This is a genomic window from Streptomyces sp. NPDC002754, from assembly GCF_053592315.1.
Map to the genome: position 1 here is coordinate 1 of NZ_JBSFVM010000018.1, position 113,450 is coordinate 113,450.

At 70.6% G+C, this 113,450-nt stretch carries 104 protein-coding genes, 1 tRNA gene and 2 pseudogenes (1 of these 107 running past the window's edge); 42 read left to right on the forward strand and 65 right to left on the reverse strand.

Translation table 11 applies throughout. The features are described from left to right. Positions 1-275: zinc ribbon domain-containing protein (locus ACWD2L_RS28040; RefSeq protein ID WP_351343036.1), on the forward strand; the 275-nt coding region annotated here is incomplete at its 5' end. A 564-nt stretch (positions 276-839) separates the two neighbouring features. On the opposite strand, the gene ACWD2L_RS28045 is transcribed toward ACWD2L_RS28040, so the two are convergent. After that, positions 840-3,374 carry an ATP-dependent Clp protease ATP-binding subunit gene (locus ACWD2L_RS28045; protein ID WP_351343038.1) on the reverse strand — a complete coding sequence of 845 codons (2,535 nt, stop codon included), beginning with the start codon at positions 3,372-3,374 and terminating at the stop codon, positions 840-842. A gap of 430 nt (positions 3,375-3,804) precedes the next feature. Here ACWD2L_RS28045 and ACWD2L_RS28050 point away from each other — a divergent pair, with 430 nt between their 5' ends. Next, on the forward strand, positions 3,805-4,452 hold the full coding sequence (locus tag ACWD2L_RS28050; protein ID WP_351343072.1) for an SCO3374 family protein: 648 nt from the start codon (positions 3,805-3,807) through the stop codon (positions 4,450-4,452). On the opposite strand, the gene ACWD2L_RS28055 is transcribed toward ACWD2L_RS28050, so the two are convergent. The 10 genes from ACWD2L_RS28055 to ACWD2L_RS28100 all read right to left on the reverse strand — a co-directional run bounded on the left by ACWD2L_RS28055 (position 4,431) and on the right by ACWD2L_RS28100 (position 12,563). Next, complete coding sequence (locus tag ACWD2L_RS28055) at positions 4,431-4,766, reverse strand: histone-like nucleoid-structuring protein Lsr2 (RefSeq protein WP_266711306.1); 336 nt, start codon at positions 4,764-4,766, stop codon at positions 4,431-4,433. The genes ACWD2L_RS28050 and ACWD2L_RS28055 overlap by 22 nt on opposite strands. A 249-nt stretch (positions 4,767-5,015) precedes the next feature. Further along, positions 5,016-5,576: an amino-acid N-acetyltransferase gene (locus ACWD2L_RS28060; protein ID WP_351343040.1), complete on the reverse strand. Its 561-nt coding sequence runs from the start codon at positions 5,574-5,576 to the stop codon at positions 5,016-5,018. Between the two features lie 9 nt (positions 5,577-5,585). Then, positions 5,586-6,002, reverse strand: coding sequence for a BlaI/MecI/CopY family transcriptional regulator (locus ACWD2L_RS28065; protein WP_351343042.1), 417 nt, complete (start codon positions 6,000-6,002; stop codon positions 5,586-5,588). Between the two features lie 126 nt (positions 6,003-6,128). Further along, positions 6,129-6,317 carry a hypothetical protein gene (locus ACWD2L_RS28070; protein WP_351343044.1) on the reverse strand — a complete coding sequence of 63 codons (189 nt, stop codon included), beginning with the start codon at positions 6,315-6,317 and terminating at the stop codon, positions 6,129-6,131. A gap of 13 nt (positions 6,318-6,330) precedes the next feature. After that, complete coding sequence (locus ACWD2L_RS28075) at positions 6,331-6,930, reverse strand: hypothetical protein (protein ID WP_351343046.1); 600 nt, start codon at positions 6,928-6,930, stop codon at positions 6,331-6,333. 78 nt (positions 6,931-7,008) lie between these two features. After that, on the reverse strand, positions 7,009-7,806 hold the full coding sequence (locus ACWD2L_RS28080; protein WP_351343048.1) for a type III pantothenate kinase: 798 nt from the start codon (positions 7,804-7,806) through the stop codon (positions 7,009-7,011). After that, positions 7,806-8,861 carry a carboxylating nicotinate-nucleotide diphosphorylase gene (nadC, locus tag ACWD2L_RS28085; protein WP_351343049.1) on the reverse strand — a complete coding sequence of 352 codons (1,056 nt, stop codon included), beginning with the start codon at positions 8,859-8,861 and terminating at the stop codon, positions 7,806-7,808. The genes ACWD2L_RS28080 and nadC overlap by 1 nt, the downstream gene beginning before the upstream one ends. Further along, on the reverse strand, positions 8,858-10,573 hold the full coding sequence (locus ACWD2L_RS28090) for an L-aspartate oxidase (protein ID WP_351343051.1): 1,716 nt from the start codon (positions 10,571-10,573) through the stop codon (positions 8,858-8,860). The genes nadC and ACWD2L_RS28090 overlap by 4 nt, the downstream gene beginning before the upstream one ends. Beyond that, the gene (gene panC / locus ACWD2L_RS28095) at positions 10,570-11,529 is read right to left on the reverse strand and encodes a pantoate--beta-alanine ligase (protein WP_351343074.1); all 960 of its coding nucleotides are present in this window, start codon (positions 11,527-11,529) and stop codon (positions 10,570-10,572) included. The genes ACWD2L_RS28090 and panC overlap by 4 nt, the downstream gene beginning before the upstream one ends. Positions 11,530-11,663: 134 nt before the next feature. Next, a complete protein-coding gene (locus tag ACWD2L_RS28100; RefSeq protein ID WP_351343053.1) occupies positions 11,664-12,563 on the reverse strand; it encodes a Rossmann-like and DUF2520 domain-containing protein in 900 nt (299 codons plus the stop codon). A 170-nt stretch (positions 12,564-12,733) separates the two neighbouring features. Here ACWD2L_RS28100 and ACWD2L_RS28105 point away from each other — a divergent pair, with 170 nt between their 5' ends. Next, the gene (locus ACWD2L_RS28105) at positions 12,734-13,897 is read left to right on the forward strand and encodes a threonine aldolase family protein (protein WP_351343055.1); all 1,164 of its coding nucleotides are present in this window, start codon (positions 12,734-12,736) and stop codon (positions 13,895-13,897) included. Between the two features lie 31 nt (positions 13,898-13,928). Here ACWD2L_RS28105 and ACWD2L_RS28110 read toward each other — a convergent pair whose 3' ends face one another. Next, positions 13,929-14,150 carry a hypothetical protein gene (locus ACWD2L_RS28110; protein ID WP_351343057.1) on the reverse strand — a complete coding sequence of 74 codons (222 nt, stop codon included), beginning with the start codon at positions 14,148-14,150 and terminating at the stop codon, positions 13,929-13,931. Positions 14,151-14,327: 177 nt separating this feature from the next. Between ACWD2L_RS28110 and ACWD2L_RS28115 the strand changes: the two genes are divergently transcribed. Further along, the gene (locus ACWD2L_RS28115) at positions 14,328-15,434 is read left to right on the forward strand and encodes a DUF5937 family protein (RefSeq protein ID WP_351343059.1); all 1,107 of its coding nucleotides are present in this window, start codon (positions 14,328-14,330) and stop codon (positions 15,432-15,434) included. Between the two features lie 13 nt (positions 15,435-15,447). On the opposite strand, the gene ACWD2L_RS28120 is transcribed toward ACWD2L_RS28115, so the two are convergent. Both ACWD2L_RS28120 and ACWD2L_RS28125 read right to left on the reverse strand, forming a co-directional pair. Beyond that, entirely contained in the window at positions 15,448-16,122 is a 675-nt protein-coding gene (locus ACWD2L_RS28120; protein WP_351343060.1) for a response regulator transcription factor, read from the reverse strand. A 73-nt stretch (positions 16,123-16,195) separates the two neighbouring features. Continuing rightward, positions 16,196-17,398 (reverse strand): sensor histidine kinase, encoded by a 1,203-nt coding sequence (locus tag ACWD2L_RS28125; protein WP_351343062.1) that lies wholly within the window; start codon positions 17,396-17,398, stop codon positions 16,196-16,198. Positions 17,399-17,526: 128 nt separating this feature from the next. Here ACWD2L_RS28125 and ACWD2L_RS28130 point away from each other — a divergent pair, with 128 nt between their 5' ends. Then, complete coding sequence (locus ACWD2L_RS28130) at positions 17,527-18,570, forward strand: SAM-dependent methyltransferase (RefSeq protein ID WP_351343064.1); 1,044 nt, start codon at positions 17,527-17,529, stop codon at positions 18,568-18,570. Here the strand turns inward: ACWD2L_RS28130 and ACWD2L_RS28135 are convergent. Next, a complete protein-coding gene (locus ACWD2L_RS28135) occupies positions 18,535-19,686 on the reverse strand; it encodes an NADH-quinone oxidoreductase subunit D (RefSeq protein ID WP_351343066.1) in 1,152 nt (383 codons plus the stop codon). The genes ACWD2L_RS28130 and ACWD2L_RS28135 overlap by 36 nt on opposite strands. A 31-nt stretch (positions 19,687-19,717) precedes the next feature. On the opposite strand from ACWD2L_RS28135, the gene ACWD2L_RS28140 reads away from it, so the two are divergent. Both ACWD2L_RS28140 and ACWD2L_RS28145 read left to right on the forward strand, forming a co-directional pair. Further along, entirely contained in the window at positions 19,718-20,233 is a 516-nt protein-coding gene (locus tag ACWD2L_RS28140; RefSeq protein WP_351343068.1) for a PH domain-containing protein, read from the forward strand. Beyond that, positions 20,230-21,579, forward strand: coding sequence for a PH domain-containing protein (locus ACWD2L_RS28145; protein ID WP_351343070.1), 1,350 nt, complete (start codon positions 20,230-20,232; stop codon positions 21,577-21,579). Before ACWD2L_RS28140 ends, ACWD2L_RS28145 begins: the two co-directional genes overlap by 4 nt. Before the next feature lie 103 nt (positions 21,580-21,682). On the opposite strand, the gene ACWD2L_RS28150 is transcribed toward ACWD2L_RS28145, so the two are convergent. From ACWD2L_RS28150 to ACWD2L_RS28165, 4 genes are all read right to left on the reverse strand, one after another. After that, positions 21,683-22,663, reverse strand: coding sequence for a hypothetical protein (locus ACWD2L_RS28150; RefSeq protein WP_451192120.1), 981 nt, complete (start codon positions 22,661-22,663; stop codon positions 21,683-21,685). Between the two features lie 159 nt (positions 22,664-22,822). Further along, positions 22,823-23,788 (reverse strand): ABC transporter substrate-binding protein, encoded by a 966-nt coding sequence (locus ACWD2L_RS28155; RefSeq protein WP_351334295.1) that lies wholly within the window; start codon positions 23,786-23,788, stop codon positions 22,823-22,825. Positions 23,789-23,877: 89 nt separating this feature from the next. Further along, complete coding sequence (locus tag ACWD2L_RS28160) at positions 23,878-24,546, reverse strand: ABC transporter permease (RefSeq protein ID WP_351334298.1); 669 nt, start codon at positions 24,544-24,546, stop codon at positions 23,878-23,880. After that, positions 24,543-25,292: an ABC transporter permease gene (locus tag ACWD2L_RS28165; protein ID WP_351334301.1), complete on the reverse strand. Its 750-nt coding sequence runs from the start codon at positions 25,290-25,292 to the stop codon at positions 24,543-24,545. The genes ACWD2L_RS28160 and ACWD2L_RS28165 overlap by 4 nt, the downstream gene beginning before the upstream one ends. A gap of 196 nt (positions 25,293-25,488) precedes the next feature. On the opposite strand from ACWD2L_RS28165, the gene ACWD2L_RS28170 reads away from it, so the two are divergent. From ACWD2L_RS28170 to ACWD2L_RS28200, 7 genes and pseudogenes are all read left to right on the forward strand, one after another. Beyond that, positions 25,489-26,643 carry an ABC transporter ATP-binding protein gene (locus tag ACWD2L_RS28170; protein WP_351334303.1) on the forward strand — a complete coding sequence of 385 codons (1,155 nt, stop codon included), beginning with the start codon at positions 25,489-25,491 and terminating at the stop codon, positions 26,641-26,643. Positions 26,644-26,793: 150 nt separating this feature from the next. Continuing rightward, positions 26,794-27,660: pseudogene (locus ACWD2L_RS28175) on the forward strand (phosphatidylglycerol lysyltransferase domain-containing protein); the annotation flags it as partial. An 86-nt stretch (positions 27,661-27,746) separates the two neighbouring features. Then, complete coding sequence (gene folP, locus ACWD2L_RS28180) at positions 27,747-28,610, forward strand: dihydropteroate synthase (RefSeq protein ID WP_351334306.1); 864 nt, start codon at positions 27,747-27,749, stop codon at positions 28,608-28,610. Continuing rightward, positions 28,607-29,128 carry a nuclear transport factor 2 family protein gene (locus ACWD2L_RS28185; RefSeq protein WP_351334309.1) on the forward strand — a complete coding sequence of 174 codons (522 nt, stop codon included), beginning with the start codon at positions 28,607-28,609 and terminating at the stop codon, positions 29,126-29,128. Before folP ends, ACWD2L_RS28185 begins: the two co-directional genes overlap by 4 nt. Before the next feature lie 236 nt (positions 29,129-29,364). Next, a complete protein-coding gene (folB, locus tag ACWD2L_RS28190) occupies positions 29,365-29,724 on the forward strand; it encodes a dihydroneopterin aldolase (protein WP_267070060.1) in 360 nt (119 codons plus the stop codon). Then, positions 29,721-30,320, forward strand: coding sequence for a 2-amino-4-hydroxy-6-hydroxymethyldihydropteridine diphosphokinase (folK, locus tag ACWD2L_RS28195; RefSeq protein ID WP_351334313.1), 600 nt, complete (start codon positions 29,721-29,723; stop codon positions 30,318-30,320). Before folB ends, folK begins: the two co-directional genes overlap by 4 nt. Before the next feature lie 74 nt (positions 30,321-30,394). After that, positions 30,395-30,877, forward strand: a complete 483-nt coding sequence (locus tag ACWD2L_RS28200; protein WP_351334316.1) for a DUF3180 domain-containing protein — start codon at positions 30,395-30,397, stop codon at positions 30,875-30,877. A 43-nt stretch (positions 30,878-30,920) separates the two neighbouring features. Here the strand turns inward: ACWD2L_RS28200 and folE are convergent, their stop codons facing one another. The 6 genes from folE to dacB all read right to left on the reverse strand — a co-directional run bounded on the left by folE (position 30,921) and on the right by dacB (position 38,447). Beyond that, positions 30,921-31,526 carry a GTP cyclohydrolase I FolE gene (folE, locus tag ACWD2L_RS28205; protein ID WP_351334317.1) on the reverse strand — a complete coding sequence of 202 codons (606 nt, stop codon included), beginning with the start codon at positions 31,524-31,526 and terminating at the stop codon, positions 30,921-30,923. 120 nt (positions 31,527-31,646) lie between these two features. Next, positions 31,647-33,662, reverse strand: a complete 2,016-nt coding sequence (gene ftsH, locus ACWD2L_RS28210; RefSeq protein WP_351334474.1) for an ATP-dependent zinc metalloprotease FtsH — start codon at positions 33,660-33,662, stop codon at positions 31,647-31,649. A 223-nt stretch (positions 33,663-33,885) separates the two neighbouring features. Continuing rightward, positions 33,886-34,446: a hypoxanthine phosphoribosyltransferase gene (gene hpt / locus ACWD2L_RS28215; protein ID WP_351334320.1), complete on the reverse strand. Its 561-nt coding sequence runs from the start codon at positions 34,444-34,446 to the stop codon at positions 33,886-33,888. Positions 34,447-34,489: 43 nt separating this feature from the next. Next, positions 34,490-35,488, reverse strand: coding sequence for a tRNA lysidine(34) synthetase TilS (gene tilS / locus ACWD2L_RS28220; protein ID WP_351334322.1), 999 nt, complete (start codon positions 35,486-35,488; stop codon positions 34,490-34,492). Between the two features lie 224 nt (positions 35,489-35,712). Then, the gene (locus ACWD2L_RS28225) at positions 35,713-36,861 is read right to left on the reverse strand and encodes a zinc-dependent metalloprotease (protein ID WP_351334325.1); all 1,149 of its coding nucleotides are present in this window, start codon (positions 36,859-36,861) and stop codon (positions 35,713-35,715) included. Positions 36,862-36,950: 89 nt separating this feature from the next. Further along, positions 36,951-38,447 (reverse strand): D-alanyl-D-alanine carboxypeptidase/D-alanyl-D-alanine endopeptidase, encoded by a 1,497-nt coding sequence (gene dacB, locus ACWD2L_RS28230; RefSeq protein WP_451192128.1) that lies wholly within the window; start codon positions 38,445-38,447, stop codon positions 36,951-36,953. Positions 38,448-38,503: 56 nt separating this feature from the next. Between dacB and ACWD2L_RS28235 the strand changes: the two genes are divergently transcribed. Continuing rightward, positions 38,504-38,995 carry an inorganic diphosphatase gene (locus ACWD2L_RS28235; protein WP_351334330.1) on the forward strand — a complete coding sequence of 164 codons (492 nt, stop codon included), beginning with the start codon at positions 38,504-38,506 and terminating at the stop codon, positions 38,993-38,995. 122 nt (positions 38,996-39,117) lie between these two features. After that, positions 39,118-40,785 (forward strand): threonine/serine exporter family protein, encoded by a 1,668-nt coding sequence (locus ACWD2L_RS28240; protein WP_351334332.1) that lies wholly within the window; start codon positions 39,118-39,120, stop codon positions 40,783-40,785. Between the two features lie 18 nt (positions 40,786-40,803). Here ACWD2L_RS28240 and ACWD2L_RS28245 read toward each other — a convergent pair whose 3' ends face one another. Further along, a complete protein-coding gene (locus tag ACWD2L_RS28245; protein WP_351334334.1) occupies positions 40,804-41,517 on the reverse strand; it encodes a DedA family protein in 714 nt (237 codons plus the stop codon). A gap of 141 nt (positions 41,518-41,658) precedes the next feature. Next, entirely contained in the window at positions 41,659-42,417 is a 759-nt protein-coding gene (locus tag ACWD2L_RS28250; protein ID WP_351334336.1) for a MerR family transcriptional regulator, read from the reverse strand. Between the two features lie 223 nt (positions 42,418-42,640). On the opposite strand from ACWD2L_RS28250, the gene ACWD2L_RS28255 reads away from it, so the two are divergent. Continuing rightward, positions 42,641-44,068 (forward strand): glutamate decarboxylase, encoded by a 1,428-nt coding sequence (locus ACWD2L_RS28255; RefSeq protein ID WP_351334338.1) that lies wholly within the window; start codon positions 42,641-42,643, stop codon positions 44,066-44,068. 52 nt (positions 44,069-44,120) lie between these two features. Here ACWD2L_RS28255 and ACWD2L_RS28260 read toward each other — a convergent pair whose 3' ends face one another. Then, positions 44,121-44,711: a PadR family transcriptional regulator gene (locus ACWD2L_RS28260; protein WP_351334341.1), complete on the reverse strand. Its 591-nt coding sequence runs from the start codon at positions 44,709-44,711 to the stop codon at positions 44,121-44,123. A 365-nt stretch (positions 44,712-45,076) separates the two neighbouring features. Here ACWD2L_RS28260 and ACWD2L_RS28265 point away from each other — a divergent pair, with 365 nt between their 5' ends. After that, positions 45,077-45,319 (forward strand): DUF397 domain-containing protein, encoded by a 243-nt coding sequence (locus tag ACWD2L_RS28265; protein WP_351334344.1) that lies wholly within the window; start codon positions 45,077-45,079, stop codon positions 45,317-45,319. A 59-nt stretch (positions 45,320-45,378) separates the two neighbouring features. On the opposite strand, the gene ACWD2L_RS28270 is transcribed toward ACWD2L_RS28265, so the two are convergent. Beyond that, positions 45,379-45,888: an ATP-binding protein gene (locus tag ACWD2L_RS28270; protein ID WP_351334346.1), complete on the reverse strand. Its 510-nt coding sequence runs from the start codon at positions 45,886-45,888 to the stop codon at positions 45,379-45,381. A gap of 256 nt (positions 45,889-46,144) precedes the next feature. Here ACWD2L_RS28270 and ACWD2L_RS28275 point away from each other — a divergent pair, with 256 nt between their 5' ends. From ACWD2L_RS28275 to ACWD2L_RS28285, 3 genes are all read left to right on the forward strand, one after another. Beyond that, the gene (locus ACWD2L_RS28275) at positions 46,145-47,041 is read left to right on the forward strand and encodes a helix-turn-helix domain-containing protein (RefSeq protein ID WP_451192135.1); all 897 of its coding nucleotides are present in this window, start codon (positions 46,145-46,147) and stop codon (positions 47,039-47,041) included. A gap of 96 nt (positions 47,042-47,137) precedes the next feature. Beyond that, the gene (locus tag ACWD2L_RS28280) at positions 47,138-48,595 is read left to right on the forward strand and encodes an aldehyde dehydrogenase family protein (protein WP_351334349.1); all 1,458 of its coding nucleotides are present in this window, start codon (positions 47,138-47,140) and stop codon (positions 48,593-48,595) included. 12 nt (positions 48,596-48,607) lie between these two features. Further along, positions 48,608-49,135, forward strand: a complete 528-nt coding sequence (locus tag ACWD2L_RS28285) for a hypothetical protein (RefSeq protein WP_351334352.1) — start codon at positions 48,608-48,610, stop codon at positions 49,133-49,135. 11 nt (positions 49,136-49,146) lie between these two features. Here ACWD2L_RS28285 and ACWD2L_RS28290 read toward each other — a convergent pair whose 3' ends face one another. After that, positions 49,147-51,525 carry an FUSC family protein gene (locus ACWD2L_RS28290; protein WP_351334354.1) on the reverse strand — a complete coding sequence of 793 codons (2,379 nt, stop codon included), beginning with the start codon at positions 51,523-51,525 and terminating at the stop codon, positions 49,147-49,149. A 42-nt stretch (positions 51,526-51,567) separates the two neighbouring features. Next, entirely contained in the window at positions 51,568-51,909 is a 342-nt protein-coding gene (locus tag ACWD2L_RS28295; RefSeq protein ID WP_351334357.1) for an ArsR/SmtB family transcription factor, read from the reverse strand. A 143-nt stretch (positions 51,910-52,052) separates the two neighbouring features. Between ACWD2L_RS28295 and ACWD2L_RS28300 the strand changes: the two genes are divergently transcribed. Then, positions 52,053-53,165 (forward strand): Gfo/Idh/MocA family protein, encoded by a 1,113-nt coding sequence (locus tag ACWD2L_RS28300; RefSeq protein WP_351334360.1) that lies wholly within the window; start codon positions 52,053-52,055, stop codon positions 53,163-53,165. A 22-nt stretch (positions 53,166-53,187) separates the two neighbouring features. Here the strand turns inward: ACWD2L_RS28300 and ACWD2L_RS28305 are convergent, their stop codons facing one another. Beyond that, positions 53,188-54,336 carry a DUF2786 domain-containing protein gene (locus ACWD2L_RS28305; protein ID WP_351334362.1) on the reverse strand — a complete coding sequence of 383 codons (1,149 nt, stop codon included), beginning with the start codon at positions 54,334-54,336 and terminating at the stop codon, positions 53,188-53,190. Between the two features lie 39 nt (positions 54,337-54,375). After that, on the reverse strand, positions 54,376-55,284 hold the full coding sequence (bla, locus tag ACWD2L_RS28310; RefSeq protein ID WP_351334365.1) for a class A beta-lactamase: 909 nt from the start codon (positions 55,282-55,284) through the stop codon (positions 54,376-54,378). Positions 55,285-55,493: 209 nt separating this feature from the next. Here bla and ACWD2L_RS28315 point away from each other — a divergent pair, with 209 nt between their 5' ends. Together ACWD2L_RS28315 and ACWD2L_RS28320 are read left to right on the forward strand one after the other, a co-directional pair. Continuing rightward, positions 55,494-56,336: a nitrilase-related carbon-nitrogen hydrolase gene (locus ACWD2L_RS28315; RefSeq protein ID WP_351334368.1), complete on the forward strand. Its 843-nt coding sequence runs from the start codon at positions 55,494-55,496 to the stop codon at positions 56,334-56,336. A gap of 274 nt (positions 56,337-56,610) precedes the next feature. Continuing rightward, the gene (locus tag ACWD2L_RS28320) at positions 56,611-58,305 is read left to right on the forward strand and encodes a bifunctional 3'-5' exonuclease/DNA polymerase (protein WP_351334370.1); all 1,695 of its coding nucleotides are present in this window, start codon (positions 56,611-56,613) and stop codon (positions 58,303-58,305) included. A gap of 34 nt (positions 58,306-58,339) precedes the next feature. On the opposite strand, the pseudogene ACWD2L_RS28325 reads toward ACWD2L_RS28320, so the two are convergent. Beyond that, positions 58,340-58,408 (reverse strand): annotated as a pseudogene (locus tag ACWD2L_RS28325) (Uma2 family endonuclease); the annotation flags it as partial. A 137-nt stretch (positions 58,409-58,545) separates the two neighbouring features. Continuing rightward, the gene (locus tag ACWD2L_RS28330) at positions 58,546-58,968 is read right to left on the reverse strand and encodes an ATP-binding protein (protein ID WP_451192142.1); all 423 of its coding nucleotides are present in this window, start codon (positions 58,966-58,968) and stop codon (positions 58,546-58,548) included. A 127-nt stretch (positions 58,969-59,095) separates the two neighbouring features. On the opposite strand from ACWD2L_RS28330, the gene ACWD2L_RS28335 reads away from it, so the two are divergent. After that, a complete protein-coding gene (locus ACWD2L_RS28335; RefSeq protein WP_451192180.1) occupies positions 59,096-60,208 on the forward strand; it encodes a PP2C family protein-serine/threonine phosphatase in 1,113 nt (370 codons plus the stop codon). 88 nt (positions 60,209-60,296) lie between these two features. On the opposite strand, the gene ACWD2L_RS28340 is transcribed toward ACWD2L_RS28335, so the two are convergent. From ACWD2L_RS28340 to topA, 6 genes are all read right to left on the reverse strand, one after another. Further along, entirely contained in the window at positions 60,297-60,965 is a 669-nt protein-coding gene (locus ACWD2L_RS28340) for a VanZ family protein (RefSeq protein WP_351334376.1), read from the reverse strand. 330 nt (positions 60,966-61,295) lie between these two features. Beyond that, a tRNA-Thr gene (locus tag ACWD2L_RS28345) sits at positions 61,296-61,369 on the reverse strand. Between the two features lie 94 nt (positions 61,370-61,463). Beyond that, a complete protein-coding gene (locus tag ACWD2L_RS28350) occupies positions 61,464-63,041 on the reverse strand; it encodes an alpha/beta hydrolase (RefSeq protein ID WP_351334378.1) in 1,578 nt (525 codons plus the stop codon). A gap of 142 nt (positions 63,042-63,183) precedes the next feature. Next, a complete protein-coding gene (locus ACWD2L_RS28355; protein WP_351334380.1) occupies positions 63,184-64,389 on the reverse strand; it encodes a DNA polymerase III subunit delta' in 1,206 nt (401 codons plus the stop codon). Between the two features lie 152 nt (positions 64,390-64,541). Then, complete coding sequence (gene tmk, locus ACWD2L_RS28360; protein WP_351334382.1) at positions 64,542-67,730, reverse strand: dTMP kinase; 3,189 nt, start codon at positions 67,728-67,730, stop codon at positions 64,542-64,544. A 104-nt stretch (positions 67,731-67,834) separates the two neighbouring features. After that, complete coding sequence (gene topA, locus ACWD2L_RS28365; RefSeq protein ID WP_351334385.1) at positions 67,835-70,675, reverse strand: type I DNA topoisomerase; 2,841 nt, start codon at positions 70,673-70,675, stop codon at positions 67,835-67,837. A gap of 387 nt (positions 70,676-71,062) precedes the next feature. On the opposite strand from topA, the gene ACWD2L_RS28370 reads away from it, so the two are divergent. Continuing rightward, positions 71,063-71,671, forward strand: a complete 609-nt coding sequence (locus tag ACWD2L_RS28370; protein ID WP_351334387.1) for a TM2 domain-containing protein — start codon at positions 71,063-71,065, stop codon at positions 71,669-71,671. A gap of 4 nt (positions 71,672-71,675) precedes the next feature. Further along, positions 71,676-72,092: a DUF2752 domain-containing protein gene (locus ACWD2L_RS28375; protein WP_351334389.1), complete on the forward strand. Its 417-nt coding sequence runs from the start codon at positions 71,676-71,678 to the stop codon at positions 72,090-72,092. A 22-nt stretch (positions 72,093-72,114) separates the two neighbouring features. Here ACWD2L_RS28375 and ACWD2L_RS28380 read toward each other — a convergent pair whose 3' ends face one another. From ACWD2L_RS28380 to bldG, 6 genes are all read right to left on the reverse strand, one after another. After that, positions 72,115-72,312 carry a hypothetical protein gene (locus tag ACWD2L_RS28380; protein ID WP_351334392.1) on the reverse strand — a complete coding sequence of 66 codons (198 nt, stop codon included), beginning with the start codon at positions 72,310-72,312 and terminating at the stop codon, positions 72,115-72,117. Between the two features lie 118 nt (positions 72,313-72,430). Next, entirely contained in the window at positions 72,431-73,957 is a 1,527-nt protein-coding gene (locus ACWD2L_RS28385) for a DUF7059 domain-containing protein (RefSeq protein ID WP_351334395.1), read from the reverse strand. Between the two features lie 194 nt (positions 73,958-74,151). After that, positions 74,152-74,733, reverse strand: coding sequence for a small secreted protein (locus tag ACWD2L_RS28390; protein ID WP_351334398.1), 582 nt, complete (start codon positions 74,731-74,733; stop codon positions 74,152-74,154). Positions 74,734-75,003: 270 nt separating this feature from the next. Continuing rightward, positions 75,004-77,415, reverse strand: coding sequence for a sodium-translocating pyrophosphatase (locus tag ACWD2L_RS28395; protein ID WP_351334400.1), 2,412 nt, complete (start codon positions 77,413-77,415; stop codon positions 75,004-75,006). 280 nt (positions 77,416-77,695) lie between these two features. Next, positions 77,696-78,127: an ATP-binding protein gene (locus ACWD2L_RS28400; RefSeq protein ID WP_351334402.1), complete on the reverse strand. Its 432-nt coding sequence runs from the start codon at positions 78,125-78,127 to the stop codon at positions 77,696-77,698. 115 nt (positions 78,128-78,242) lie between these two features. Further along, positions 78,243-78,584 carry an anti-sigma factor antagonist BldG gene (gene bldG / locus ACWD2L_RS28405; RefSeq protein WP_125514212.1) on the reverse strand — a complete coding sequence of 114 codons (342 nt, stop codon included), beginning with the start codon at positions 78,582-78,584 and terminating at the stop codon, positions 78,243-78,245. Positions 78,585-78,668: 84 nt separating this feature from the next. On the opposite strand from bldG, the gene ACWD2L_RS28410 reads away from it, so the two are divergent. Beyond that, positions 78,669-81,125 (forward strand): DEAD/DEAH box helicase, encoded by a 2,457-nt coding sequence (locus tag ACWD2L_RS28410; RefSeq protein WP_351334405.1) that lies wholly within the window; start codon positions 78,669-78,671, stop codon positions 81,123-81,125. A 189-nt stretch (positions 81,126-81,314) separates the two neighbouring features. Here the strand turns inward: ACWD2L_RS28410 and ACWD2L_RS28415 are convergent, their stop codons facing one another. From ACWD2L_RS28415 to ssd, 7 genes are all read right to left on the reverse strand, one after another. Next, a complete protein-coding gene (locus ACWD2L_RS28415) occupies positions 81,315-81,659 on the reverse strand; it encodes an Rv3654c family TadE-like protein (RefSeq protein WP_351334407.1) in 345 nt (114 codons plus the stop codon). Continuing rightward, positions 81,656-82,009, reverse strand: a complete 354-nt coding sequence (locus tag ACWD2L_RS28420; RefSeq protein WP_351334409.1) for a TadE family type IV pilus minor pilin — start codon at positions 82,007-82,009, stop codon at positions 81,656-81,658. The genes ACWD2L_RS28415 and ACWD2L_RS28420 overlap by 4 nt, the downstream gene beginning before the upstream one ends. Next, positions 81,996-82,133, reverse strand: coding sequence for a DUF4244 domain-containing protein (locus ACWD2L_RS28425; RefSeq protein ID WP_372350022.1), 138 nt, complete (start codon positions 82,131-82,133; stop codon positions 81,996-81,998). Before ACWD2L_RS28425 ends, ACWD2L_RS28420 begins: the two co-directional genes overlap by 14 nt. A gap of 148 nt (positions 82,134-82,281) precedes the next feature. Further along, positions 82,282-83,064, reverse strand: coding sequence for a type II secretion system F family protein (locus tag ACWD2L_RS28430; RefSeq protein WP_351334413.1), 783 nt, complete (start codon positions 83,062-83,064; stop codon positions 82,282-82,284). Between the two features lie 6 nt (positions 83,065-83,070). Continuing rightward, positions 83,071-83,877, reverse strand: a complete 807-nt coding sequence (locus ACWD2L_RS28435) for a type II secretion system F family protein (RefSeq protein ID WP_451192183.1) — start codon at positions 83,875-83,877, stop codon at positions 83,071-83,073. Between the two features lie 150 nt (positions 83,878-84,027). Next, positions 84,028-85,191 carry a TadA family conjugal transfer-associated ATPase gene (locus ACWD2L_RS28440; protein ID WP_351334418.1) on the reverse strand — a complete coding sequence of 388 codons (1,164 nt, stop codon included), beginning with the start codon at positions 85,189-85,191 and terminating at the stop codon, positions 84,028-84,030. Positions 85,192-85,264: 73 nt separating this feature from the next. Next, positions 85,265-86,344 carry a septum site-determining protein Ssd gene (gene ssd, locus ACWD2L_RS28445; protein WP_351334421.1) on the reverse strand — a complete coding sequence of 360 codons (1,080 nt, stop codon included), beginning with the start codon at positions 86,342-86,344 and terminating at the stop codon, positions 85,265-85,267. A 569-nt stretch (positions 86,345-86,913) separates the two neighbouring features. Between ssd and ACWD2L_RS28450 the strand changes: the two genes are divergently transcribed. Next, positions 86,914-87,765 (forward strand): HAD family hydrolase, encoded by an 852-nt coding sequence (locus ACWD2L_RS28450; protein ID WP_351334424.1) that lies wholly within the window; start codon positions 86,914-86,916, stop codon positions 87,763-87,765. Positions 87,766-88,157: 392 nt separating this feature from the next. Here the strand turns inward: ACWD2L_RS28450 and ACWD2L_RS28455 are convergent, their stop codons facing one another. After that, the gene (locus ACWD2L_RS28455) at positions 88,158-88,982 is read right to left on the reverse strand and encodes a Fic family protein (RefSeq protein WP_351334426.1); all 825 of its coding nucleotides are present in this window, start codon (positions 88,980-88,982) and stop codon (positions 88,158-88,160) included. A gap of 101 nt (positions 88,983-89,083) precedes the next feature. Between ACWD2L_RS28455 and ACWD2L_RS28460 the strand changes: the two genes are divergently transcribed. Continuing rightward, positions 89,084-90,064, forward strand: coding sequence for an ATP-binding protein (locus ACWD2L_RS28460; protein WP_351334429.1), 981 nt, complete (start codon positions 89,084-89,086; stop codon positions 90,062-90,064). 18 nt (positions 90,065-90,082) lie between these two features. Here the strand turns inward: ACWD2L_RS28460 and ACWD2L_RS28465 are convergent, their stop codons facing one another. Beyond that, entirely contained in the window at positions 90,083-91,390 is a 1,308-nt protein-coding gene (locus ACWD2L_RS28465; protein WP_351334431.1) for a polysaccharide deacetylase family protein, read from the reverse strand. Positions 91,391-91,728: 338 nt separating this feature from the next. Here ACWD2L_RS28465 and ACWD2L_RS28470 point away from each other — a divergent pair, with 338 nt between their 5' ends. The 6 genes from ACWD2L_RS28470 (at position 91,729) to ACWD2L_RS28495 (ending at position 99,722) form a co-directional block, all read left to right on the forward strand. Beyond that, positions 91,729-94,122: a bifunctional SulP family inorganic anion transporter/carbonic anhydrase gene (locus ACWD2L_RS28470; RefSeq protein WP_351334434.1), complete on the forward strand. Its 2,394-nt coding sequence runs from the start codon at positions 91,729-91,731 to the stop codon at positions 94,120-94,122. A gap of 172 nt (positions 94,123-94,294) precedes the next feature. Then, positions 94,295-96,265 (forward strand): acetate--CoA ligase, encoded by a 1,971-nt coding sequence (gene acs, locus ACWD2L_RS28475; protein WP_351334436.1) that lies wholly within the window; start codon positions 94,295-94,297, stop codon positions 96,263-96,265. Positions 96,266-96,480: 215 nt separating this feature from the next. Next, positions 96,481-97,884: a Na+/H+ antiporter NhaA gene (gene nhaA / locus ACWD2L_RS28480; protein WP_351334438.1), complete on the forward strand. Its 1,404-nt coding sequence runs from the start codon at positions 96,481-96,483 to the stop codon at positions 97,882-97,884. 88 nt (positions 97,885-97,972) lie between these two features. Further along, entirely contained in the window at positions 97,973-98,482 is a 510-nt protein-coding gene (locus ACWD2L_RS28485; protein ID WP_351334441.1) for a phage holin family protein, read from the forward strand. After that, positions 98,479-99,432, forward strand: a complete 954-nt coding sequence (locus tag ACWD2L_RS28490; protein WP_351334443.1) for an alpha/beta fold hydrolase — start codon at positions 98,479-98,481, stop codon at positions 99,430-99,432. Before ACWD2L_RS28485 ends, ACWD2L_RS28490 begins: the two co-directional genes overlap by 4 nt. A gap of 104 nt (positions 99,433-99,536) precedes the next feature. Next, a complete protein-coding gene (locus tag ACWD2L_RS28495; protein WP_351334445.1) occupies positions 99,537-99,722 on the forward strand; it encodes a hypothetical protein in 186 nt (61 codons plus the stop codon). 21 nt (positions 99,723-99,743) lie between these two features. On the opposite strand, the gene ACWD2L_RS28500 is transcribed toward ACWD2L_RS28495, so the two are convergent. From ACWD2L_RS28500 to nth, 3 genes are all read right to left on the reverse strand, one after another. Then, positions 99,744-100,943, reverse strand: a complete 1,200-nt coding sequence (locus ACWD2L_RS28500; protein WP_351334448.1) for a MarP family serine protease — start codon at positions 100,941-100,943, stop codon at positions 99,744-99,746. Positions 100,944-101,015: 72 nt separating this feature from the next. Beyond that, a complete protein-coding gene (locus ACWD2L_RS28505) occupies positions 101,016-101,723 on the reverse strand; it encodes an NUDIX hydrolase (RefSeq protein ID WP_351334480.1) in 708 nt (235 codons plus the stop codon). Positions 101,724-101,809: 86 nt separating this feature from the next. Continuing rightward, complete coding sequence (gene nth / locus ACWD2L_RS28510; protein ID WP_351334450.1) at positions 101,810-102,670, reverse strand: endonuclease III; 861 nt, start codon at positions 102,668-102,670, stop codon at positions 101,810-101,812. 431 nt (positions 102,671-103,101) lie between these two features. On the opposite strand from nth, the gene ACWD2L_RS28515 reads away from it, so the two are divergent. Then, entirely contained in the window at positions 103,102-103,776 is a 675-nt protein-coding gene (locus tag ACWD2L_RS28515) for a Crp/Fnr family transcriptional regulator (RefSeq protein ID WP_164258843.1), read from the forward strand. A gap of 126 nt (positions 103,777-103,902) precedes the next feature. Beyond that, on the forward strand, positions 103,903-104,796 hold the full coding sequence (locus ACWD2L_RS28520; RefSeq protein ID WP_351334452.1) for a sigma-70 family RNA polymerase sigma factor: 894 nt from the start codon (positions 103,903-103,905) through the stop codon (positions 104,794-104,796). Between the two features lie 89 nt (positions 104,797-104,885). On the opposite strand, the gene ACWD2L_RS28525 is transcribed toward ACWD2L_RS28520, so the two are convergent. From ACWD2L_RS28525 to ACWD2L_RS28540, 4 genes are all read right to left on the reverse strand, one after another. Then, complete coding sequence (locus ACWD2L_RS28525; protein ID WP_351334454.1) at positions 104,886-105,716, reverse strand: MBL fold metallo-hydrolase; 831 nt, start codon at positions 105,714-105,716, stop codon at positions 104,886-104,888. Further along, complete coding sequence (locus tag ACWD2L_RS28530; RefSeq protein WP_351334457.1) at positions 105,713-106,615, reverse strand: NUDIX hydrolase; 903 nt, start codon at positions 106,613-106,615, stop codon at positions 105,713-105,715. The genes ACWD2L_RS28525 and ACWD2L_RS28530 overlap by 4 nt, the downstream gene beginning before the upstream one ends. A 132-nt stretch (positions 106,616-106,747) precedes the next feature. Next, a complete protein-coding gene (locus ACWD2L_RS28535) occupies positions 106,748-107,218 on the reverse strand; it encodes a RidA family protein (protein WP_351334459.1) in 471 nt (156 codons plus the stop codon). After that, positions 107,215-107,379, reverse strand: a complete 165-nt coding sequence (locus tag ACWD2L_RS28540) for a DUF4177 domain-containing protein (RefSeq protein ID WP_073494871.1) — start codon at positions 107,377-107,379, stop codon at positions 107,215-107,217. The genes ACWD2L_RS28535 and ACWD2L_RS28540 overlap by 4 nt, the downstream gene beginning before the upstream one ends. Before the next feature lie 86 nt (positions 107,380-107,465). Between ACWD2L_RS28540 and ACWD2L_RS28545 the strand changes: the two genes are divergently transcribed. Continuing rightward, positions 107,466-108,479: an ArsA-related P-loop ATPase gene (locus ACWD2L_RS28545; RefSeq protein ID WP_351334463.1), complete on the forward strand. Its 1,014-nt coding sequence runs from the start codon at positions 107,466-107,468 to the stop codon at positions 108,477-108,479. Continuing rightward, positions 108,476-109,768: an ArsA family ATPase gene (locus ACWD2L_RS28550; RefSeq protein WP_351334466.1), complete on the forward strand. Its 1,293-nt coding sequence runs from the start codon at positions 108,476-108,478 to the stop codon at positions 109,766-109,768. The genes ACWD2L_RS28545 and ACWD2L_RS28550 overlap by 4 nt, the downstream gene beginning before the upstream one ends. A 27-nt stretch (positions 109,769-109,795) precedes the next feature. Here the strand turns inward: ACWD2L_RS28550 and ACWD2L_RS28555 are convergent, their stop codons facing one another. Beyond that, a complete protein-coding gene (locus tag ACWD2L_RS28555; RefSeq protein WP_351334469.1) occupies positions 109,796-110,140 on the reverse strand; it encodes a WhiB family transcriptional regulator in 345 nt (114 codons plus the stop codon). Between the two features lie 450 nt (positions 110,141-110,590). Here ACWD2L_RS28555 and ACWD2L_RS28560 point away from each other — a divergent pair, with 450 nt between their 5' ends. Together ACWD2L_RS28560 and ACWD2L_RS28565 are read left to right on the forward strand one after the other, a co-directional pair. Beyond that, positions 110,591-112,831: a transglycosylase domain-containing protein gene (locus ACWD2L_RS28560; protein WP_351334471.1), complete on the forward strand. Its 2,241-nt coding sequence runs from the start codon at positions 110,591-110,593 to the stop codon at positions 112,829-112,831. Between the two features lie 154 nt (positions 112,832-112,985). Then, a complete protein-coding gene (locus tag ACWD2L_RS28565; RefSeq protein WP_351344311.1) occupies positions 112,986-113,216 on the forward strand; it encodes a hypothetical protein in 231 nt (76 codons plus the stop codon). A gap of 5 nt (positions 113,217-113,221) precedes the next feature. Here the strand turns inward: ACWD2L_RS28565 and ACWD2L_RS28570 are convergent, their stop codons facing one another. Then, on the reverse strand, positions 113,222-113,450 hold the end of the coding sequence (locus tag ACWD2L_RS28570; RefSeq protein ID WP_351344314.1) for a GatB/YqeY domain-containing protein. Its footprint extends 236 nt past the window's final position; only the last 229 of its 465 coding nucleotides appear in the window; its start codon lies off the right edge, out of view; it ends in the stop codon at positions 113,222-113,224.

Here is a 113,450-nt window from a genome sequence, read left to right on the forward strand (position 1 = left end):
CCCTGATCAGGATCGGCCGGTACGAGCCGACCAGCCAGGCCTGCTCGACCTGCGGCACCAAGGACGGGCCCAAGCCCCTCGACGTGCGGGAATGGGCCTGCCCTGCCTGCGGCGCGGTCCACGACCGGGGCGTCAACGCCGCGATCAACGTGAAGAAGACCGCCGGACTCGGCGGTGACAGCCTGCGGAGCGTAGGTAAGACCGGGACACCACGTCCGGCACCACGTGCAGAAACAGGAAGCCAAGGATTCCCGACCGAACCCTGTGCCGCGTAGCTGCACAGCAACGGAAGCGGAAGCCAGAATCCCCGCCCTTCAGGGCGGGGTTGCAGGTCAAGCTCCCGAACCATGGATTCCGCCGCCCTCTGCGGAGCTTCGCACCCCTCATATTCATCGAGCGTGATCGTCCCGGCGCTCAAGAAACTCCCCGTCCAGGAGGGCCCTGGTGCAGGCCTGACAGACAAACCGGTACGCCTCTCCGAGCCCGTCTCCTTCCGGGGCGAGAAGCGCAACCTGGACGCCGCCGACGGCCGAGCGGATCGCCCGCGCCCTCGCCACCGCCGCCGCACGCACCCCTGGCGAGGCGCCGCTCCCGGCCGCCGAGGCCGAATCGCTCGCTCTCGCCCTGGCCGCCACGCTGTTCGCCCTCGGCGGCCTCACCATGAACGACGTACAGGCAGCCCGTCTCGCCCAGCACACGCCCGCCTCTTCCCGCACGCCCGGATCACCGTCGACCAGCGCTGACCCGCGTACCAACCCCGGACACGAGAAACGGGTGGGCCCGAACCGTTCCGTCAGGAACAGTTCGGGCCCACCCGTATCAGGCTCGCCCCGGAGGGGTTACGCCTCCTTGCTCAGGTTCGGCCCGGCGGAGCCGCCCGCGGCCGCGTCCTCGATCGGCGGGGCGTCGGGCAGTGCCGCCTTCTCCTCGCCGCGGAAGGTGAAGGTCTTGTTCTCGCCCTCGCCCTCCGTGTCCACGACCACGATGTGGCCCGGGCGCAGCTCGCCGAAGAGGATCTTCTCCGACAGGCTGTCCTCGACCTCACGCTGGATCGTGCGACGCAGCGGACGCGCGCCGAGCACGGGGTCGTAGCCCTTCTTGGAGAGCAGTTCCTTGGCGGACTGCGAGAGCTCGATGCCCATGTCGCGGTCCTTGAGGCGCTCGTCCACCTTCGTGATCATCAGGTCGACGATCGTGAGGATGTCGTCCTGGCTGAGCTGCGGGAAGACGACGACGTCGTCGACACGGTTGAGGAACTCGGGGCGGAAGTGCTGCTTGAGCTCGTCCGACACCTTGTTCTTCATGCGCTCGTAGTTGGACTTCGAGTCACCCATGGCCGCGAAGCCGAGGTTGAAGCCCTTCGAGATGTCACGGGTTCCAAGGTTGGTCGTCATGATGATGACCGTGTTCTTGAAGTCCACGACGCGGCCCTGGGAGTCGGTCAGTCGACCGTCTTCCAGGATCTGCAGAAGGCTGTTGAAGATGTCCGGGTGGGCCTTCTCGACCTCGTCGAAAAGAACCACCGAGAACGGCTTGCGCCGCACCTTCTCGGTCAGCTGACCGCCCTCTTCGTAACCCACGTATCCGGGCGGGGAACCGAAGAGACGCGACACCGTGTGCTTCTCGCTGAACTCCGACATGTCGAGGGAGATCAGCGCCTCCTCGTCACCGAAGAGGAACTCGGCGAGCGCCTTGGAGAGCTCGGTCTTACCGACACCGGACGGGCCCGCGAAGATGAACGAACCACCGGGACGCTTCGGGTCCTTCAGACCGGCCCGCGTACGACGGATCGCCCGCGAGAGCGCCTTGACGGCGTCCTTCTGGCCGACCACCCGCTTGTGGAGCTCGTCCTCCATGCGCAGCAGACGCGAGGACTCCTCCTCGGTCAGCTTGAAGACCGGAATGCCGGTGGCGGTCGCGAGGACCTCGGCGATCAGATCGCCGTCGACCTCCGCGACGACATCCATGTCGCCGGCCTTCCATTCCTTCTCGCGCTTGGCCTTCGCGGCGAGCAGCTGCTTCTCCTTGTCGCGGAGAGAGGCCGCCTTCTCGAAGTCCTGGGAGTCGATGGCCGACTCCTTGTCGCGACGCACGCCCGCGATCTTCTCGTCGAACTCGCGGAGGTCCGGCGGCGCGGTCATCCGGCGGATGCGCATCCGGGAACCGGCCTCGTCGATCAGGTCGATCGCCTTGTCCGGCAGGAAGCGGTCCGAGATGTACCGGTCGGCCAGGGTCGCGGCCTGGACGAGGGCCTCGTCCGTGATGGAGACCCGGTGGTGGGCCTCGTAACGGTCACGCAGGCCCTTGAGGATCTCGATCGTGTGCGGCAGCGACGGCTCCGCGACCTGGATCGGCTGGAAGCGGCGCTCGAGGGCCGCGTCCTTCTCCAGGTGCTTGCGGTACTCGTCGAGCGTCGTCGCACCGATGGTCTGCAGCTCACCGCGGGCCAGCATGGGCTTCAGGATGGAAGCCGCGTCGATGGCGCCCTCGGCGGCACCCGCACCGACCAGCGTGTGCAGCTCGTCGATGAACAGGATGATGTCGCCGCGCGTGCGGATCTCCTTGAGCACCTTCTTGAGGCGCTCCTCGAAGTCACCGCGGTAGCGGGAGCCGGCGACCAGCGCGCCGAGGTCAAGCGTGTAGAGGTGCTTGTCCTTCAGCGTCTCGGGCACCTCGCCCTTGACGATCGCCTGGGCCAGGCCCTCGACGACCGCCGTCTTGCCGACGCCGGGCTCACCGATCAGGACCGGGTTGTTCTTGGTGCGGCGCGACAGAACCTGCATGACGCGCTCGATTTCCTTCTCGCGCCCGATGACCGGGTCGAGCTTGGTCTCGCGAGCGGCCTGCGTGAGGTTGCGGCCGAACTGGTCGAGCACCAGGGACGTCGAGGGCGTGCCCTCGGCAGGGCCGCCGCTTGCGCCGGCGGTCTCCTTGCCCTGGTAACCGGAGAGCAGCTGGATGACCTGCTGCCGCACCCGGTTGAGGTCTGCGCCCAGCTTGACCAGGACCTGGGCGGCGACGCCCTCGCCCTCACGGATCAGGCCGAGCAGGATGTGCTCCGTGCCGATGTAGTTGTGGCCCAGCTGAAGGGCCTCGCGGAGCGACAGCTCCAGGACCTTCTTGGCACGGGGAGTGAAGGGGATGTGGCCGGACGGAGCCTGCTGGCCCTGCCCGATGATCTCCTCCACCTGCTGGCGGACCGCCTCGAGCGAAATCCCGAGGCTCTCCAGGGCCTTAGCGGCGACACCCTCGCCCTCGTGGATCAAGCCCAGGAGGATGTGCTCGGTGCCGATGTAATTGTGGTTGAGCATCCGGGCTTCTTCCTGAGCCAGGACGACAACCCGCCGCGCGCGGTCGGTGAACCTCTCGAACATCGTTAATCGCTCCTCAGAGCGGTCAGGCAGTTAGGGGTCGGTCCCCTCCCTGTCCTTCCGCAGCTTAGTCCCGCAAGCGGGGACCGCTCATTCCATCTGCCGACACCCGTTCATGGTCTCCTGCCCCGAACGCCGACAACTGCTCCAACCCGATGGTGCGAGACGATGTTCCCGCAGGCCAGGCAGATACCCCCACCATCACTACGCCGATGGCGAACGCAGACTGCCCGTCCCGCACGTGTCGCCCCTCCCACTAGGGATGTCTTACCCGTAAGGACTGACACTCCATGCGGCGCGCCCCGGTTCCCTCCGCTACGGGCGAACACCTTTGCGCCGCCCAACGCTCTCGTGCGCCCCTTTTCCGAACACAGTAAGTATGCGCGCGACGACGATGCGTAACCCTGGAGCGTCGGTGGCTGTTGCTCCTGGCATGGTCACCACCACCGGCACGACCGTTCCCGCTCCCCGACTCCCGCTGACCGACACCGGACGCGATCCGGTCCGGCGCTGGTACGAGGACGAACTCGGCTGGGCGACTGCGGCAGGGCCCGACGGCGCACTGCTGCACACCGGGCTGCGCTTCGACGTCCTGGAGGTGCCGGCCGACGCCGGCTTCGCGATGCTGCGCAGACTCGATCCCCGGTCACCGGTGGCCGTGTGCGGGGAAACGATGCGGCTGCTGGTCGCCCCGGGCAGCGCGGACGAGCTGCCGGGGCTGCTCGACTGGCTGGAGTGGGGGGCGCTGCCCCTGGACCTCGTCGCGGTCGGGACGGGCGGTCTCATGGACGCGCCGACGCCTCCGGGGTGGCACGGCTCGCAGGAGGCCGCTGTGTGGGTGCGGCCCCCCGAGCCCGGCTGCGAGGTGGAACCGGTGCTACCGGCCCTGACGAGCCTGTCGGCCGTCTCGACCTGGTCGGTCGTGGGGGGCGGTGGGGGCGCCCCCGATCTCGTACGCCTCGTGGACACGGCGGCGACGCACTGCCACCGGGCCCGCCTGCGTCGCGGCGCGGCTGCGCCGGCGACCACGTCAACAAAGCGACCAAAGCGGCCGTCCCGTCAGCCGTTGGCCTTCTCGTAGGCCTCACGGATCGACTGGGGAACGCGGCCGCGGTCGTTGACCTCGTACCCGTTCTCCTTCGCCCACGCGCGGATCTGCGCGGTGTCCTGGTTGCCACCGCCGGACGTGGCGCGCGCCTTGCCCCGGCCGCTCGAACGGCCACCGGTGCGACGACCACCCTTGAGGTACGGCTCAAGGAGGCCACGGAGCTTGTCCGCATTGGCGGTGGTGAGGTCGATCTCGTACGACTTACCGTCGAGCGCGAACGTCACCGTCTCGTCCGCCTCGCCACCGTCGAGGTCATCGACAAGAAGGACCTGAACCTTCTGTGCCACCGGATTTCCTTTCATCGAAATCTGAAGGGCGGCCCCGCGACCATGGCCGCCGATTCGCCGTCCCCTTGTTATATGCAGTACTGCAGTACGTCGGAAAGCAAACCGCTTTTGCCCGAAAAACACAAACCCCTGGCTGAGATCCGGGAGAGATCTCGGAGTTGAACACTGCCCGCGCGGCCCAAAAACATGCGCGATTCGGACATAGGGAACCGTTGCAAGCACGCATGCCGGAATAGCACCCGGCGGCGATCACAGATGCAGAAGCATCCGGCTGTTGCCCAAGGTGTTCGGTTTCACTCGTTCGAGACCCAGGAACTCTGCTACGCCCTCGTCATAGGAACGCAGCAGCTCACTGTAGACATCGGTGTCGACCGTATCGACGGGTGTCTCGCCGATCTCCACGAACGCGTGCTTGGCGAAGAACTCGACTTCGAAGGTGAGGCAGAAAACCCGCCGAACACCGATCCAGCGCGCGGTCTGAAGAAGCTTCTCGAGCAGCAGATGCCCCACGCCGGACCCCTTGACCTGCGGATCCACCGCGAGCGTGCGGACTTCCGCGAGGTCTTCCCACATGATGTGCAGCGCGCCGCAGCCGACGACCGCTGCGTTGTCGTCGCGTTCCGCGACCCAGAACTCCTGGATGTCCTCGTAAAGCGTCACGGTGGCTTTGTCGAGCAGGATCCCCTGTCGGCTGTACGCGTCGAGCAGGCGGCGCACCTCCGGCACATCGGCCGTCCTCGCCCTGCGTACGGTGACTGCTTTACGGGTCGATTCGACGGTTGACCCGACTTCGGGGAGCTCTGCTGGCATGTCCGGACGCTATCGCCCGGCTCCGTCGTCCGCTTCCTCGGGGGCCGAGGGGACTTCGGCCGGCAGTTCGGGCGACACGATCCGCATGGCATCCCTGAGTGCCTCGCGCTGCCCCGCCGACATCATCCCGAAGAACGCGACGAGGGCGGCGGCCGGGTTGTCACTCTGCGCCCAGGCCTCGTTCATCAGCGCCGCCGAGTACGCGGCCCGGGTGGAGACCGCCTCATATCGATAGGCCCGGCCTTCCGCTTCGCGGCGTACCCAGCCCTTCTGATGGAGATTGTCCAATACGGTCATGACGGTCGTGTAGGCGATGGACCGTTCCTGTTGGAGGTCCTCCAGGACTTCCCTCACGGTGACCGGGCGGTTCCACTTCCACACCCGCGTCATCACTGCGTCTTCGAGTTCTCCCAAGGGGCGCGGCACGAGAAGCACAATAGTGGGAGAAGTCGGTAATTCAACGTGGGACGTGGCGATGATCGCCGAGCAATGACAAAAGGGGCGCCCGGCGGGCGCCCCTCACTGCGGTTTCCGTACCGGTCGCGTCCGCGCTCAGGCGGTCGCGTCCCGCTGCGCGCCGCCGCCCTGCCGGGCGGACTCGGCGCGCGCGATGGCGGCGTCGACGGCCGCGTCCTCCTTGGCCTTCTTGTCGCCGCCCTGCGACTTCACGATGGTCACGATCAGACCGACGAAGAACGCGGCCATCACGACCGGGGGCACGAGCGCGGAGACGTAGTCCATGCCCCCAGAGTAGCTACCCGACGGCCAGTCGTTGCGACGGGGCCGGGGGTTGGGCGGGGCGGCGCTTCGGTGGGAAGACCTCGGCCGGGGTGGGGACCGGGCGCGGCGGGGCCTCGGGGGCCGGCCTCGCGGGCTTGCCGCCGTCCGCCTCCGAGAGGCCGCCGGGCAGGGCGAGCAGGTGGGTGCGAGAGGCCGGGACGCGGGGGCGGTACAGCGCGTCGAACTTGTCGCGTACGCCCTGTTCCGCCAGGTCGCGGCAGCGGGCGAGGAGGGCCACCGCGCCGGGGTTCGCGGGCAGCGCGCGCAGCGCCGTGAGGTCGTCGGCGCCGGGCCTGTGGCCCGCCGCCAGGGCCTCCTTGAGGAGGCTCAGATAGCCGGGGGCGGAGCCGGGCAGGGCGGCCCGGTAGCGGTCGAGGTCGGAGCGGAGGAAGGACCGCATGCGGATGCCTTCCTTGGCCGCTTCGTCGACCGACTCCGCGAGTCGCAGACAGGACCGGACGTCCTCGTCCGAGACGGGGCTGGGGTGGAGGGCGAGGGCGAGGGCGCGTCGGAGCACACGCAGCTCTTCTGCACCGAACGCCATGCCGCCGCGGTTTCCGTAGGGCGTGGGCATGAAATGACGATACGTCCCATTACGGACAAATCGGGTTAATCGGCAATTCCCGGGCGCGCCCTGACCTTCGTAACCGATTCAGAGCCGAGAAACGTTCCGCTCGTACACGAGCCGCAGCCCGATCAGCGTCAGCCACGGCTCGTGCTCGTCGATCACGGTGGCCTCGCCGAGGACCATCGGCGCGAGCCCGCCCGTCGCGATGACGGTCACGTCGTCCGGGTCGTCCGCGAGCTCCTTCGCCATCCGGTTCACGACCCCGTCGACCTGGCCCGCGAAGCCGTACACGATGCCCGCCTGCATGGCCTCGACCGTGTTCTTGCCGATGACGCTGCGCGGCCTGGCCAGCTCGATCTTGCGCAGCTGGGCGCCGCGCATGCCGAGCGCCTCGACGGAGATCTCGATGCCGGGCGCGATCACGCCGCCCGCGTACTCGCCACGCGCGGACACCGCGTCGAAGGTCGTGGCCGTGCCGAAGTCCACGACGATCGCCGGGCCGCCGTACATCTCGACGGCCGCGACCGCGTTGATGATCCGGTCGGCGCCGACCTCCTTGGGGTTGTCCATGAGGATCGGCACGCCGGTCTTGATGCCGGGTTCGACCAGGACGGCGGGTACGTCGCCGTAGTAGCGGCGGGTGACCTCGCGCAGCTCGTGCAGGACCGAGGGGACGGTCGAGCAGATGGCGATGCCGTCGATGCCGTCGCCCAGTTGGTCGCCGAGCAGCGGGTGCATGCCCATCAGGCCCTTGAGCAGGACGGCGAGTTCGTCGGCCGTCCTGCGCGCGTCCGTGGAGATGCGCCAGTGCTCGATGATCTCCTCGCCGTCGAAGAGCCCGAGGACGGTGTGGGTGTTGCCGACGTCGATGGTGAGCAGCATCAGGCGTCCGCTCCAGAAGACAAGGCGCGAAGCGCTTCCTCAGAAGGGTGGTGGCGGGAGACGGGCGGGCACAGGTCGAGGCCGATGTCGAGGATCGGTGAGGAGTGGGTGAGCGCACCCACGGCGAGGTAGTCGACGCCCGTCTTCGCGTACGTAGCGGCGTTTTCCAGGGTGAGGCGGCCGGAGGACTCCAGGAGCGCGCGGCCGTCGGTGATCGCCACCGCCTCCTCCGTCTCACCCGGCGTGAAGTTGTCCAGGAGGATCAGGTCGGCGCCCGCGTCGAGCACCTCGCGCAGCTGGTGCAGGGTGTCGACCTCGACCTCGATCGGCAGGCCGGGGAAGCGCTCGCGCACGGCCTGGAAGGCCTGCGCCACACCACCGGCAGCGACCACGTGGTTGTCCTTGACCAGGGCCGCGTCCGACAGGGACATGCGGTGGTTGACGCCGCCGCCCATGCGGACCGCGTACTTCTCCAGGGAGCGCAGGCCGGGCGTCGTCTTGCGGGTGTCGCGGACCTTCGCCTTCGTGCCGTCCAGCACGTCCGCCCACGCGCGCGTGGCGGTCGCGATGCCGGAGAGGCGGCACATGATGTTGAGCGCGGTGCGCTCGGCGGTGAGCAGGTCGCGGGTGCGGGTGGTGACCGACAGGAGCTTCTGGCCCGCCTCGATCCGGTCGCCGTCCTCCGCGTGCCGCTCGACCTCGAACTCGTCGGCGGCCACTACGGAGATGACCGCTTCGGCGACGCGCAGGCCCGCCACGACGCCCGCCTCGCGGGCCGTGAAGTCGGCAGTGGCGACGGCCTCTTCGGGGATCGTGGCGACGGTCGTGACGTCCACGCCGCCGTCCAGGTCCTCGGTGATCGCCATGTGGGCGATGTCCTCGATCTCGACCGGGTGCAGGCCCGCGTCGAGCAGCAGCTGGGCGAGCGACGGGTCGAGGCCGCACTCCATGACGTCGGAGGCGTTCTCGTCGCTGCCCTGCGCACAGCCGCAGCTGTCGCCGCAGCCGCCGCTGTCGGCGAGGGGGAGGTCGGGGGTGGCGCTCACGTCGGTCACTGCTCCTGAGGGTTCTTGGCCGTTGCCGGGAAGTCTGCTGTGGGTGTGGTGTACGTGGCCAGAGTCCGGTCCGGATTCAGGCGTACGACGATGTGGCTGCGCCACGAGGCATCGTCGCGGTCCGGGTGGTCCTCGCGCCAGTGGCAACCGCGGGTCTCCTCGCGGCGGCGGGCGGCGGCGACCAGGACGCGGGCCACGCACAGGAGGTTGGTGGCCTCCCAGGTGTCGACGCCGGGCTCGGCCGTCTTGCCGTTCTCCGTAAGGGAGTTGACCGCTTCGGCGTGGATGCGGCCGAGCCGGGCGGCGGCCTCCGCGAGTGAGTCACCGGAGCGCAGGACGCCCGCGCCCGCCGTCATCACGCGCTGGATGGCGAAGCGGGCCTCCGGGGGCAGCAGCGGGTGCGTCGGGGTCGGCGGGTGCTCCACGGGGGCGGGCACGCGCGCGTGGAGGCCGCTTCCCGCGTGCTGCCGCTCGATGTCGTCCGCGATGCGCTCCGCGTAGACGAGGCCTTCCAGAAGGGAGTTGGAGGCCAGCCGGTTCGCCCCGTGGACGCCCGTGCAGGCCGCCTCCCCGCACGCGTACAGGCCCGGCACGGTGGTGCGGCCGTACAGGTCGGTGCGGACGCCTCCGGAGGCGTAGTGCGCGGCGGGGGCGATCGGGATCGGCTCGGTCACCGGGTCGATGCCGTGGGCGCGGCAGGCCGCGAGGATCGTGGGGAACCGGTGCTCCCACATGTCGGCACCGAAGTGCCGCCCGTCGAGGTACATGTGCTCGACGCCCTGCTCCAGCATGCGGCGCGTGATGCCCTTGGCGACGATGTCGCGGGGCGCCAGTTCGGCGAGTTCGTGCTGCCCCACCATGAAGCGCACGCCGTCCGCGTCCACGAGGTGGGCGCCTTCGCCGCGTACGGCTTCGGAGACGAGCGGCTGCTGGCCCTCGGCGTCCGCGCCCAGGAACAGCACGGTCGGGTGGAACTGGACGAATTCCAGGTCGCTGACCTCGGCGCCCGCGCGCAGGGCGAGGGCCACGCCGTCACCCGTGGACACGTGCGGGTTCGTGGTCGCCGAGAAGACCTGGCCCATGCCGCCGGTCGCGAGGACGACGGCGGGGGCCAGGACCGCGCCGACGCCATCGTGCTGGCCCTCTCCCATGACGTGCAGGGAGACGCCGGCCGTGCGGCCCTCGGTGTCCGTCAACAGGTCCAGTACCAGGGCGTTCTCGACGGTTTCCACGCCACGCGCGCGTACGGCTTCCACCAGTGCGCGGGAGATCTCCGCTCCGGTCGCGTCGCCGCCCGCGTGCGCGATGCGGCGCCGGTGGTGGCCGCCCTCGCGGGTCAGTTCCAGGTCGCCCTCCGCGGACTCGTCGAAGTGCGCGCCGGTCTCGATCAGCCGGCGGACGGCGTCGGGTCCCTCGGTGACGAGGGTGCGCACGGCCGCCTCGTCGCACAGCCCGACACCGGCGACCAGGGTGTCGTCCAGGTGCTGCTCGGGGGTGTCGCCCTCACCGAGCGCCGCGGCCACGCCGCCCTGCGCCCAGCGCGTGGAGCCTTCGTCGAGGCTGGCCTTGGTGACGACGACGGTGCGCAGGCCCGCGGCCTGGCAGCGCAGCGCCGCGGTCAGGCCCGCGACTCCGGAGCCGACGACCACGACGTCCGCTGCGACGTTCCAGCCGGGGGTGGGGGCGTGGAGCCTTATACCGGTGCTGCTCACTGGTGTCCTCCAAAGGTCAGCGGCAGGTTGTCGATGAGGCGGGTGGCGCCCACGCGCGCGGCGACCGCGAGCACGGCCTCGCCCTCGAAGCCGTCGGTCACGTCGGTGAAGTCGCGCGGGTCGACAAGAGCCACGTAGTCGAGCTCGATCGGCGGCTGGAGGCGCTTGGCCTCGTCGAGGATCAGGCGGGCCGCCGCGAGCACGGCCGAGGGGGAGCCCGGGAACGCCGTGGCGACGGCGTGCGAGTCGGCGGCGGCGCGGGCCTCGCCAATCCTTCCGAGCGCCTTGGCCCGCGCGCGCGGGGTCGGGCTCTCGGCGGCACGCGCGCGCAGGGCCTCCTGCGCCGCATGCCGGTCGCGGCCGGTGAACAGGGCGTCGGAGAGGGCAAGCGCGGTGCGGCGCTCGGCCGGGGACAGGTAGCGGTTGCGGGAGGAGAGCGCGAGCCCGTCGTCCTCGCGGACCGTGGGTACGGCGACGATCTCCACGTCGAAGTTCAGATCGCGCGCCATGCGGCGCACCAGGGCGAGCTGCTGCGCGTCCTTCTGGCCGAAGAGGGTCACGTCCGCGCGCGTGAGGTGCAGCAGCTTGGCGACCACGGTGAGCATGCCGTCGAAGTGGCCGGGGCGTGAGGCGCCTTCGAGGCGCTCTCCCATGGGGCCCGCCGTGATGCGGACCTCGGGCTGCCCGCCGGGGTAGACCTCGTCGACGGACGGCGCGAACACGGCGTCCGCGCCCGCCTGTTCGGCGATCTTCACGTCCGCTTCCAGGGTGCGCGGATAGCGGTCGAGGTCCTCGCCCGCGCCGAACTGCAGCGGGTTCACGAAGACGGTGACGACCACTTCGCCGTCCGTACCCGCGCGGGCCCTGGCCGCGCGGATCAAGGTCGCGTGGCCCTCGTGCAGGGCGCCCATCGTCATGACCACGACGCGGCGGCCGGTACGCGTGCGTGCCCGCATGTCGGCGCCCTTGTGGACAAGCCGCGTGTGCGACGTCTGCGCAGGGCTCGTCTCCGTAGAGCTCGTCGGCGTCTCACTCATCTTCGTAGGGCTCGTCTTCGTAGGGCTCGCTTTTACGGAGTCCGTGGGGCTGCTCATCGGGTCTCCTCCGCACCGGTCGCGAGGACGCCCAGCAGGTCCTCCGCGAGCTCCGGCTTCAACAGGCCGTGCGCGAGCGCGCGGTCGGCGGTCGCACGGGCCATCGCGAGATAGCCGGCGACGGTCTGCGGCGCGTGCTTGCGCAGCTCCGCGATGTGGGCGGCGACGGTGCCCGCGTCGCCGCGCGCCACCGGGCCCGTGAGGGCCGCGTCGCCCGACCTGAGCGCGTTGTCGAGCGCCGCGCCGAGCAGCGGGCCCAGCATCCGGTCGGGGGCGCCCACGCCCGCCTCACGGAGCAGTTCCATGGACTCCGCGATCAGGGTGACCAGGTGGTTTGCGCCGAGCGCGAGGGCCGCGTGGTAGAGCGCGCGGTTCTCCTCGGCGATCCACTCGGGTTCGCCGCCCATCTCGATGACCAGGGCCTCCGCGGCGAGCCGCAGCTCCTCGGGCGCGGTGACACCGAACGAGCAGCCCGCCAGGCGCTGGACGTCGACGGCGGTGCCGGTGAACGTCATCGCGGGGTGCAGCGCGAGCGGCAGTCCACCCGCGCGCAGCGCCGGTTCGAGGACCTTCGCGCCGTACCGTCCCGACGTGTGCACGAGCAGCTGGCCAGGCCGTACGGCGCCGGTTTCGGCGAACCCCTCGACCAGGCCCGGCAGGACGTCGTCGGGGACGGTGAGGAGCACCAGGTCGGCCTTGGCGAGGACCTCGGCGGGCGGCACCAGGGGCACGTCGGGCAGCAGCGCGGCCGCCCGCCGCACGGAGGCGTCGGAGACTCCGGAGACGGCGACGGGTCGGTGCCCGGCCAGTTGCAGGGACGCGGCGAGCGCGGGACCGACACGGCCCGCGCCGACGACGCCTACGGTGAGGCGGGCGGGGCGGTCCCTGGGGTCCATGGGTTCGGATCGTGGGTTCGGAGGGGGTGTTGTCACGAGGCGATGGCCTTCCGTTCCAGTCCGCTCGGGGTACCGGACGATTTCTCGTCATGTTAACGCTATCTGTCCGCGTGGGTCCCGGTCGTCCACAGGCTGTGGGCAAGCGCACGCGGGTGCGCCATGATCGACAGATGAACGGAACCGCCGAGAACACTGCCACCCCCGAGAAGACGCAGGCCGAACGGCTGCTCGCGGCCCTGCGGGGAGCGCGACGCACACTGGCCCATGGCCCGACCTGGGCCACGCTCGGCGAGCGGTGGGAGAGCCTGTCCGGCGCCGCGGCGGCGGTGGCCGACCTGTCCGTGGACGTCGACATCTACGGGGACGGCATCGTGGCCGACCTGGAGACGAAGGTCGCCGCGCTGCTCGGCAAGGAGGCGGCCGCGTTCTTCCCCACCGGCACGATGGCCCAGCAGGTCGCGCTGCGCTGCTGGGCGGGCCGCACCGGCAACTCCACGGTGGCCCTGCACCCGCTGGCGCACCCGGAGGTCCACGAGCGGGAGGCGCTGACCACGGTGGCAGGGCTGCGCACCGTGCACCCCACGAAGGCGGCGCGGCAGATCGGCGCCGATGACGTGCACGACCTGGCCGAGCCGTTCGGGACGCTGATGCTCGAACTGCCGCTCAGGGACGCGGGATTCGTGCTGCCCACGTGGGAGGAGCTGGCAGAGGTCTGCGAGGCGGCACGCGCGCGTGACGCCGTGATCCACTTCGACGGGGCCCGCCTGTGGGAGACCACGGCGCACTTCGGGCGCCCGCTGGACGAGATCGCGGAGCTCGCGGACAGCGTCTACGTGTCGTTCTACAAGTCGCTCGGCGGCCTCAGTGGCGCGGTGCTCGCGGGCCCGGAGTCGTTCATCGGCGAGGCGAGGGCCTGGCGGCACCGCTACGGCGGCCTGGTCTTCCAGCAGTTCCCGCAGGCGATCTCGGCGCTGGCGGGTCTTGAGCGGGAGTTGCCGCGGCTCCCCGAATACGTGGCGCACGCGCGCATGGTCGCGCAGGCACTGCGGGAGGGTTTCGCCAAGGCCGGTGTCACCGGGGCGCGGGTGTCCCCCGAGGTGCCGCACACGCACCAGTTCAAGGTCTGGCTGCCCTACGACGCCGAGGCACTCACGGAGGCCGGGATCGCGCAGGTGGAGGAGACCCGGACGGCGCTGTTCGCGCGCTGGTCGGACGAGGGCGCGGTGCCGGGGCTCGCGGCCACGGAGGTCACGGTCGCCGCGGCGGGCCTGGAGTGGAGCCGGGACGACGTCCACGCGGCCGTCGCGGACTTCGTGGGGCGGCTCTCTTCGTAGCGGCGCGGATCCCCCCGCAGGGGCGACCGGCTCAGCAACCGGCCGGGTGGCCGCGGCGACCGGAGAGCCGTCGGGCCAGCGCCGCCCGGATCCGGCCGCGGGCCGGGCGGCCTGCCACGACCGCGTTGAACCGGCGGTAGTCGCGCAGCTCCCGGAAGGCGGCCACGTCGTGCCGGCCGGGCGCCGGTGGGGCCGCGTCGCCGCGCTGGGCGGCGCGGTAGAGGTCGATGGCGTACTGCTGGGTGATGCTCACGTCAAACACCTCGCCCTTCATCTCAATTGTCGCGCCGTGACCGGAAATCAGCCTGTTTGCTGCCGTTCGGGGCCGATGAGTACGAGATTGCGCCCGGCGCCGCCGCGCGGTCACGTCGATTGACGGGAGCCGTCAATCGAGGGACCGACTGTCAGTGGCGGCGTGCACCATGGGGTCATGAGCGTGCGCATCGACATCACGGGCTTGACACCTGAGCGGATCAGCGTGGTGCCCTCGCCCCTGGCCGAGCTCGGCGAGGCGCTGCACGCGCTGGCGGAGCCCGCGCACCATCCGGGGCTGCAGGGGTGGGTGACGAGTGTGTCCGCGCGCCTGGACGCATGCCTCGCGGATCGGCTCTGCGAGGCGGACTTCCTGTGGCGGACGACGTTCTCGGACGTCTTCATGCCGTTCGCCGGGATACCGGGGCGGCGCACGCTGCCGGGGGCCACGCTCGCCGAGGACCTCGACCTGCTGGACAAGCTGTCCGACGAGCAATTCGTCGAAGCCGCCCTGGAGTTCACCTGCCAGCAGTCCTACGGCGCCCCGGACTACGGCCGCCTGGCGGACCCGCGCACCCGTGAGCGCGCCCTCGACCTCGCGGCCGCACGCGGGACGCACCAAGTGCGGTTCACCCAGCGCCTCCTGGACGACCCGCCGGCCATGCGCGCCTGGTTCCGCGAGCTGATGGAGGACTGCGACGAGGCGTTCTTCGCGGACGCGTGGCCGCGCCTTCAGCACCAACTGGCGGCGGACGCCCGTCACAAGAAGGAGCTGTTGCGCCGCAAGGGGATGCGGGCAGGACTCACGTCCGTGTCCGCCGCCGTCTCGATGGACGAGGAGGGGCGCACCGTCTCCGTCGACAAGGTCGTGGAGGGCCGTACGGTGACGGCCCAGGGTGGCCTCGTCCTGGTGCCGACGAGCCTCGGCTGGCCGCACCTGCTGGTGCTGCACCGGCACGACTGGCAGCCGGTGATCCACTACCCCGTGGCCTCGCCCGGTCTCGCCTCACCGCCCTCCGTGGAACTGCTGACGCGACGCATGGCGGCCCTCGCCCACCCGGTCCGTATCCGCCTGTGCCGGCACCTGGCCCGCGGTTCGTACACGACGAGCGAGCTGGTCGACGCGCACGGGATGACGGCGCCGGAGATATCCCGGCACCTGTCGGTCCTGAAGAAGGCCGGCCTGATCACCACGCGGCGGCAAGGCCGCTACGTACAGCACCAGTTGGACCTGAGCGTCGTCTCGCGCCTCGGTGGGGACTTCATCGAGGGAGTCCTCCGCTGACCGCCCCCGGGCCTCAGGCCCCCGCGCCGCCCGCCCGGACGAGCCCCGTCTCGTAGGCGAGGACGACGACCTGGACCCGGTCGCGCAGGTCGAGCTTCGTAAGGATGCGGCCCACATGGGTCTTCACCGTGGCCTCGGACAGCACCAGGCGCGCGGCGATCTCGCCGTTCGAGTGCCCCTGGGCGACCAGGATCATGACCTCGCGCTCGCGCTCGGTGAGCCGCTCCAGCCGCTTGTGCTGCGGCTGGTCGGGGCTGCTCGGCAGCATCGGGGCGAACCGGTCGAGCAGCCGCCGGGTCGTGGACGGGGCGACCACCGCGTCGCCGCTGTGCACGGAGCGGATCGCGGTGAGCAGCTCGCCCGGCGGCACGTCCTTGAGCATGAAGCCGGAGGCCCCCGCCCTGAGCCCCGAGAACGCGTACTCGTCGAGGTCGAAGGTGGTCAGGATGAGGACCTTGGGCGGGTCGTCCTCGGCGCAGATCCGCCGCGTCGTCTCGACCCCGTCGAGCTTCGGCATGCGGACGTCCATGAGGACCACGTCCACCGAGGCCGAGCGCAGCACCTCCAGCGCCTCGACGCCGTCGCCCGCCTCGGCGACGACCTCCATGTCCGGCTGTGCGGCAAGCACCATCCGGAAGCCGGTGCGCAGCAGCACCTGGTCGTCGACGAGCATGACCTTGATCGACATCGGGCGGTCCTCACTTGTACCTACGGACTTGTACCAGTCAGTGGACCAGTACGTGTCGGTGGACTTGTACGTGTCAATGGGCGGGCTTGAGAGGCAGCAGCACGCTGATACGGAAGCCACCGCCGGGCCGCGGTCCCGCGTCCAGCGTGCCGCCGACCATACCGACGCGCTCACGCATACCGATAAGGCCGTGGCCGCGGCCGTCCGCGCCCCCGTCCTCGTACAGCTCGTGCGGGGCGCCCTTGCCGTCGTCCTCGACGAGCAGGCCGAGGCCGTCGTCGAAGTAGACCAGGCGGACACTCGCGCCCGCGTTCGGACCGGCGTGCTTACGGGTGTTGGTGAGCGCTTCCTGGACGATGCGGTACGCGGTCAGCTCGACGCCGCTGGGCAGCGGGCGCGGGGTGCCCTCCACCCTGAAGTCGACCGGGAGGCCCGCCGTGCGCACCTCGTCGACGAGCTCCTCTATCTGCTCGACGTCGGGCTGCGGAACGTACTCGCCGGCCTCCTCGTGCTCGCCGGTGCGCAGTACGCCGAGCAGCCTGCGCATCTCCGCGAGGGCCTGCCTGCCGGTGCCCGAGATGGTCTCCAGGGCCTTCTTGGCCTGGTCGGGCGCCTGGTCGAGGACGTACGCGGCGCCGTCGGCCTGCACCACCATCACCGACACGTTGTGCGCGACGACGTCGTGCAACTCGCGGGCGATACGCGCCCGTTCGGCCGCCACCGCGACCTTCGACTGCGCCTCGCGCTCCTTCTCCAGGCGGTTGGCGCGCTCCTCCAGCTGTGCCAGATACGCGCGCCTGGTGCGCAGCGAGTCGCCGAGCACCCAGGCGAGGGCGAACGGCACCATCTGGAAGACCGTGACGAGGATCTGGCCCGTGGTGCCTATCTCGCCGCCGGTGGGCCAGCGGAGCAGGGAGAGCGGCGCCGCGAGCAGTCCGCCGATCAGACCGGAGCGGGACGCCCAGCGCGGGCCGCTCACCGCGCAGGTGTAGATGACGACCAGCATCGCGAAGTCCGAGGGATTGACCCTGACGTCGAACACCAGCTGGCCGAGGCCCGTGGCCACCGCGAGCAGCAGCATCTTCTCCGGCATCCGACGGCGCAGCGCGACCACCAGGCACATCAGGACGGCGCAGACGATCAGCGCCACCTCGTTCCCGTGGCCGTCACCGCCCGCTCCGTTCGCCCCGACCACGGACATGCCGAAAAGAATCACGGCCCAGAAGCCGTCGACCCAGGTCGGGTGTCCGCGGATGAAGTCGTAGACGCGCTGCACGTAACCCAGCGTAGGGAAGCGTGCAGCGTGCAGGGGTCAACCGGAGGGTCGATCCGGACCCGGCGCGTGTACTCCTGAAGGTGGAGGGACCCCTCGGCGCGTGCGCCCGGCGCACATAGCCTTCAGGTGTGGAGAACGGACAACAGGAGGCACCGCGCGGATGGCGCGCGGCCACCGAAGAGGCGCTGTACGGACCGGCCGGCTTCTACCGGAAACCCGAGGGTCCAGCCGGGCATTTCCGCACGTCAGTGCATGCGTCGCCGCTGTTCGCCGAAGCCGTCGCCGAGCTGTTGTGCCGGGTGGACGCGGCCCTCGGCGAGCCCGCCGAATTGGCGTTCGTCGACATGGCGGCGGGTCGCGGCGAGCTGGTTTCGCGCGTCCTCCAGGTGCTGCCGGGAAAAGTGGCGCCACGCGTGCGTGCCTACGCGGCGGAGAAGGCGGAACCTCCCGCCGGACTCGACCACCGGATCGAGTGGCGGTCGGTGCCGCCCACCGGTGTCACCGGGCTCCTCTTCGCGAACGAGTGGCTCGACAACGTGCCCCTGGAGGTCGTCGAGGCGGACACGGACGGCACGGCCCGGCTGGTCCTCGTACGCGAGGACGGCACGGAGACGCTCGACAGCGGGCCCCTCGACGAGACCTCCGCGGACTGGCTGCGCCACTGGTGGCCGCTGCCGCCCGAGCCGGGCCTGCGCGCCGAGGTGGGGCGGCCCCGCGACGAGGCCTGGGCGGCCGCTGTACGCACTCTGGAGCGCGGCCTGGCGGTGGCGGTGGACTACGCGCACACGCGGGCCTCCCGGCCGCCCTTCGGCACGCTCACCGGCTTCCGCGAGGGCCGGGAGACCAGGCCCGTGCCCGACGGCTCCTGCGACATCACGGCGCACGTGGCACTGGACGCGTGCGCGACCGCGCCGGGCGCCCGTCTCCGCACGCAGCGCGCCGCCCTGGAGGCCCTCGGCGTCAGCGCGGGCCGCCCGCCGCTGGCCCTCGCCTCCCAGGACCCGGCGGCGTACGTCCGGGCGCTCGCGGGCGCCGGAGAGGCCGCGGAGCTGACCGCGCGGGGCGGGCTCGGCGACTTCGGCTGGCTGGTCGAACCGGTGGGCCTGCCGGTGGACGGCCTAGTTGTCGATACCGGCCTACTTGTCGATGTCCCCGACCACGAAGAACAGTGACCCGAGGATCGCCACCATGTCGGCGACAAGCGTCCCCGGAAGCAGCTCGGTCAGCGCCTGGATGTTGTTGTACGAGGCGGAGCGCAGCTTGAGCCGGTACGGCGTCTTCTCGCCCTTGGAGACGAGGTAGTAGCCGTTGATGCCGAGCGGGTTCTCCGTCCACGCGTACGTGTGGCCCTCGGGCGCCTTGAGGACCTTCGGGAGGCGCTGGTTGACCGGGCCCTGCGGGAGTTCCGCGATCCGGTCGAGGCAGGCGTCGGCGAGGTCGAGCGCGTTGTGCGCCTGCTCCAGGAGGCACTCGAACCGGGCCAGGCAGTCGCCTTCTTGTCGCGTGACGACCTTCAGGGTGTCCTGCAGCTCTCCGTAGGCGAGGTACGGCTCGTCCCGCCTGAGGTCGAAGTCGACGCCGGAGCCGCGGGCGATCGGGCCGCTGACTCCGTAGGCGTGCGCGGCCTCGGCGGAGAGCACGCCCACCCCGCGCGTGCGGCCCCGGAAGATCTCGTTGCCGAGGACGAGGTTGTCGTAGACGTCCATGCGGGAGCGCACGCTCGCGACGGCCGCCCGCGCGCGGGTGGTCCAGCCGAGCGGCAGGTCCTCCTTGAGGCCGCCGACGCGGTTGAACATGTAGTGCATGCGCCCGCCGGAGACCTCCTCCATGACGTTCTGGAGTTCCTCGCGCTCACGGAAGGCGTGGAAGACGGGTGTGATTCCGCCCAGTTCGAGCGGGTACGAACCCAGGAACATCAGATGGTTGAGCACCCGGTTCAGCTCGGCGAGCAACGTCCGCAGCCACACGGCGCGCTCCGGTACCTCCATGCCGAGCATCCGCTCGACGGCGAGCACGACACCCAGCTCGTTCGAGAACGCGGACAGCCAGTCGTGGCGGTTGGCGAGCATCACGATCTGCCGGTAGTCGCGCGCTTCGAAGAGCTTCTCCGCACCGCGGTGCATGTAGCCGATGACCGGCTCCGCCTGCTGGATCCGCTCGCCGTCGAGCACGAGACGCAGGCGCAGCACACCATGGGTGGAAGGGTGCTGCGGACCGATGTTGAGCACCATGTCGGTGCTCTCCGCGGCACCACCGATGCCGACCGTGGCCTGAGTCGTGGGCGTCATGGACACAGTCTCTCGTACGTAGGGTGGCCGCATGAAGACAGGGCCGACAGGGGCGGCGGGCTCGACAGGGCCGACGAGCACCACAGGGCCGGAGTGGACCGGGCTGCCCGCCGGGCTGCTGAAACTGCGCCGCCTGCTGTTGCTCATGTGGCTGGTGCCGCTGGCGGTGGCACTCGTGGTGCTGCTCGCCATGTTCGTGGGCCCCGGATGGGCGGCGTTCGGCGTGCTCCCCCTCGTGGTCCTGGTGTGGGGCTGGGTGATGCTCGGCCGCAACTGGCGCTCGTGGCGGTACGCGGAGCGGGCCGACGACCTGCTGATCACCCGCGGCGTCCTGTGGCACGAGGAGACGATCGTGCCGTACGGGCGGATGCAGCTCGTCGAGGTGACATCCGGCCCGCTGGAGCGGAAGTTCGGCCTGGCCAGCCTGCAACTGCACACCGCCGCCGCGGCCACCGACGCGACGATCCCCGGTCTCGCGCCCGCTGAGGCCGAACGCCTTCGCGACCGCCTCACCGAACTCGGCGAGGCCCGATCGGCGGGCCTGTGACGCCCTCCCGCGTCCCCGACGGCGCCCCGGCCCAGGAGCCCGCTCAGGGCGTGCGAGAGCGGCGCCTGCACCCCGTCACGCCGCTGCGCCGCGCGTGGGCGCCCATCGCGATCCTGCTCGGCTGGGCCGTCCACGACATGGACCAGGCGCAGCGCCAGCTGGCCCACCTCTCCACCGTCGTGCTGCTGATCGGCATCGGAGTACTGATTCCTGCGGCCGCCCTGTACGGATTCCTCACCTGGTGGTTCACGCACTTCGCGGTGACCGACACCGAACTGCGCATCCGTACGGGCCTGTTGTTCCGCCGCACCGCCCACATCCGGCTCGACCGCCTCCAGGCGGTGGATGTCACGCAGCCGCTTCTCGCCCGCTTCGTGGGCGTGGCCAAGCTGAAACTCGACGTAGTAGGGGCCGACAAGAAGGACGAGCTCGCCTTCTTGGGAGAGCGCGAGGCCGGAAACCTGCGTGCCGAACTCCTCGCCCGGGCCGCCGGATTCGCGCCCGACTCGGCGCAGGACGTGGGCGAGGCGCCGGCGCGGCCGATCCTGCACACGCCCCCGCGGATGCTCGCGGTGGCGCTGCTCCTGACGGGCACTCCCTGGGCGATGCTGCTCGCCGCGGTCGCTGTCCCGACGCTCCTGTGGTTCGCCACCCACAACCTGTGGACAGTGATCGCGGTCGCGGTGCCGCTGGTCGGCGGGGCCTTCACCAACAGCGCGGGCCGGTTCATCAAGGAGTACGACTGGACGGTCAGCGAGTCACAGGACGGGCTGCGCATCGACCACGGGCTGCTCGACCGTGTGCACGAGACGGTGCCGCCGGGGCGGGTGCAGACCGTACGGATCGTCGAGCCGCTGCTGTGGCGACGCCGCGGCTGGGTCCGCGTCGAGCTGCACGTCGCCGGGTCGTCGAACACCGCGCTCGTCCCCGTGGCACCGCGCGAGGATGCCGAGGACGTCGTCGCGCGGATCCTGCCGGGGGTCTCGGTGCCGAAGCCGGACGACTTCGCGGGGGCGCCGCGGCGCGGCCGCTGGTGCGTGCCCGTGTGGTGGCGGAGCTACGGAGTGACGGTCACCGAAACGGTGTTCGCCGCGCGCCACGGACTGCTGCAGCGCTGCCTCTCGCTCGTCCCGCACGCCAAGGTGCAGAGCGTGCGCCTCACTCAGGGGCCCTGGGAGCGGTACTGGCGCGTCGCCGACCTGCACCTCGACACCGGCGCCAACAAGACGGTGACAGCCCGCCTGAGGGACGTGGACGAGGCGTCCGAGCTCCTGCGGGCCCAGGCGGACCGCTCCCGCACGGGGCGCCGCGACGCGCGTCCTGACCGGTGGATGGCGGGGGCGTGATCCCGGGAATGGCTGAGGGGCGAGGCGGCCGCACGCCGCCTCGCCCCTCACCCATTCGCCTTCACGCCTGAAACGTCATGCCTGAAACGTCACACCCTGGACGTCACGCCTGAAGCGCCGACCTCAGCTCGCCCATGTCGATCTGCTCCGTCTCGTCATGCGCGGTCAGGTCGATGACCTGCTGCTCGCGCTCGGCGTCTTCGGGAGCCTCGGAGGCCTCGGTGTCGTCGGCGCTGCCACTGTCCTCGGCCTCGACCCGGGGCTGCGACCCGGCCTCCGGTTCGTCCGCCTGGTCGACCTCGGCCGCGACCTCCGCCGCCAGCTCCTCCCCCACGACATCCGCCAGGTCTTCCTGGCCGTGCACGGAGCGCCCCGCGCCGAAGAAGTCGAAACCGCCCTGGGGGACCTTTCGCACGGGTGCCGCGGGTACGACCATCGCGGCGGCAGGCACGGTGTAGTGGCCGGCCGCCGCCTCGGACTTCCCCCGCGAATCGGCCTCCTCCGTGGTGGGCGCCGCCGGTTCGGGCCGCGCGAGATGCTTGAGCGCGGCATTGGCCCGCCGGTACATCTCCGGGGTCGGCGGGCCCGGCACGGCCGGGGACACGGGCGGCAGCGCCTTCGCCGGGGCGGCGGCCTCTATCGCGAGCCGGCGCCGTCCCTCGAGCGCGCTGGCCCGCTCCGTCTCCGCGTTCGCATACCGCCGCAGCAGCGCCGCGTGCTCGCCCCGCAGCGCGGCGAGTTCGGCCCGCTTGGCCCGCAGCTTGCCCTCCAGGCGGGTGCGCAGCTCACGCGACTCGTCGAGATCGCCCTCCAGCTCCGCCACGGCCTCCTCGTGCCGCCACCGCTCGCTCGCGGCACCGCGCGTCAGCTCGGCGACCCGCTTGCCGGCGAGCCGGTCCCAGCGGCGCATCACCACGGCACCGACCACCGCCGCCGCGGCGGCCGCCGCGGCGACGCCCCTCAGGACGAGCGGATCCTCGGACAGCCAGGCGGCCCCCGCACAGACGAGAGGCACACCGGCGATCACCGTCGGAGGCAGAAGGCGGTGCAGGGGCGGAGAATGGCGGTGGCGTCCACGTGGCATGGCCAGAAACTTACCGCGCGTAGGCAAATCGCGAAGCCCCGCCCGGCAAAATTCGGACACACCTGTCACAGAAACCACCTAACTCTCGTGCCCACAAGGTCACTTAGCGCCCTGAGGCCCTCTCGGCAGGAGCCAATCGGCGGAGCCCAAGTTTCAAGATCATTTCGCGACGAGACCCTTGGCTTCCAGATACTCCTTCGCGACATCGCCTTCCTTCTGCCGCTCGGCGTCGACCTTCCGGTTCAGCTCGACGAGATCATCGGTCGTGAGCGTCTTCGTCAACTTCCCGAGGGCATCGGCAATCTTCTTGTCGCCCGCATCCTTGGTGTTCACGACCGGAACGATGTTGTCCGCGTTCTGCAGCTTCTTGTCGTCCTTCAGAAGAACGAGCCCGAAGTTCTCCAGCGTCGCGTCCGTCGTGGTCGTCAGGACCAGCTGGTCCGTGCCGTTCTTCACCGCCTGCTTCGACTGCGTGGTACCGACGCCCTTGGGGTCGATTCCCGTGACATCGATCCCGTACGACTTCTTGAGTCCCGGCGCGCAGAACGGCCGGGTCTCGCATTCGTCACCGGCCGCGATCTTCACCTTCTGGCCCGACTTGCCAAGATCCGAAAGAGTCTTCAACTTGTGCTTCTGGGCGAAATCCTTGCTCACCGCGAACGCGTTCTGATCAACGGCCTCTCCCGCGTCCAGAACCTTCAGCCCCTGCGGCTCGGCCAGCTTGCGCAGCGCGGTCACCGTGGCGTCGACATCGCTCGACGCGACCGGCTTCGCCTTCGGCCCGTTCTCCTTCAGGTTGAGGAATTCGGCGAGCGTCGCCGCGTATTCGGGCACCACGTCGATGGCGCCCTTGGCGAGCTGCGGTTCGTAGATCTCGCGGTTCTCCACCGTCTTGACCGACGCGTCGTACCCGGCGTCGGCCAATATCTGCCGGTACAGCTCACCGAGCACCTTGGCCTCGGTGAAACGGGCGGCGCCAATGACGACCTTGCCCTTCCCGCCACCACCCGACGCGCCCGCATCGTCCTTGCCCTCGAGGCTGTCGCCACCGCACGCGGTGAGCCCCGCGGTCAGCGCACCCACGGTCACGGCCGCCAGGGCCACTCGACGCGTTCTGCTGTTCATCGCTCTCCTCGTCGCACTGCCGGAACTGACAACAAACACAAGTCCTCGGGCCCATGGCCCAGTCCCGCGGCCCGGTCCCGGACCATGGGTCACGCCCGCCTCCGCATGGGGTCGAAGGCCCACCCCACCGCGACGAACAGGCCCTCCGCGGCCAGCGCGAGCGCGGCCACGAGCACCGCCCCGGCGACCACCTGCGGCGTGTCCTGAAGGTTGAACCCCGCCGTGATGATCCGGCCGAGCCCGCCCTCACCGGCCATCGCCGCCAGCGTCGCCGTCGCGATCACCTGCACCCCCGCGGACCGCAGCCCGGTCATCACCAGCGGGTACGCCAGCGGAAGTTCGACGCGGGCGAAGACCTGGCGGCCGCTCATGCCCATACCGCGCGCGGCCTCCACCACCGACCGGTCGACCTCGCGCATCCCCACGTACGCGTTGGTGAGCAGCGGCGGCACCGCGAACAGCACCAGCGCGATCAGCGTCGGCACATCGCCGTGCCGGCCGAGCGGGGTGAGCGTGAGCAGTACGAGGACGGCCAGCGTCGGAACCGCCCGCCCCACGTTCGAGATGTTGATGGCGAGCGCGCCGCCCCTGCCCTTGTGTCCGAGCCACAGGGCCAGCGGCAGGGCGATCAGGCAGGAGACGGCGAGCGCGACACCGCAGAAGTACAGGTGCTCGGCGAGGCGGTGCCACACCCCCTTCTCCCCTTGCCAGTTGGCGCTCGTGGCCAGCCAGTCCCAGGCCCCCGATATCGCGTTCATGCCACCTTCTCCGGCTCGGCGCGCGCCACGTCGTCGCGGCCGCGGAGCCCCCGTATTCGGAACCCGCCCCGCACCGGCGCCCCCACCCTCGTCCACGGCGTCAGCCACCGCTGCACGCCGAGCAGCAGCAGGTCCGCCAGGACCGCGAGCAGCACGCACAGCACGGACGCGGTGAGCACCTGCGCCTTGAAGTCGCTCTGCAGGCCACCCACGATCAGCGTGCCGAGCCCGCCGTAGTCCACGATCGAGCCGACCGTCGTCATCGCCACCGTGGAGACCGTCGCGATCCGCACTCCGGCGAGCATCGCCGGGAGCGCCAGCGGAAGTTCGACCTCCCACAGCAGCCGCAGCGGGCCGTACCCCATCCCGCGCGCGGCCTCTCTCGCCTCCTGCGGGACCGCCTGCAGGCCCGCCAGCATGTTCCGCACGAGGATCGTCAGGGAGTAGAGCACGAGCCCCGTGATCACCAGCGCGACCGAGAGCCCGAACAGGGGCAGCAGCAGCGAGAACATCGCGAGCGAGGGGACCGAGTAGAGCACCGTAGTCACGCCGAGCACCGGCCCCGCGAAGGCGCGTGCGCGCCGGGCGAGCAGCGCGAGCGGGAAGGAGATAAGGACGCCGATGACCACCGACGCCGCCGTGATGCCCAGATGCTGGACGGTCGCGTCGACCAACTCCTGACCGCGGGTGCGCACATACTCCCCGCACACCCAGTCATTGGCCACGAGACAGCTCTGCTCGCTCACGCCGGCCACCTCCCCCGATTCCCCGAACGTATGTCAGCCGGCCGCACAGCCGCACGCACGTTTTCCAACTGCCGACGACCCTAGCCCGGCCCACTGACAATGGCCGAGGCCCGGGGGAGGGACGCAACACGGCCTTCACATGACTGCCTCACCGGGGCATCCACAACCGGGCCGTGTCCCGGCAGAATGGGGTCCCATGATCCGGTTCGAGCACGTCAGCAAGCGGTACGCGGACGGCACCACCGCCGTCGACGATCTGTCCTTCGAGGTGAACGAGGGCGAACTGGTCACGCTCGTCGGCCCGTCGGGCTGCGGCAAGACCACGACGATGAAGATGGTGAACCGGCTCATCGAACCCACCGCGGGCCGGATACTCCTCGACGGCGACGACATATCCGGGGTCGACCCGGTCCAACTGCGCCGCCGCATCGGCTACGTGATCCAGCAGGTCGGCCTGTTCCCGCACAAGTCGGTCCTCGACAACACCGCGACCGTGCCGCACCTGCTGGGCGTGAAGCGCGCCAAGGCCAGGGAACGGGCGGCGGAGTTGCTCGACCTGGTGGGCCTGGACCCGAAGGTGTTCGGCGAGCGCTACCCCGAGCAGCTCTCCGGCGGGCAGCGCCAGCGGGTGGGCGTGGCACGGGCCCTGGCGGCCGACCCGCCCGTCCTGCTGATGGACGAGCCGTTCGGCGCGGTCGACCCCGTGGTGCGCGAGCACCTGCAGACCGAGTTCCTGCGCCTGCAGCAGACGCTCGGCAAGACCGTCCTGTTCGTCACGCACGACATGGAGGAGGCCGTCCGCCTCGGCGACCGTATCGCCGTCTACGGAGATGGCCGTATCGAGCAGTACGACACCCCGTCGGCGGTCCTGGGCACACCCGCCACCGACTACGTGGCCGACTTCGTGGGCGCCGACCGCGGCCTCAAGCGCCTCTCCGTGACGCCCATCGAGGAGGGCGACCTGGAGCAGCCGCCCGTCGTGCACCTCGACGACCCGCTGCCCAAGGAGCTCGACGCCCGCTGGGCCGTCGTCCTGGACCACGACAACAACCTGCACGGCTGGATCTCCGCCGAGCACGCACGCGTGGGCACCGGCTCCGTGCGGGAGCACGCGCGCCGCATGGAGGCCTGGCTGCCCGTGGGCGCCCCGCTCAAGCAGGCGTTCGCGACGATGCTCCAGCACGACGCGGGCTGGATCGCGGTCATCGACGAACAGAGCCAGGGCCGCTTCCTCGGCGTACTCACCCCGGCCCGCCTACACGAGGCCCTGCGCCGCTCCACGGCCGCGGACTCCCGCGACATCACGCGCGCGGAGGTCGACCTGGAGACGGTGGAGCAACTCCTCCCCTGAGTCCGCTGAATCCTATGAGTCCGCCATGTCCGCCGTTCACGAGTGAACCCGGGTCGCTCCGCTTCCGTCCTACAGGTCGTACGTCACGGATGCGGCATTCGCACCGTGTTCACATGCCTCGCGGAGCGAGCGGCAGGAGGAGACGTGGGGATGCGTCGGATCGCGGACGCCTGTCTCCTGGCCGGTGGCGCGGACATCGCGGCCGGTGTCCTGCCACGGCTCACGCGCAGCCGCACGGGCGCCGTCACGGAGGCGCTGCCGGGTCCGCTCGGCCCGTACGCCGCCGCCCTCACGCTCGGCAGCGGCGTTCTGCTCGTCCTGCTCGCGCGCATGCTGCGGCGGCGCGAGCGGCGGGCCTGGTGGGCGGTGACGGCACTGCTGCCGCTCGGCGCTGCCGGGCAACTCGCGTACCGGGACTCGCTCGTGGGGGCCGTCGGCGTCGCCCTGTCCCTGGTTCCGCTGTGGCTCCTGATACGCGACCGGAAGCGGTTCGACGCGCCGCCCGACCCCCGCGGCCGATGGCGCGCCCTGGCCAACTTCGTGCTCCTGGGCGCCGGTTCACTGCTGATCGGCCTCGCCGTGGTCAGCGCGCACCCGGAGCGGCTCGTCGGCGGCCCGAGCATCGTGGACCGCCTGGAGCACGTCCTGTGCGGTCTGCTCGGCATGGAGGGGCCGCTCGTCTACGTAGGCGGCGCGGCGCACACGGTCGCCCTCTCGCTCGGCGCCCTCGGCCTGATCACCGCACTGACCACGCTCTACCTCGCGTTCCGCCCCGAGGACCCGGCCGCCCGAGGCAAGGGGATCGTGTTCTCGCCCAGCGGCAAGGCGGCGGTCCACTACCGGGTCGTCTCGGGCGTGATGCTGGCCAAGGGCGACCCCCTGGGTGACGTAGAGGCCTGGCCGGGAGCCATGGAGCGCTTCATGGACGAGGCGCGGACCCGCTCCTGGACGCCGGCCGTCACGGACTGCTCCGAGACGGGGTGCGCGGTCTGGACCCGCGAGACCGGACTCACCGCGCGGCCCCGCCACGAAAGCGGCGGCACCTTCCAGGGCCGCCGAAGCCGCGAGATCCGGCCCGCCGCGAAGGGCCTAGGCTTGAGGCCATGAGCACGTCGCAGGTCCGCCGTGGCCACGTAGCCAACCTCCCCGTTTGGGACCGCTGCGCGGTCATGGGCGTCGTCAATGTGACGCCGGACTCGTTCTCGGACGGCGGCCGCTGGTTCGACACGACCGCCGCGATCAAGCACGGCCTCGACCTGGTCGCCGAGGGCGCCGACCTCGTGGACGTCGGCGGCGAGTCCACCCGCCCGGGCGCCAGCCGTGTCGACGAGGACGAGGAGCTCAGGCGCGTCATCCCCGTCGTACGAGGACTGGCCTCCGAAGGCGTGACGATCTCGGTCGACACCATGCGGGCCTCCGTCGCCGAGCAGTCCCTCGCCGCGGGCGCCTCCCTGGTCAACGATGTGAGCGGCGGCCTCTCCGACCCGGAGATGGTCCCGGTCGTCGCCGCCACGGGTGCGCCCTTCGTGGTGATGCACTGGCGCGGCCTCCTGGCGGGCACCAATGTGCCCGGTACGTACGAGGACGTCGTCTCCGAAGTCGTGAACGAGCTCCACGCGCGCGTGCGGGCCGCCATCGAGGGCGGCATCGCCCCCGACCGCATCGTCGTCGACCCGGGCCTCGGCTTCTCCAAGAACGCCGAGCACGACCTCTCCCTGCTCGCCCACCTCGACCGGCTGCACGCGCTCGGCCACCCGGTCCTCGTCGCGGCCTCCCGCAAGCGGTTCCTCGGCCATGTACTGGCCGGCGAGCAGGGCGCGCCGCCGCCCGCCCGCGAGCGCGACGCCGCCACCGCCGCCGTCTCCGCGCTCGCCGCGCAGGCGGGCGCCTGGGCCGTGCGCGTCCACGAAGTGCGGGCCACCGCCGACGCCGTCCGCGTGGCACGCGCGGTCGAAGGAGCCCAGTGACCGAGGCCGACGTCCTAGCCGTCGACACCGCCAACCGCACCTACTACGAAGCCGTCGAACGCGGCGCCTTCGAGGAACTCACCGCCCTGTGGCTCGCCCCCGAGGACGTCGACTACGACGAGGACGCCGACCCGGACGAGGCCGAGGACACCTCCGTCAGCTGCGTGCACCCCGGCTGGCCGGTGCTCACGGGCCGGGGCGAGGTGCTGCGCTCGTACGCGCTGATCATGGCGAACACCGAGTACATCCAGTTCTTCCTGACCGACGTGCACATCAGCGTCGTCGCCGACACCGCCCTGGTGACCTGCACGGAGAACATCCTCAGCGGCGGCCCCGCCCCCAAGGAGGGCGACGAACTCGGCCCGCTCGTCGGCCAGCGCGTCGTCGCCACCAATGTGTTCCGGCGCACCCGCGACGGCTGGAAGATCTGGTCGCACCACGCCTCCCCCGTGCTCGCCGAATCGGATGCCGAATCCGACGAGATGGGCGACGCGGAGGACGGCGACTCACCCGCCTGAGCGGGTAGGCGTCCCCACGGAGCCCGTGATCCTCATGTGGGGTTGGGCTCTCGACCGCCTGGGTATGGGCGGCTACCAGCCGAGAGCGCAGGCTGCGGCGGGTGTGCCGGGTGGGATCAGTCATAGCCCCCGCGGACCGGTGCTGTCAGTGCTCGCGGGTAGATTCGATCGAGGCCGGGACATCGACCGCACATCGATGTGACCGGCCTTCAACGACGACAGCAGGAGTGATTCGCGTGGATCGTGTCGCGCTGCGCGGCCTCAAGGCCCGTGGGCACCATGGCGTTTTCCCCAAGGAACGCGAGGAAGGCCAGACCTTCATCGTGGACCTGGTGCTCGGCCTGGACACACGAGCGGCCGCGGCCGACGACGACCTGGCGAAGACCGTGCACTACGGCATCGTGGCGGAGGAGGTCGTGGCCGTCGTCGCGGGCGACCCGGTGGATCTCATCGAGACCCTCGCCGAGCGCATCGCCCAGACATGCCTGAAACACGAAGGCGTCCAGGAGGTCGAGGTCTGCGTCCACAAGCCGGACGCGCCGATCACCGTGCCCTTCGACGACGTGACCGTCACCATCACCCGGAGCCGAGTATGAACAAAACTCCGTTCGACCCGACCGTCCAGCCGGTCCCGACCGCCGTGGTGGAGCAGGTCGACGCAGCCGACACCACGCTCTCCAACCCCAAGCGCGCCGTGATCTCCCTCGGCGCGAACCTGGGCAACCGCCTGGAGACCCTCCAGGGCGCCGTCGACGCCCTGGAGGACACCCCCGGAGTCCGCGTCAAGGCCGTCTCGCCCGTGTACGAGACGGATCCCTGGGGCGTCGCCCCGGACAGCCAGCCCTCGTACTTCAACGCCGTCGTCGTCCTGAAGACGACGCTGCCGCCCGCCTCGCTCCTGGAGCGCGCGCACGCCGTCGAGGAAGCCTTCCACCGGGTGCGGGACGAGCGCTGGGGCGCCCGCACCATCGACGTGGACATCGTCGCGTACGCCGATGTGGTCTCGGACGATCCTTACCTCACGCTCCCCCACCCGCGCGCCCACGAGCGGGCCTTCGTGCTCGTCCCCTGGCACGACGTGGAGCCGGAGGCCCAGCTTCCGGGGCACGGCGCGGTCACCGAACTGCTCGACTCCGTGACCCGCGCGGGCGTCGCGCCGCGCGTCGACCTGGAACTCCGCCTGCCCGAGTAATCGTTAGGGTCTACCGGACACGATTAACGGCCACGGGCAGCTGGGCCAAGACGGACGAGGGGCGACCAACCGGGATGAAGCAACTGCGCATCAGGACACTGGTCGGCCTCTTCGCCGTCGCCGGAGTGCTGTCCTGGGCGGGCGCCCGCCTGTGGGACTCGCTGGGCACACTGCCGAAGGTCCCGCTGGCCGCGCCCATCGTGCTCGCCGTGATCGCCGTCGTGCTGCTCGCGACGGCCCTGTCCCTGCGCTCCCGGCTGCGCGCGCAGCGGGAGCGCCGCCCCGAGGCCAAGGGCGTCGACCCCATGATGGCGGCGCGCGCCCTGGTCTTCGGTCAGGCCAGCGCCCTCGTCGCGGCCCTCGTGACCGGCATGTACGGCGGCACCGGCGTCTTCCTCCTGGAGTCCCTGGACGTCCCGGCCCACCGCGACCAGGCGATCTACGCCGGACTCTCGGTACTGACCGGGGTCGCCGTCGTCGCGGCGGCCATCTTCCTGGAGCGCGTCTGCAAACTCCCGGAGGACGAGGACCCCGAGCAGGCGGCACCGGCCGCCTAGGCGCTGCCGCTCGCCCCGAACCGCGCATCAGCGCATCAGCGCATCAGCGCCCGATGATCAGGCTCATCGCCTCGCTGCGGGTCGCGGGGTCGCGCAGCTGGCCACGCACCGCGGACGTGATCGTCTTCGCGCCGGGCTTGCGCACCCCGCGCATCGACATGCACATGTGCTCGCACTCCACGACGACGATGACGCCGCGCGGCTCGAGGATCTCCATCAGGGAGTCCGCGATCTGCGTCGTCAGCCGCTCCTGCACCTGCGGGCGGCGGGCGTACACGTCGACCAGCCGGGCCAGCTTCGACAGGCCCGTGATCTTGCCGTCGGCGGACGGAATATAGCCGACGTGCGCGACGCCCACGAATGGGACCAGATGGTGCTCACAGCTCGACTGCACCTCGATGTCCTTCACCAGGACCATCTCGTCGTGCCCCAGGTCGAACGTCGTCGTCAGGACGTCCTCGGGCTGCTGCCACAGGCCCGCGAATATCTCCTTGTACGCGCGGGCGACCCGCCCCGGAGTCTCCCGGAGGCCCTCGCGGTCCGGGTCCTCGCCGACCGCGATGAGCAGTTCACGCACGGCGTTCTCGGCCCGCTTCTCGTCGAACTCGCCGATCGAGCCCTCACCGTCCAGCGTCACCGGGTCGGTCATCTGGTGCCTCTTTCTCTACTCACATCGCCGCGCGGCAGCGCAAAGGCCGCGTCCCCCACACCGTAAAGCGTGGGGGACGCGGCCTGCATTCCGGGTCTGGCCTGCCCAATGAGGGCCGGTTCAGCTCTCGGGGCGCTCTTCCTTCACCGTGTCCACCGGGGTGGTGGTCTCGATGGCGGGCGCCGTTCCGTTCGCACCGTTCGTCAGTGAGAGCTCCTTGGGGGAGAGCACCGGCGGGCGGGTCGAGGGGGTACGGCGGTTGGAGCCGGTCCACGCGGGGCGGGCCGGGCGCTTCACGATCGGAGTGAAGATCTCGGCGATCTGCTCCTTGTTCAGCGTCTCCTTCTCGAGCAGCGCGAGGACCAGGTTGTCGAGAACGTCGCGGTTCTCGACGAGGATCTCCCAGGCCTCGTTGTGCGCGGTCTCGATGAGCTTCTTGACCTCTTCGTCGACGAGCGCGGCGACCTCTTCCGAGTAGTCGCGCTGGTGACCCATCTCGCGGCCCACGAAGGGCTCGGAGTTGTCACCGCCGAACTTGATCGCGCCGAGCCGCTCGGTCATGCCGTACTGCGTGACCATCGCGCGGGCCGTGCTGGTGGCCTTCTCGATGTCGTTCGCAGCGCCCGTGGTCGGGTCGTGGAAGACGAGCTCCTCGGCCGCGCGCCCGCCCAGCATGTACGCGAGCTGGTCGAGCATCTCGTTGCGCGTGGTCGAGTACTTGTCCTCTTCCGGAAGCACCATCGTGTACCCGAGCGCGCGGCCACGGGACAGGATCGTGATCTTGTGGACCGGGTCGGAGTTCGGCGAGGCCGCCGCGACCAGGGCGTGACCGCCCTCGTGGTACGCGGTGATCTTCTTTTCCTTGTCCGACATGATCCGGGTCCGCTTCTGCGGGCCCGCGACCACACGGTCGATCGCCTCGTCGAGCATCTGGTTGTCGACCAGCTTCCGGTCCGAGCGGGCCGTGAGCAGCGCGGCCTCGTTCAGCACGTTGGAGAGATCGGCACCGGTGAAGCCCGGCGTACGGCGGGCGACGGCCGACAGGTCGACGTCCGGAGCGACCGGCTTGCCCTTCTGGTGAACCTTGAGGATCTCCAGACGGCCCTGCATGTCCGGACGGTCGACCGCGATCTGGCGGTCGAAACGGCCGGGACGCAGCAGCGCCGGGTCGAGGATGTCGGGCCGGTTCGTGGCGGCGATCAGGATGACGCCGCCCTTCACGTCGAAGCCGTCCATCTCGACGAGCAGCTGGTTGAGCGTCTGCTCGCGCTCGTCGTGCCCACCGCCGAGTCCGGCACCACGGTGCCGGCCGACCGCGTCGATCTCGTCGACGAAGACGATCGCCGGAGCGTTCGCCTTGGCCTGCTCGAAGAGGTCGCGGACACGGGAGGCACCGACACCGACGAACATCTCGACGAAGTCGGAACCGGAGATCGAGTAGAACGGGACGCCGGCCTCACCCGCGACAGCACGCGCGAGCAGCGTCTTGCCCGTTCCGGGCGGGCCGTACAGGAGTACGCCCTTGGGGATCTTGGCGCCGACCGCCTGGAACTTGGCCGGCTCCTGGAGGAACTCCTTGATCTCGTAGAGCTCCTCGACGGCCTCGTCGCTGCCGGCGACGTCGGAGAACGTCGTCTTGGGGGTGTCCTTGGTGATGAGCTTGGCCTTGGACTTGCCAAACTGCATGACCTTGGAGCCGCCGCCCTGCATCTGGTTCATCAGAAACAGGAACACGACGACGATGAGCACGAAGGGCAGCAGCGAGAGCAGGATGCCCACGAAGGGGTTCTGCTTCGACGGGGAGACGGTGTACCCGTCAGGGATCTGCTTGTCCTCGAACTTGGCCTGGAGACTCTTGGCCACGTCGACGCCCTGGTCGCCGATGTAGCTGGCCTGGATCTTGTTCGAGCCGTCGACCTTCTGGTCGCCCTTCAGCTCGACCTTGATGGTGTCTTCATCGCCGGTGGTCAGCTTGGCCGATTCCACCTTGTTGTCGTTGATGGCCTGAATTACCTGGCCGGTGTCCACTGTCTTGTAGCCGCCGGACGAACCGACGACCTGCATCAACACGACCACGGCAAGGACGGCCAGCACGATCCACATGACCGGCCCACGGAAGTATCGCTTCACGTCCATCCATACGGAGCGGAGCCGCCCCGTCCCTCCTGCCATAGTGAGTTTGATAAGGCTGTTTGCAGCTGTTGGTGCTGTTGTAGCTATTTGAAGAACTGTTCTTCGGACGGTACCCCAGCATTGTCACCCGAAGCCGCAGGGGATGACCGGGAATCTGCCCTTCGCATGCTCCAACGGCGGGGACCCCGTGAGGGTTCCCGTCCCCGCGATCAGGACTGACGACTCCTCAGCCGCCATAGACGTGCGGCGCGAGGGTGCCGACGAACGGCAGGTTCCGGTACTTCTCCGCGTAGTCCAGGCCGTAACCGACCACGAACTCGTTCGGGATGTCGAAGCCGACCCACTTCACGTCGATGTCGACCTTGGCCGCCTCCGGCTTGCGCAGCAGCGTGCACACCTCGAGGGAGGCGGGCTCGCGCGAGCCGAGGTTGGTGAGCAGCCAGGACAGCGTCAGACCGGAGTCGATGATGTCCTCGACGATCAGGACGTGCTTGTCCTTGATGTCGGTGTCGAGGTCCTTGAGGATCCGCACCACGCCGGAGGACTGGGTGCCCGAGCCGTACGAGGACACCGCCATCCAGTCCATGGTGAGCGGGGTGGACAGGGCACGAGCCAGATCGGCCATGACCATGACGGCGCCCTTGAGGACCCCGACGATCAGCAGGTCCTTGCCCGCGTACTCCGCGTCGACCTTCGCGGCCAGCTCCGCCAGCTTCGCGTCGATCTCTTCCTTGGTGATGAGCACCGACTCTAGGTCGGTGCCCATGTCTTTCGCGTCCACCCGCATCACTTTCGGTCGTCCCACCGGCCGCCGCGACGTGACCGTCGAGTCAGCCTTGCCGGATGACCAGTCTGCCACCCTGCCGCTGAGCGAGAACTTTGCCCGGCAGATTGATCTCTCCCTGGCCCCGCCACCCCGTGATCAGGCGGTCGACCTCCTCGATGTGCCGGGCGAACAGCGCACCGGCCGGGGCGCCGGCCTCGATGGCCGTCCTGCGCAGGATTCTGCGACGTACGGCGGGCGGCAGCGCGTACAACTTGGCGCATTCGAGGAGCCCCGCCGCGTCCCGTACGGACTCGGCGGCGTCCCTGGCCCAGGTGTCGAGCGCGTCGGCGTCGTCACGCGACAGCTGGGCCGTACGGGCGAGAGCCTCGACGACGCCCTTGCCGAGCGCCTTCTCCAGGGCGGGCAGCCCCTCGTGCCGGAGTCTGGACCTGGTGTAGGCCGGATCAACGTTGTGCGGGTCGTCCCAGACAGGCAGGTGCTGGACGAGGCAGGCCTTGCGGGCGGTCTGCCGGTCGAGCGTGAGGAAGGGCCGTCGGTAGCGGCCGCCGGTGCCCGACATCGCGGCCATCCCGGACAGGGAGCGGATGCCGGAGCCGCGGGCGAGGCCGAGCAGGACCGTCTCGGCCTGGTCGTCGCGGGTGTGGCCGAGCAGGACGGCGGCGGCGCCGTGGCTGTCGGCGGCGGCGTCGAGGGCGGCGTAGCGGGCGTCGCGGGCGGCGGCTTCGGGGCCACCGCCGCGGCCCACGTCGACGGCGACGGACTCGACGGGCTTCAGGCCGAGGGCACCCAGGCGCAGGACGACGTCCTCGGCCCGGGCGTCGGAGCCGGGCTGCAGGCCGTGGTCGACGGTGATGCCACCGGCGCGGATGCCGAGTTTGGGGGCCTCGAAGGCGAGGGCGGAGGCGAGGGCCATGGAGTCGGCTCCGCCGGAGCAGGCGACGAGCACCACGGGCTCGGCGTCCGGCTTGGAGTCGTTCAGGATGTCGTGGAGGACGCGGCGGACCGCCAGGCGTATCGCCGCGACCGCAGGATGGGGACCCATGTCCGGTTCCCTTCATTCCGTTGTCTGGGGGGTGGGCGCTGCTGGACAACTCGAACCGGACCAGCGCCGGCTGACCCGGCTCAATCGCTCAACGGTGACCGGGTGAGATCGGTCACGCAGAGTGTGTCGATGGTGACAGAGCCGAGCGGTTCCCCGAGCATTGCACGCCAGCCCACGGCCTACGGTCCCTCGGATGGGTGATCCTGGGCAATTATGGGCGTGCCTTACGGGGCTTCGTGAGCGCCGTCCGACTTGTTGTGCACCCGCGCGACCCAGTCCGCCGGTTTGGCGATCTCCGCCTTCGTCGGCAGCGTGTTGGGAGATGTCCACACGCGGTTGAAGCCGTCCATGCCGACCTCGTCGACGACGGCCCGTACGAACTTCTCGCCGTCGCGGTACTGACGCAGCTTGGCGTCGAGACCGAGCAGCTTGCGCAGGGCCAGGTCGAGCCGTGAGGCGCCCTTCTGCCTGCGCTGTTGGAACTTCTCGCGGATCTCCTCGACGGACGGCACGACGGCCGGGCCCACGCCGTCCATCACGTAGTCCGCGTGCCCTTCGAGCAGCGACATCACGGCGGTGAGGCGGGCCAGGATGTCGCGCTGCGCCGGGGTCTGCACGAGCTCGACGAGTGAGCGCCCACCGTCGTCCTCCTCGCCCTCGGGGCGCCCTCCCGCGAGGGATTGAGCCGCTTCCCGTACGCGCTCCAGGAACGTCGTCGGGTCGACCTCGGTCTCCTCGAGGAATGACTGGATCTCGCCCTCCAGGTGGTCGCGCAGCCAGGGCACGGCCGTGAACTGGGTGCGGTGCGTCTCCTCGTGGAGGCAGACCCAGAGCCTGAAGTCGTGTGGTTCCACGTCGAGTTCGCGCTCCACGTGCACGATGTTCGGCGCTACGAGCAGGAGCCTGCCGCCGCCGTTCGGCGCGGCGGGCAGCTCGCGCGTGGCGGGGGCGAAGGTCTCGTACTGGCCGAGGACGCGGGAGGACAGGAACGAGAGCAGCATGCCGAGTTCGACGCCCGTGACCTTGCCGCCGACCGCGCCGAGCACCGCGGGCCCGGGACCGGAACCGCGCCGCTCGTTCATCTTGTCGAGCAGGGGCCGCAGGACCTCGCGGAAGCCCGCGACGTTGGCCCTCACCCAGCCGGGCCGGTCGACCACGAGCACCGGGGTGTCGTGGTCGGGGTCGGTCGCCATGCGCGTGTACGCGCGTACGTGCTCCTCAGAGGCCTTGGCGTGCCGCCGCAGTTCCGCGACCACCGCCCGGGCCTCGTCCCGACTGACCTCGGGGCCTGGTCGCACAAGTCGCGTCGCCGTCGCGACCGCCAGGTTCCAGTCGACCATTCCCGAAGATGCAGCACCGCCGAGGCTCGTCATGCGTCAACGGTACGTGACCCCTCGCGTACCGGTAGAGGGGTTGAGCCCGGAGTGGCGCCCCACTTCGGCCCCTCGGAACCCTTAAGGGTTCATCTGCAGCCGCAGTTGGCGACCGATGAGGCCAGGCGGTCGAGGCCGCCCTGGGCGGCCTTGGGGTCCGTGGCGCCCTCCGTCATGAAGGCGAAGACGAGGAGGCGGCCGTCGGCGTCGACGACCGTGCCCGCGAGCGTGTTCACGCCGGTGAGGGTGCCGGTCTTGGCGCGGACCAGGCCCGTTCCCGAGGCGTCGGCCGCGTCCTCGTAGCGGCTCGCGAGGGTTCCGGTGAAGCCGGCGACCGGCAGGCCCGTGAGGACGGAGCGCAGCTCGGGGCGGGACGGGTCGGCGGCCTTGGCGAGCAGGCCGGTGAGCAGGTCGGCGGAGACCTTGTCGGCGCGGTCGAGGCCGCTGCCGTCGGCGAAGTGGGTGTCATCGAGCGGCAGCCGGAGCTTTCCGAGCTGCTTCTTGACGGCCTTGCCCGCGCCGTCGAAGTCGTGGCTCGTGCCCACGGCGATCGCGGTCTGCCGGGCGAGCGCCTCGGCGATGTCGTTGTCGCTGTGCGTCAGCATCCGCTCGACGAGCGCGGAGAGCGGCGGCGAGGACACCTTCGCGAGCTTCTTCGCCGTGCCGGACGCCTTGCCGGAGGCCGGGTCGCCCTTGATCTTGATGCCGCGGTCGCCGAGCAGGTCCGCGAACTTCTTCGCCGCGGCCGCCGCCGGATCGCCCTCGCGCGTGGCCGGTCCGCTGTCGGAGTCGTCGGTGCGGGCCTCGTCGGCCATCAGCGAGGTGACCCGGGCGAGGTTCTCGTTGGGGCCGATGGGGTGGATGTCGGGGCCCGCGTACAGCGAGGTGTCGTACGTGAGGGTCACCTCGGTGGTGTCCCGCTTCTTCAACGACTTGGCGGTCTCGTCGGCGAGCGTGCCCAGGTCGGCGGCGCCGTAAGGGTTCTTCGCGCGGGCGGTCAGGGTCGGATCGCCGCCGCCCACCAGGATCAGCTTCTTGGAGTCCTTCTCCAGGGCCGTACGGGTGGCGATGCGGTGGTCGGGGCCCGCGGCCGAGAGGGCGGCCACCGCCGTGGCCAGCTTCGTCGTGGACGCCGGGGTGAGGGTGTCGCCCGATGCCCTCCCGTAGAGCCGCTTTCCGGTGACGGCGTCGACGACCGCGGCCGTGCGCCGGCCGCCGAGCGCGGGGCCCTTCAGGAGTGGGTCGAGCACGTCGGCCAGGGCACTCTTCGTGGGGCCCGGCACGGCCGCGCCGGGGGCCGCGAGCACCACGGGCGCGCTCGGCGCCGCCTCGGCCGCACCTCCGTGATCTGCGCCACCTCCGGCCTCCGAGGAGGCGGCCCGGTCGGCCTCGGCCTTACGCTGACCCGAAGCGTCCCAGGGACCGGCCGCGACCGCCACGACGGCCGCGAGGGCAAGCCCCACCGCCGTCGCGCCCACCGTGACGTGCTTGGTCTTGGATCCGGCAACAGTCTTCGCCGCACTCTTCACGAGCTGCGAAGCCTTCGGCTCCGGCACCGCGGACCAGCCCCTTTCGCGATCACACATCTGCGTAGGGGACACTTAACCACCAGACGTTTGTGTTGATCATTGAGGAGCCACCGGTGGAGTTCGACGTCCTGATCGAGATCCCGAAGGGATCGCGGAACAAGTACGAGGTCGACCACGAGTCCGGTCGTATCCGCCTCGACCGTCGTCTGTTCACGTCGACCGCCTACCCCGCGGACTACGGCTACGTCGAGGACACCCTCGGTGAGGACGGCGACCCGCTGGACGCCCTGGTCATCCTGGACGAGCCGACGTTCCCCGGCTGCCTCATCAAGTGCCGCGTGATCGGCATGTTCCGGATGACGGACGAGGCCGGCGGCGACGACAAGCTGCTGTGCGTCCCGGCGACGGACCCGCGGATGGAGCACCTGCGCGACATCCAGCACGTCTCGGAGTTCGACCGCCTGGAGATCCAGCACTTCTTCGAGGTCTACAAGGACCTGGAGCCCGGCAAGTCCGTCGAGGGCGCCGACTGGGTCGGCCGCACCGAGGCCGAGGCCGAGATCGAGCGTTCCTACAAGCGCGCGCAGGACAACGGCGGCCACTGAGCCCCCAGCGTTCACATCCGGGCCGCCCCCCTGGGGCGGCCCGTTCGCGTATCTGTGCGCATACTGAAGCGTACGTACGGTGCAGGGATACGCAGCGATGTGAAGGGCGAGGAACGACAGAGGTGACGGAGCGGGAGTCCGAGGCCCCCGAGGACCGCAAGCCGCAGTCCGACGAGGCGCGCAGCGCGTTCACGCAGCCGATCGGGATCATCACGCCGCCCCCGGTGGTCGACGAGGAGTCGTCGACCACTTCGGAGTTCGCGGTGCCCAATGGGCTGAACGTGCAGGCGCCGGAGCCGGTGGACACGGAGAGCTCGGCGTTCACGCGGCCGCGGACGTACAGCGTCCGTGAGTCGTCCCCCGCGTTCACCCCGCCGCACGGCATCCCCGTGGTCAGACTGACCAAGGAGGCGCCCTGGCAGGACCGGATGCGCACCATGCTGCGGATGCCGGTCGCCGAGCGGCCCGCCCCCGAGCTGGTCCAGAAGCACGACGAGGAGTCGGGGCCCGCCGTTCCGCGCGTGCTCGACCTGACCCTGCGTATCGGGGAGCTGCTGCTCGCGGGTGGTGAGGGCGCCGAGGACGTGGAGGCGGCGATGTTCGCCGTGTGCCGGTCCTACGGGCTCGACCGCTGCGAGCCGACAGTAACGTTCACTCTGCTGTCGATCAGCTTCCAGCCGTCCCTGGTGGACGACCCGGTGACGGCCTCGCGCACCGTGCGGCGCCGCGGCAGCGACTACACACGCCTCGCGGCCGTGTACCGGCTCGTCGACGACATGAGCGACGAGGAGACCGACGTCTCCCTGGAGGAGGCCTACCGGCGCCTCGCCGAGATCCGCAGGAACCGGCACCCCTACCCGGGCTGGGCGCTCACCGTGGCGAGCGGCCTGCTCGCCGGGTCCGCGTCGATCCTGGTCGGCGGTGACGTGCTGGTGTTCGTCGTGGCCGCGATCGGCGCGATGCTCGGCGACCGGCTCGCGTGGCTCTGCGCGGGGCGCGGGTTCCCGGAGTTCTACCAGTTCACGGTGGCCGCGATGCCGCCCGCCGCGATCGGCATCGCGCTGACGCTCGCGCACGACTACGTAGACGTGCGGGCGTCCGCGGTGATCACCGGTGGGCTCTTCGCGCTGCTCCCCGGGCGGGCGCTCGTCGCCGGTGTGCAGGACGGCCTGACCGGCTTCTACATCACGGCCGCCGCACGCCTCCTGGAAGTCATGTACTTCTTCGTGGGCATCGTCATCGGCGTCCTGATCATGCTCTACGTAGGCGTGCAGCTGAACGCGCAGCTCGACCCGGAGGAGGCGTTGCAGAGCCCCGACCGGCCGGTCTGGCAGATCCTCGCGTCGATGTCGCTGTCGCTCGCGTTCGCCGTGCTGTTGCAGCAGGAGCGGGCGACGGTGATCGCCGTGACGCTCAACGGCGGGGTCGCGGGCGCGATCTTCGGGGCGCTGCACTACCAGGGCGGGATCTCGCCGGTGGCCGCCACGGCCGCGGCGGCGGGGCTCGTGGGCCTGTTCGGGCAGCTCTTCTCGCGGTACCAGTTCGCTTCGGCGCTGCCGTACGTCACGGCCGCGATCGGCCCGCTGCTGCCCGGTTCGGCGACGTACTTCGGGCTGCTGGCGATCGCGCACAGCGATGTGAACTCCGGGCTCACGTTCCTGTCCAAGGCGGCCGCGCTCGCCCTCGCCATCGCGATCGGCGTGAACCTCGGTGGCGAGATCTCCCGCCTGTTCCTGCAGGGGCCGGGCGCCGCGGGACGGCGCGCGGCCAAGCGCACGAGGGGCTTCTAGCGTTTCCCGGGTGTGGTTCTAGCGCTTCGCGTGCCGGCGGCGCGGCGGGGCGGGCGGGGCCTCGCCGGGTCCGCCGCCTACCCCGGTCTCGTCGGCCTGCGCGGCCGTCTTCTTCGACTTGCCGCGGGCCCGCAGGAACTCGATCGCGATCGGCACCACCGAGAGCAGGACGATCAGGATCAGGATCGCCTCGATGTTCTTGTGCACGAACTCGATGTTGCCGAGCCACGAGCCGAGCAGCGTCACACCCGCGCCCCACAGCACGCCGCCGATCACGTTGAACGTGAGGAACGAGCGGTACTTCATGCCCGAGACGCCCGCGATGATCGGCGTGAACGTACGGACGACGGGCACGAAGCGGGCCAGGACCAGGGACTTCGGGCCGTACTTCTCGAAGAACTCGTGCGCCTTGGTGACGTTCTCCTGCTTGAAGATCCGGGAGTCCGGGCGCCTGAAGAGGGACGGGCCGACCTTCCTGCCGAACATGTAGCCCGCCTGGTCGCCCAGGATCGCGGCGAGACAGATCAGCCCGACCGCCCCCCACAGCGGAAAGTCCAGCTGCTTCGACGTGATCAGCAGGCCCGTGGTGAAGAGCAGCGAGTCGCCCGGCAGGAAGAAGCCGATCAGCAGACCCGACTCGGCGAACACGATCAGCAGCAGACCCCAGATGCCGAACGTGTTCAGCAGATAGTCCGGGTCCAGCCAGCTTGGTCCTAGAGCAAGCGTCATCACGGGTCCGGACTCCTGAGGGGCTTCGGTGGCAAAGGCAGGGCAAGGCAATGGCGGTGCAAAGTTATCAACGCCGGTTGACCCTGCCAGGTTCCAGTGGCCCCCTCAGGATGCACTGTGCGGAAACTGTGGCAAACCTGTGGTTCAGCCGTTCCGTACGGAGTTGGCCTGGATCGCGGTGCTCAGGTGGTCGGCGACGCCCTCGCCCAGGGCGTCGTAGTACGCCTTGAAGCGCTCGTCGGCCACGTACATGGCGCCGAGGCAGGCGTGCATCTCGTGCGGGCAGTCGTAGAACCAGCGCGAGATCTGGTCGCGGTGCTCCTCGGCCAGATCCATGGCGCGCTCGCCGTCCGCCGGCTCGCCGGCCGTGACGAGGGCCACGTAGCGCGCGAGCCAGTCGTCGTTCTCGGCCTTCATGCGCAGCCAGTCCTCCTTGGAGTACGTCGCGGCCCGCCGCTGCGACTCGGCGTACGCCGCCGTGTTGCCCCAGCGCTGCTCGGTCTCCTCGTCGTACTCCACGGGGTCCTTGTCCCCGAAGACCTCGAAGCGCTCTTCCGGTGTGAGCTGGATGCCCATCTGCTGTGCCTCCATGGCGTGTTCGACGGCCTCTGCCATCTTCTGCAGCTTCTCGATGCGGACGGTCAGCAGTTCGTGCTGGCGCCGCAGGTGTTCGCGCGGGTCGGTCTCCGGGTCGTCCAGCAGGGCCTGGATCTCGTCGAGCGGGAAGCCGAGCTCCCGGTAGAAGAGGACCTGCTGGAGCCGGTCGAGGTCGGCCTCGCCGTACCGGCGGTGTCCGGCCGCGCTGCGCTCACTCGGGGCGAGCAGGCCGATCTCGTCGTAGTGGTGCAGGGTGCGCACCGTGGTCCCGGCGAAGCGGGCGACCTGACCCACGGAGTAGCTCATCCGCGGAACCTCCCTTCTCGTACGTGATTCGGCTACGTGATTCAGCTTGGGGCCTCACGTGACGTGAGGTGCAAGTCGATTCCTTCGGCCGATTCTCGGGGTGTTATGCCTTTTATGTCCCTCTAGAGTGGTTCCGTGGCTGGCCGTGACGCCTGATGCGCCTCGCGTCATGGCTCGGGTCACCGATCGCGTCAACTGCCCTTTTGCGTAAAGGAGTTGCCCCATGTCACCGCTGCACCAGAGCCCCGCCGACCGGTACGGCAAGCCCGACGAGCGTCCGCTCTCCGTCAACCCCTTCTACGGGGAGGCGAATCCGACGGCCGTCATGACGGACGCCCCTCCCAAGCACCGGCTGCCGCAGGGGCCGCTCGCGCCCATGACCGCGTATCAGTTGGTCCGTGACGAGTTGATGCTGGACGGGAACGCGCGGCTCAACCTCGCCACCTTCGTCACCACGTGGATGGAGCCGCAGGCAGGCGTCCTCATGGGCGAGTGCCGGGACAAGAACATGATCGACAAGGACGAGTACCCGCGGACGGCGGAGCTGGAGCGACGCTGCGTCGCCATGCTCGCCGATCTGTGGAACGCGCCCGATCCGTCCACCGCCGTGGGGTGCTCGACCACCGGGTCGAGCGAGGCGTGCATGCTCGCCGGGATGGCGCTCAAGCGGCGCTGGGCACTGCGGAACGCGGACCGCTACCCGTCGCGCGAGGCCCGCCCCAACCTCGTCATGGGCGTGAACGTGCAGGTCTGCTGGGAGAAGTTCTGCAATTTCTGGGAGGTGGAGGCGCGCCAGGTGCCGATGGAGGGCGAGCGGTTCCACCTCGACCCGGCCGCGGCCGCCGAGCTGTGCGACGAGAACACGATCGGTGTCGTCGGGATTCTGGGGTCCACCTTCGACGGTTCGTACGAGCCGATCGCCGACCTGTGCGCGGCCCTCGACGAGCTGCAGGCGCATACGGGTCTCGACATCCCCGTGCATGTGGACGGGGCGTCGGGAGCGATGGTGGCGCCGTTCCTCGACCCGGATCTGGCCTGGGACTTCCGGCTGCCGCGGGTGGCGTCGATCAACACGTCCGGGCACAAGTACGGGCTCGTCTACCCGGGCGTCGGGTGGGCACTGTGGCGCGACGCGGAGGCCCTGCCGGAGGAACTCGTCTTCCGGGTCAACTACTTGGGCGGGGACATGCCGACGTTCGCGCTGAACTTCTCGCGTCCCGGGGCGCAGGTGGTCGCCCAGTACTACACGTTCCTACGTCTCGGGCGGGAGGGCTACCGGGCCGTTCAGCAGGCGACACGGGAGGTGGCGCGCGGGCTCGCGGAGCGGATCGAGGCGCTCGGCGACTTCCAGCTCCTCACGCGGGGCGACGAGTTGCCGGTCTTCGCGTTCACCACAGCGCCCGACGTGAAGGCGTACGACGTGTTCGACGTGTCGCGGCGGCTGCGGGAGCGGGGGTGGCTGGTGCCGGCGTACACGTTCCCCGCGCACCGGGAGGATCTGGCGGTGCTGCGGGTGGTGTGCCGCAACGGGTTCTCGTCCGACCTGGCGGAGTTGCTGGTGGAGGACCTGGGCCGGCTCCTGCCGGAGCTGCGGCAACAGGCGCATCCGGTGACGCGGGACCGGGGGGCGGCCACGGGGTTCCATCACTGAACGTCGCGGGGCGCTGCCCCGGACCCCGCGGGCTCTCGTCCAAGAGCGGGGCTTATTTGGCGAGCACCCCCACGAACGGTTCGCCCTCGCCTGCGAAGGTGTAGGCGCCGGCCTCGATGCGGGCGATCAGGCCCCTGGTCCACTGCGCGCCGGTTTCGGCCGAGAAGACCCAGTGGTTCATGATCTCGCCGATGTGGCCGAGCTGTTCGGGGCCGTCCTCGGGTGTGTAGTACTCCGTGACGGACCGGCGCCACTCCTCCATGCTCCGCACCCGCTCCTCGAGCAGGCCCACCACCTCGCCGCGCGGCAGGTCGACCATGCAGCCGAGCGCCGCCGTGAGGATGTCGGGCCGCTGGTCGTACGAGGTGAGCGAGGAGCGGACCAGGGCGAGGTACTCCTGGCGCCCCTGATCCGTGAGCTCGTACTCGGTGCGCGGCGGGCCGCCTGCCGTGGAGGGCGCGATCTCGTGGGCGCGCAGCAGTCCCTGCTTCGCCATCTGCTTGAGCGCGTGGTAGATCGAGCCGGGCTTGGCGTTCGACCACTCGTGGGCGCCCCAGTACTCCAGGTCGTTGCGGACTTGGTAGCCGTGCGCGCGGCCGTGCTGCCGTACGGCCCCGAGAACCAGCAGGCGGATCGCTGACATGCGGTCCAGCCTAGACGTCGGGGCACATGCAGCCGTCGCCGGTCAAGTTTCCCCGCGTGCGGCGCGGGTGCGGTGAGCGGATCGAATTCCGGCCAATTTCCGGCGCCCGGGGCGCGCGGGCGATGGCTCGAAAGATCGGTGCCGGTGGATGGCGCTCGCATGCAATGCGGGTACTGGGGCAGGCGCTTTCCGAACTGTAACTGCGAGAACACCCCGCGTGCACGTGCATCTGCCCATGCAACGGCATATGAACGCAGCTATGATCCTGGACAGTTGGGGCAGTTGATCACTGCTGTTCCGGCTATCACTTCGGCCACAGAATCATTCACTGTTACAGCACTGACAGCACCACCGGGGAGCGAACCGTGCACCACGTGTACAACGGCATGGCGGCCACGGAGTTGCACGGAGTGGTCTGGCAGAAGAGCAGGCACAGCAACTCGCAGGGCTCCTGCGTGGAGTTCGCGAAGTTGCCCGGCGGAAGGGTCGCTGTACGCAACTCGAACTTTCCAGAGGGACCCGCGCTCGTCTATACGCCCGCGGAGATAGAGGCGATGCTCCTCGGCGTGAAGGACGGTGAATTCGACCACTTGACGGCCGATGCCTGACGCAGCGTCAAGAGCCTTTTCCATAGCGTGACTTCACTGCACGACTTCACTGCACGACTTCACAACCTGAAGAGCGCCCAGACGACCTTTCCGCTCAGCGCTCCGGCCAAGGGGTGCCAACCCCAGCTGTCGGCGAAGGAGTCGACGAGGAACAGGCCGCGCCCGGACTCCGCCGAGAAGTCGGCGTCGATGTCGATGTCGATGTCCACTTCCTGGGCCACCGGACTCTCGTGGCTGGGATCGCGGACCGCGCACACTACGCGCGAAGACCAATGCATCAAGTGGAGCCGCACGGGCGGGTCCTGGCCGTGCGGGGTGTCCGCCGGGAGGCCGTGTCGCAGGGCATTGGTGACAAGTTCGGAGACGACGAGACAGATGTCGTCGAAACGCTCCAGCGCTCCCCAGTCGGCCAGCGTCCTGCGGCTGAACTCCCTTGCGCTGCGCACCGCTTCGTAGCGTGCGGGAAGAGCGCAGGACGCGGTACTGGAGACGGCCGAGGGGTCGACCGGCGGCAAGCCCTGCCGTAACGACTCCAACGGCCCGAGCATGGTCGATCCATTCGTCCCCATGCGAGGTACTCCCCATTTTCGCAGTACGCAGCGAGCGGTGGTGGCGCCATCGTTCCGAATGCGTACAGCGGATGCAAGGGCAGATGCACGTGCACGCGCCCGACTTGAGCGAGCCCGTACCAGTTCTCGCGTATTTCTTCCTACGACTTCTTGCGCATGTAGTTCGCGATCTTTCCATTTCTGTAACCGAACGAGTACAGGCTGGAGCGTTTTGATGGCAGACTTCGGCCGTGGACCAAGGGGAGGATGAAGAGACGTGACCGCTGGGGAGGCATGGGGGTCGCCCCAGGCGCTGAACTCTGGTGGGGGCTCGGTGGTGCGACGCATCCTGCTGGGCTCACAGCTGAGGCGCCTGCGGGAATCGCACGGGATCACCCGCGAGGCCGCCGGCTACTCGATTCGCGCCTCCGAATCGAAGATCAGCCGCATGGAGTTGGGACGGGTGAGCTTCAAGCCGCGCGATGTCGCCGACCTGCTGACGCTGTACGGAGTGGATGACGAGACGGAGCGCTCCGCGCTGCTCTCGCTCGCCAAGGAGGCCAACGTCGCGGGCTGGTGGCACAGTTACAGCGACGTGCTGCCCGGCTGGTTCCCGACGTACCTCGGGCTCGAGGGCGCGGCGACCCAGATCCGTGGCTACGAGGCCCAGTTCGTGCACGGCCTGCTCCAGACCGAGGACTACGCGCACGCGGTCGTCGAGCAGGGCATGCGGGGGGCCGCGCGCGAGGACATCGAGCGGCGGGTCGCGCTGCGCATCGAGCGGCAGAAGCTGCTGGTCGACGAGCGGTCGCCCCAGGTGCACATCGTGCTCGACGAGGCCGCGGTGCGGCGCGTGCAGGGCGGACGCAAGGTGATGCGCGGGCAGCTGGAACACCTCATCGAACTGGCCTCGCTCCCCCAACTGACGTTGCAGATCATGCCGTTCGGCCATGGCTGGCACCCCGGCGAGTCCGGCACGTTCACCATTCTCACGTTCCCCGAATCCGACCTTTCGGATGTCGTCTTCCTCGAACAGCTCACCAGCGCCCTGTATTTGGACAAGCGCGAGGACGTGACGCAGTACGAGAAGGCGATGACGGAACTCTCGGCCCAGTGCCCCTCTCCCGAGAACAGTGTGCAACTGCTCCGTGACGCGTTGTCCGAATTGACTTGAGTCTGCTGTGAGTTGACGGATCTTCTGCTGTAACTGCCGTTACCCGCCCGTACGATGGCGTGCATCAGAGTGCCCGGCGCTGCAGCAAGGGATTACATGTCCTACTTCACGGAACTGGACCGGCAATACATCGACGGCTCGTGGCGTCCCGGACACGGGGCGTGGGACATTATCGACTTCAATCCCTATGACGGGGACAAGCTCGCCTCGATCACCGTCGCCTCCGTGGAAGAGGTCGACGAGGCGTATCGCGCGGCCGAGCGGGCTCAGAAGGACTGGGCGAGGACCAACGCGTATGCGCGCCGCGCCGTCTTCGAGCGCGCCCTGCGCCTCCTGGAGGAGCGCGAGGAGGAGATCACCGAGGCGATCATCGACGAGCTCGGTGGCACGCGGGTCAAGGCCGGCTTCGAGCTGCACCTCGCCAAGGAGTTCCTGCGCGAGTCGGCCCAGCTGGCGCTGCGCCCGCAGTGCAGCGTGATCCCCTCCCCCGTGGACGGCAAGGAGAACCGGCTCTACCGGGTGCCGGTCGGGGTGGTGGGCGTGATCTCGCCGTTCAACTTCCCGTTCCTGCTGTCCCTGAAGTCCGTCGCGCCCGCGCTCGCGCTCGGCAACGGCGTGGTCCTCAAGCCGCATCAGAACACCCCGGTCACCGGCGGTTCGCTGATCGCGAAGCTCTTCGAGGACGCGGGACTGCCGGCCGGTCTGCTCAACGTCGTGATCACCGACATCGCCGAGATCGGCGACGCGTTCCTGACCCACCCCGTGCCCAAGGTCATCTCCTTCACCGGCTCCGACCAGGTCGGCCGGCACGTCGGGACGGTCTGCGCCGCGCACTTCAAGCAGGTGATCCTCGAACTCGGCGGCAACAGCGCGCTGACCGTGCTCGACGACGCGGACATCGACTACGCGGTGGATGCCGCGGTCTTCAGCCGGTACGTCCATCAGGGCCAGGTCTGCATGGCGGCGAACCGGATCCTCGTGGACCGCAAGGTGGAGAAGGAGTTCACGGAGAAGTTCGTGGCGAAGGTCTCCACCCTCAAGTCGGGCGACCCGCGCGACCCGAAGACCGTCATCGGCCCTGTCATCAACTCCACGCAGGCGGAGGCGATTTCGAGCGTCGTCGCCACCGCGGTCGCGGAGGGCGCCACGGCGCTCGTACGCGGAGGTGTGGACGGGAACGTGGTCGAGCCGGTCGTCCTCACCGGGCTGCCCGCCGACTCCCCCGTCCTGCGGCAGGAGATCTTCGGCCCGGTCGCCCTGCTCATCCCGTTCGACGGGGACGAGGAGGCGGTGCGGATCGCGAACGACACCCCGTACGGGCTGAGCGGCGCCGTGCACACGGGCGACGTGGAGCGCGGGGTGGACTTCGCGCAGCGGATCGACACCGGCATGTTCCATGTGAACGACGGAACCGTGCACGACGAGCCGCTCGTCGCCTTCGGCGGGCAGAAGCAGTCCGGGATCGGGCGGCTCAACGGCGAGGCGACACTGGAGGCGTTCACCACGCAGAAGTGGATATCCGTGCAGCGGGGGCGCTCTCAGTTCCCGTTCTAGTTGGGGGAAGTTGTGCACATCAGGAACGTACGGGTCGCCGCGGGCGCTCTGGCCGTCGTGGCGGTGCTCGCCGTGGGCGGGTGCAGTGGCGGCGGGGACGACGACAGCGGCGGCAGCAGCGACGCGGCCAAGGATCAGAGCAAGGGCTCGGGCTCGGGCGAGAGCGATGGGGCGGGCAAGAGCACGCCTTCCAGCGGGAGTTCGTCCGCCGGCCCCGGTTCTTTGAAGGACACCGAGGGCGTCTGGAAGGCGTCCGCCGGTGGAAAGCCCGTCGTCCTGGTCGTCGGCGAGAACCAGGCCGCGCTGACCACCGCCGACGGGCATCTGTGCACCGGGACCCTGGCGGGCGCCGACAAGCCGACGCTCGCGCTCAGGTGCGCGGACGGGAACACCGACCGCACGAAGGGCGCGGTCGAGTCCAACGACGGCAGCACGATGCGGATCTCGTGGGACGCGGGTCAGAAGGACACGTTCAAGAAGTCCACGTCCAAGGGCGGCGAGCTGCCGACCTCCCTGCCCAGCGGCCTCCCGACGAACTGAGTCGCCGCCCGTCACCTCTGGTCGGTCGACTCCCGGGTCATCGGCGGTGCGTCGGTGTCGAGGGCGTAGGAGAGTTCCTCCAGCGTTTCGAGGAACAGCGCCGCCCCGCGACGCACCACCCGGTCCGGGACGCCCTCGCCGTCCCACGCGTCGAGGGCCTCGCGGACCGGCTTCCAGCGCGGGATCCGGCGCTCGCGGATGGCCTGCGCGCCGTCGCGGGTCGCGGCGCGCAGCGCGTCGGCGAGCGCGTCGGCGGCGGGCACCGGGGTCGCGCCGCGCTCCGGCAGGTGCGCCTCCATCAGCATCACGACGCGGCCGATGTGGTGCAGGGCGTGCGCGGCCTCGTCGGCGGCGGCGTTGGAGAGGCCGCGGTGGCGTACGGGTTCCGTCTTGGCGCGGGCCGCGGCCTGCTCCCAGGCGATGTGCGCGTCACGGGCCTTCAGCAGGGCCTCGCGCACGTCCGGGCAGCTCTTGCCCGCGGGGCTCGCGTAGTGGGCGACGACCGCGGCGGCGTACTCGCCGAGCGCGGCCAGCCAGTCGGCGAGCCGGGTGCGCAGGCGCGGGGTCTCCCAGGCCGGGTACAGGGCGTACGACAGCATCGCGAGTACGCCGCCGACGAGTGTCAGCACGACGCGTTCGGGGACCGTCTGGCTCCACTCCTCGCCGCCCATGCCGAGCAGGAACACCACGTACATGGCGATGCAGCACTGGGAGGCGAGCTGTCCCGTGCGCATCAGCAGGTACATCAGCCCCGCGAACACCACGGCGAGTGCGGCGGAGAGATATGTGCCGGGGTGCGCGGCCTGGAGGATCCCGGTCGCCAGGGTGACGCCGACGAGCGTGCCGCAGAAGCGGGCCACCGCCCGTGAGTACGTCTGCGAGAAGTCGGGGCGCATGACCATCACGGCCGACATCGGCGCCCAGTAGCCGTGTCCGAACGGGAGTACGTCGCCGATGAGATACCCGGCGACGGCGACCGCGGCCACGCGATTCGCATGCCGCAGCACCGGGGACCCTGGCCGGGCCTCGCGGCGGATGGCGCGGACGGCGACGGGCAGCAACTGAAAGATACTGGGCCGCCGCAAGGGCTGAGCGGGTACCGGGGCGGGGGCCGGGGCGGGTACCGGGGCGGGTACCGGGGCGGGCGGCACCGGTACCGGCGGCTCCGGGGCGGGGGCCACATCATCGGCGCGCGGCACCGGGGGCCGCCTTGCCCACCCTGCCGCCCCAGGCGGCAGATTGCCCAAGGCGGGGGCGGCGGCATCGCCCCCTTCGACGTCGGCGGGGTCGGGCAAATCAAGCCCCTGCGGCGATTGAGCAGCGGGACCCGGGGCGGAGCCCCGGCTTTCCAGCCCCGCCGGCGATTGAGGCGCGGGGCCCGGGGCGGAGCCCCGTGGCGTGGGGGCGGCGCCGCCTGCCGTTTCCACCACGTCGCGGAGGAGAGAGCCCAGACGGGTGGCCGCCCGTTGCGGAGGCCCGGACAGAATCACCCCGGTATCCGGGGACCGGAACGCTGCCACCGCCCCCGGCGGAATCCTCACCGGCGCCCCCCGCCGAATCGCCCTCGCCGCAGCATCAAGAATCTCCCCCGCCGCGGCCAGCAACTCCCGCACACGATCCCGCTCCACCCCCTCCTCCGGCACCCCCACCGCCGGATCCGCGAGCGACGCCAGCACCGGCCGGATGCGCTCCGCGAGCCCCCGCGTACCGTGCAATTGCGCGGGCCGCGTCCGCGCCTGCCTCGGCGTGAGCGCCGCCGCGTTCCGCGCCAGCATCAGCGGCTCCGGATCGAACGCGGCGACCGGATCGTGCCGCAGCCGCCGCGCGTAATCCGCCTCCGCCGCGAGCGCGTCCGCGAGGGCGTCGCGGTGCGCTCCCCATCTGCGTACGGGGAAGAGGATCACCAGCGAGGCCTGAACCAGGCCGCCGAAGGCCATCATCGCCGCGTGCCCCGCGGCCTCCGCGAGCGTCGTCGGCAGGGTGATGGTCACGAGCATCATCGCGACGTTCGACGAGGCCATGATGCCGATGGTCGGCCCCGCCGCCCAGGCGAGTCCGGCGAGATACGTCCACAGCGCGAGCAGCGGCAGGAAGAAGACGAGGTGGGAGCCGGTGAGGTAGCCGACGAACGTCGAGATGCCGAGGCTCGCGCCGGAGGCGAGCGCGAGTTCGGGACGTGGCCGCCAGCTGCGCTGGAACGTGGCGATCGCCGCCTGGAACGCGCCGAAGGCGGAACCCGCCGCCACCGCGGGACCGAACAGCGACAGGCTCACCGCGAGCACGATCGCGAGCCCCACGGCGCCGCGCAGGGCGATCAGCGGTTCGAGGCGCTTGCGCTCCACGGTCAGGCCCGAGCGCGTGGTCACCTGCAACGCCCGGAACCAGCTCATTCCGCCAGAATACGGGCATCAGCCACTTCGGACGCCAGGGCCCTACTTCCCTTCGCGGAGCACCAGATCCAGGAGCCCGGGAAACCGGGCGTCGAACTCGGCGCGGCGCAACCGGTTGAGGCGCCTGGGCCCGGCGTCCCGCTGCTCCAGCAGGCCCGCCTCGCGGAGTACGGAGAAGTGCCGGCTCAGCGTCGCCTTGGTGACCGGCACGTCGAAGGTGCCGCAGGTGCGCTCCCAGTCGACGGCCCCGGCCAGCTCGCGGACGAGCGTGCGGCGCACCGGGTCGGCGAGCGCGACGAGCGCCGCCTCCAGGGAGACATCCGCCGGTGCGACATGCACCGGCGCCGCCCGGTGCCCACTCGCCGTACCTTCCGCCGCGGCCATGCCGTCCTCCCTGAAGACTCTTCCAAGACTCTTTGAACACCCTTGCCGAGTGTTCGATGCCGTACGTACACTCCGAATGTTCGTAGATCATCAAACACTCTAGTGCCCCGTCAATGCCCCGCCGCCCAGTGGAGGAGCCCGTCATGCCCCTGCCCCCGCCCGCGTCCCAGCAGTCTCCCGTCCGTGTGGGCATCGTCGGCCTCTCCGCCAAGCGCGGCTGGGCCGCCAGGGCCCATCTGCCCGCGCTGCGCCGGCTGAACGGCTTCGAGGTGCGCGCGCTCTCCGCGAGCAGCGCCGACTCCGCGCGGGCCGCCGCCGAGAAGTACGGCATCGCCCACTCCTTCGGTACGGCCGCGGAGCTCGCCGCGTCCGACGAGGTCGACCTCGTCGTGGTCACCGTCAAGGTTCCCGACCACCGGGAGATCATCGAGTCCGCCCTCGCCGCGGGGAAGGCGGTGTTCTCCGAGTGGCCGCTGGGCGTCGGAGTCGCGGAGGCCGAGAAGCTGGCCGCACTCGCCGCCGAGCGCGACCTTCGCACCTTCACCGGGCTCCAGGCACGGTCCGCCCCGCTCGTGCGGCACCTGCGCGACCTGATCGCGGACGGCTACGTAGGCGAGGTGCTGTCCACCAGCATGGTGGCGTCCGCGCGCGGCTGGGGAGCGGAGGTGCCGGAGGGCTCCGCGTATCTCCTGGACCGGTCCACCGGGGCGAACATGCTGACCATCCCGTTCGGCCACACGCTGGACGGGCTGACCTCGGTACTCGGCGACTTCGACAGCGCGACTCAGGTCAGCGCCGTCACCGCCATCCGGCGCAGCGAACTCACGGACTCCCACGGCACCGTCCACCGGCCCGACGTCCCCGACCAGGTGGTGCTCGGCGGGGTGCTCGCCTCCGGCGCGGTGGCGTCCGTGCACTTCCGGGGCGGCACGTCGCGGGGCACGAACTTCCACTGGGAGATCAACGGAACCGAGGGCGACCTGGTCGTGACCGGCGACACCGGGCATCTGCAAATGGGCGAGTACACGATCGCGGGAGCGCGCGGTTCGGACGCCGAGCTCGCTCAACTCGCCGTCCCCGAACGCTACTTCGATCCCGAGCTCGCGGAGCTGCGCGGCACCGACGCGTACAACGTCGGCGCCGCCTACACCCAGCTCCGCCGCGACCTGGCCGACGGCACGTCCGTCGTCCCCGACTTCGCGCACGCCGTCCGCCACCACCGGCTGCTCGACCGCATCGAACGCGCGGCACGCTGAGGCTGCCGCCTGGAGTCCGGCCCTAGGGAAGGCGCGGCTGCCCGTCCAGGCGGGCCCGCTGCGCCGCCTCGGTGCCCTCGGCCCAGCCCGCCCCGTCGGTGACGCCCCTCACCCGCGTCGTCACGGTCTCGGGGAACATCTCCTCGGCCCGCCCCGCGACCGCAACGTCCCGCGCGGCGAGCACCGGCAGGACCTCGTCCGCCTCATCCACCTCACCCGTCACCCGCTCGGCGACGGCGGCGAGCCGGTCCCCGATCCGGTGCGCGTACGCGGCGAGGAACGACTGCCGGAAGGTCTTCGTACGCTTCCTGCCGCCCGCCCGCTGCTCGGCCTCGGCGCGCGTCATCGCGGCGGTGGCCTGCACGAGCAGCGACGTATGAAGCACCTCCACAGCCTCCAGATCCGCCTCGAATCCGACCACCGTCGAGAACCCGAACGCCGAGTTCCACACCGCGCGACAGCGATTGGCGCCCGCCACCGCGTCGAGGAGAACCGCCTTCGCCGTCTCGTAGGGGGCGTCGACGCCGATCCGGCAGGCGGCGGGCGCGTCCTTCGTGTGCGTACGGGAGGCGAGCAGCGCCTCGTCGACCGAGTGCCGGGCCATCAGCTCCTGCGCCTTCGCCGACAGCGCCTCCGCCTCCGGCGGGTACCCGGTCCGCTCCGCCTTGGCGAGCAGCGCGCGGATCCTCGCCAGGGCGCGCGGCTCACCCGCCACCGGCACGGTGATCGACTCACCGGGTACCGGGCCGACCGGCTCGATCGCGGGCAGTCGCGCCAGCAGCCGGTACAGCTCCAGGGCGGTGGTGGCGCCCGAGAACCGGTCCACGCGCGCGTACTCCTCCACCGACAGCTCGGCAAGGTCGGCGAGCTGGGCGGCCCAGCGCGGCGGCAGGTTCTCGTACCGCTCGGTCTCGGTGCGGATCAGACGGGCCGCGAGCCGTTCGTGGGCGGCATCAAGGCCCTCCTCCCGTACGACCATCCGCAGCACGTCGGCCGGCTGCCAGCCGCGCTCCCAGGCCCGCCGCATGAACTCCCGCCCCCGCAGGGCGAGTTCGGTGTCCGCGGACGGGTCGGCGGCGAGCAGCGAAGCACCGGTGTCGAGGTCGCCGCCGTCGTGGAGGGCGGCGGCGAAGGCCCGCTCGACCGTGCTGTCACTGCTCGTACCACTCATACGGCCATGATCTCAGCCGTGGCGGGAGGCGGGAGAGAGCTAACGGCTCAGCGACTCGACGATCAGCTCGGCGGCCCGCTTCACCAGCGGGCTGTCGCCCTCGGCGTCCTCGTCCGGCTTGGTCGACAGGACCGAGAGGATCACCGGCGCCCCGTCCGGCGTCCAGGCGATGCCGACGTCGTTGGCGGTGCCGTACGAGCCCGTGCCGGTCTTGTCGCCGAGCACCCAGTCGGCGGGCAGGGCCGCGCGGAACCGTTCACCACTGGTGGTGTTGGCGAGCAGCCAGCGGGTCAGCCGGTCGCGGTCGGCGGGGGCGAGGGCGTCGCCGAGGACCAGCCGCGCGTACGTCGTGCCGATCGCGCGGGGCGTGCTGGTGTCGGTGACGCGGCCCGGTTCGGCCGAGTTCAGCTCGGGCTCCCAGCGGTCGAGGCGGGTCGTGCGGTCACCGGTCGAGCGGGCGAAGCGGGTGACGGCGGTTGGGCCACCGAGGTACTTCATAAGGAGGTTGGCCGCCGTGTTGTCGCTGTACGAGATCGCGGCGCCGCACAGCTCCGAGACGGTCATGCCGTGCGCGAGGTTCTCCGGCTTCCCGGTGACGGGGGCGCCGCCCGCGCGGTCGATGTCTGCCTGCGTGTAGTGGACGCGACGAGCCAGGAACTCGCCGTCCTTGTCGAGGTCGCGCAGCACGGCGGCGACGGCGAGCGTCTTGAACGTGGAGCACATCGGGAAGCGTTGGTCGGCGCGGTGCCGGATGGTGCGCCCGGTACCGATGTCGTGCGCGAACACGCCGAGTCGGGCGCCGTGCCGGCGCTCAAGTGCGGTGAAGCGGCCATCGGCCGACTCGGCGTGCGCACCACCGGTCGCCGCTCGGGCGGTGGCGGTACCGGCGAACGCGGTGGCGCCGATGGCGGTCGCTGTGGTGAGGATGGCGCGGCGGGTGGTGGACACGGTGTGGGGTGGCCCTTTCTTCGCGACGACGATCTTTCGACCGGTACGAGCACGGATACGCGTACGAGTCCGAATACGAGGACAGTCCTGCCCACCCGATCGGTTGCGACCCACCGGGACAGCAGGGGCCACCGGGATACCAGGGGCCACCGACATCCCAGAGGTCACCGAGGTGCCAGAGGCCTCCGCGACATGCGAGGCTCGGGGGCATGAGAGTGGCACTGGCGCAGACCGACTGCGAACTCGGCGAAGTGGACGCCAACCTGGAGACGGCCCGCGAACAGATCGCGCAGGCCGGCGACCAAGGCGCGGACCTGGTCGTCTTCCCCGAACTGAGCCTGCACGGCTACCACCTGGGCGGCCTGAAGTCGGACACGTCGATCGCCACGAACGATCCGCGACTGCTCGGCCTCACGTCCCCGGACGGCCCGGACGTCATGGTGGGCCTGCACGAACACACCAGCCTGCGCGCGTACAACACCTCCGCCTACTACGCGGGCGGCGCCCTGCTGCACGCCCACCGCAAGCTGTACCTCCCGAACTACCTGGCCTGGGAGGAGCGCAAGCACGTCAGCCCCGGCCAGCACTCCCGCGCGTACGACCTGCCCGGCGACCACGGCAGAGCGGCGACGCTGGTCTGCAACGACGCGTGGCAGCCGGTGCTTCCGTGGCTGGCGGTGCAGGACGGCGCGGAGATCCTGTTCGTCCCCGCGAACAGCGCGGCGACGCTCGACCCGGAGGCCATGGACACCACCCTCTACTGGGACACCCTCCTCTCCTACACGGCCAAGATGCTCCAGTGCTGGGTCGTCTTCGTGAACCGCGTCGGCAACGAGAACGGGGCGTCCTTCTGGGGCGGCTCCCGCGTCGTCGACCCGCGCGGCACGGTGGTGGCGCAGGCGCCACAGTGGGAACCGGGCCTCGTAACGGTCGACATCGACGTCCACGAGGCCCGCCGCCAACGCAGAGCGGTCCCTCTGGTGGCGGAAGCCCGCCTGGGCTTGATCGACCGCGAGGTCCGCCGCCTGATCGACGAGGGCGGCGACAGCTAGTCAACGACCGGGCCAATCAAGCCCTGCGGGGGTTGAGCAGCATCTTTCAATCCCCCGCGACGATCGAGCAGCCCTTTTTTCCCGCAGGGGCTTGAGCCAACCAAGCAGGCCTTTCAAGCCCCCGCGGGGGTCGAGCCAATCAAGCCCCTGCGGCGTTTGAGCAGGCTTTTCAAGCCCTTGCGGCGATTGAGCAGCGGGGTCCGGGGCAGAGCCCCGAGGCCGCAACGCCGTCGCAGCACACACGTTGTCAGTGCCTGATGTGACACTCGGCTACGTGACCGAACGATGGGCCCTCGCCCCCACCGAGCACGGCGGAACGCACCTCGTTCCGCTACGCCCGGACGGCCTCCCCGCCGGACCGATCACCCACGAACCGAACCTCGCGGCAGCACTCCGCTCCCACCCGGAGGTCACCCGCTGGGTCTGGCGCGACACCCACGCCGTATACCCCCACCTGCTCGCCGCCGGCATCCGTATCGACCGCTGCTACGACATCGAGGCCGCCGAAAACCTCCTCCTCGCCCACGAGGGCCGGCACGGCGACCCCCACTCCGCCGCGGCGGCCCTCGCCAGACTCAAGGGCGCCCCGGTCCCACCCGACCCGCCACCCCGCGTCGCCGCCCCCGGCTCCCAGTCGTCCCTCTTCGAACCCCGCCCACCCGTGGACGTACCGCTCACGGACCTCATCGACGTGTACGCGGATCAGCAGCGCCGCCACGAGGCCACCGGGCAGCCCGGTCGCATGCGCCTGCTCACCGCCTCCGAGTCGGCAGGCATGCTGGTGGCCGCCGAAATGCACGCGGCGGGCCTGCCGTGGCGGGCGGACGTGCACCGCGCGGTCCTCGCCGAACTCCTCGGCGAGCGCTACGGAGGCGGCGGCGAGCCGCGCCGCCTGGCCGAGCTGGCGGACGAGGTGTCGGAGGCGTTCGGCAGACCGGTGCGCCCCGACCTCCCCGCCGACGTCATCAAGGCCTTCGCCCACGCCGGCATCAAGCTCACCTCCACGCGCCGCTGGGAGATCGAGACCATCGACCACCCCGCCGTAGCACCGCTCATCGAGTACAAGAAGCTCTACCGGATTTACACGGCGCACGGCTGGTCCTGGCTGCAGGACTGGGTCAGGGACGGCCGTTTCAGACCCGAGTACCTGCCGGGCGGCACGGTCTCGGGCCGGTGGACGACGAACGGCGGCGGCGCCCTGCAGATCCCCAAGGTCATCCGCCGCGCGGTGGTCGCCGACCCGGGCTGGCGACTCGTCGTGGCGGACGCCGACCAAATGGAGCCCAGGGTCCTCGCCGCGATCTCCCGCGACCCCGCGTTCATGGACGTCTCGGGCCAGGCCGCCGACCTCTACCAGGCGGTCTCCGACCGGGCGTTCGCCGGTGACCGCACCCAGGCCAAGCTCGCGGTCCTCGGCGCCATATACGGCCAGACCTCGGGCGACGGCCTGAAGAACCTGGCCCTGCTGCGACGCCGCTTCCCGAAGGCGGTCGCGTACGTCGACGAGGCGGCACGCGCGGGCGAAGAGGGCCGCCTCGTCCGCACCTGGCTCGGCCGCACCTGCCCACCCGCCGCCGGCTCCGCCGAGCCCGACGAAGCCGGCATCCCCCAGGACGATCCCGGCCAGCCCACGGACACCACCGGCCCGACGCCCGGATACGGGTACTCCTCATCGAACTCCCGCGCCCGCGGCCGCTTCACCCGCAACTTCGTCGTACAGGGCAGCGCCGCCGACTGGACCCTCCTCGTCCTCGCCGCACTGCGCCGCGAACTCACGTACATGGCAGCCGAGTTGGTCTTCTTCCAACACGACGAGGTGATCGTGCACTGCCCGGCCGAGGAGACAGACCGCGTGACCGAGGCGATCCACGAAGCAGCCGACCTGGCAGCCCGCCTCACCTTCGGCGAAACCCCGGTCCGCTTCCCGTTCACGGTGGCGGTGGTGGAGTGCTACGCGGACGCCAAGTGACGCACACCGGCATGAGTTCGCCGACACCTTGCCGCGCGGCCTGCTCGACCCGCCAGTAGAAGGCGATACCGGCCTTGGCGTACTGGTCCGTCTTCACGATCCGTCCGCGCGGCCCTTCCGTGGCAAGGGGAGTTCCTGCCACTTCGATCACCGGCCGGGCGCCATGACGGTTGGTGGAGCGTCGGGCCGGCACGTGGCATCCACGGAGCCGGAAGCCCGAAGCCGGGCCGATCCCGGAGGCTAGCGGGTGAGGACGGCGCGTACGTCTTTTCCCCCCTGGCGGGAGGGATTGACGGTGACGGTGCGGGCGAGAAATCGCACCAGGGGCCACCCCAACCCGCCCCCGGCCCCGTTCAGATCCGCCGGGCGCTCCCGCGGTGTTGCGTGGCTGGGGTCCCGGACGGTGATCTCCAGGGTGGTGCGGTCCGCGGCCAGGCGCAGGGCGGTGAGACCTCCTGCGTGCCGCAGTGCGTTGCTGACCAGTTCGGAGACCACGAGTACCGCATTGTCGATGGACTCGGGGGTCGGGGCGGGCGAGAGTTCCGCGGAGAATCTGCGCATGTCGTGGCGCGCCTGAGTCGCCGTGGCCGGGCACGTCGTGTGCTGAACACGCTCGGTTCGCCGGCCCATGATCTGTGACTGGCCCATGTGCTGAACCTCCATAGCGGGGAAGCCTGGTCTCGTGAACCATCCTTCTGCCCCGATCGGCCGGTCCAACTCCGTTCCCGGGCGCCCGTGTGAGGCGAACGTTGCGGGTGGTGCGGCGCCGACCGTGTACTGACACGGCCGCCTGGAAAGTGGCAGAGTGGGTGAATGCGCCCACGCTCTATTACGGACCCCCAGGAGCTGGCGGACATCGCCACCGAGGTCACAGGGCTGCTCGGCGCACTTCGGGGCAGGGCGCCTGTCCCTTCACGACAGTGCTGAGGGGCGGGCCTTCGGCAGCCAGGAACCGTACGGGCAGTACGCGGCGTTGGACGGTGCGGTGCACCTCCACCTGCCCGTGACCGTACGCGGCGACAGACTGGGCATCCTCACCGTTCGACTCCCCAAGCACAGATGCACGCCCCAGGCCGTCGACGAGCTAACGGACCTCGCCGCGTTCCTGGGGCACGAAATCGTCGTGGCCGAACGCGACACCGACCTCTACCTCCAGGCCCGCCGCGTCAACCGGCTCACCCTCGCCGCCGAGATGCAGTGGCAGCTTCTCCCCGGACGCTCCTGCTCCCGCGAGGAGTACGCCATCGGCGCCCAGTGGGAGCCGGCCTATGCCATCTACGGTGACAACTTCGACTGGGCCACGACCGAGGACACCCTCACCCTGTCCATCACCAACGGCATGGGCGAGGGCATCCAGGCCTCCCTCCTGACCAACCTCGCGGTCAACGCCCCGCGCAACGCACGCCGCGCGGGCATCGACATCGCCGACCAGGCAGCCCTCGCCGACCAGGCCCTCTACGCCCAGCACCAAGGCCGACAGCACGTCTCGACCCTGCTGCTCTCCTTCGACCTCGCGACCGGCAGAGCCCAGGTGGTCGACGCGGGCTCTCCGCAACTGTGGCGTCAGCGCGGCAAGGTCATAGAACGGGTCCCCTTCGACGCGCAGCTCCCGCTCGGCATGTTCGAGGACACTCCCTATGTGCCCCAGGACTTCGAGGCGCGCCCCGGCGACCGGCTGATCATCGTGAGCGACGGTGTGTACGCCACCGCCGGTCGGGACGCCGAGGCGTACGGCGAACGTGCACTCGCGCGCGCCATCCAGGCCGCCGGCCTGCTGCCGGCCGCAGCCGTTCCCCGCGCTGTCCTGCGCGAACCGGCCGAACACCGGGGCGACACCGCGACCGACGACGAACTGGCCGTCTGCCTCGACTGGTTGGGCCGCAGCAGCCCCACCGCACATTGAGGACCGGCGGCATACGGCTCCGTGTACGCGCTGAGCCGACTCCGGCCTGACGACAAGGTCCCTCCCGGGCAAGGGACTCCCCGCACTGCTACGGGCCAAGCGCCCCTGATCCGCGGTCTCCGGCCGGCCCGCCCGCAGGAGGAGCAGTCTTCGTGACCTTGGCACCGGAGCGAACGCCGCCCGTGAACCGGGCCCAACTCCAGCCCTCTCGGCCCTTGTTGTGGGTGCCGGCCGGAGCCCGCTTCTCCGTCCCCTCGGCGCGTGGGCGCCACCAGTGGGCGCGGCGCGGATGCAGGGCCCGGCCGAGCCCGCGGCCGAGAACGAGATATCCGAGGAAGGCGCCGGCCGCGTTGAGGATCACGTCATCGATGTCGAACGCCCGGCCGGTGACCATCAGGCCCTGGGCGATCTCGACGGTGAGCATCAAGAACGCCGTCATGAGCACCACCCGGACGAAGCCCCGGGTACGAGGGAAGAGCACCGGCAGCAGCAAACCGAACGGCACCCCGAGGAGAACGTTCCCGCCGACCTGCTTGATCGTGTCCCGCCAGTCGGGCTGCTCGAAGTACAGACGAATCGAACTACCGGGATGCAGGTTGGTGTGTGTCAACGTCACTGACGAGGCTGACGGGACGAGAGTGACCTTCGCCAGCGCGACGGCAAACGCCACCATGCAGACGAAGCCGATCGCCATGACGAGACCACGGATCAGCCGCCAACCCCAAGTGCGCTGCCGCAGGCGCGGTTCAGTGTCCATGCGGAGCCGGATACCCCGGAGTTGATCCCACACACGCCGAGGGACCGAACACCGACTCCCGGTGCCGACGCCCAACATGCCGAAAATATCGGCGAGTTACCGCCGAGGGCGTCCCCGGGTCGGCTGCTGCGAGCGCCGCAGCTTTGCGCCGAAAGACCGACTCAAGAGAGTCCGGTTGACACATCGGGCGACCTGGCCGTCACCCAGCGCCGCGCAGAAGTGTCAGTGCCTCGCGGCCGGCGAACGTCGCCGCCTCCGGCCTCCCGCACAAGAAGCCCCGGGCATGAAAAAACCCCAGGTCACGGCGAGTGAGTCCTGGGGCTTCTCCGGAGCCGCCTTCGGGATTCGAACCCGAGACCTACGCATTACGAGTGCGTTGCTCTGGCCATCTGAGCTAAGGCGGCGCCGCCGCGCGCACCGGAGTGCGTCAGCAACGGGGTCAATCCTACACGCTCCAAAGGCGTGCTCCGCACAGCCTTTATGGCCGGGGCACATGCACTACGAGCAGCGCTTTCCGTCGGCCGGAGGGGTGCCGGTCAGGAGGTAGTCGTCGATCGCTCCGTCCACGCAGTCGCTGCCGCGGCCGTACGCGGTGTGGCCGTCGCCGTCGTACGTGAGGAGGTGGCCGGAGGAGAGCTGGGCGGCTAGGGACTTCGCCCAGCGGTAGGGGGTCGCCGGGTCGCGGGTGGTGCCGGCCACGACGATGGGGGCGGCGCCGTCGGCAGTGATGCGGTGGGCTTCGCCGGTCGCCTTCACCGGCCAGTAGCCGCAGTTCAAGGAGGACCAGGCTAGGCCCTTGCCGAAGACCGGGGAGGCCTTCTCGAAGTCGGGGAGCGCCTTCTCGACCTCCGCGGGCGAGGCGAAGGACGGCGGCTGGTCCAGACAGTTCACCGCGGCGTTGGCGAACATCATGTTCGAGTACGTGCCGTCCGGCTCGCGCTCGTAGTAGCTGTCGGAGAGCGCGAGCAGGCCCGCGCCGTCCTTGTGCTTCATGGCCGCGGTGAGGGCCTCGCGCAGCTGCGGCCAGGCCCCCTCGTCGTACATCGCCGCGATCACGCCGGTCGTGGCGAGGGCCTCGCCGAGTTTGCGGCCCTTCTCGTCGCCGGTGCCGATCGGTGCGCGGTCGAGGGTCGTGAAGAACTTCTTGAGGCGCTTGCCCGACTGGTCGGGGGTGCCGGTGCCGAGGGGGCAGCCGGAGCGCTTCGCACAGTCCTTCGCGAAGGACTTGAACGCCGTCTCGAAGCCCGCGGTCTGCTGCTCGTTCATGTCGCGCGCGGACAGGGACGGGTCCATCGCGCCGTCGAGCACGAACCGGCCGACCCGCTCCGGGTACAGGCCCGCGTACGTCGCCCCCAGGAACGTCCCGTACGACGCGCCTACGTAGTTCAGCTTCTTGTCGTCGAGCGCCTCACGTACGAGGTCCATGTCGCGGGCCGCCTCGACCGTGGAGACGTGCGGCAGAACCCGCCCCGACGTGCGGTTCGACGTCTCGCAGCCGGCGCCGAACCCCTTGTAGGCGGCGCTCAGGCGGGCCCGCTCGGCCTTGTCGTCCGGGGTGACGTCGGTCTGTGTGTACGTGTCCATCCGCTTGCCGTCGAGGCAGGTGACCGGCTCGCTGCGGGCGACGCCGCGCGGGTCGACGGCGACCATGTCGTAGCGGGCGCGGACCTTCTCCGGGTAGCCGATGCCCGCGTACGACTGGAGGTAGCCGATCGCCGAGCCGCCGGGGCCGCCCGGGTTGACCAGGAGCGAGCCGAGGCGCTTGCCGGGGCCCGTGGCCTTCTTCCGGGAGACGGCGAGGTCGATGTCGCCGGCGGACGGCTTGTCGTAGTCGAGCGGCGCCTTGAAGGTGGCGCATTCGAACCCGGGCACGCCGCACTCGTGCCACTTCGGGGCCTGGTCGTAATACGGGGCCAGATCGGCCGGCGTGGCGCGGGGCAGCGCGGCGAGCGAGGAATCCGGGGCACCCGAACTGCCCGAAGCGCAGGCGGAGATGGCAGCGAGCAGCAGCCCACCGGCGACGGCGAACACCGCGGGTCGGCGGCGTGGGGCGAGGGGGTGACGCCTGAAGTCCATCGGCCGAGCGTAACGCTCCGCGTCGAACTGGTCACCTTGCGTGCCTTCTTTAAGCCCCTGCGGCGATTGAACAGGCATTTCGCGCCCCGCCGGCGTTTGAGGCGCGGGGTCCGGGGCGGAGCCCCGTGGCGTAGGAGGACGCCTAGCCCGCGCGCAGCGCCACCGTCATCGCCTCCACCGCCAGGAGCGGCGCCACATTCCCGTCCAGCGCGACCCGGCACGCCCCGATCGCCTCGATCCGCCGCAGCGTCGACTCCGGCGACGTACTACGGGCGACCCGCTCCAACGTGTCCTGGATCTCCACGTTGGCGAGGTCCACGCGCGAGCCGAGCTGCATCGCGAGCACATCCCGGTAGACGACCGTCAACTCGGTGAGCGCCAGGTCGAGGCTGTCGCGCTGCGAGCGCGTGCGGCGCCGCTTCTGCATGTCCTCGAGGTCCTTCATCGCTCCGGCGGTGCCGCGCGGCATCCGCCCGCCGCTCTGCGCGCCGAGCGCCGCCTTCAGCTCGTCCGTCTCCTTGGTGTCGACCTCTTCCGCGAGCTGCTTGGAGTCCTCGGCGGCCGCGTCCACCAGCTCCTGTGCCGACTTGAGGCAGCCGCCGATCTCCTCGACGCGCAGCGGCACCTTCAGGACGGCGGCCCGGCGCTCCCGCGCGCGCGGGTCCGTGGCCAGGCGGCGGGCCCGCTCAATGTGGCCCTGCGTGGCGCGGGAGACGGCAGCCGCGACGTCCGGCTCGATACCGTCACGCCGCACGAGCATGTCGGCGACCGCGGAGACGGCGGGCGTACTCAGGGTGAGCAGGCGGCAGCGGGAGCGGATCGTCGGCAGTACGTCCTCCACCGAAGGTGCGCACAGCAGCCACACGGTGCGCGGGGCCGGCTCCTCCACCGCCTTCAGGACCGCGTTCGCCGACTTCTCGTTGAGCCGCTCGGCGTCCTCCACGAGGATCACCTGCCAGCGGCCGACCGCCGGTGACGTGTACGACTTGCGGACCGTGTCACGCATGTCGTCGACGCGGATCTGGGTGCCGACCGCCGCCACCGTCGACACGTCCGCGTGCGTGCCGAGGAGTGCGGTGTGGCAGCCGTCGCAGAACCCGCAGCCGGGGGCTCCGCCGAGGGCGCGGTCCGGGCTGACGCACTGGAGGGCCGCCGCGAACGCGCGGGCCGCGGTCTCCCGCCCGGCGCCCGGAGGGCCGGTGAACAGCCAGGCGTGGGTCATCTTCGACGCGGTCGGTGGCGGGGTCTTGGCCGTTGTCGCCGTCACCAGGGCGTCCGCGTCCCGCGCGGCCGCGGCCAGCTCCGCGATCACGCGGTCCTGACCGACCAGGTCGTCCCATACGGCCATGCGGTCACCGTCCCTTTCGCCACCCGAACCCGACTCCAGCCATTGTGCCGGGCTCCACTGACATCCCGTTACGGCCGACCGCCCCACACCACGGGGCTCCGCCCCGGACCCCGCGGGCTCACGTCCGAAAGGCGGGCTTGATTGGCCCACCTTTACCGGCGTCGACGACCCCGGCTGTCGTCCTCGTCCTGCCCGCCGAGAAGCTCGTCCGCCAGCGACGGCAGGTCGTCCAGCGGCGTCTCCTCCGCCCAGTCGGGCCGGGGCCGCCGCGGCTTGCCGTTCTCGTCGACCTGGGGCAGCTCCGCCGTGCGCTCGTTGGGGCTGTCCGGGCCGGGAGCGGTGGGCCGCTCGTCGCGGAAGTAGCCGCTCGGCACCCGGTCCGCCGGCTCGGACACCTGCGGAAGGACCGCCGTCTCGTCCGCCGGGCCGGGCGCGGGCGGCTGCGGCAGCTGCGTCGTCTCCTCGGCGTCCTCCGCGTCCTCCGCGTCCCGCACCTTCGGCAGCACGGTGGTCTCGTCGGTGTCCTGCACCTTCGGCAACACCGTGGTCTCGTCGGCGTCGGGCCGCACGATCGGCGTCGGCACGGTCGTCTCGCTGTCCACCACCCCGGCGCCCGACACCCTGTCATCCGACGCCCTGCCGCCCGACGCCCCGGCACCGCGCGCCCCGCCGCCCGGCTCCCCGTCGCCCGGCGCCTCGCTCGGCAGCTCGACCTTGCGGAGGTTCGCGGTCGGCGCGCCCGCGCTGCGCTGCGCCTGCTCCGCGGCCTGGGCCGCGAGCCGCCGCGCCTCTTCAGCACGCAGCAGCGCCTCTTCGGCCTTGCGCTGCTTCTCCAGGCGCCGCTCCTCGGCCTCGGCCCGCAGCCGCGCCTCGTCCTCCGCCTGCTTACGAAGTCGCTCCTGCTCGGCGGCGCGGACCTCTTCCTCGGCCTTGCGGCGGGCCCGCTCCTCCTCGGCCTTGCGGCGCTCCTCCTCGGCGCGCTGCCGCGCCTCCTCGGCCTTCCGTTCGGCCTCCAGGCGCTGCGCCTCCTCCAGCTCGCGGCGCTTGCGCTCCTCCTCCTCGGCGCGCAGCTTGGCGAGCTGTTCCTGGCGCTCGCGCTCCAGGCGCTCCTCCTCCGCCTTGCGGGCGGCCTCCTCCTCGGCCTTGCGGCGCGCCTCTTCCTCGGCGGCCTTGCGGGCCTCCTCCTGCGCCTTGACCTCGGCCTCGGAGAGCGGGAGAAGTACGTCGAGCCGGTGCCGGATGACGGTCGTGACGGACTCCGGCTCCTGCCCGGCGTCGACCACCAGGTAGCGACCGGGGTCGCTCGCCGCCAGCGTCAGGAAACCGGATCGCACGCGCGTGTGGAACTCCATCGGCTCCGACTCGAGCCGGTCGGGCGCCTCGGTGAACCGCTCGCGCGCGGCCTCCGGGTCGACGTCGAGCAGCACGGTCAGGTTCGGTACGAGACCGCTCGTGGCCCACCGGTTGATGCGGGCGACCTCGGTCGGCGACAGGTCGCGGCCGGCGCCCTGGTAGGCGACGGACGAGTCGATGTACCGGTCGGAGACGACGACGGCGCCGCGCTCCAGGGCGGGCCGGACGACCGTGTCGACGTGCTCCGCGCGGTCGGCGGCGTAGAGCAGCGCCTCCGCGCGGTGCGAGAGACCGGCGGACGACACGTCCAGCAGGATCGACCGGAGCCGCTTGCCGACCGGCGTCGCACCCGGCTCGCGCGTGACGACGACCTCGTGGCCCTTGCCGCGGATCCACTCCGCGAGCGCCTCGGCCTGCGTCGACTTGCCGGCGCCGTCCCCGCCCTCCAGGGCGATGAAGAAGCCCGTCGCGGCCGGGGCCTGCACCGGGTCATTCCCGCCGCGCAGCGCGTCCCGCAGGTCGTGCCGCAGCGGCACCCCGCTGCGGTCGTCGGCCTTGGCGAGCACGAGCGCGGCGACGGGCAGCAGCAGCGCGCCCACGAGCATCAGCGTGAACGCGGCGCCCCCGTGCGCGAAGACGAACTTTCCGCTCTCCAGGTGGTGCGGCCCGATCAGCGCGGCAAGGACCGGCGCGAGCAGCGCGCCGAGCGCGACGGACACGCGTACGACGGCCTGCAGGTGCTCGGTCGTGCGCGCCCGCCGGCCGTCCTCGCTCTCCTGGTCGAGCAACGCGTGCCCGGTGTTCGCCGCGATGCCCGCGGTGACCCCGGAGAGCGTCACGAGGAGGATCACGCTCGTCACGTCGGGCACCAGGCCCGCCGCGAGAAGTCCGATGCCCGTGAGCGCGATGGCGAGGGCGAAGAGGCGGCGCCGCGAAAGCGCCTGCAGCACCTTGGGCGCCGTGCGGATGCCGACGACGGTGCCGCCGGTCAGGCCGAGCACGAACAGGCCGAACGTGACCGGGCCACCGCCCAGGTCCTTGGCATGCAGCACGGACACGGCGACGGCCGCCGAGATCGCCCCGGCGACGCAGGAGCAGGCGAGCACGAGCAGCCGGATCGCGCCCGTGCGGCCCTTGTCCACGCCTGTGCCGGTGCTGGGCCTGCGCAGCCCCTCCAGCGGCGACCGCGCGCGCGGGGTCTGCGTGGCGGGCAGCTCCAGGAAGAACACGACCGACAGTGAAGCGGCGAAAAGACCCGCTCCCACGTAGGACGACAGCGCCACCTGGTGCGAGGCGAACCAGTCCAAGCCCGCGCCGAGCAGGTTCTGTACGAGGGTCACGACGACGAGGCCGGCCGCGCCCAGCGGCACGGCGACGAAACCGGTGCGCAGCGAGAGCCGCCGCAGCGCGTCCGTGTGGTCGGGCAACGGCCGGACGGCCGCGCCCTCCAGCGGCGGCGGGGGCAGCAGCGCGGGCGCCGCGCTCGCCTTGGCGACGGTCCAGAAACGCTCGGCGACCCCGCCGACGAACGCCGTCACAAGGAGCATCGCCAGCGCGTTGTCCGGCACCCAGTCGATCCACAGGGGGGCGACGATGAGCAGCGCGGCCCGCACTCCGTCGGCGCCGACCATGGTCCAGCGCCGGTCGAGCGGCCCGCCGGGCGTCGTCAGCGAGGTCAGCGGCCCGAGCAGGACGGCGCCGAACAGCAGCGTCGACAGGATCCGCGCCCCGAACACGGCGGCGACGGCGAAGGCCACGCCCCGGTATCCGCCGCCGAACGACTCCTCGGGGATGGCTGTCTGGACGGCCAGCACCACGAGTACGAGCAGCCCGATCACGTCGCCGACTCCGCCGACGAGCTGCGCCGACCACAGTCGCTTCAACTGCGGTACGCGCAGCAATGCGCGCACCGCACGCTCTCGCGAGTCCGCTACCAGGGCGTCGTCGGGGGCCGTGTTGTGGTCCGTTGGCTGCTCGGCACTGGTCATTCGTCCAGCCTATAGGGCCCCGCTGACACACCGAAGGTGTGTTCCCCACGCGAACGCCTCCCCGCATGCATCACGGGGAGGCGTTGGTTCCGCTGAGCCGCCGACTACTCCGCCGGAGCCGTCTTCTTGGCGGCCGTCTTCGCGGTCGTCGTCTTCTTGGCCGCGGTCTTCTTCGCCGTGGTCGTCTTCTTGGCGGCCGTCTTCTTTGCCGCTGTCTTCTTCGCGGCGGTCTTCTTGGCGGGCGCCTTCTTGGCCGCAGTCTTCTTCTTGGCCGGCCCCTTCGCCCGCTTCTCCGCGAGCAGTTCGAACCCGCGCTCCGCCGTGATCTCCTCCACGGAGTCCTCCGAGCGCAGCGTCGCGTTGGTCTCGCCATCGGTGACGTACGCGCCGAAGCGGCCGTCCTTCACCACGACGGGCTTCTCGCTGACCGGGTCGGTGCCGAGCTCCTTCAGCGGCGGCTTGGCGGCCGCGCGACCGCGCTGCTTCGGCTTGGAGTAGATCTCCAGCGCCTCTTCCAGCGTGATGTTGAAGAGCTGCTCCTCGGTCTCCAGGGAGCGCGAGTCCGTGCCCTTCTTCAGGTACGGGCCGTACCGGCCGTTCTGCGCGGTGATGTCGACGCCCTCGGCGTCCTGGCCGACGACGCGCGGCAGCGACATCAGCTTCAGGGCGTCGGCCAGGGTCACCGTGTCGAGCGCCATGGACTTGAAGAGCGAGGCGGTCCGCGGCTTCACCGCGTTCTTGCCCGTCTTCGGGGTGCCCTCGGGGAGCACCTCGGTGACGTACGGGCCGTAGCGTCCGTCCTTGGCGATGATCTGGCGGCCGGTCTGCGGGTCGGCGCCCAGCTCGAAGTCGCCGCTCGGCTTGGCGAGCAGCTCCTCGGCGTACTCCACCGACAGCTCGTCGGGCGCGAGGTCCTCGGGGACGTCGGCGCGCTGGTGGTTCTCGGAGTCGCGCTCGCCGCGCTCGATGTACGGGCCGTAGCGGCCGACGCGCAGCACGATGTCGTTGCCCACGGGGAAGGACGAGACCTCGCGGGCGTCGATCGCGCCCAGGTCGGTCACGAGCTCCTTGAGGCCGCCGAGGTGGTCCCCGTCACCGTTCCCGGCGTCCGCCGCGCCGCCCTGGCCGGCCCCGCTCCCGTCGACCGCACCGAAGTAGAAGCGCCGCAGCCACGGCACGGCCTGCGCCTCGCCACGCGCGATGCGGTCGAGGTCGTCCTCCATGGAGGCGGTGAAGCTGTAGTCGACCAGTCGGCCGAAGTGCTTCTCCAGCAGGTTGACGACAGCGAACGACAAGAAGGAGGGCACAAGCGCCGTCCCCTTCTTGAAGACGTAACCGCGATCCAGGATGGTCCCGATGATGGACGCATACGTAGACGGGCGTCCGATCTCGCGCTCTTCGAGCTCCTTGACGAGCGAGGCCTCGGTGTAGCGCGCGGGCGGCTTGGTGGCGTGCCCGTCGACCGAGATCTCCTCGGCGGACAGGCCGTCGCCCTCGGCGACCTGCGGCAGCCGGCGCTCGCGGTCGTCCAGCTCCGCGTTCGGGTCGTCGGCGCCCTCCACGTAGGCCTTCAGGAAGCCGTGGAAGGTGATCGTCTTGCCGGACGCGCTGAACTCGGCGTCGCGGCCGTCGGCGGACGCGCCACCGATCTTGACCGTGACGCTGTTCCCGACCGCGTCCTTCATCTGGGAGGCGACGGTGCGCTTCCAGATCAGCTCGTACAGCTTGAACTGGTCGCCGGTCAGGCCGGTCTCGGCGGGCGTGCGGAAGCGGTCGCCGGAGGGGCGGATCGCCTCGTGCGCCTCCTGCGCGTTCTTGACCTTGCCGGCGTACGTACGCGGCTTGTCCGGCAGGTAGTCGCTGCCGTACAGCTGCGTGACCTGCGCACGGGCGGCCGCGACGGCCGTGTCCGACAGGGTCGTGGAGTCCGTACGCATGTAGGTGATGAAGCCGTTCTCGTACAGCTTCTGGGCGACCTGCATGGTCGCCTTCGCGCCGAAGCCCAGCTTGCGCGAGGCCTCCTGCTGGAGCGTCGTCGTACGGAACGGGGCGTACGGCGAGCGGCGGTAGGGCTTGGACTCGACGGAGCGCACGGAGAACCGCGTCTGCTCCAGAGCGGCGGCGAGCGCACGGGCGTTCGCCTCGTCCAGTTGCAGCGTGTTCGCCGAACCGGCCTTCAGCTGACCCAGCGAGTCGAAGTCACGGCCCTGCGCGATGCGCTTGCCGTCGACCGCGCTGAGGCGGGCGACCAGCTGCGACGGGTCGGAGGAATCTCCCGCGCGGCCCGTCGCGAACGTGCCCGTCAGGTCCCAGTACTCGGCCGAGCGGAAGGCGATGCGGTCGCGCTCGCGCTCGACGACGAGGCGGGTGGCGACGGACTGCACGCGGCCCGCCGACAGGCGCGGCATGACCTTCTTCCACAGGACCGGCGAGACCTCGTAGCCGTAGAGGCGGTCGAGGATGCGGCGGGTCTCCTGGGCGTCGACCAGCTTCTTGTTCAGCTCGCGGGGGTTCGCGACGGCGGCCCGGATCGCGTCCTTGGTGATCTCGTGGAAGACCATCCGGTGGACCGGGATCTTCGGCTTGAGGACTTCCTGGAGGTGCCACGCGATGGCCTCGCCCTCGCGGTCCTCATCTGTGGCGAGGAAGAGCTCGTCGGAGTCCTTCATGAGGTCCTTGAGCTTCTTGACCTGCGCCTTCTTGTCGCTGTTCACGACATAGATGGGCTGGAAGTCGTGCTCGACGTCCACACCGAGGCGGCGCACCTCGCCGGTGTACTTGTCCGGCACTTCGGCCGCGCCGTTCGGGAGGTCGCGGATGTGCCCGACGCTCGCTTCGACGACGTATCCGGGGCCGAGATAGCCCTTGATCGTCTTCGCCTTGGCGGGCGACTCGACGATGACGAGTCGGCGGCCGCCCTGTGCGGTCTCGCTGGTCGGGGACAACTTCGCTCTTCTCTCCGGTCGGCGGTTCGGGGCCGTATCGATGGCTCTCTCCCGCGGGATCGTGCCGTTTCCACGGCACTGCTGCGGAGTGTGACGGTACCTCCCGCCGGTGTGTCAAACGGGAAAAGCACGCAGCAGCCACTCGGAACGGTAACCCGACTCCTCGTGATCCTGCCCCCGGACCGGTGAGAGGACGCCTGGGCTCCGGGTCCCGGTGTCGGCGTCGCGGGTGTCGGGTTCCTGTGGCAAACGTCCCCATTGCGTAGCGGTCCCGTGCCCTCCGGGTCCCTTGTTTATCCCTCCCTGACAAGATGGCGGACGGCTGGGGGAGCCCGCGGGGAGCCTCCGGCTCGTCCCCAAGGCATCACTATCCAGGAGCTTCCCGACATGTCCGACAGCAATCCGTACGGCCAGCCCCCCAAGGACCAGTCGGGCGGGAACCCGTACAACCAGCCCCCGGCGGACCAGCCGGGCCAGCAGTACGGATACCCGCAGCAGGGCTCGCAGCCCGGCTACGGCACGCCGCCTCCCGGCCAGCCCGGCCAGCCCCAGGGCCAGCCCGGCTACGGCACGCCGCCGCCCCCTCCCGGCCAGCCCGGTCAGCCCGGTCAGCCCAGCTACGGCTACCCCTACCCCGGCTCCGCCCCGGCCGGCGGCGGCGCGTACCCGCCCCCGCCGGGACCCGGCATGGGCGCCCCGAACATGGGCCCCGGCATGGGCATGCCCTACGACCCGGCCGCGCCCTACGGCTACGACCCGTACGGCCGTCCGTACTCGGACAAGACGAAGCTCGCCGCGGGTCTCCTCGGCATCTTCCTCGGCTCGTTCGGCGCGGGCCGCTTCTACACCGGGCACACCGGGATGGCCGTCACGATGCTCATCGTGTCCATCGTGACCTGCGGACTCGGCGGCATCTGGGGCCTGATCGACGGCATCATGATGCTCGCCGGCGGCAACGCCACCGACTCCCAGGGCCGCCTGCTGCGGGACAACTGACCCCGTGCCCCGCGCCGCGTCCCCCACGGTTCGCCTCAGGAGCGCGCTGAGCGCCCCTGCGGCGGCCCCGCTCGGGGTGCTCGCGGTGGGGTCCTTCGCCGCGCTGTATCTGTACGGCACGGACCCGCACGAGCCGGGCCACTTCCTGCCCGGCTGCCCCTTCCGGTTCGCCACGGGGCTGCTCTGCCCGGCGTGCGGCGGGACGCGGATGGTCTACGACCTGATGCACGGTCAGTACGCCATGGCCTGGCACGACAACGGCGCGCTGCTGCTCGCCGCCCCCTTCGCCCTTGCCCTGCTGGGGCGTTGGGCGTACGAGGGGCTGCGCGGCCGCCGCTGGTCGCCACCGATCGGGGGTCGCGGCGGGGCCGTGATCCTGGTCGGGGCGGCGGCCTGGGCGGTACTGCGCAACGCGCTCTGAGCGGCGCCCGGTTGGACGCGCCCTAGACCTGAGCGAAACACCACACGGCGAGCGCCAGGGCCACAGCGCCGGCCGCCCCCGCGAGCACCACCGACGTCACAGGGCGCACCCCGTACGCCACCGGCTCACGGTGCGCCGCGCGCGCCCCGGTCCACGCCAACAGGCCCGCCCCGAACAATCCGAACACCGCGCCTGCGAACACCGCGGGAACACTCTCCATCGCCCTGCCTCCCCCACCTACGGACCGATTCCGGTACCCAGGCGGGCGACGCTGGCACGGGCAGCGGAACCCGGGGTGAACTCCCGGGCGCCATAAGGGAAAGCGCGGCCGACGGGTTTCAGTCGACCGGCGTGAACGGCTCCAGGAACCCCTGCTCGACCAGCGTGCGGATCTGCGCGGGCGTGCGGTCACGCAGCGACACCGGGTCCTCGCCCATGAGTTGGGCGATGGCGTCCAGGATCGTCCCGGCGCTCAGCGACCCGTCGCACACACCCGCGAACCCGGCGCCGACCGTGTCCACCTTCGTCGCGCGGCGCATCCCTCGCCCCTGCCGCAGCACGACGTGCTCCGGGTCCTCGGCGCCCGGCAGCCCGACCTGCTCCTGCACGACCTCCCCGGCCAGCTTGAAGTGCGCGCCGAGCAGCGCCGCGTCGTCGTGCGCCCGCAGCCAGTCGACCCGCTCGAAGTGCGCGCGCACGGTGTCGCCGAGCGGCTGCTCGACGGGGTGCGGCCACTCCTCGATGAGGATCGAGGGCTCGTCCGCACCGCTCTTCCTCAGCGTGATCCAACCGAAGCCGACGGCCCGCACCTTTCGCGCCTCGAACTCGTCGAGCCAGGCGTCGTACCGCGCCGCGTACTCGGCCGGGTCGCCGCGGTGGTCACCGGCGTCCCGCAGCCACAACTCGGCGTACTGCGCTACGTCCTGCACCTCGCGCTGCACGATCCAGGCGTCACAGCCGCGCGGCACCCAGGAGCGCAACCGCTCGGTCCACTCCTCCCCCTCCACGTGCTGCCAGTTGGCCAGGAACTGCGCGTATCCCCCGTCGTTCAGGTGCTCCCCTGCCCCCTGAACGACGGAGCGGCACAGATCGTCCCCGCTCATGCCGCCGTCGCGGTACGTGAGGCGGGCACCGGGCGAGATCACGAAGGGCGGATTGGACACGACCAGGTCGTACCCCGCATCGCCCACAGGCTCGTACAACGAGCCCTCGCACAGCTCGGCGTCCTGCGCGCCCGACAGCGCGAGGGTCAGCGCGGTCATGTGCAGCGCGCGCGGGTTGAGGTCGGTCGCGGTGACCCGCGTGGCGTGCCGCGCCGCGTGCAGCGCCTGGATCCCGGATCCGGTGCCGAGGTCGAGGGCCGATCCGACGGGCGTACGCACGGTGACCCCGGCGAGCGTGGTGGACGCCCCGCCGACCCCGAGCACGACGCCTTCCTCGCTGCTTCCGATGCCTCCGGCGCCACCGACCGCGCACCCGAGGTCGGACACGATGAACCAGTCCTCGCCCTCGGGGCCGCCATACGGGCGTACGTCGACGCCCGCCGCGACCTCGTCGCCCCCGACGGCCCGAAGCCAGCCGCTCTCCAGGCACGCGTCGAGCGGCAGCACCTCGGCCACGCGCTCGCGCGGCGCGGGCTGCTGCAACAGGAAGAGCCGAACGAGCGTCTCCAGGGGCCGCTCGCCCCGGGTGGCCCGCAGAGCGGGCACGGTCTCACTGCGCGCGAGCGCCGCGTAGGCGGACGCCCCGAGCAGCTCAAGCAGCCCGTCGGCAGTGAACTCGGCGGAAACCAACGCGTCCCGCAGGGACTGAGCGACATCGGAACGGTCGACGGAGGGCAGCGATACAAAAACGGAAGAACTCACCCCACCATTGTGACGGTCCGCACCACTGTGGGCAGGCGTTCCGCACGGCGAATGGGGCCTCCCCTGCTCGAGCGCAGCCGAGAGCTTGGGGAAGGGTGGGCACGGCCCCCGGTGCGGCGGCCACGCAAACACGACAACGCCCCCGGTGCCGCGCAAAGAGCGCAACCCCGAGGGCGCAGAAGAAAACGCGGGACCTAGGACCCGGAGGGCGTAGCGGAAGCGCTCTTGCAGCTCTCCTGCTTCGCCATCGCCTTGCCCACGTCCCCCTCCTCAAGGTTCTTGAGCGCATCGCTGCCGTCCTGGCTCAGCGTGTCCAGCTGGCCGGCGATGTCCTTGAGCCCGTCGGCGAACTTCGCCTGGTCGCCGGTGTCGAGCTTGTCGACCTTCTTCCTCAGGTCGGCGTACGACGTCGAGATCTTGTCCAGTTCCTTGACGGCGTTCTGCTGCTTCTTGTCACCGCCGTCGACCGGCGGAGACCCGGCCTTGTCGACCGCGTCACCGATCGCCTTGTACGCGTCGGACATGTCCTGGAACGCCTTCGAGTCGGTCTTCTGGACCTGCTCGGGTTCGCTGTTGTCCGAGGTCTCCTTCTGGATCGCGGTGTTCGCGGCCTCGATCTTCTTGGCCTGCGGCTGGACCTTGTCGCAGACCTGCTTGGCCCAGGAGTCCAGCTTTTCGTTGCTGTCGTCGCTGCAGCCCGACAACGCCAGTACCAGTACCGCACCGCCGGACAGTGCGGCAGCAAGCTTCTTGTTCACCGGATTGGTCCCTTCCATGGCTCTCGGCCCCGGAACTTACACGCCACGCACACGACAATCGCACGCCGGGTGTCCTATACGACCACTTTATTGACCTTTAGCAGCCATTTGCACCAAGAGAGATAAGGCTCACTGAAACCGGAAGGGCCCGCCCCGCAGACGTAAGGAAACTACGCCAGAACAGACCGATGGGCGGACAGCCCGTCAAAAGACGCTGTCCGCCCACCTGTTGTCACCCTGACGTGTACTCAGGTCACGTACGCATGTTCGTCACGTTCCCTACGTACCTCACGTACGTGTCGTGGAGACCACGGCAGGATCCGACTGTTCCGGCACCCGTCCGGCCCCCTCGCCGTCCCCGTCCTCGTCCCCGCCGACCGCGATGCCACGCCGCTTGGACATGTACACGGCGCCGATGATCACGGCGAACGAGACGACAGCGGCCGCGACCCGCACACCCACACTCGCGTCGTCCCCATAACTGAACTTGACGACCGCGGGCGCGATGAGCAGCGCCACCAGGTTCATCACCTTCAGCAACGGGTTGATGGCGGGGCCCGCGGTGTCCTTGAAGGGGTCGCCGACCGTGTCGCCGATGATCGTCGCCTCGTGTGCCTCGCTGCCCTTGCCGCCGTGGTGCCCGTCCTCGACGAGCTTCTTGGCGTTGTCCCACGCACCGCCGGAGTTGGCGAGGAAGACGGCCATCAGCGTGCCCGTCCCGATCGCCCCCGCGAGGTACGCCCCGAGCGCGCCGACGCCGAGCGTGAAGCCGACCGCGATCGGCGCCATGACGGCGAGCAGCCCGGGCGTGGCGAGCTCCCGCAGCGCGTCCTTCGTACAGATGTCGACGACGCGCCCGTACTCCGGCTTCTCCGTGTAGTCCATGATCCCGGGGTGCTCGCGGAACTGCCTGCGCACCTCGTAGACCACCGAACCCGCCGACCGCGAGACGGCGTTGATGGCGAGCCCGGAGAAGAGGAACACGACCGCGGCGCCCGCGATCAGCCCGACCAGGTTGTTGGGCTGCGAGATGTCCATGACCAGGTTCATGGGCCCGCCGTCGCCGACCTTCTCCCCGACGTCTCTGGCCGCCGTGAGGATCGCGTCCCGGTACGAGCCGAACAGCGCGGCGGCCGCGAGCACGGCGGTCGCGATGGCGATGCCCTTCGTGATCGCCTTCGTCGTGTTGCCGACGGCGTCCAGGTCGGTGAGGACCTGCGCGCCCGCGCCCTCGACGTCACCGGACATCTCGGCGATGCCCTGCGCGTTGTCGGAGACCGGACCGAAGGTGTCCATGGCGACGATGACGCCGACCGTGGTCAGCAGCCCCGTACCGGCCAGGGCGACCGCGAACAGAGCGAGCATGATCGACGTACCGCCGAGCAGGAATGCCCCGTACACGCCGAGCCCGATCAGCATCGCCGTGTAGACGGCCGACTCGAGGCCGATAGAGATGCCGGCGAGCACGACGGTCGCGGCCCCGGTCAGCGACGACTTGCCGATGTCCTTGACCGGTCGCCTGCTCGTCTCGGTGAAGTACCCGGTGAGCTGCTGGATGAGGGCCGCGAGCACGATGCCGATCGCGACGGCGACGACCGCGAGGATCCGCGGGTCGCCCGCCTTGCCGCTGATCGCCGTGTCCGTCACACCGTCCAGGTCGGCGTACGACCCCGGCAGATAGACGAAGACGGCGACGGCCACGAGCACGACCGAGATCACCGCGGAGATGAAGAACCCGCGGGTGATGGCGCTCATTCCGGAGCGGTCGGTGCGGCGCGGCGCGACGGCGAAGATGCCGATCATCGCCGTGAGGACCCCGATCGCGGGCACGATCAGCGGGAACGCCAGGCCCGCGTCGCCGAAGGCGGCCTTGCCGAGGATCAGCGCGGCGACCAGCGTGACGGCGTACGACTCGAACAGGTCGGCGGCCATTCCCGCGCAGTCTCCGACGTTGTCGCCCACGTTGTCGGCGATGGTCGCGGCATTGCGCGGATCGTCCTCCGGAATGCCCTGCTCGACCTTGCCGACCAGGTCGGCGCCGACGTCGGCGGCCTTGGTGAAGATGCCGCCTCCGACACGCATGAACATCGCGATCAGCGCGGCGCCGAGCCCGAAGCCCTCCAGGACCTTGGGCGCGTCGGCCGCGTAGACCAGCACGACGCAGGAAGCGCCGAGCAGTCCGAGTCCCACCGTGAACATGCCGACGACGCCGCCCGTACGGAAAGCGATCTTCATAGCTTTGTGCGCGACGGCAGTGAGATCTTTTTCCGGCTCGCCTTCCGCCGGGGTCGCTTCTCTCGCGGCTGCGGCGACGCGCACATTCGTGCGCACCGCGAGCCACATTCCGATATAGCCGGTGACGGCCGAGAACACCGCGCCGACCAAGAAGAAGATCGACCGGCCCGCGCGCTGATTCCAGTCGTCCGCCGGAAGCAGCATGAGCAGGAAGAACACCACGACGGCGAATACGGCGAGGGTTCGCAGCTGCCGGCCCAGATAGGCTTTCGCGCCTTCCTGGACCGCGCCCGCGATCTCCTTCATCGAGTCCGTGCCCTCGCCGGCCGCGAGTACCTGGCGCACCAGGACTCCGGCGACGGCGAGCGCCGCGAGCGCGACGACGGCGATGACGACGACGATCAATCTGTTGTCGTCGGTCAGAACTGCGGCTGCGAACGTAGCAGGGGTAGAGGGCTCCGCCATTCGTCCTCCTTGACGCTTGGACTGAGCTCAAGATGTGGACGGATTGTAGGGAGCGGGCCCTGATCAAAACAGGGCGCGGCAAACGGAATTGTTTCCTACCCAGCAAATGTTCGGTGAACCTCGACCGGCGGACCGAGGCGGAATTACTAACCCCCTCAAGGCATTAGCGAAGATCCTTTATTGGCCGATTGACTGATCGACCTCAGGAAACACCGAAGAGGCCCGGTTCACCGTCAGGTGAACCGGGCCTCTTCGAAAGATCTCCGGGTACCGCGCGGAGCTAGGGAAGCGTCGCCGGCAGGGTCGGCCAACTCATCCGAATGAGTCCGCCGTCCGCCTCCGCCGTGACCTCCACGTCGTCCACGAGGCCGCTGATGACGGCGAGACCCATCTCGTCCTCACCCTCCGCCTCCAGATCGTCCGCGGAGCCCGCACCGGCCGCGGCCGACGGGATCACCGTGCGCGGCGCCTCGTCCCCGACCTCGATGGAGAACTGCTTCTCCTCCTCGATCAGGGCCACCAGCACCGGCGCCGAAATGCCGCTGCTCTGGTGCAGTCCGACAGCGCGGCTGCAGGCCTCACCGACGGCGAGCCTGACCTCGTCGAGCACGGCCTCGTCCACGCCCGCCCTGCGCGCCACGGCGGCCGCCACCAGGCGGGCCGTCCTGACGTGCTCGGGCAGAGGACTGAAGCGGAGTTCGACAGTGGCCATGCATCCCCCTCGGACAGACGGGCCCACAGTTGTACGAGTGTGCTCCCGGGGATCGGCCGGCCTCGGCCGCCCGATCCCCTTGTCTCCACCGGTGTCGCCACCGGCATCGACCGGATCAGTCGGTCGCCGAGACGGCTTCCTCGACGGAGGTGTGGATCGGGAACACCTTGGTCAGTCCGGTGATACGGAAAATCTTGAGAATGCGCTCCTGGTTGCACACCAGGCGCAGCGAGCCCTCGTGGGCACGCACGCGCTTCAGGCCGCCGACCAGCACGCCGAGCCCGGTGGAGTCGAGGAAGTCCACGCCCTCCATGTCGACGACAAGGTGGAAACTGCCGTCGTTCACCAGCTCGACCAGCTGCTCGCGCAGCTTGGGCGCGGTATATACATCAATTTCGCCACCGACCTCGACGACCGTACGATCGCCGACGGTACGGGTCGACAGGGACAGGTCCACGGATCCTCCAGCACCTTGCTAAATCGAGCGGTCGCCCCTCGGGGACACCTCGGCTTGATCCCCCGGGACGGTTCGCCAGCCGCGATGGCATTCAATCACTTACCGGCAGGCGTGCACGACGCCTTGGAAGCATTGTCCGTCACGCCAGTGACACACTCGGTGCCGATGGCCAAGAATCTCCGATCCGAACGACCCTCGGCATCCGCCCCAGACCGCCCCTCTCCCGGTGCGGTCCTGGACCGGCTCGCCTCGGGTCCGAGCAGGGCTGCGCGCGTCACCCATACGGAGCACTTGCCCCCTCGTCCCGGTCGTCATGCCGTCTGGCCCGATCGGATCCGGGCCGAGGTCATCGCGGCCGTGCAGACCGCCGGAATCGCGCACCCCTGGGCCCACCAGGCCCTCGCGGCAGAGCACGCCCTCGACGGCGATTCGGTGGTCGTCGCCACCGGCACGGCCTCCGGAAAATCGCTCGCCTATCTGGTTCCGGTCCTGTCGGCCCTGCTCGACGGATCCGAGGCACCGAACGGGCGCGGCGCGACCACGCTCTACCTCTCCCCGACGAAGGCGCTCGCGGCGGACCAGTGCCGATCGGTGAAGGAACTTTCACAACCGCTGGGTACGGCGATTCGTCCCGCGGTCTACGACGGCGACACCCCCTTCGAGGAACGCGAGTGGGTACGCCAGTACGGAAACTACGTCCTCACCAACCCGGACATGCTGCACCGGGGCATCCTTCCCTCGCACCCGCGCTGGTCCTCCTTTTTCAAAGCGCTCAAGTACGTCGTGATCGACGAGTGCCACACGTATCGCGGTGTCTTCGGCTCGCACGTGGCGCAGGTGCTGCGAAGACTGCGCCGCATATGTGCCCGTTACGGGTCCGAGCCCGTCTTCCTGCTGGCTTCGGCCACCTCCGCCGAACCGGCCGTCTCCGCCCAGCGGTTGACGGGTCTGCCGGTCGTCGAGGTCGCGGACGACGCCTCGCCGCGCGGCGAACTGGTCTTCGCGCTCTGGGAGCCCCCGCTGACGGAGATGCAGGGCGAGAAGGGCGCGCCGGTGCGGCGCACGGCGACCGCCGAGACGGCGGACCTCCTGACCGACCTCGCGGTCCAGGGCGTGCGCTCGGTCGCCTTCGTACGCTCCCGACGCGGCGCCGAGCTGATCTCGGTGATCGCGCAGGAGCGGCTCGCCGAGGTCGACCGCTCGCTCGCCCGGCGGGTCGCGGCCTATCGCGGCGGCTATCTCTCCGAGGAACGCCGCGCCCTCGAAGCGGCCCTGCACTCCGGCGAACTCCTCGGCCTCGCCGCCACCACCGCCCTCGAACTCGGCATCGACGTCTCGGGGTTGGACGCGGTACTGATCTCCGGCTATCCCGGTACGCGGGCGTCGCTGTGGCAGCAGGCGGGGCGGGCCGGGCGCTCGGGACAGGGCGCGCTCGCGGTCCTGGTCGCCCGCGACGATCCCCTGGACACCTACCTGGTCCACCACCCCGAGGCCCTCTTCGACCAGCCGGTCGAGTCGACGGTCCTCGACCCGGACAACCCGTACGTCCTGGCTCCGCACCTGTGCGCCGCGGCGGCGGAAATCCCCCTCACCGAACCGGACTTGGACCTGTTCGGCCCGGCGACCGGGGAACTGCTGCCGCAGCTGGAGGCGGCGAAGCTGTTGCGGCGCCGCTCCGCCACGAAGGCCTGGCACTGGACGCGCCGCGAGTCCGCCGCGGACCTGGCCGACATCCGTGGCGAGGGCGGCTCCCCCGTACAGGTCGTCGAGGCCGGCACGGGGCGGCTGCTCGGCACCGTCGACGCGGGCTCCGCCCACACCTCGGTCCACGACGGCGCGGTCCACCTCCACCAGGGCCGCACGTACGTGGTGAAGAAGCTGGACCTCGACGACAACGTCGCCCTGGTCGAAACGGCGAACCCCACCTACTCGACCACCGCCCGCGACACCACGGCCATCTCCATCCTGGAGACCGACGTCGAAGTCCCTTGGGGCGACGGCAGGTTGTGCTACGGCTCGGTCGAGGTCACGAACCAGGTCGTGGGCTACCTCCGCCGCCGCCTGATCACCGGCGAGGTCCTCGGCGAGACCAAACTCGACCTCCCTCCTCGTACGCTGCGCACCCGCGCGGTGTGGTGGACGGTCACGGAGGACCAGCTGGACGCGGCCCGTGTGAACCCCGAGATCCTCGGCGGCGCCCTGCACGCCGCCGAGCACGCCTCCATCGGCCTGCTCCCCCTCTTCGCCACGTGCGACCGCTGGGACATCGGTGGCGTCTCGATGCCGCTCCATCCGGACACGCTCCTTCCCACGGTCTTCGTCTACGACGGCCATCCCGGCGGTGCGGGATTCGCGGAACGTGCCTTCCACACCGCCCCCGAGTGGCTGGCTGCCACGCGTGAGGCCATCGCGTCCTGCGAGTGCGAGGCCGGTTGCCCCTCCTGTATCCAGTCCCCCAAGTGCGGCAATGGCAATGAGCCGTTGCACAAGCGGGGGGCGGTGCGGCTGCTCTCCGTTTTGCTGAGGGATGCGGTGGGGTAGGCGGATCGCCTTTTGCGGTCGGCCGGTCCTACGCCTCGGGGCTCCGCCCCGGACCCCGCGCCTCAATCGCCGGCGGGGCTTGATGTGCGCGGCTCCGTCTGCCCCGTCGCCTTGGGCAATCTGCCGCCTTGGGCGGCAGGGTGGGCAAGGCGGCGCCACGGTGCAGCGCAACGAGAACCACCGCCGCCCTCACGGCAGCGCCCCCGCGGGGCCCGCCCGCGACCTCACCTCCGCCCGGAACATCCGCTCGCCCGACACCGCCGTCACGTCCGACACCTCCCCGCGTACCGCGCACCGCACCACACCCGCCGCCTGCGCCCGAGCCACCCGTGCCGCCAGCGCGCACGCCTTCGCTCTTCCGTCCATCCAGTGGTCCGCCGCGGCAAGCGCCGCCAGGTCGGCCGCCGAGCCCGCGCGGTGCCGCGCCTCGACCGCCTGCCCCATGGCCAGTACCGCCCCGAACACCGCCCCCACCGCGGCCATCGCCATCACGACCCACACAGTCGCCGACCCGCGGTCACACCGCCCCGTCACGTCGCCTCCTCCGCCGCCACGGCCTGCGCACTCAGCTCCACCCCGAGCGCTCCCGGCCCCACGGACCTCGCCCGCACCGTCACCCGCACCAGATCGCCCTCCCGGCCCACCGCGACCCGCGCACCCGGCGGCGCGGCCTCCCGCGCCGCCGCGACCGCCGCGCCCCTGGGCTCCTGCCGCGCCACCGCCCTGGCTCCGGCCCGCGCGGCATCCACGCACCTGATCTGCGCCGACGCCGCGAGCACCACCCAGACCAGCGCCATCGTGAACGCCACGAGCACCGGCAGCGCCACGGCCGCCTCCGCCGTCACGAATCCCCGGTCGCCGCGCCGGGGCTCAGAACGACCCATGGAGCGCCTTCGCCACCAAGGACTGCAGCGCCGACTGCACCACGTCGCTCGTCACCACCTGGTACAGCACCCCAGCGAAGCCCACCGCCGCGATCAGCCCCACCGCGTACTCGGCGCTGACCATCCCGGCGTCCCGCCGCCCGGACCGCACCGACCGAACCCATCGACGAGCGCCTCCGCGCAACCACCCGCGCCAGACCCGCCCCACACGCATTCCGTTCATGCCAACTCCCTTGACCCGTCATCCTGTTCTGCCTTCCGAAGCCCGCCGCTCATCGCCCTCCCAGCACTCCGCCTCCCAGCCCGATCACCACCGGCACCACCCCGACCACCAAGAACGCGGGCAGGAAGCACAGACCCACGGGCGCCGTGATCGCCACCGCGGCCCGGCGTGCCACCGTCGTGGCCCGACGCCCCCGCTCGGCCCGGCACTCCGCGGCGAACCGCGCGACCGGCGCCGCCGCCGGGGCCCCGGACTCACCCGCCCGCTCCAACAGCCGGACCAGCTCGTCGGCGCCCGGCACGGCCGACAACTCCCGCCACGCCACCCCCAGTTCGCCGCCGAGCCGCACCTGCGCGGCGCCCCGCTCGAGCCCCCGCCCGACGGGCCCGCCCAGCGCCTCGCCGACGGCCCGCGCCGCCTCCACCGGCCCGGCCCCCGCCGCCAGACACGACGCCAACAGGTCGCACGCCAAAGGCAGTTGACGTACGGCCGCGCCTCTCGCGCTCGCCCCCACCCCCGCTCGCACGCCCTCCTCCCGGCCGCGCCACCAACGCCATACGCCCACCCCGCAGACCACCCCGACCACTACCCCGGGCACCCCGCCGACCAGCACGAACCCGGCACACGCCGCTCCCGCGACCGGCACCCACCGGCGCACCGCGGGCGGCAGCCCCACGGCCCGCCGCGCCGACTCCGCCGCGGCCACCTCCAGCACGAGCCGCACCCTCCGCCGCAACGCCCGCTCGGCCCGCCGCGCCTCGATCTCCCGCACCAGCCACATCACCATCACCGCGGCGCACAGCACCGCCCCCAGCCTGTGGACAACGTTCATCACTCCTCACCCTTCCGCCCCTCGCACGATCCGCCTCGCCCACCACACGCCGGCGGCTTCCAACGCCCCACCCACCACCAGACAGCCGATCCCGGGCCACGTGTGCAGCAGCACCCGCAGGGGCCGCGCCCCCATGCCCGCCCCGAGCAACAGCGCGAACACGGGCAACCCGGCGAGCATCACCGTGGTCGACGAGGGGCCCGCCAACTGGGCTCTGAAGTCGGCCCGTTGATCCCGCTCCGCCCGCAGCGCGTCCGCGAGCCGTTCGAGGCCGGACGCGAGCCCCGCGCCCCGGTCGACCGCCACCCGCCAGCACGCCGCCAGCCCGTGCAACCCCTCGGCCCCCGGCTCCCGCGCCGCCGCCCTCAGGGCCCCGGGCACATCCCCGCCGAACCGGGCCGCCGCCATCACGGCCGCGCTCCCCGCGCCGGTCAACGCACCCGACCCCCGCACCGCCACCACCAGCGCGTCCCCCGGCTGCCGCCCGGCCCGCACCTCACCCGCCAACAGCCCGCACAACCGGATCACCGCCTCCCCGCGCCGCTCCTTTCCCCGCCGCGCCGCCCGGGCCTCACGCAACCGGCCCACTCCGGGCACGGCACACACCCCGAGCACGACCGGCAGCACCGAGGCACCGGCGAGCCCGACCACCGCCCCGGCAACCGCGCACCACCATTCGGGCCGCGCCCGCACCCACGCCCACCACCGCTCCCCCATGCCCAGCCACCGCGACCCCACCCCGAGGTCGACCCCGACCCCCAACACCCGCCGGGCCCGCCGCACCTCCAACTCCCGCACCCGCACCGCCCGCATCACGGCCACAGCCCCCACCGCGGCCACCACCACACCAGGACCACCACCCAAAACCTCAGCACTCACACCCACACACCCCTCTCCACCCTCCCGACCAACCCCACCGACCCGCACTCCTTCGCCACCAGCCCTGCCGGCCCCGGCAACCCCTCACCCCAACCGCACCCCCAACAACCCACCGAGCCGCGCCCACCCCGCGCCCTCCACAAACCCCCGCTCGCCCCACTCCAGCGCCGGTACCGCCCGCACCCAGCCCTCCGCGTCCCGCTCCAGCACCCGGACCTGCGCGATACGGCGCCGCCCGCCCCGGTCCCGTACGAGATGCAGCACCACGCTGACCGCCGCCGCCAACTGGCTGTGCAGCGCCGCCCGGTCGAGGCCCGCCGCCGTCCCCAGCGCCTCCAGACGCACCGGGACATCGCTCGCCGCGTTGGCGTGGACCGTGCCGGAACCGCCTTCGTGGCCCGTATTGAGGGCGGCCAGGAGCGAGACCACCTCGGCGCCGCGCACCTCGCCCACCACGAGCCGGTCGGGCCGCATCCGCAGCGCCTGCCGGACCAGGTCGTCGAGGCCGACGGCCCCCGCGCCCTCCTGGTTCGCGGGGCGCGATTCGAGCCGGACGACATGAGGGTGATCCGGCCTCAGCTCGGCGGAGTCCTCGGCCAGGACGATCCGCTCCCCCGGGCCCACGAGGCCGAGCAGCGCGCTCAGCAGCGTCGTCTTGCCCGTGCCCGTACCGCCGCTGATCAGGAACGAAAGCCGCGCGTCGAGCAGCGCCCGCAGCACCCGATCGCCACCAGGCGGCACCGTCCCCGCCGCCGTCAACTCCTCCAGCGTGAACGCCCGGGGTCGCACGACCCGCAGGGACAGGCAGGTGCAGCCCGCCGCGATCGGTGGCAGCACAGCGTGCAGCCGGGTCCCGTCGGGCAGCCGGGCGTCCACCCACGGCCGCGCGTCGTCCAGGCGGCGCCCCACGACGGCCGCGAGCCGCTGCGCCAGCCGCCGTACGTCGGCGGCGCTTTCGAAGGCCACATCGGCCCGTTCCAGGCCGCCGCCCCGGTCGACCCACACCTTGTCCGGAGCCGACACCAGGACGTCCGTCACCGAAGGGTCGGCGAGCAGCGGCTCCAACGGCCCCGCGCCCACCAGCTCCGACCTCAACCTGCCTGCTGCGCCCAGCACTTCGGCATCGCCCAGGATCCGCCCCTGCGCCCGCAGCGCCTCGGCCACGCGCGCGGGCGTCGCCTCCGACCCCGTCTCGGCAAGCCACTGCCGTACGCCGTCCAACATGCGCGCCCCGACCACCGCACTCATGACACCCCTCCCCACACCCACCGCTCGACCGCCCACTCGCCACACACACCGACCACCACCACGCCCTCCCGATTCACGCCGCCTCCCCCTCCACCGCCGCCACCGGCATCCGCTCCCAGAACGCCCCGCAGAACCGCCCCAGCGGCCCGCCGCTCTTCAACACCTCGGTGTCCGCGGGCAGTTCGCCGACGAGTGGCAGCCCGACGAGCCGTGCCACCTCGTCCGCCGCGAGGCCTCCCGTGCCGCCCGCGGGCACCGTCACCACCCGCAGGTCCCGCAGCACCATCCCCGCCGCCCCCGCCATCCGACGCGCCGCCGCCACGGCCCGCAGCTCCGGTGGCACCACGAGCAGTCCCAAGTCGAGCTGGGCCAGGGCCTCGACGGATCCGGCGTCGACCCGGCGCGGCAGGTCCACCACGACGACCCCGCCCCTGCGCCGCCCGGCCGCGAGCACCGCCCGCACGGCCTCCGAGGGCACCGTCGCGAGATCCCCGCGGTCCCAGCTGAGCACCCGCAGGTCGTGCAGCCGGGGCAGCGACTCCTCCAGGGCCGTACTGCCGACCCGGCCGCGCGACTCCGCGAAGGCCGGCCAGCGCAGCCCGTCCACCGCCTCGCCACCGAGCAGCACATCGAGCCCGCCGCCGAGCGGGTCCGCGTCGACCAGAAGGGTCCTCCGGCCCGACCGCGCGGACGCCACGGCCAGTGCGCAGGCGAGCGTGGAGGCCCCGGCCCCGCCGCGGCCACCGAGCACCCCGACGGTCAGGGCGGGCCGCCCCACCCCCTCGGCGACATCGGCGATCCGGTCCATCAGCCACTGCTCGCCGTCCGGCAGGACGAGCACATGGTCGGCGCCGATCTCCACGGCCCGCCGCCACACCCCGGAATCGTCCTGATCGCGCCCAACCAAGATCACGCCACGCCGTCGGGACACCCCGCGCAACCGCCGCGCGGCGTCGTCCCCGACCAGCACGAGCGGCGCCGATTCCCAGCCACCCCAGCCCTCCGCGCCCACCGGCGCCCCGTGCCCGACCTCGGGCCGCACGCCCGCCGCCGCGCACAGGCGCAGCAGATCGTCCAGCAGCTGCACGTCCTCCGTCACGATCAACGGAGCGCGTCGCACGTCCCGCCCGTCGCACTCGATGACTTCCGCCATGGTCCGGTCCCCTCTCGCCACACTCGCCCGCCCCTGCGGACGACCCGTTCCACACGTGAAGTCGGCGGTGCCCAAGGCGCCGAATACCGCCCATCCGCCACAGCCCGGCCATAACAAACCGGCCATGAACACGGACTTGAACTTCGCGTGTGGAATCACCGTGCAGCGATCCCGGAAATCGTGGGGATCTTGGTCAATAACTGTGGACGCGAGAAGGCTTGTGAATATCCCCGTCACCCATACCAGTGACACTGCGAACCAGGCATGGAACGGTCCGCAGAGCAGCCCGACGGTTACTCAGCGTGAGGATCCTTCGATGCGCGGACCGAGGCGCGCGAGCCTTCTAAACCCCCTGTTCGGGCATGAAAAAAGGACCCGAAAACGGGTCCGGACATGCGACGACCCCCGCCGGGGGGGAGAGCGGGGGTCGTCCCCACGGTCCGACTCGGGGGGGGGAGGAGCCAGACCGGGTTAGCACGGTCGCGAACGATCCGTGACTTCCATGGTGTACCCGAGAGCCTTCTCAAGCAAACCCACGCGCCACAGCTTACGCCGAATGGTTGGCGCCTATGCTCGGCCCCGTGGAAAACCACTCCTTGCCTCACTCCACGCCCCGTACAGCGGCGTTCTTTGACCTGGACAAGACGGTCATCGCCAAGTCCAGCACTCTCACTTTCAGCAAGTCGTTCTACCAAGGCGGGCTGATCAACCGCAGGGCCGTACTGCGCACCGCGTACGCCCAGTTCGTCTTCCTCGCCGGGGGCGCCGACCACGATCAGATGGAGCGGATGCGCGAGTACCTCTCGGCGCTGTGCCGCGGCTGGAACGTACGGCAGGTGAAGGAGATCGTCGCCGAGACCCTGCACGACCTGATCGACCCGATCATCTACGACGAGGCGGCGTCCCTCATCGAGGAACATCACACCGCCGGACGCGATGTGGTCATCGTCTCCACATCCGGCGCCGAGGTCGTCGAGCCGATCGGCGAGCTCCTCGGCGCGGACCGGGTGATCGCCACCCGCATGGTCGTGGGCGACGACGGCTGTTTCACGGGCGAGGTGGAGTACTACGCGTACGGGCCCACGAAGGCGGAGGCCATCAAGGAACTGGCGCGCTCGGAGGGGTACGACCTGGCGCGCTGCCACGCGTACAGCGACTCGGCGACGGACCTGCCGATGCTCAGCTCGGTCGGGCATCCCCATGCCGTCAATCCGGACCGTGCGCTGCGCCGCGAGGCACTCGCGCGCGGGTGGCCGATCCTCGACTTCAACAAGCCGGTCCGGCTCAAGCAGCGCCTGCCCCATCTGTCAGCGCCCTCGCGGCCCGCGCTGCTCGCGGCGGCCGGGGTCGGCGCGGCGGCGGTGACGGCCGGACTGGTCTGGTACGCGAGCCGACGGCGCGCGACGACGGGCACCCATTAGTACCTAGTACCGCCGACAGTTAGTACCGCCGACAGTCCGCTCGTTCGCCCCATTTGAACCTAAAAGTAAAGAAGTGCGGTCAGGGCTTCCGCTTCCCCCAGGGGAGGAGTACAAAGGATTCAACGGCCCGCGAGACCAAGGACATCCGAGAGGACACCTTCAACCGCAATCAGGCCCCACGGACCGATGCATGAACACCGGGCACCCACGCGACGTCGACCCGTCGATTACGGGCCAGCCGCACCAGGCGACGGGCAAAGAACCCGACCTGATGGGCAATATTCCGAGGACGCTTGGTAACCCAGTGGACATGCCAGCGGCGGTACGAGCCTTCGTACCGCCGCACCCCTTTGCCCGGGCTTTTTTCCGGGCTTTTTTTCGGGCCTTTTCTGCTACGCGGCGCCGCGCTGCAGCGCCTCGCAGACGGCCGTCGACTCCCTGACTCCCAGCTCGATCGCCTTGCCGCAGTGGGTGATCCAGGCCGCCATCCCCTCCGGCGTACCGGAGACATAGCCGTCAAGTGCGGCCGCGTAGGCCGCCCGGCCGAGTTCGGCGTGGCCCAGCTCCGCCGGGCAGACGGACTTCGGGTCGAGGCCGCTGCCCACCAGAACGACCCGCTCGGCGGCGCGCGCCACCAGGCCGTTGTGCGAGCCGAAGGGGCGCAGGGCGAGCAGCTCGCCGTGCACGATGGCGGCGTTCACCAGGGCCGGTGCGGCGCTCTCGGCGATCATCAGCTGCGAGAGCCCCTCCAGGCGGCCCGCCACCTCCTCGGCGTCCGGCACCGGGAGTTCGACGAGCGGCTCGTCGACCGGCTCGCCCGCGAGCCGCGGCCGACCCACCGCGTCGCTCTTGTCGGCCGCCGCGACCAGGTGCAGGCGCGCGAGCACCCGCAGGGGCGACTGCCGCCAGATGGAGAGGAGTTGACCGGCCTCGGCGGTCAGCCTCAGCGCCGCGCCGACCGTGGGCGCCTCCTTGTCGCCGTCGCCGCCACTGAAGTCGGTACGCCTGCGCACCTCTTCGAGCGGCCAGTCGGCGCCGGAGAGCGCCGCGCTGCCGCGTGCCCCGCGCAGCGCCGCCTCGGACGTGATCTCGTTGCTGCGACGCCGCATGACCCGGTGCCCGTAGACCCGGTCCACAGCCTTGCGCACGGAGTCAACGGAATCGGCCACGCCCGGCAGATCGGCCAGGGCGGCAAGGGGGTCGGCTGTCGTACTCATGAGTTCGACCCTACGGGCCACCCGGCGCCGCCCCACGAAGGAGTGGTCTTCTTCACGCCACATCGACACGAACAGCGACCGTACGGATACCCTTTGTGAACATGAAGATCGCTTTCGTGGGGAAGGGCGGCAGTGGCAAGACCACGCTGTCCTCACTGTTCATCCGCCACCTCGCCGGCACCGGTTCCCCGGTCATCGCCGTCGACGCCGACATCAACCAGCACCTCGGGGCCGCGCTCGGGCTCGACGAGGGCGTCGCGGGCGAGTTGCCTGCGCTGGGGGCCCGGCTGCCCCTGATCAAGGACTATCTGCGCGGCTCGAACCCGCGGATCACCTCCGCCGACACCATGATCAAGACCACGCCGCCCGGCGAGGGTTCGCGGCTGCTCAGGGTGCGCGAGAACAATCCGGTGTACGACGCCTGCGCCCGCGATGTGGAACTCGACGGCCAGGCCGTGCGTTTGATGGTCACCGGGCCGTTCACCGAGGCCGACCTCGGTGTCGCCTGCTACCACTCCAAGACCGGAGCGGTGGAGCTGTGCCTGAACCACCTCGTCGACGGCCGGGGTGAGTACGTAGTGGTCGACATGACCGCGGGCTCCGACTCCTTCGCCTCGGGCATGTTCACCCGCTTCGACATGACGTTCCTGGTCGCGGAGCCGACCCGCAAGGGTGTCTCGGTCTACCGCCAGTACAAGGAGTACGCGCGGGATTTTGGAATCGACCTGAGGGTGGTGGGCAACAAGGTGCGGGATGCGGACGACCTGGAGTTCCTGCGCTCCGAGGTCGGCGAGGACCTGCTCGTCACCGTCGGGCACTCGGACTGGGTGCGCGCCATGGAGAAGGGCCGCCCGCCGCGCTTCGACCTCCTGGAGGCGCCCAACAAGGCCTCCCTGCAGGCGCTCCAGGACGCGGCCGACGCCACGTACGAGGCCCGCGACTGGGAGCGCTACACGCGCCAGATGGTGCACTTCCACCTGAAGAACGCCCAGAGCTGGGGCAACGAAAAAACCGGGGCGGACCTGGCGTCCCAGGTCGACCCCGGCTTCGTCCTACGGGAGAGCGTCACGGCCACTGCCTGAGCAAGTGCCGGACAGTGCCTACGACTTGGCGGCCGGGGCTCCCGGGACCCCCTTCGGGGCCGGGGCCGGCTTGCCGCCGAGGTAGGACGCCCAGCTCTGCTTCGGGCCCTCGCCCACACCGAGGCCCCCGAGCTTCTTCAGGGTCTTCGGGTCCTGGGCGTCGAGCCAGTCGGTGAGCTGCCGGAAGGAGACGCAGCGGACATCGCGCTTCTTGCAGACCCGCTCGACCGTCTCCTCGACGGCGCGCATGTAGGTGCCGCCGTTCCAGGACTCGAAGTGGTTGCCGATGACGAGCGGCGCGCGGTTGCCCTTGTAGGCGCGGTCGAAGCCCGCGAGCAGGCTGTCGCGCATCTGGTCACCCCAGTACTCGCGCTTCGCGGGATCGCCCTGGGTCGCCGTGCCGGACTGGTTGACCATGAAGTTGTAGTCCATGGTCAGCTGCTCGTAGGAGTGGCCCTTGAACGGGACGAGCTGCATGGAGAGGTCCCACAGGCCGTTCTTCTTCTTGGGCCAGACCTGGTTGTTGACGCCGCTGGTGTCGTAGCGGAAGCCGAGCTCGCTCGCGGCGCGCGTGAAGTTGTCCTTGCCCTCGAGGCAGGGGGTGCGGGCGCCGATGAGCTCCTTGTCGTAGTCGAAGGGCAGCGGAGCGGACCGGTTCAGGCCCGAGTTCGTCCTCCAGCCCTTCACGAACGACTTGGCCTGCTGGATCTCGCTCTTCCACTCGGCGACCGACCACTGGCCGACCCCGCCGTTCTTGCCGCAGAAGTGGCCGTTGAAGTGGGTGCCGATCTCGTTGCCCTCGAGCCAGGCGCCGCGCAGTTGCTCGACGGTGTCCTTGATTCCCTTGGCGTCGTTGAAGCCGATGTCCGAGCGGCCGGCCGAGTGCTGCGGCGCGTGGTACTTGTCCGCCTTGCCCTCCGGGAGCAGGTACACGCCGCTCAAGAAGTACGTCATGGTCGCGTTGTTCGCCTTCGCGACCTTACGGAAGTGCGAGAAGAGCTTCTGGCTGTCCTCGCCCGCACCATCCCAGGAGAAGATCACGAACTGCGGCGGTTTCTGCCCCGGTCTGAGGCGCTCGGCCCGTGGCAGATTCGGCTGCCGCCCGGTGTACGAGGTCGAGCCGTCGCCGATGAGCCGGATCGCGCTGCCCGGCTTGGCCTTCTTCGGGCCGGGAGCGCCCTGGTGGGACTTGATCTTTACGGAGGGGTGCTCGCCGGATCCGCCGGTTTCCCCGGTGGCGCATCCGGCGAGTGCCGCGGCGCACGCCGCGACGGCGGTGATGCCCGCGGCGAGCCGCTTGGCGGCAGTCCTGTGGGTGGCGGCCATCTTCCGCCCACCTTCTTCCTGGAGTCGGCTTGTGTGGCGGTGACATGAGAGAAATGCCCGTTATGCACGGACATCGCCGTCACCGTGGCACGAGAGCCGAACCGAATTAGTCCGACAAGCCGACCAGGATTCTTATTCACTACCGAGAGTGAACCCCTGCCCCATTCGCCCCTTTAATCCGTCCACAATCTTTACTCTGCATTACGATTCATTTACCGAGCGTTGATTTCCATCCCGCCGCTGCACGCCGTGAACCACGGCCGCGATCGACCCCACCCACCACTCAGGGGTCACCCCACATTCCGCGACCGCGCTGCACCCCTGAGGAGACGGGAACCATGTCAGCCTGCGTCCCCACCCACACCAGTGACTCCGACCGGCCGAGCGAGCCCTCGGGCGCCGCCCGCACCGCCCACAGTCCACCTCCACCGCCCGCGCCCCGCCGCTTCCGCATCGCGGGAGCCGACCTCTCCGCGTCCGTCGCGGTCTTCCTCATCGCCCTGCCGCTGTCCCTGGGCATCGCCCTCGCGACCGGCGCGCCCCTGGAGTCGGGGCTCGTCGCCGCCGCCGCCGGCGGCATCGTCGCCGGCTGCGTCGGCGGAGCGCCGCTCCAGGTCAGCGGGCCCGCCGCCGGCCTCACCGTCGTCACAGCCGAGCTGATCCAGCGCTACGGATGGCGGACCACCTGCGCCATCACCGTCCTCGCCGGAATCGCCCAACTCGGCCTCGGCTGCCTCCGGGTGGCCCGCACCGCCCTCGCCGTCAGCCCCGCCGTCGTGCACGGCATGCTCGCCGGCATCGGTGTCACCATCGCCGTCGCCCAGCTGCACATCGTGCTCGGTGGCTCCCCCGACAGCTCCGTGCTCGCCAACGTGGCTTCCCTGCCAGGGCAGTTGGCGGATGCGCAGCCCGCCGCGCTGGGCGTCAGCGTGCTCACGATCACCGTGCTGCTCACGTGGCCGCGCATCCCGGGACGGATCGGCCGCTTCGCCCGCAAGGTGCCGGCCGCACTCATCGCCGTGACCGCCGCGAGCGTGACCGCCGCGTTTCTCGGGCTCAGCCTGCCCGAGGTCGATCTGCCCTCCTGGAGCAGCCACGCGCTCGCCGGGCTGCCGGAAGGGCCCGTGCTCGGCATTGTCGCCGCGGTCCTGACGACCACGCTCGTGTGCAGCGTGCAGTCGCTGCTCGGGGCGGTCGCCGTGGACAAGATGACCGCCAAGCGCTCGGACCTGCCGCCCTCGATGCGCCGCTCGAACCTGGACCGGGAGCTGCTCGCGCAGGGCGCGTCGAACATCGTCTCCGGCTCGCTCGGCGGGCTGCCCGTCGCCGGGGTCGCGGTGCGCAGCACGGCGAACGTGAACGCGGGCGCCGTGAGCGGGAACTCCTCGATGCTGCACGGCGTTTGGGTAGTAGCCGCCACGCTGCTCCTGGTCCCCGTCCTGGAGCTGATCCCGCTCGCCGCGCTCGCCGCCCTGGTGATGGCGGTCGGCATCCAGATGGTGTCGCTGAACCACATCCGCACGGTCACCCGCCACCGTGAGGTCCTGGTGTACGCGGTCACCACCCTCGGCGTCGTCGTCCTCGGCGTGCTCGAAGGCGTCGGGCTCGGGGTCGCGGTCGCGGTCGCCGTCGCCCTGCACCGCCTCGCGCGCACCCGCATCACGCACGAGGTGGACTCCCGCGGCGTCCACCACGTGCGCGTACGCGGGCAGTTGACGTTCCTCGCGGTGCCCCGGCTCAGCCGGACCCTGCACCAGGTGCCGCACGGAGCGAGCTGTGTCGTGGAGCTGGACGGGTCCTTCATGGACCACGCCGCGTACGAGGCGCTGCAGGACTGGCAGAAGTCGCACACCACGCAGGGCGGCAAGGTCGAGATCGCCGGGCGGGGAGGGGCCAGGATCGCCGAACCCGCGCGTGCGAGCCACACCTGCTGCCGGCCCTGGACACCGTGGCGCAACCACCACTGCGACCGCCCCTCGCACGAGTCGCACGACCGGTCGGCGACGCCCGAGGCGACCGTGCCGCGGCGCGCCGGCGGGCACCAACTGGCCAGCGGGATCAGCGCGTTCCAGCGCAATACGGCCCCGCTGGTGCGCGAGGAGCTGGCGCGGCTCGCACGCGAGGGGCAGCAGCCCACGCAGCTGTTCCTGACGTGTGCCGACTCCCGGCTCGTCACGTCGATGATCACGTCGAGCGGTCCCGGCGATCTCTTCGTCGTACGGAATGTGGGCAACCTCGTGCCCCTGCCCGGCGCCGAGAGCGGGGACGACTCGGTGGCGGCCGCCATCGAGTACGCCGTGGATGTCCTCGAGGTGCAGTCGATCACCGTGTGCGGGCACTCCGGATGCGGGGCGATGCAGGCGCTGTTGAGCAGCCCCCCGGACGGCCACGGGGCGCTCACCCCGCTCAAGCGCTGGCTGCGGCACGGGATGCCGAGCCTGGCGCGGATGTCCGACGCGGGGCTGCCCTGGGCGCGGCTCGCGGGGCGGGCGCCCGCCGACGCGGCCGAGCAGCTCTGCCTGACCAATGTCGTCCAGCAGTTGGAGCACTTGCGGGAGCACGAGTGCGTGGCGCGCGCCCTGGAGCGGGGCGCGCTCGAACTGCACGGCATGTACTTCCACGTCGGGGAGGCGCAGGCGTATCTGCTCGCGGAGGCCGACCCGGTCTTCGGACAGGTAGCGGCCACCGCCCTCGACGGCACCCTCGACGAAGGCAGCGCCACGCGAGCCTGAACCAACCCTCCCCCGCCTGCGTGCAACAGATGAGACCGTAGGGCTCCCGACCTGGTCGGGAGCCCTACGCGTACAGGTCTAAACCAATTCGCGGACCCCCCTTGTCACCAGGGGTCGCGGTCTGATGAGCTGTGGCCTGGGACACAACGGTCGCCTCCGGCACAAACACTGCATGGGAGATGTCGTGAGCAACGAAAGCCTGGCCAACCTTCTTAAGGAGGAGCGACGCTTCGCGCCGCCCGCTGACCTGGCCGCGAACGCCAACGTCACGGCGGAAGCGTACGAGCGGGCCACGGCTGACCGGCTCGGCTTCTGGGCCGAGCAGGCGCGCCGCCTCACCTGGGCCACCGAGCCGACCGAGACCCTCGACTGGTCGAACCCGCCGTTCGCCAAGTGGTTCAAGGACGGCAAGCTCAACGTCGCGTACAACTGCGTCGACCGCCACGTGGAGGCGGGGAACGGCGACCGCGTCGCCATCCACTTCGAGGGCGAGCCCGGCGACAGCCGCGCGATCACCTACGCCGAGCTCAAGGACGAGGTCAGCCGGGCCGCGAACGCCCTGACCGAGCTGGGAGTTCAGACCGGTGACCGGGTCGCCGTCTACCTGCCGATGATCCCGGAAGCCGTCATCTCGATGCTCGCCTGCGCGCGCATCGGCGCCGCGCACTCCGTCGTCTTCGGCGGCTTCTCGGCAGACGCCATCGCCAAGCGCATCGAGGACGCCGACGCGAAGGTCGTCATCACCTCCGACGGCGGCTACCGGCGCGGCAAGCCCTCCGCGCTCAAGCCCGCGGTCGACGAGGCCGTCAGCAGCGTGCAGGGAGTCGAGAAGGTCCTCGTCGTCCAGCGCACCAAGCAGGACGTGGCGTGGACCGAGGGCCGTGACGTCTGGTGGCACGAGCTCGTCGGCCGCCAGTCCGCCGAGCACACGCCGCAGGCCTTCGACGCCGAGCAGCCGCTCTTCATCCTGTACACGTCGGGCACGACGGGTAAGCCGAAGGGCATCCTGCACACCTCCGGCGGCTACCTGACGCAGGCTTCGTACACGCACCACGCGGTCTTCGACCTCAAGCCGGAGACGGACGTCTACTGGTGCACGGCCGACATCGGCTGGGTCACGGGACACTCGTACATCACGTACGGCCCGCTCTCGAACGGCGCGACGCAGGTCATCTACGAGGGCACCCCGGACACCCCGCACCAGGGCCGGATCCCCGAGATCGTGCAGAAGTACGGCGTCACGATCCTCTACACGGCACCGACGCTGATCCGTACGTTCATGAAGTGGGGCGACGAGATCCCCGCGAAGTTCGACCTGAGCAGCCTGCGCGTGCTCGGCTCCGTGGGCGAGCCGATCAACCCCGAGGCCTGGGTCTGGTACCGCAAGCACTTCGGCGCCGACAAGTGCCCCGTCGTGGACACCTGGTGGCAGACCGAGACCGGCGCGATCATGATCTCGCCGCTGCCGGGCGTCACCGAGACCAAGCCGGGCTCCGCCCAGCGCGCACTGCCGGGCATCTCGGCGACCGTCCTCGACGACGAGGCGAACGAGGTGCCCGACGGCGGGGGCGGCTATCTCGCCCTCACCGAGCCGTGGCCATCGATGCTGCGCACCATCTGGGGCGACGACCAGCGGTTCATCGACACGTACTGGTCCCGCTTCGAGGGCAAGTACTTCGCCGGTGACGGCGCCAAGAAGGACGAGGACGGCGACATCTGGCTGCTCGGCCGGGTCGACGACGTCATGCTCGTCTCCGGGCACAACATCTCGACCACCGAGGTCGAGTCGGCGCTCGTCGCGCACCCGGCCGTCGCCGAGGCCGCCGTGGTCGGCGCCGCCGACGAGACGACCGGTCAGACTATCGTCGCCTTCGTGATCCTGCGCGGCAGCGCGGACGCCCAGGACGAGTCGCTGGTGGCGGAACTCCGCAACCACGTGGGCACCGTGCTCGGCCCGATCGCCAAGCCCAAGCGGATCCTGCCGGTCGCCGAGCTGCCCAAGACGCGCTCCGGCAAGATCATGCGCCGCCTGCTGCGCGATGTCGCGGAGAACCGGGCGGTGGGCGACGTCACCACGCTCGCCGACTCCTCCGTGATGGACCTGATCCAGGCGGAGCTGCCGTCGGCGTCCAGCGACGACTGATCCGCGTACGGCCCACACGGCCAAGGGAACGGGCATCCGGCGAGCGCGCCGGATGCCCGTTTCGTACGTAAGGTGAAGATCGCCAAGGAGACCGGGGCACCCTGTAGGGTAAAAGTCGCGTCAACGACGCGACAGAGATCCGACAGGATCCAATAGGTGCGCCGGGAAGTCTGGTCGGCAACGCAGTCAGCCGTACCCGACCGGAGGTCCCACCCGTGAGCGCGCCCAAGAACAAGCAGGACCGAAAGGCACTCGGCCGGCTCTCGCTGCCCGAGCGGACCTTCGTGGCCGACGCGCTGCGCACCGAGACCGTCGGCGGTGTCCTGCTCCTCGTCGCCGCGGTCGCCGCGCTCGTCTGGTCCAACATCCCGGCCCTGCACCACAGCTACGAGGCCGTCAGCGACTTCCACCTGGGGCCGGGCGCGCTCGGCCTCGACCTCTCCATCGAACACTGGGCCGCCGACGGGCTGCTCGCCGTCTTCTTCTTCGTCGCCGGCATCGAACTCAAGCGCGAGCTCGTCGCGGGTGACCTGCGCGATCCCAAGGCCGCCGCGCTGCCGGTCGTCGCCGCTCTGTGCGGCATGGCCATGCCCGCGATCGTGTACGTGATCGTCAACGCGACCGGCGGCGGCTCGCTGTCCGGCTGGGCCGTGCCGACGGCCACCGACATCGCCTTCGCGCTCGCCGTCCTCGCCGTCATCGGCACCTCGCTGCCGAGCGCCCTGCGCGCGTTCCTGCTGACCCTCGCCGTCGTCGACGACCTCTTCGCGATCCTGATCATCGCGGTCTTCTTCACCGACGGCCTGAACTTCGCCGCGCTCGGCGGCGCGTTCCTCGGCCTCGCCGTCTTCTGGCTGCTGCTGAGGCAGCGGGTGCGCGGATGGTACATCTACGTACCGCTCGCCCTGGTCATCTGGGGGCTGATGTACAACAGCGGCGTCCACGCCACCATCGCCGGTGTCGCCATGGGCCTGATGCTGCGCTGCCACCGGGAGGACGGCGAGGAGCGGTCGCCCGGCGAGCGCATCGAGCACGTGGTGCGGCCGCTCTCCGCGGGGCTCGTGGTGCCGCTGTTCGCGCTGTTCAGTGCCGGTGTCGCGGTGTCGGGCGGGGCCCTGGGCGACGTATTCACCAAGCCCGAGACGCTGGGCGTGGTGCTGGGGCTCGTCGTCGGCAAAGCCCTCGGGATCTTCGGCGGTACGTGGCTGACCGCCCGGTTCACCAAGGCCTCGCTCTCCGACGAACTGGCCTGGCCCGACGTGTTCGCGGTGGCCTCGCTCGCCGGCATCGGCTTCACGGTCTCGCTGCTCATCGGGGAACTCGCCTTCACCGACGACCCGTTGCTGACGGACGAGGTCAAGGCGTCCGTGCTGGTGGGCTCGCTGATCGCGGCGGTCATCTCCAGCGTGCTGCTGAAGATCCGGAACGCCAAGTACCGGGCCCTGTGGGAGGCCGAGGAGCGCGACGAGGACCTCTCCGGGGTCCCGGACATCTACGAGGTGGGCGATCCGGAGTACCACCTTCGGATGGCCGAGATCTACGAGCGGAAAGCCGCGGAACACCGGAGGCTTGCGCAAGTGGCGGCCGGGGCAGGCGGCGAGGACGAGCGTCCGGCATGATCTGACGGAGAATCGGCGCAGTACGCGCATACGGAGCTGCTACAAGGTTCCAAAGAAGAGCTTCTACAGAAGAACAGGGGAGTACGCGATGAGCGCACCCGACGACAACCCGGTCGGCGCCGAACGCAGCGTCGGCCAGCTGTTCGCATCGGCGACGGCCGAGATGTCCGCGCTGGTGCACGACGAGATCGCGCTGGCCAAGGCGCAGCTGAAAACGGACGTGAAGCGCGGAGCGACCAGCGGTGGCGCGTTCATCGCGGGAGTGGTCGTCCTGACCTTCTCGCTGCCGATGCTGAGCTTCGCGCTCGCGTACGGGATCAACGCGTGGACCGGCGGGTTCAACGGCGACGGCGGCTGGAACATGGCCTGGTGCTTCCTGCTCTCCTTCGCCGCGAGCGTGATCATCTTCCTGCTGCTCGCGCTCGTCGGCGTCGTCTTCGCCAAGAAGGCCAAGCAGGGCAAGGGCCCGCAGAAGACCGCCGCCTCGTTCAAGGAGACGGCGGGCGTACTGCAGAACGCCAAGCCGCACCCCCGTGAGGTGAGCGTGGACGGGCATGACACGAAGGCCATCGAAGCTGTGGCACGCTCGTCTGCATGACGGACCCCGCCACTCCTTCGGCTCAGCCGCCCGCGTCCTTCGTGCTCCTCGACGTCCCCGGCGGGCACAAGGTGACCCACCGGGACGTCGCGGCCAACGGCGCGCGCTTCCACATCGCCGAGATGGGTGACGGGCCGCTGGTCCTGCTCCTGCACGGCTTCCCGCAGTTCTGGTGGACGTGGCGGCACCAGCTCGCCGCGCTCGCCGACGCGGGCTTCAGGGCCGTCGCGATGGACCTGCGCGGAGTGGGCGGCAGCGACCGTACGCCGCGGGGGTACGACCCGGCGAACCTCGCGCTCGACGTCACGGGCGTGATCCGCTCCCTCGGCGAGCCCGACGCGGCGCTCGTCGGCCACGACCTCGGCGGGTATCTCGCCTGGACCGCGGCCGTGATGCGACCCAAGCTGGTGCGCCGGCTCGTGGTCTCCTCGATGCCGCATCCGCGCCGGTGGCGCGCGGCGATGCTGGCGGACTACCGGCAGTCGCGCTCGGGCTCGTACGTCTGGGGCTTCCAGCGTCCCTGGCTGCCCGAGCGTCAGCTCCTCGCGAACGACGGCGAGTTGGTGGGCAAGCTGGTCCGGGACTGGTCGGGGCCGCACCAGCCCGACGACGCGGCCGTGCGGACGTACCGGCAGGCCATGTGCATCCCGTCGACCGCGCACTGCTCGATCGAGCCGTACCGGTGGATGGTGCGCTCGCTCGCGCGCCCCGACGGGATCCAGTTCAACCGGCGGATGAAGCGCCCCGTGCGGGTGCCGACGCTGCATGTGCACGGCTCCCTCGACCCGGTGATGCGCACGCGCAGCGCGGCGGGCTCGGGCGAGTACGTGGAAGCCCCGTACCGCTGGCGCCTCTTCGACGGCCTCGGCCACTTCCCGCACGAGGAGGACCCCGCGGCGTTCTCGAAGGAACTGGTCAACTGGCTGAAGGATCCCGAGCCCGACCGGTAGGCCGGGAACGTGTGTTCCTCGAACGGCCAATTGCCTGGCGCATAACCCGATTTGGGGAGCGTGAGGGCGGTTACCGACCATGGGGCAGGGGCACACGTCGGGGTATGGGCTGGACGCACGACTACAGTGACGCAGCACGCAATCGCCGCCCAGCGATGACGCTGGGCTCTCCCCAGAGGGGGGCGCCGGACGGCTGGTCGGCGCACGATCCCCGACTGGGCATTCCTCGTATTCTGCGGCGCCGCGCCCGGTGGGTGTCCGCGCGGATCCGGCACGGCAGTCGGGGCTGAACGCCCTTCCACCACCGCGGACTACAGCGCGCAGGCGTCCGTGTCGACCTGCTGGTTCGCCGCGCGGCCTCGCGCGATGTCGGTCCGGATCTCGTCGCCCGACAGCGCGTAGCCCGTCTCCGAGTCGTCGAGCGACTTGGCGAAAACCACGCCGTAGACCTGGCCGCCCGGAGTGAGCAGCGGTCCGCCGGAGTTGCCCTGACGGACCGTCGCGAACAGCGAGTACACATCGCGGCGCACGGTGCCGCGGTGGTAGATGTCCGGGCCGTTCGCCGTGATGCGGCCGCGTACGCGCGCGGGGCGGACGTCGTACGCGCCGTTCTCCGGGAAGCCCGCGACGATCGCGCCGCCGCCGCGCTGCGCGTCGGTCTCCGTGAACTGGAGCGGGGGCGCCTTCAGGGCCGGCACGTCCAGGACGGCGATATCGCGCTTCCAGTCGTAGAGCACGACCTTCGCGTCGTACTTCACGCCCTCGCCGCCTATCTGGACGGTGGGTTCGTCGACACCGCCGACCACATGCGCGTTCGTCATCACGCGGCGGTCGGAGAACACGAAGCCGGTGCCCTCGAGGACCTTGCCGCAACTGGGCGCCTGGCCCACGACCTTGACGATGGACCGCTTCGCGCTCCGCGCCACCTGGCTGCCCGCGAGTGCCGGGTCCGGCGGCTTCACATCGGCGATCGGTTCGTTCGCGAACGGGCTGAAGACCTGCGGGAACCCGTTCTGCGCGAGGGTCGAGGAGAAGTCCGCGAACCAGGTGTCCGCCTGTGTGGGCAGCGCCTGCGAAACGCCCAGCAGCACCTTCGAGTTGCGTACTTCCTTGCCGAGCGTGGGCAGCGTGGTGCCGGCCAGCGCGGAACCGATCAGCCAGGCGACCAGGAGCATCGCCGCCACGTTCACCACCGCGCCGCCCGTCGCGTCGAGCGCGCGGGCCGGGGACCAAGTGATGTACCTGCGCAGCTTGTTGCCCAAGTGCGTCGTGAAGGCCTGTCCGACGGAGGCGCAGACGATCACGACGACCACGGCGACGACCGCGGCGGTCGTGGTGACTTCCGCGTCACTGGTGATCGCGTCCCACAGGAGAGGCAGCGCGTAGACCGCGACCAGTCCGCCGCCGAGGAAGCCGATCACCGACAGGATGCCGACGACGAAACCCTGGCGGTAGCCGACGATCGCGAACCACACGACCGCGGCGAGCAGCAGGAAGTCCAGCACGTTCACCGATTCACGCCCCGCCTTGCATCTCGCCTCGTCCCAGTCGGCCTGTGCTCGTGATTCACGGCGTCCACCCTGTCACGACCGCCAATCGAGTGGGACCGTCTTTGATCGGTCCCAGGGGCGCTCCCACCCCGCGTAGTGCAGCAGCCGGTCGATCACGCCCGCGGTGAACCCCCAGACCAGCGCCGACTCCACCAGGAAGGCGGGGCCCCTGTGCCCGCTCGGGTGGACCGTCGTCGCCCGGTTCTCCGGGTCCGTGAGATCTGCCACGGGGACCGTGAAGACCCGCGCCGTCTCCGCCGGGTCGACCGCCGCGACGGGTGAGGGCACCCGCCACCACCCCAGTACGGGCGTGACGACGAAGCTGCTCACCGGGATGTACAGCTTCGGCAGCACGCCGAAGAGCTGGACGCCGCCGGGGTCGAGGCCCGTCTCCTCCCACGCCTCCCGCAGGGCGGCGTGCAGCGGGCCCGCGGCGAGCGGGTCGCCGTCCTGCGGGTCGAGGGCGCCGCCGGGGAACGAGGGCTGGCCCGCATGGGATCTGAGCGAGCCCGAGCGCTCCATGAGCAATAGCTCGGGCCCGCGCTCCCCCTCGCCGAACAGGACCAGCACGGCGGACTGCCGACCGGCACCGCTCTCCGGCGGCAGGAAACGGCTGAGCTGCTCGCCACGGACCGTGGCGGCGGCGTGGGCCACGGGGTCCAGCCAGGCGGGAAGCCCCTCGGTCCGGAGCGTCACGTCGGAGGGCGGCGGAGAACCCGACCCCTGCGCCCCGCCGCTCATCCCGCCGATCTCGCTCACGTGCTTCATCGCCGCCCCCTCGCGGTGTGCTGGGCCCGAGGCCCCCGAATGCCCTCCGATGCGGTCCGTCACGTCTCCCGGCCGGCCAGGGGCGGCGCCGGGAGGCCGCCCGCGTCCAGGTAGGACTGCGGGGGCTTGAGGCGCTGGCCGGGAAAGCCGCCCTTCTCGTACTTGAGCAGCTTCTCCGCCTTCTGCGGGTCCGTCTCCCCCTCCCCGAACGCCGGGCAGAGCGGGGCGATCGGGCAGGCGCCGCAGGCCGGCTTGCGGGAGTGGCAGATGCGGCGGCCGTGGAAGATCACGTTGTGACTCAGCTGAGTCCAGTCGCTCTTCGGGAAGAGCGCGCCGACGGCCGCCTCGACCTTGTCCGGGTCCGTCTCGTCGGTCCACTTCCAGCGGCGGACCAGGCGGCCGAAGTGTGTGTCGACGGTGATTCCGGGCCTCCCGAACGCGTTCCCCAACACCACGAAGGCCGTCTTGCGGCCCACGCCGGGCAGCTTGACCAGGTCTTCGAGGCGGCCGGGCACCTCGCCGCCGAAGCCCTCGCTCAGCGCCTTGGCCAGGCCCATGATCGAGCGGGTCTTGGCGCGGAAGAAGCCGGTCGGCCGGATCAGCTCCTCGACCTCCTCCGGGTTGGCCGCGGCCAGGTCCTCGGGGGTCGGGTACTTGGCGAACAGGGCCGGCGTCGTCTGGTTGACCCTCAGGTCCGTGGTCTGGGCCGACATGACCGTGGCCACCAGGAGCTGGAAGGGGCTCTCGAAGTCCAACTCCGGGTGGGCGTACGGGTACACCTCCGCGAGCTCCCGGTTGATCTTCCGCGCACGCCGCACGAGCGCCGTGTGCGTCTCGGGGCGTGCGGCCGTCTTCTTCGCGGCGGCCCGCGCGGGGGCCGCCGACTTCTTCGCTGTGGGCTTCTTCGCGGGCGCGGACATCGGCTAGGCGGCCTTCCCCTGTGCGGACACGGACTTCAGTACGGGCTCGGCCCCGATCACGCTCACCGGGGACGCCATCAGCGCCCTGGTCACGGCCTCAGGGGCACCTTTCTGCGCCTGTTCGCCCACAGCGGAATCGAGATCGTCCGCCACCGTCACGACCCCCTTCGCCTGCGCTCTCACCGGCTTTTTGAACACTCGGCCAGCCTAAAGCCCGGCACTGACATCCGCCCCGAAGCCACTGGATCGCTCCACGATTGGCCCCCTCCCCCTCGGGTTGTGGCGCGGGTGCGGCAGACTTGTGTACGAGTGACTGATCACACTGTTTGGACCGTCCGGCAAAATGGGCAGTGAAAATGATCGACAACCGGGGCGATCCGGTCGATTCGATCGGGCCCACTCCCGATGCAGGCGACATAGGAGAGAAACTCGTGGACGACGTTCTGCGGCGCGCCCCGCTCTTCGCGGCGCTCGATGACGAGCAGGCCGCGGAGCTCCGCGCCTCCATGAGTGAGGTGACCCTCGCACGCGGCGACGCCCTGTTCCACGAGGGCGACCCCGGAGACCGCCTGTACGTGGTCACCGAGGGCAAGGTGAAGCTCCACCGCACTTCCCCCGACGGGCGGGAGAACATGCTCGCCGTCCTCGGCCCCGGCGAGCTGATCGGCGAGCTGTCGCTGTTCGACCCGGGACCGCGCACCGCCACCGCCAGCGCCCTCACCGAGGTCAAGCTCCTCGGCCTGGGCCACGGCGACCTGCAGCCCTGGCTGAACGTCAGGCCCGAGGTCGCCACGGCCCTGCTGCGGGCCGTCGCCCGGCGCCTGCGCAAGACCAACGACCAGATGTCCGACCTGGTCTTCTCCGACGTGCCCGGCCGCGTGGCCCGTGCACTCCTCGACCTGTCGCGCCGCTTCGGCGTGCAGTCCGAGGAAGGCATCCACGTCGTGCACGACCTGACGCAGGAAGAGCTGGCCCAGCTGGTCGGCGCCTCCCGCGAGACGGTCAACAAGGCGCTCGCGGACTTCGCCGGCCGCGGCTGGCTCCGCCTGGAGGCCCGCGCCGTGATCCTCCTGGACGTGGAGCGCCTCGCGAAGCGCTCGCGCTGACACCACACGCCTACGTTGACGGGTCCCGCCACACCTCGTGGCGGGACCCGTCTACGTAGTGGCACAAAAAGCGGTACCCGTCTACGAAGAGACGCCTCTACGAAGAGACGCACAGGGGAGCCACTCATGACACAGCCGTCCGATCTCGTCACCCGTTTCGAGGCAGAGCGCGGGCGGCTGCGCTCCGTGGCGTACCGGATGCTCGGTTCGCTGAGCGAGGCCGAGGACGCCGTGCAGGAGGGGTGGCTGCGGCTCCAGCGGGCCGAGAGCGGCGACGTACGGAACCTGGGCGGCTGGCTGACCACTGTCGTCGGGCGGATCTGCCTGGACATGCTGCGGGCCCGTACAGCGCGGCGTGAGGACCCTCTGGAGGACGGGGCCGCCGAGACCCACGTGCCCGACCCGGTGGTCCGTCCCGCCGACCCCGTCCACGAGGCCGAACTCGCGGACTCCGTCGGGCTCGCGCTGCTCGTCGTCCTGGACACCCTCGCGCCCGCCGAACGCCTCGCCTTCGTACTGCACGACATGTTCGCGGTGCCGTTCGAGGACCTCGCCCCCATCGTGGAGCGCACCCCCGCGGCGACCCGGCAGCTGGCGAGCAGGGCGCGCCGCCGCGTGCAGGGCTCGACCGTGCCGCCGGGCGCCTCCTTGGCGCGGCAGCGCGAGGTCGTCGACGCCTGGCTCGCCGCCACGCGCGTGGGTGACTTCGAGGCGCTGCTCGAACTCCTCGACCCGGACGTCCTGTTGCGGGTCGACGCGGGCGGCGGCACCGCCTCCGGCATCCTCCGCGGCAGCCTGGCCGTGGCCAAGCAGGCCGCCTTCTACGGAAAGCTGGCGCAGGCCGCCTACCCGGCGTTCGTCGGCGACGGCCTCGGCATCGTGCAGGCGCCCCGCGGCCAGGTCGTCGCGGTACTCGCCTTCACGTTCCGGGACGGCAAGGTCGTCGGCGTCGACATCATCGCGGACCCGCCGCGCCTCGCCGCGCTGGGCATCGGGTGGGTGGGCCCCCGCGGCGAGTGACCCGCGCCTTGGGCCCGGCGTGGGGTGCGGTCGCGGGGCTCTGCCCCGGACCCCGCCGCCCAATCGCCGCGGGGGCTTGAATGGGCGCTCTAGATCAACCCGTGTTCCCGCAGATAGTCGAGCTGGGCCCGCACGCTCAGCTCGGCCGCGGGCCACAACGACCGGTCCACGTCCGCGTACACGTGCGCCACGACCTCGGAGGCCGCCGCGTACCCCTCCTCGACGGCCGTCTCCACCTGAGCGAGCCGGTTCGCCCGGTGCGCCAGGTAGAACTCGACGGCGCCCTGGGCGTCCTCGAGGACCGGGCCGTGGCCCGGCAGCACCGTGTGCACCCCGTCGTCGACCGCCAGGGAGCGCAGCCGGCGCAGCGAGTCCAGGTAGTCGCCGAGGCGGCCGTCCGGGTGGGCGACCACGGTCGTGCCGCGCCCGAGGATGGTGTCACCCGTCAATACGGCCTGATCGGCCGGGAGATGGAAGCACAGCGAGTCCGCGGTGTGCCCCGGCGTCGGCACGATGCGCATCTCCAGGCCCCCCGTGGTGATCACGTCACCGGCGGCGAGCCCCTCGTCGCCGAGCCGCAGCGCCGGGTCGAGCGCCCGCACCTTCGTCCCGGTCAACTCGGCGAACCGGCCCGCCCCTTCGGCGTGGTCCGGGTGCCCGTGCGTGAGGAGGGTGAGCGCGACCCGCTTGCCCGCCTTCTCGGCGATGTCCAGCACGGCGTGCAGGTGCTCGTCGTCCAGCGGGCCGGGGTCGATGACGACGGCGAGGTCGCTGTCCGGTTCGGCGACGATCCAGGTGTTGGTGCCGTCGAGGGTCATCGCGGACGCGTTGGGCGCCAGGACGTTGACCGCGCGGGCGGTGGCGGGGCCCGAGAGGACCCCGCCGCGCGGCTGGCCCGGCAGGGCCGCGGCTTCGGTCATGAGGTTGCTCCCCCGTCGCTGTCGCGCTTCCCGGTCGGGATGTGCTTGGTGAACTCGTCGTGCCCCGGCCAGGACAGCACCAGCTCGTTCTCCTCCATGCGCGCCTGTGCGAGTACGGGAGTGAGGTCGCGCCCCGCCGCCCCCGCGAGGGCGTCACGCACCTCGCCGTACGCCTCCAGGGTGCGCAGCGTCGCGATCGTCGGCGGCATCATCGTCAGCTCGCCCCGGTCGTACTCCGCCGCGGCCCGCCCCGGAGTGATCCACACCGTGCGGTCGGCCTCGGAGGAGTCGTCGCTGGTGCGCTGGCCCGCCGGGAGCGCGGCCGCGAAGAACCACGTGTCGTAGCGGCGCGGCTCGAACTCGGGGGTGATCCAGCGGGCCCACGCGCCGAGCAGATCGGAGCGCAGCACCAGGCCACGGTTCTCCAGGAACCCGGCGAAGGACAGGTCCCGGTCGATCAGCGCCTGCCGGTCGGCCTGCCACCGCTCGCCCGTCGTGTCGTCGACGACGGTGTCCGGGGTCGGCCCGGCGAGCAGCACGCCCGCCTCCTCGAACGTCTCCCGCACGGCGGCGCAGACGATCGCCTGGGCCTCCAGCTCGGGCACGCCGAGCCGCTCGGCCCACTGCGCGCGCGTGGGGCCCGCCCAGCGCACCAGTCGGTCGTCGTCGCGCGGGTCGACGCCGCCGCCCGGATACGCGTAGGCGCCGGCCGCGAACTTCATCGACGTACGTCTGCGGAGCATGTGCACCTCGACGCCCTTGGCGCCTGCGGTGTCTTCGATGTTTCTGAGCAGCATCACCGTCGCCGCCCTGCGCGGCGTCGCGGGCGTGAGCGTGCCGGCGGCGAGGCCGCGGATGCGTTCCGGCCACTCAGGGGGATACCACTGCCCATTTGCCATGGCCGGAGGCTAACCGCTGGCGGCCGGATGTTCGAGAGGCCGCCCGAAACCAAGATCGGACGGCCCCTCGATCACGAACCCGTACGCCTACGCGTACATCTACGCGTACGCACACACGCGTACGTCAGCGGCTCACACCTCGGTGAGCTCCACCTGGATCTCGACCTCGACCGGCGCGTCCAGCGGCAGCACGGCCACGCCCACGGCGCTGCGCGCGTGCACGCCCTTGTCGCCGAGGACCTCGCCGAGCAGCTCGCTCGCGCCGTTGATGACGCCGGGCTGTCCGGTGAAGTCGGTGGCGGAGGCGACGAAGCCGACGACCTTCACCACGCGCGCGATGCGGTCCAGGTCACCGGTGACGGACTTCACGGCCGCCAGCGCGTTCAGCGCGCAGGTACGGGCCAGGTCCTTGGCCTGCTCGTCGGTGACCTCGTCGCCGACCTTGCCGGTCAGCGGCAGCTTGCCGTCGACCATGGGCAGCTGCCCGGCCGTGTACACGTACATGCCGGACTGCACGGCCGGCTGATACGCGGCGACCGGAGGGACGACGGGCGGCAGGGTCAGGCCGAGCTCGGCGAGCCGTGCGTCGACGACGCCGCTCACGCCTGCTTCTCGCGCTTCAGATAGGCCACCAGCTGCTCAGGGTTGTTCGGCCCCGGCACGACCTGGACCAGCTCCCAGCCGTCCTCGCCCCACGTGTCCAGGATCTGCTTCGTCGCGTGCACGAGGAGCGGCACGGTCGCGTATTCCCACTTCTTTGCCATGGGGCCGACTGTATCCGTCCGGACATGGCCGAAGCGTTCCGGAGGCTGCTGCGTGGATGTCCGACCTACTGGTTAGGCTCGAATACGTGAGCAGGCTCCAGGTCGTCAGCGGCAAGGGCGGGACCGGAAAGACCACGGTCGCCGCTGCACTCGCGCTCGCCCTCGCGACCGAGGGAAAGCGCACTCTCCTCGTGGAGGTGGAGGGCAGACAGGGCATCGCGCAGCTCTTCGAGACGGAGGCGCTCCCCTACGAGGAACGGAAGATCGCCGTCGCGCCCGTATCAAGAGGTGCATCGCGTAGCGATTCGGGCAAGGGTGGCGGCGGGCGACGGGCGGGAGAGGTGCACGCGCTCGCCATCGATCCCGAACTGGCGCTTCTGGACTACCTCCAGATGTTCTACAAGCTGGGCGGCGCCGGCCGCGCCCTGAAGAAGCTGGGCGCGATCGACTTCGCGACCACCATCGCGCCGGGCCTGCGGGACGTACTCCTGACGGGCAAGGCCTGCGAGGCCGTGCGCAGAAAAGACAAACAGGGGCGCTACATCTACGACTACGTGGTGATGGACGCGCCGCCCACCGGCCGCATCACCCGGTTCCTCAACGTGAACGACGAGGTGGCCGGGCTCGCCAAGATGGGCCCGATACACAATCAGGCGCAGGCGGTGATGCGGGTCCTCAAGTCCCGTGAGACCGCGGTGCACTTGGTGACCCTCCTCGAGGAGATGCCGGTGCAGGAGACCCTCGACGGGGTCGCCGAGCTGCGCGCCGCGAAGCTGCCCGTCGGCCGGATCATGGTGAACATGGTGCGACCCACGCTCCTCGGGGAACCCGCCCTGGCACTGGCCTCCGACGGCGAGGTCCGCCCCGCGGTCGCCGAGGCCCTGACGGCCGCCGGTCTCGGCAGCGCCAAGCGGCTCGCCGGCCCGCTGCTCGCGCAGGCCGGGGAGTACGCCGAGCGCTACGCCCTGGAGCGCGCCCAGCGCGATCAGCTCGCCGAGGCGGACCTGCCCCTGCACGAACTGCCGCTGCTCACCGAGGGCCTCGACCTCTCCGGGCTCTACACGCTCGCCGAGGAACTGCGACAGCAAGGGATTTCATGACACTGAACCCTTCGGGCACGCTCGACGTCGACCCGCTGCTCGACGACCCGCAGACCCGCATCGTGGTGTGCTGCGGCAGCGGCGGCGTCGGCAAGACCACCACGGCCGCCGCCCTGGGGCTGCGCGCCGCCGAGCGCGGCCGCAAGGTCGTCGTCCTCACCATCGACCCGGCACGCAGGCTCGCCCAGTCCATGGGCATCGACTCGCTGGACAACACGCCGCGCCGGGTGAAGGACATCGCCACCGCCGAAGGCGCGGAGGGCGGCGAACTGCACGCGATGATGCTCGACATGAAGCGCACCTTCGACGAGATCGTCGAGGCGCACGCGGACGAGGAGCGCGCGAAAGCGATCCTGGGCAACCCCTTCTACCAGTCGCTCTCGGCAGGCTTCGCGGGCACGCAGGAGTACATGGCGATGGAGAAGCTGGGCCAGCTGCGCTCGCGCGACGAGTGGGACCTGATCGTCGTCGACACGCCGCCCTCGCGCTCCGCGCTCGACTTCCTGGACGCGCCCACCCGCCTCGGCTCCTTCCTCGACGGGAAGCTGATCCGGCTGCTCATGGCGCCCGCGAAGGTCGGCGGCCGCGCGGGCATGAAGTTCCTGAACGTCGGGATGTCGCTGATGACCGGCACACTCGGCAAGCTGCTCGGCGGCCAACTCCTGCGCGATGTGCAGACGTTCGTGGCCGCGATGGACACGACGTTCGGCGGCTTCCGTACGCGCTCGGACGCCACGTACAAGCTGTTGCAGGCGCCCGGCACGGCGTTCCTCGTGGTCGCCGCGCCGGAGCGGGACGCGCTGCGCGAGGCCGCGTACTTCGTGGAGCGCCTGGCCGCGGAGAAGATGCCGCTGGCCGGTCTCGTACTGAACCGGGTGCACGGCAGCGGCGCGAGCCGGCTTTCGGCCGAGCGGGCGCTCGCCGCCGCGGAAAATCTTGACGAGAACCGCATTGTGGATCAGACGGGCGGGAAGGAAGAGGATCGTGCCACTCCCGAGGCACTCCCCGAGGCACCTTCCGAAGCGCCCTTTGAGGCATCCGAGACATCCGGCGCCGACTCCACGGCCGAGCCCAGCATTGAGCAACTGACCGCGGGACTGCTGCGGTTGCACGCGGAGCGCATGCGGCTGGTCGCCCGCGAACAGCGCACGCGTGACCGCTTCACCGCGCGGCATCCCGAGGTCGCCGTGACCGAGGTCGCGGCCCTGCCCGGTGACGTACACGACCTGACAGGCCTCAGGGACATCGGGGAACGGCTCGCGGCCGGGGGCACTCCGGCCGGAGCGTGAGCCGTACAGCGGTTGACGGTGCGCCGGCTATCCGACGGCCGCGTACCTCTCGTACGTCTCGTCGTTCTCCAGCTCCACGGGCAGCAGGCCCGCGCCGCGCTCGTACTCCGTACGCGCCGTCTCAAGGAGATGGCGCCACGAGGTGACCGTCGGACGCCTGCGCAGCAACGCGCGGCGCTCTCGCTCCGTCATGCCACCCCACACGCCGAACTCGACGCGATTGTCCAGCGCGTCCGCCAGGCACTCGGTCCGCACGGGACATCCCGTGCACACCGCCTTCGCCCGGTTCTGCGCTGCTCCTTGAACGAACAGTTCGTCCGGATCGGTAGTGCGGCAGGCCGCCTGCGCACTCCAGTCGACTACCCAGCCCATACCGGCGCCGTCCTCTCCCGAATCGAGGCTCCCCCACGGCGGCAGCGGCATATTCACCGCCGCCAGTTGAGGACGTTACGGAAGGTGGGCACAGCGCAACACCCCCTTCGGGCCCAATCTTGAATGGTCCGAACGGACTATGCGTGAGCGGCAGATCACCCGACGGAGTGACCGAAGGACATGCGTAATAACCCCGGCAAAACGGGACAGTTCACTTGAGTCACAACGGTCATCGAGTGACACACAAGGCCAAGTCGGACACCCCTGGAGCCCTGTGCGAAGCTCCACGAGAGGGTCCGGGAATGACTACAAGAGGCACTTCATACGTACGGGGAACGATTCGGGGTCGTCCCGCATCTTGATACGAGACCGCACTGCTGTGACAGTTGAGTGCAGCTTAGGCCAAGGCATATACGCCTGTCCGGAGAATCGGCACGTAGGCTGCCCCGCATGGGAAAGAAGCGCTCGGGCGGTGGCGGCGGTCTGTCGCCGGCCCAACAGGCCGCCAAGTTCCTCGGAGTCAGCGTGCTCGCGGGAGCCGTACTGGCGGGAATCGCCCTGCCCGCGGCAGGCGCGCTCGGCCTCGCGGCCAAGGGATCCGTCGAGGGGTTCGACGAGATCCCGGCGACGTTGAAGACCCCGCCGCTGAGCCAGCGCACCACGATCCTGGACAACCAGGGCGGGAAGATCGCGACCGTCTACTCGCGCGACCGCACGGTCGTGAAGCTCGACGACATCTCGCCGTACATGCAGAAGGCGATCGTCGCGATCGAGGACTCACGGTTCTACGAACACGGCGCCGTCGACGCCAAGGGCATCCTGCGCGCGATCAACGCCAACGCGCAGAACGGCGGCGTCTCGCAGGGCGCCTCCACCCTCACCCAGCAGTACGTGAAGAACGTATTCATGGAGGAGGCGGGCGACGACCCGACCAAGCTGGCGCAGGCGACTCAGCAGACCATCGGCCGCAAGGTCAAGGAGCTGAAGTACGCGATCCAGGTGGAGAACGAGGTCGGCAAGAAGAAGATCCTCAACAACTACCTGAACATCACGTACTTCGGAGAGCAGGCCTACGGCGTCGAGGCCGCGGCCCAGCGCTACTTCTCCAAATCGGCGAAGGACCTGAACATCCAGGAGTCGGCGATGCTCGCCGGCATCGTGCAGTCACCCAGCCGCTACGACCCCGTCAACGACGAGGCCGAGGCGAAGAAGCGGCGCAACATCGTGCTGCAGCGGATGGCCGAGACGCACGACATCACGCAGGCCGAGGCCGCCGAGGCCAAGAAGACACCGATCGGCCTGAAGGTCAGCAGGCCGCAGAACGGCTGCATCACCGCGGAGCGCGGCGCGGCGTTCTTCTGCAACTACGTCAGGAACGTCTTCCTCAACGACCCGGCCTTCGGCAAGACGTCCGAGGATCGCGCCAAGGTCTGGAACCGCGGCGGCCTGACGGTGAAGACGACGCTCGACCCGCAGACGCAGGACTCCGTGCAGGAGTCGGTCAAGCGGCACGTCTACCAGACGGACAAGGTCGACGCGGCGGGCGCGTTCGTCGAGCCGGGCACCGGCAAGGTCCTCGGCATGGGCCAGTCGAAGCCGTACGGCTCGGACGCCAGTAAGAACGAGTCGGAGATGAACTACTCCGTCAACTACCGGGACGGCGGCTCGAACCTGGGCTTCCCGACGGGTTCGACGTTCAAGCCGTTCGTGGCGGCCGCGGCCCTGGAGAAGGGCACGCCGGTGACGAAGCAGTACCCGGCGCCGTACCAGATGCCGTACCCGAGCCGCGTCCAGACGTGCAGCGGCAAGCCGTGGGTCAACGACGGCGGCTACAAGCTGGAGAACGAGAACGAGTCGGAGGTCGGCCCGTACCGCCTCAAGGAGGCGATGGCCAAGTCCATCAACACGTACTTCGTGCAGATGATCGGCGACATCGGCATGTGCCCGGTCGTGAAGATGACCGACAAGCTGGGCGTGGTGCAGGGCAACGGCAAGAAGGTCGACGAGGTGCCCTCGTCGATGACCCTCGGCTCGACGGGTCTCTCGCCGCTGACCATGGCCTCCGCGTACGCGGCGTTCGCCAACCGCGGCACGTACTGCACGCCCGTCGCCATCGACGCGATCACCGACCCCAACGGCAAGGCGCTCTCCGTGCCGAAGTCGAAGTGCTCGCGGGCGATGTCGACGTCGACCGCCGACAAGATCAATACGCTGCTCAGCGGCGTGGTCGACTCCGGTACGGGCAAGACGGCCGGCCTCACCGGCCGGGACAACGCGGGCAAGACCGGTACCACCGACGGCCGTAAGAACGCCTGGTTCGCCGGCTACACGCCGAACCTGTCCGGCGCCGTCTGGGTCGGCAGCGCCTCGCAGGCCGTCGAGATGACCGACATCACCATCGGTGGCCAGTACCACGACAAGGTCTTCGGCGCCGATACGCCGGGGCCGATCTGGCGGGACGCGATGAACGGCGCGCTGTCCGGCAGGGACGCGCCCACCTTCAACAAGGTGAACATCCCGGACCCGGACAAGAAGAAGTCCAAGGGCAAGAGCAAGAAGCCCGAGTCCGGGGACCACACGGACGACGGGGGCAACGGCGACACCGACCCGCTGCCCGACATCTCGATCCCGCCGGACCTGATCGGCGGCGGGAACGGGAATGGGAACGGGGGCGGCTGGGGCCGCCACTGACCGCCTCCGGCGGATGACGAGGAGAGGGCGCACCCCAGGTGGGGTGCGCCCTCTTCGTTGGTCGTCCGTAGTGGGGGCCGGTACGCGTGGGGGCCGGTAGGCGCTGTGGCCGGACCGCGTGGGGGCCTGGTCCGTGCTGTGGCCGGCCCGTGCTGTGGCCGGCCCACGTGGTGGCCGGCACGCGCTGTGGCCGGACCGCATGGTGGCCTGGCCCGTACTGTGGCCGGACCGCGTCGTGGCCTGGCCCGTACTGTGGCCGGACCGCATGGTGGCCTGGCCCGTACTGTGGCCGGCCCGCGTCGTGGCCTGGCCCGTACTGTGGCCGGCCCGCGTCGTGGCCTGGCCCATACTGTGGCCGGACCGCGTCGGGGCCTGGCCCGCGTAGTGGGTTCAGTCCGCCAGGAGGCGCTTGACCGTGGAGGCCACGCGGCCGCCCTCGGCGCGGTCCGCGACCTTCGGCTTCACGATCTTCATGACCTGGCCCATGGCCCTCGGCCCCTCGGCACCCGCCGCCTTCGCCTCCTCGACCGCCTGCGCGACGATCTGCTCGAGCTCGGCGTCGGACAGCTGCTGCGGCAGGTACTCGGCGAGCACCACGCCCTCCGCCTCCTCGCGGCTC

Excerpts from the sequence above, each read along its gene's own strand:
- ACWD2L_RS28420 (WP_351334409.1), bottom strand. The coding sequence starts at position 82,009 with ATGGGTCGTTCTGAGCCCCGGCGCGGCGACCGGGGATTCGTGACGGCG.
- ACWD2L_RS28225 (WP_351334325.1), bottom strand. The coding sequence starts at position 36,861 with ATGACGAGCCTCGGCGGTGCTGCATCTTCGGGAATGGTCGACTGGAAC.
- ACWD2L_RS28525 (WP_351334454.1), bottom strand. The coding sequence starts at position 105,716 with ATGACCGAAGCCGCGGCCCTGCCGGGCCAGCCGCGCGGCGGGGTCCTC.
- ACWD2L_RS28555 (WP_351334469.1), bottom strand. The coding sequence starts at position 110,140 with ATGGGCTGGGTAGTCGACTGGAGTGCGCAGGCGGCCTGCCGCACTACC.
- ACWD2L_RS28280 (WP_351334349.1), top strand. The coding sequence starts at position 47,138 with ATGTCCTACTTCACGGAACTGGACCGGCAATACATCGACGGCTCGTGG.
- ACWD2L_RS28350 (WP_351334378.1), bottom strand. The coding sequence starts at position 63,041 with ATGGACTTCAGGCGTCACCCCCTCGCCCCACGCCGCCGACCCGCGGTG.
- ACWD2L_RS28305 (WP_351334362.1), bottom strand. The coding sequence starts at position 54,336 with ATGAGTGGTACGAGCAGTGACAGCACGGTCGAGCGGGCCTTCGCCGCC.
- ACWD2L_RS28140 (WP_351343068.1), top strand. The coding sequence starts at position 19,718 with ATGAAGACAGGGCCGACAGGGGCGGCGGGCTCGACAGGGCCGACGAGC.
- ACWD2L_RS28505 (WP_351334480.1), bottom strand. The coding sequence starts at position 101,723 with ATGAGCGGCGGGGCGCAGGGGTCGGGTTCTCCGCCGCCCTCCGACGTG.
- ACWD2L_RS28455 (WP_351334426.1), bottom strand. The coding sequence starts at position 88,982 with ATGAGTACGACAGCCGACCCCCTTGCCGCCCTGGCCGATCTGCCGGGC.
- acs (WP_351334436.1), top strand. The coding sequence starts at position 94,295 with ATGGGAGATGTCGTGAGCAACGAAAGCCTGGCCAACCTTCTTAAGGAG.
- ACWD2L_RS28250 (WP_351334336.1), bottom strand. The coding sequence starts at position 42,417 with ATGAGCTACTCCGTGGGTCAGGTCGCCCGCTTCGCCGGGACCACGGTG.
- ACWD2L_RS28045 (WP_351343038.1), bottom strand. The coding sequence starts at position 3,374 with ATGTTCGAGAGGTTCACCGACCGCGCGCGGCGGGTTGTCGTCCTGGCT.
- ACWD2L_RS28270 (WP_351334346.1), bottom strand. The coding sequence starts at position 45,888 with ATGGGGACGAATGGATCGACCATGCTCGGGCCGTTGGAGTCGTTACGG.
- tmk (WP_351334382.1), bottom strand. The coding sequence starts at position 67,730 with ATGACCAGTGCCGAGCAGCCAACGGACCACAACACGGCCCCCGACGAC.
- tilS (WP_351334322.1), bottom strand. The coding sequence starts at position 35,488 with ATGGGTCCCCATCCTGCGGTCGCGGCGATACGCCTGGCGGTCCGCCGC.
- ACWD2L_RS28380 (WP_351334392.1), bottom strand. The coding sequence starts at position 72,312 with ATGGAGAGTGTTCCCGCGGTGTTCGCAGGCGCGGTGTTCGGATTGTTC.
- panC (WP_351343074.1), bottom strand. The coding sequence starts at position 11,529 with ATGCGGGCACGCACGCGTACCGGCCGCCGCGTCGTGGTCATGACGATG.
- ACWD2L_RS28435 (WP_451192183.1), bottom strand. The coding sequence starts at position 83,877 with ATGCGGGCGGTGCGGGTGCGGGAGTTGGAGGTGCGGCGGGCCCGGCGG.
- ACWD2L_RS28050 (WP_351343072.1), top strand. The coding sequence starts at position 3,805 with ATGGTCACCACCACCGGCACGACCGTTCCCGCTCCCCGACTCCCGCTG.
- ACWD2L_RS28370 (WP_351334387.1), top strand. The coding sequence starts at position 71,063 with ATGTCCGACAGCAATCCGTACGGCCAGCCCCCCAAGGACCAGTCGGGC.
- ACWD2L_RS28315 (WP_351334368.1), top strand. The coding sequence starts at position 55,494 with ATGAGAGTGGCACTGGCGCAGACCGACTGCGAACTCGGCGAAGTGGAC.
- ACWD2L_RS28115 (WP_351343059.1), top strand. The coding sequence starts at position 14,328 with ATGAGCGTGCGCATCGACATCACGGGCTTGACACCTGAGCGGATCAGC.
- ACWD2L_RS28540 (WP_073494871.1), bottom strand. The coding sequence starts at position 107,379 with ATGGCAAAGAAGTGGGAATACGCGACCGTGCCGCTCCTCGTGCACGCG.
- ACWD2L_RS28290 (WP_351334354.1), bottom strand. The coding sequence starts at position 51,525 with ATGAGCTGGTTCCGGGCGTTGCAGGTGACCACGCGCTCGGGCCTGACC.
- ACWD2L_RS28260 (WP_351334341.1), bottom strand. The coding sequence starts at position 44,711 with ATGTCAGCGATCCGCCTGCTGGTTCTCGGGGCCGTACGGCAGCACGGC.
- ACWD2L_RS28450 (WP_351334424.1), top strand. The coding sequence starts at position 86,914 with ATGCTCGGCCCCGTGGAAAACCACTCCTTGCCTCACTCCACGCCCCGT.
- ACWD2L_RS28495 (WP_351334445.1), top strand. The coding sequence starts at position 99,537 with ATGGGCTGGACGCACGACTACAGTGACGCAGCACGCAATCGCCGCCCA.
- ACWD2L_RS28460 (WP_351334429.1), top strand. The coding sequence starts at position 89,084 with ATGAAGATCGCTTTCGTGGGGAAGGGCGGCAGTGGCAAGACCACGCTG.
- folE (WP_351334317.1), bottom strand. The coding sequence starts at position 31,526 with ATGACCGACCCGGTGACGCTGGACGGTGAGGGCTCGATCGGCGAGTTC.
- ACWD2L_RS28170 (WP_351334303.1), top strand. The coding sequence starts at position 25,489 with ATGATCCGGTTCGAGCACGTCAGCAAGCGGTACGCGGACGGCACCACC.
- ACWD2L_RS28440 (WP_351334418.1), bottom strand. The coding sequence starts at position 85,191 with ATGAGTGCGGTGGTCGGGGCGCGCATGTTGGACGGCGTACGGCAGTGG.
- ssd (WP_351334421.1), bottom strand. The coding sequence starts at position 86,344 with ATGGCGGAAGTCATCGAGTGCGACGGGCGGGACGTGCGACGCGCTCCG.
- dacB (WP_451192128.1), bottom strand. The coding sequence starts at position 38,447 with ATGTGTGATCGCGAAAGGGGCTGGTCCGCGGTGCCGGAGCCGAAGGCT.
- ACWD2L_RS28100 (WP_351343053.1), bottom strand. The coding sequence starts at position 12,563 with ATGGACCCCAGGGACCGCCCCGCCCGCCTCACCGTAGGCGTCGTCGGC.
- folP (WP_351334306.1), top strand. The coding sequence starts at position 27,747 with ATGAGCACGTCGCAGGTCCGCCGTGGCCACGTAGCCAACCTCCCCGTT.
- ACWD2L_RS28430 (WP_351334413.1), bottom strand. The coding sequence starts at position 83,064 with ATGAACGTTGTCCACAGGCTGGGGGCGGTGCTGTGCGCCGCGGTGATG.
- ACWD2L_RS28395 (WP_351334400.1), bottom strand. The coding sequence starts at position 77,415 with ATGGCGGAGCCCTCTACCCCTGCTACGTTCGCAGCCGCAGTTCTGACC.
- hpt (WP_351334320.1), bottom strand. The coding sequence starts at position 34,446 with ATGCGGGTGGACGCGAAAGACATGGGCACCGACCTAGAGTCGGTGCTC.
- ACWD2L_RS28485 (WP_351334441.1), top strand. The coding sequence starts at position 97,973 with ATGAGCGCACCCGACGACAACCCGGTCGGCGCCGAACGCAGCGTCGGC.
- ACWD2L_RS28425 (WP_372350022.1), bottom strand. The coding sequence starts at position 82,133 with ATGGTCAGCGCCGAGTACGCGGTGGGGCTGATCGCGGCGGTGGGCTTC.
- ACWD2L_RS28340 (WP_351334376.1), bottom strand. The coding sequence starts at position 60,965 with ATGGACACTGAACCGCGCCTGCGGCAGCGCACTTGGGGTTGGCGGCTG.
- ACWD2L_RS28105 (WP_351343055.1), top strand. The coding sequence starts at position 12,734 with ATGAACGGAACCGCCGAGAACACTGCCACCCCCGAGAAGACGCAGGCC.
- ACWD2L_RS28410 (WP_351334405.1), top strand. The coding sequence starts at position 78,669 with ATGGCATTCAATCACTTACCGGCAGGCGTGCACGACGCCTTGGAAGCA.
- ACWD2L_RS28200 (WP_351334316.1), top strand. The coding sequence starts at position 30,395 with ATGAAGCAACTGCGCATCAGGACACTGGTCGGCCTCTTCGCCGTCGCC.
- ACWD2L_RS28150 (WP_451192120.1), bottom strand. The coding sequence starts at position 22,663 with ATGCCACGTGGACGCCACCGCCATTCTCCGCCCCTGCACCGCCTTCTG.
- ACWD2L_RS28560 (WP_351334471.1), top strand. The coding sequence starts at position 110,591 with ATGGGAAAGAAGCGCTCGGGCGGTGGCGGCGGTCTGTCGCCGGCCCAA.
- ACWD2L_RS28060 (WP_351343040.1), bottom strand. The coding sequence starts at position 5,576 with ATGCCAGCAGAGCTCCCCGAAGTCGGGTCAACCGTCGAATCGACCCGT.
- ACWD2L_RS28490 (WP_351334443.1), top strand. The coding sequence starts at position 98,479 with ATGACGGACCCCGCCACTCCTTCGGCTCAGCCGCCCGCGTCCTTCGTG.
- ACWD2L_RS28355 (WP_351334380.1), bottom strand. The coding sequence starts at position 64,389 with ATGGCCGTATGGGACGACCTGGTCGGTCAGGACCGCGTGATCGCGGAG.
- ACWD2L_RS28155 (WP_351334295.1), bottom strand. The coding sequence starts at position 23,788 with ATGAACAGCAGAACGCGTCGAGTGGCCCTGGCGGCCGTGACCGTGGGT.
- ACWD2L_RS28300 (WP_351334360.1), top strand. The coding sequence starts at position 52,053 with ATGCCCCTGCCCCCGCCCGCGTCCCAGCAGTCTCCCGTCCGTGTGGGC.
- ACWD2L_RS28550 (WP_351334466.1), top strand. The coding sequence starts at position 108,476 with ATGACACTGAACCCTTCGGGCACGCTCGACGTCGACCCGCTGCTCGAC.
- ACWD2L_RS28160 (WP_351334298.1), bottom strand. The coding sequence starts at position 24,546 with ATGAACGCGATATCGGGGGCCTGGGACTGGCTGGCCACGAGCGCCAAC.
- ACWD2L_RS28255 (WP_351334338.1), top strand. The coding sequence starts at position 42,641 with ATGTCACCGCTGCACCAGAGCCCCGCCGACCGGTACGGCAAGCCCGAC.
- ftsH (WP_351334474.1), bottom strand. The coding sequence starts at position 33,662 with ATGGACGTGAAGCGATACTTCCGTGGGCCGGTCATGTGGATCGTGCTG.
- folK (WP_351334313.1), top strand. The coding sequence starts at position 29,721 with ATGAACAAAACTCCGTTCGACCCGACCGTCCAGCCGGTCCCGACCGCC.
- ACWD2L_RS28075 (WP_351343046.1), bottom strand. The coding sequence starts at position 6,930 with ATGCCCACGCCCTACGGAAACCGCGGCGGCATGGCGTTCGGTGCAGAA.
- ACWD2L_RS28120 (WP_351343060.1), bottom strand. The coding sequence starts at position 16,122 with ATGTCGATCAAGGTCATGCTCGTCGACGACCAGGTGCTGCTGCGCACC.
- ACWD2L_RS28390 (WP_351334398.1), bottom strand. The coding sequence starts at position 74,733 with ATGGAAGGGACCAATCCGGTGAACAAGAAGCTTGCTGCCGCACTGTCC.
- ACWD2L_RS28520 (WP_351334452.1), top strand. The coding sequence starts at position 103,903 with ATGACACAGCCGTCCGATCTCGTCACCCGTTTCGAGGCAGAGCGCGGG.
- ACWD2L_RS28465 (WP_351334431.1), bottom strand. The coding sequence starts at position 91,390 with ATGGCCGCCACCCACAGGACTGCCGCCAAGCGGCTCGCCGCGGGCATC.
- ACWD2L_RS28070 (WP_351343044.1), bottom strand. The coding sequence starts at position 6,317 with ATGGACTACGTCTCCGCGCTCGTGCCCCCGGTCGTGATGGCCGCGTTC.
- ACWD2L_RS28400 (WP_351334402.1), bottom strand. The coding sequence starts at position 78,127 with ATGGCCACTGTCGAACTCCGCTTCAGTCCTCTGCCCGAGCACGTCAGG.
- ACWD2L_RS28470 (WP_351334434.1), top strand. The coding sequence starts at position 91,729 with ATGTCAGCCTGCGTCCCCACCCACACCAGTGACTCCGACCGGCCGAGC.
- nth (WP_351334450.1), bottom strand. The coding sequence starts at position 102,670 with ATGTCCGCGCCCGCGAAGAAGCCCACAGCGAAGAAGTCGGCGGCCCCC.
- ACWD2L_RS28295 (WP_351334357.1), bottom strand. The coding sequence starts at position 51,909 with ATGGCCGCGGCGGAAGGTACGGCGAGTGGGCACCGGGCGGCGCCGGTG.
- ACWD2L_RS28330 (WP_451192142.1), bottom strand. The coding sequence starts at position 58,968 with ATGGAGGTTCAGCACATGGGCCAGTCACAGATCATGGGCCGGCGAACC.
- ACWD2L_RS28080 (WP_351343048.1), bottom strand. The coding sequence starts at position 7,806 with ATGCTGCTCACCATCGACGTCGGCAACACCCACACCGTCCTCGGGCTC.
- ACWD2L_RS28530 (WP_351334457.1), bottom strand. The coding sequence starts at position 106,615 with ATGGCAAATGGGCAGTGGTATCCCCCTGAGTGGCCGGAACGCATCCGC.
- ACWD2L_RS28135 (WP_351343066.1), bottom strand. The coding sequence starts at position 19,686 with ATGACGCCCACGACTCAGGCCACGGTCGGCATCGGTGGTGCCGCGGAG.